Genomic DNA, 115,343 nt, shown 5'->3' with positions numbered 1-115,343 from the left:
CAAGAAGCAGATCGAACAGCTGCTCGACAAGCAAAAACAACTGGAAGAGGCCGTTAAAGAAATTAAGAAACTGAATCAAAAAAATACCATCGAAAAGGAAGAAAATAACGCACTGAATGAAGAGTTGATGAACAAACAAAAACAGATTGACGATCTGTTTAAGAATGTTCTGGACGAAAAAACAAAAGCATTGCTTGAAAAGCTGCAGGATCTAATGGATCAAAACAATAAAGATCAGGCACAGAATGAATTGTCCAAAATGCAGATGGACAATAAATCTATGAAAAACGAACTAGACCGGATCTTAGAACTTTATAAGCAATTGGAATTTGAACAAAACCTCCAAAATAACATAGACCGGTTAAATGAGCTGGCTAAACAGCAAAAGGAACTTGCCAAAAAAAGCACAGAAAAAGAGAGTTCCAGCAAAAACCTGAAGGAAGAACAGCAAAAACTCTCTTCAGATTTTAATGATCTAAAAAAGGAACTTGAAAAGCTCTCTGAAAAAAACGAACAGCTTGAACGTCCAAATCCTTTTAAGAATCCTGAAAAGGAGAGTAAGAACATTGAAAAACAACAACAGGAAAGTGAAGAGAAATTAGATCAGAACAACAAAAAAGATGCTTCACAAAACCAGCAAAAGGCCGCCGAACAAATGGAGGAAATGGCAAAGGATATGGAACAAATGCAGCAGGAATCTGCTGAGATGGAAAATAACCTGAATGCCCGGGAACTGCGTCAATTGTTGGAGAATTTATTAAAAACTTCGTTTGATCAGGAAAAAGTCATGCTTGCCTTAAAAAACATCAATAGTAACGATCCATTGTATACCCCTAATGTTCAAAAGCAGCGGAGCATTAAGGATAACATGAAAACCATTGCAGACAGTTTATTTTCTTTAAGTAAAAGGGTTCCTCAAATTGAAACGGCTGTTAATGAAGAGATGCAAAAAATTAATTTCAATATTGATAAAAGTCTGGAGAATTTAGGGGATAGAAATACATCAAGTGCAAACAGAAACCAGCAATACACCATGACATCCATCAATAACTTGTCTTTGATGTTAAATGAAGCTCTTGATCAACTTCAAAACTCCAAGAAGAACCCTAAAAACGGCAGCGGTAAAAAGGGAGGAATGAAGCAGCTTCAGGAGATGCAGCAGCAACTGAATAACAGTATGCAGAAAGCCCGGGAACAAATGCAGAAGATTGGAGGAAACAAAGGAAGTGTTCCTAAAGGCCAGATGAGCCAGGAATTTGCCAAGATGGCTCAACAGCAGCAAATGATCCTGGAAGCCTTACAAAAGATCAACAGGGAAGAGAATAAAGACGGAAAGAATGGCTTAGGAAACCTCAACCAAATGATTGAGGATATGAAAGCTACAGAGACGGAACTGGTGAATAAAAAACTAGAGCAGGAAACCATGAACCGTCAAAAGAACCTGCTTACGAAATTGCTGGATGCAGAAAAAGCGGAACGGGAAAAGGATCAGGATTCAAAAAGAGAAAGTAAAGCCGCTAAGGACTTTCCTCCTTCTTACAAGCAAATGCTGGATAAATTTAAAAAACTACAGCAATCCGAAACAGAATGGCTGCAGAAATTGCCTCCAAACCTGAACTATTACTATAAAAATAAGATTACAGAATATTTTAAATTGCTAAATTCGGGGCAATAATTTAAGCAACAATGTCTAAACCTGCCATTCATTTTTTTACTGAGGATCTTAATTATACGCTTAAAAATAAAATGCGTATTAAGGACTGGATCAAAGCTGCTATAGCCGCTGAAGGTTTTGTTCTTAACGAACTGAACTTTATCTTATGCTCAGACGAATATTTACTGCGTATAAACCAGGAATACCTGGATCACGACACTTATACCGACGTGATCACTTTTGACAACTCAGAGGGGCTTAAAACGATTCTTGGTGATATCTTTATCAGCGTTGAAAGAATCCAGGAAAATGCAAAGCTTTATCGGCTTACTGTTCCTAATGAATTATGCAGGGTAATGATCCATGGTACACTGCACCTGCTGGGTTATAAGGACAAGACGAAGTCTGATAAGGCTCAAATGACTGAAAAAGAAGATCTTTACTTGTCCTTATTGCCTGTTTCTTAGAAACGTTTCTTTATTTTATTCTCTTTTGGTCGGTTAATTCCTGCTGTTCATCGGAAATAACATCACGCTGGTCTAATAGATTCATTTCCATTGCAACCTTTTTCATTTGTTAATGTCTTATATCCAAACAATTAGGAAATATAAAGAATATTAAAAATGAAAAATTCTATAAAAAAATCAATTTCAGCTATCGCAGCAATCGTCATTCTTGGTACCGTACCTTTTAGATCTACGGCAGCAACACCAGCGTCAGAAAGCATGACCGTATTATCTTCAGTAAAGAACATCCAAAAGATTGTGGTTACCGGTAATGTAGACCTTATCCTTATTCAGTCTGCAGTAGAAAACGTTAAAGTGTATGACAATTACTATTCAAATAATGCGCTTGTTCAACAACAAAATGGCACACTTAGAATTAGTTCTTTCAACTCTGAAAGACTAACGGTTGTTGCCTATGTAAATAACATTTCGTCTATTGATGCTAATGAAAATGCTCAGGTAAGAACCATTGGAAAATTTAACCTGATCAATTTAAATGTAGTCCTTAAAAATAATGCATCGGCTAATATTACGTCTAATACGGTTAACCTGTTTTCATCACTTGATCAAACTGCTCGTTTAAATTTAACAGGCACAACGGAGAATCATATGGTACAGATTGGAAATGCTTCTAAATTGGTTATGGATCAATTTGCAGCGCAGAACACTAATATGGACGCTAAGATTGACACTAAACCTGCATATAAAGTAAACCCTTCATTTGAAGCATTTAGTATAACTTCTGCTTCATTGAGCAAATAAATAATACATTTTGGTTAGGTTAGGTAAGGGCGGATCATTCCGCCTTTTTTATTGCAAATAGATTCCAAAAAATTATTGCTTACTTTTGTAGCAATTTCTTATCTATAATATCGTTAAACACAAACTTTGAGCACACTAATTGCAGCCGAAAACTTAGGCCATGCTTACCACGACGAATGGCTTTTTAAAAATTTAACCCTGGGCATACAGACCGGTCAGCGCGTAGCGTTGGTTGGAATAAATGGCGCCGGAAAAAGTACGCTTTTGAAGCTGCTTGCCGAACGTTTCTCTCCTCTTGAAGGGAAAATTGTAAAGAATAAATTTGTAAAGATTGGCTTCCTGGATCAGGAACCTTCTTTTCCGGACGGCTATTCTATAAGTGACTTCATCTTCTCTTTAGAAAATAAACAGCAACAGCTGATTAAAGCGTATGAAGAGTTGATTGAAGACCCAAATCCTGATGAAAAGACCTTAAATCGTCTGTACGAAGAGTTAAGTGAACACAATGCCTGGGAATACGAGCATGAGATTAAAACTATTCTGAGCAGAATGGGAATAAATCACTTGCAGCAGCAGATCTCTACCCTATCGGGTGGTCAGAAAAAGCGATTAGCTCTTGCAAAGTTGCTGATCGAGGATCCGGAAATTTATGTACTGGATGAGCCTACCAACCATTTGGACATTGATACCATTGAATGGCTGGAGAAGCTATTGACTTCTGGAAACAAAACCATTTTGCTGGTTACACATGATCGTTATTTTTTAGACAACGTTTGTAATACGATCGTAGAATTGGATCGCGGAAAGATTTACAATTACAGTGGTAATTATGCGTATTTCCTGGAGAAAAAATCTGAACGTGAGGCCTCTGATGAAAGTACATTTCATAAAAACAAAAACCTGTTAAAGAAGGAGCTAGAATGGATGAGAAGGATGCCGCAAGCGCGTGGTACCAAATCTCAGGCTAGAATTGATGCATTTTATGACTTAGAAGGAAAAACTAAACAAAGGTCTGACAATCAATCTGTTACACTAAACGTTAAAATGGCAAGACAAGGAAATAAAATCCTTGAACTTGATCATATTGGACAGTCCTTTGACGATAAAAAAATAATAAATGACTTTACCTACACCTTTAAACGCGCCGACAGAATAGGATTGGCCGGAAAAAATGGAACAGGAAAGTCTACTTTATTAAATATAATAACTGGTTATTTAAATCCTGAAAAAGGTAAAGTAAGTACTGGGGACACCACGGTGTATGGTTATTATAAACAAGGCGGACTTGCTTTTAATGAAAAAGAGCGGGTAATCGATATTGTAAAATCTGACGCCGAATATATTAAAATGGCAGATGGTTCTATGATTTCTGCTTCTCAATTACTCACCTTGTTCTTATTTCCACCGAAGAAGCAACATGGGATGGTGGAGAAATTAAGTGGTGGAGAAAAGAAACGTTTACACTTGATGAAGGTGTTGATGCAGAATCCAAACTTCCTGATTTTAGATGAGCCGACCAACGATTTAGATATTGACACCTTAAATGTTCTGGAAGAATTCTTAGAAAATTTCCCAGGAGTTTTAATTTTAGTTTCTCACGACAGGTATTTACTAGATAAAATGAGTGAGCAATTATTCATTCTGGAAGGAAATGGAGAGGTAACTATTTATAACGGAAATTATTCAGAGTATAGAACCAGCTTAGATATCCCTAAAGAAAAACCACCAGTTAAACTAACAAAATCCGATTCTATTGATGCGCCTATAGCTTCAAAAAAACTAAGTTATAAAGAACAAAAAGAGTTGGATGATTCAGAAAAAAGAATGCATGATTTGGAAATATCAATAGATAAATTAACAAAATCACTATTAAAAATAGATAACAAAAACTATTTAGAGATACAATCGGTTACAGAGAAAATTCAATCTGAGCAAAAAGAATTAGATGTGGTATTAGAACGCTGGCTGGAATTGTCTGAATTAAAATAAAAATAACCGGCAATTCTAAAACAGAATTACTGGGTAAAACCCATCATCTGGAACAATTCAGGTGATAAAATTACAACGTTCCACGTGAAACAACACATATATACTTTATGTATATTTATTGAAGTTCCACGTGAAACATATAAACTTCTACTGATGTTTAAAGAATATGACGTAATTGTTGTCGGTGCTGGCCATGCTGGATGTGAGGCCGCTGCCGCTGCTGCAAATCTTGGTTCTTCTGTTCTGCTGATTACTATGAACATGGAAACTATAGCTCAGATGAGTTGTAACCCTGCTATGGGCGGTGTTGCAAAGGGGCAAATTGTGCGGGAAATTGATGCTATGGGTGGTTATTCTGGAATTATCGCAGATAAAACCACACTGCAATTTAGAATGCTTAACCTATCTAAGGGTCCTGCAATGTGGAGTCCACGCGCTCAAAATGACCGCAAAAGATTTGCTGAAGAATGGAGGCTTGCTTTAGAGCGGACGCCAAATGTAGACTTCTGGCAAGATATGGTATCAAGCCTTCTAATTAAAAATAATACGGTTGTTGGTGTTAAAACTTCTCTCGGAGTAGAAATTAGAGGTAAGTCTGTAATTTTAACAAATGGAACTTTCTTAAACGGATTGATTCATATTGGAGAGAAAAAATTTGGAGGCGGAAGAACTGGTGAAAAGGCTGCCACGGGAATTACCGAACAATTGACAACTTTGGGTTTTGAAGCCGGCAGAATGAAGACTGGTACACCTCCCAGAATTGATGGCCGTTCTTTAAATTATAGCTTGATGGAAGAACAATGGGGAGATCAAAATCCAGGAAGATTTTCTTATACTGATGTTGAGCGTCCAACTGAACAACGTTGCTGCTGGATTACCTATACCAATCTAAATGTGCACGAAACTTTAAAAGAAGGTTTTGAAAAATCGCCTATGTTTACCGGCCGAATTAAAGGTCTTGGTCCAAGGTACTGCCCTTCTATTGAAGATAAAATAAATCGATTTGCTGAGCGTGAGCGCCACCAAATATTTGTTGAACCTGAAGGATGGAATACCTGCGAAATATATGTAAATGGATTTTCTACTTCCTTACCTGAAGATATTCAATATAAAGCATTAATTCAAATACCAGGTTTCGAAAATGCAAAGATGTTTAGACCTGGTTATGCCATTGAATATGATTATTTTCCACCTACTCAACTGGGCTTAACACTTGAAACCAAATTAATCAGTAATTTATTCTTTGCTGGGCAAATAAATGGAACTACAGGATATGAAGAGGCTGCTAGTCAGGGATTTATAGCCGGAATTAATGCGCATCAGAAGGTTAATGACCTACATGAACTGATCATGAAGCGTTCTGAATCATATATAGGCGTTTTAATAGATGACCTGGTAACAAAAGGTACTGAAGAACCTTATCGGATGTTTACATCGAGAGCTGAACACCGGTTATTATTGAGACAAGACAATGCTGATATCAGGCTCTCCCCTATTGGCCATGCTTTGGGATTGATCAATGATGAAAGATTAAATCTGGTGAATGACAAGATTGCCAATTCTGATGCGATTGTTGAGTTCTCTAAAAAACAAGGAATTGAAATGACTGCTGCTAATTCTTTACTCGAAGAATTGGGAACAAGCCCACTAAATCAAAATGTAAAATTGTTTAGTTTACTAAGTAGGCCTCAAGTTGGAATAAATGAGATCAGAACGGTTAGTTCTGTCTTCAATGAATATTTAAATAATTTTGATCAGGTTACTATCGAACAGGCAGAAATAAAAATTAAATATGAAAGCTATTTTGAAAAGGAACAGGAGATTGTAAATAAAATGCAAAAGATGGAAGATAAAGATATTAATCCCAATTTTGATTATTCACAGCTTGTATCTTTATCAAAAGAAGCAAGAGAGAAATTATTGAAGATAAAACCGAGAACATTAGGTCAGGCATCAAGAATATCGGGAGTTTCGCCGTCTGATATATCGGTTTTAATGGTTCATATAAGTAGATAACATACAATTATCTGTAAATCAGATAATTGTATGTTATAAATAAAGAAATATTAATGACGCCTTTTAATGCGATTTAAGACACTTTTAAGAATTTTCTGACTTATATATTAAAACAAGCAAAAAAACTAACAAAAAGCATATAAATGGCCAAAATTAGCTTAACACAAATTATAAGAAGTTCTGCTTATCTTATTTCAGCTTTAACCTTATTGTATGGATGTGCAAGCCCTCAACAGATACAGGGTGGCCCAAGAGACACTACTCCGCCTAAGGTTCTAAAAATGAGTCCCGAAAATTTGTCTACAAACTTCAAAGCAGAAAAGATCGTTATTCAATTTGATGAGTACTTCAAAATTCAGAATCAAGTTAAAGAGTTTTCAATTTCTCCGGACCTTGCCATTGCTCCTACTTTAAAGGTAAAACAGAAAAGCTTAGAAATTACGTTTCAGGACACTTTAGAGAAAAATACAACATACACCCTAAATTTTGGAAATTCTATTGCAGATATTAATGAAAGCAATCCTGTTAAAAATTTTACGTACGTATTTTCAACCGGCCCAAAATTAGATTCACTGAGTATAAAAGGAAGAGTGATCAATTCAATTACTGGATTACCTGAACTGGATGCTGTCGCTTTAATCATACCACTTAACCGGGATACGATCTTTGGTAAATACAAACCTTCAATTTATACAACAACAGATAGCAGCGGAAATTTTAGTCTGAATAATTTAAGAGAAGATACCTATAAAATTTACGCCATAAAGGAAAAGAATGGTGACCGAATTTATCAGCAGGCTACTGACGAAGTTGGATTTATTAAGGATTCAATAGTACTAAAAAGAAATGTAGATAGTTTAGTATTAAATATTTTTAAAGAAAATGCATCCAATTTTAGAATTTTAGACCGCAGACTCAACACTGACGGAAGTATATCTTTTGCTTTTAATCAAAAACTAAAACGTCCTGAAGTCAATATCTCAGATCCTGCCGCATTAGATGCCGGTAAAAAAATAAGGTTCTCTAAAAATAATGATTCATTAAAAATTTGGTTAACAGATCTTAGTTTTGATTCTACAAAAATAGTTCTTAAAGACGAAGGCAAACTATTACAAACTACCACAATTACTAGGGGAAAAAAAGAAACCTATAGCCGATCTGTTAATCCAACCTTTAGCCTGGAGAATCGTTTATTAAATCCCTATAAACCTTTAAAAATATACTTCAACCTCCCAATAGAAAATATAGATATCAGCAAGATCACGCTATTGGAAGATTCTGTTGAACGGAAAAACTTTACAGTTAAAAAAGATAGCCTCGACTTTCTTTCCTATGTCTTTGTTTATCCCTGGAAAGCGAAGCGAATCTATGATATAAAATTAGGTGCAGAGGCTGTTTCTGCTATATTTAATACTAAGAATAAAGAGGTGAATACTTCTTTTGAACTAGCCAACAAAGACGATTATGGAACATTAAATGTAAAAGTTATTACCCCTGAAAAGGACAAAAGTTATATTCTTGAAGTAGTTAATGAACTCAAAAATGTAATCAATAAAATTGTTGTACGGCAAGATACTTCTGTTAGTTTTACCAAATATAAGGCCGGTATATACTTTATTCGAATTGTTTATGATACCAATAAAAATGGCAGCTGGGATACGGGTAATATTGCTGAAAAACTACAGCCTGAACGAATATGGTATGAACCTAAAGAACTCTCTATACGTGCCAATTGGGATCGTAATGACGTCATTACGATCCCAAAAGAGTAGTTATTTAAACCACTCTGAATACATAATATAGTTATCCGGAAGCTTATTCAATAAAGCCCTTTGCTCCTCATTAATGGGTTTTATTTTTTTTGCCGGAGTTCCTGCATAAATATATCCGCCTTCACAATAAGTATTTTCCAAGACTACAGATCCTGCAGCAATAATGGTATAATCTTCGACGATAACATGATCCATTACTATAGCACCCATGCCGATCAATATGTGATCATTAAGTGTGCAGCCATGTACGATTGCATTGTGACCTATTGATACCCGGTTACCAATTACCGTTGCTGCTTTTAAATACGTTGCATGGATTACAGCACCATCTTGTATATTACTTTCGTCACCAATGGTAATGTGGTTTACATCTCCTCTGATTACCGCATTAAACCATACTGAACAGTTTTTACCCATTGTTACATTTCCAACAATTGTTGCATTTGGTGCTATGAAACAATCTTCTCCCCAAACCGGATGTTTATCTTTTACTGGTAATATAACTGGCATAACTTAAAAAATGGTATCTGTTAATTCTGACTGATGATTTGGATAATCTGTGGTATAATGTAATCCCCTGCTCTCTTTCCTGGCCATTGCAGATTTAATTACAATATAGGCAACCTGTATTACATTTCTTAGTTCGCAAAGCTTTACAGAAACTTTATTTTCCTTATAGAAATCTTCCGTTTCCTGATATAATAAATATAACCGCCTCATGGCACGCTCCAACCTAAAATCTGAACGGACTATACCCACATAATCACTCATCAATTTCTGCATTTCCCTTAAATTATGTGTAACCAGAATATCTTCATTAGATTGTGTTACCCCATGTTCATTCCATTCCGGAATGGTATCCGGAATAACGATATTCTTGAAATGTTCTACCGCATCTTCATAAATACGATGGGCAAAAACTGGTGCTTCCAGTAATGAATTAGATGCTAACCTGTTCGCTCCATGCAATCCGGTAGATGAACACTCACCACAGGCGTATAGATTCTTTATAGAGGATCTTCCATACTCATCAACCAAAATACCTCCGCACATATAATGGGCAGCTGGCGTAACCGGAATCAGATCTTTGGTCATATCTATTCCAATAGATAAACATTTTGCATAGATATTTGGAAAATGTGCGAGTATATCCGATTTCTTTCTGTTTCGTATATCGAGGTAGACAAAATCTTCACCCGACTTTTTCATTTCTGCATCTATAGCCCTGGCTACAATATCACGGGGTGCTAAAGACCCTCTTTTATCGTACTCATACATAAATTCATCACCATTCTTTCTTCTTAAAACACCTCCAAAACCTCTTACTGCTTCAGAAATTAAGAACGCCGGATACTCTCCCGGATGGTATAATGCTGTTGGATGAAACTGAATAAATTCCATATTCCTCACTTTTCCTTTTGCACGATAAACCATCGCCATTCCATCACCTGTAGCAATGACGGGATTTGTAGTACTGGAATAGATATGTCCTGCGCCGCCGGAAGCCATTATGGTTACCTTTGCTAAAATCTTTTCCACATCGTTAAGCTCTGTGTTAAAGGCATATATACCATAACAGTTGATATCTTCGGTGCTCTTATCAACATGTACCCCCAGGTGATGCTGAGTGATTAGCTCTAAACAAAAGTAATGTGTTAATATCTCTATGTTATCATTTTCATGGATTTGCTTTAGCAGCACACTCTCTATTTCATATCCGGTTACATCTTTATAATGCAATACCCGGTGTTCTGAATGCCCACCTTCTTTTGCAAGATCATATACCCCTTTTTGATCCTTATCAAAGTTAATCCCGTAATCTATAATCTCTTGTATTCGCTGAGGGCCTTCTTTTACTACAATCTCAACAATACTTTTATCACACAATCCATCACCTGCGATCAGTGTATCTTCAATATGTTTTTCAAATGAATCGTCTTTATCAACTACTACGGCTACCCCACCCTGGGCATATTTAGTATTTGACTCATCTTCATTTGATTTAGTAACAATTAGAACCTTACCATGCTTTGCAGCCTTTAAAGCAAAGCTTAAACCAGCTATGCCCGACCCAATAACTAAAAAATCTACTTTTCTCATTGAAATGTGTTAATTACACTACTTTGTTAACAACGTTGATATAATTGTTAATTTCATGTCTAAATAAATAGAACAAATAAGTTTGAATGTTTAAAGCTAAGCTAAAATGGTAATTTGACACAATCTTTTAAGTTATTTTTGAGCAACTTTGCATAGTTTATTAACTTTTTACACACTACCTAACAATACACATTTTGGTATTGATAAGTTTCTGGAGCAAATTATATCAAGTTGGAAATGAGCATATATTTTAAATTAAAATGCATTTTAAATGTTGATAAGTAAACAACAAGTCATAAAATGGCATTTTAAAAAAGTATTTATACACAATACCAACACACTAATAAACAATAGAAATCTATTTATATTAAATAATTATAATTTATTGAACTGTTGAAAATGGATACCTTAGAGGAATTAAATAGAAAAGGTTTTATCGACGAAAAGATTGATCCAACACTTGATCTTTTTGTTGAAATAGAAAAATTAAAAAAGGAGAAAAATGCAATTATACTGGCACATTATTACCAAGAACCTGATATTCAGGATATAGCAGATTATATAGGCGATAGTTTAGGTCTTTCTCAAGAAGCAGCCAAAACTGAAGCTGACGTGATTGTATTTGCCGGTGTTCACTTTATGGCTGAAACTGCGAAAATACTTTCACCGGATAAAACGGTCCTATTACCTGATTTAAAAGCAGGATGCTCATTAGCAGATAGTTGCCCGCCACATTTATTCAAGAAATTTAAAGAAAAGTATCCTGATCATGTGGTGATCACCTATGTGAATTGTACGGCAGAATTAAAGGCTTTGAGTGATATTGTTTGTACTTCTACAAATGCCGTTCAGATTGTGGAAAGCTTGCCTAAGGATCAAAAAATAATATTCGGTCCGGATAAGAACCTGGGAGCCTGGGTAGCTAAAAAAACAGGAAGAGACCTGGTACTTTGGAATGGTGCATGTATGGTTCACGAGATATTTTCCAGGGAGAAAATAACCAAGTTGAAAGAACGCCATCCCAATGCTAGATTCATAGCTCATCCTGAATGTGAAGAAGCGGTGCTGAAAATGGCTGATTATATAGGATCTACAACAGGATTATTAAATTACACGGTAAAGAGTGATGCTAAAGAATTTATTGTAGCCACTGAAAGCGGGATTATTCACCAGATGGAAAAAGCCAATCCGGATAAAACATTTATTCCGGCCCCTCCAAATAACAGTTGTGCTTGTAATGATTGTCCTTATATGAAAAGAAATACACTTGAAAAATTGTATTTGTGTTTAAAAAATGGATTACCGGAAGTAACCGTTCCTGCTGATATTATTGAACTGGCCCGTAAACCGATAGCAAGAATGCTTGAAATATCAGCCCAGCTGGGTTTATAGTTATTGATACTAAAAATAAAAACATGTTTGAAAATAAAGAACGTACAGATATAGCAGAATTGGGGGAATTTGGCCTGATCAAACATTTAACTGATAATTTTAAGGTAAGGCATGAAAGCAGTATAAAAGGAATTGGCGACGATGCTGCAGTGCTTAATTTTAAAGACAAAGAGGTATTAATATCAACTGATCTTTTGTTAGAAGGAATACATTTTGATCTGGCCTATGTACCGCTTATGCATTTGGGCTATAAAGCTGTACAAGTCAATCTAAGCGATATTTATGCGATGAATGGTATTGCTACTCAGATCACAGTTTCTATTGGCTTATCGAGCAAGTTTCCATTGGAGGCTGTTGAAGAAATTTATAAGGGTATTGAACTTGCCTGCAATAAATTTAATATTGATCTGATTGGTGGGGACACTTCCACAAGTAAACAAGGGTTGGTAATTAGTGTAACCAGTATTGGTTATGCCGATAAAAAAGATATTTGTTATAGAAATGGTGCTCAGGAGGGTGATTTATTGTGTGTATCTGGTGACCTGGGTGGTGCTTATGTTGGCCTTCAAATTTTAGAGCGTGAAAAGCTTGTCTTCATTGAAAACCCAAATATTCAGCCTGATCTTGAAGGTAAAGATTATATCATTGAACGCCAGTTAAAGCCGGAAGGGAGAAGGGATATTGTTGATCTGCTTGCTCAGATGGGAATTAAGCCTACATCAATGATTGATGTTTCTGATGGTTTAGCTTCAGAAATTTTACACATTTGTAACCAATCTGAAAAGGGATGCAATCTTTATGAGGAAAAAATACCCATTGATCCGGTTACTTATGAAACAGCCAGGGAGCTGGGCTTAGACCCTACGGTTTGTGCGTTAAGTGGTGGTGAAGATTATGAATTGTTATTTACAATTAAACAATCTGACTACGATAAATTGAAAAATGATGTGGATATTAGTATCATTGGTCATATCACGGATAAAAATTCCGGATGTAACATGATCTCAAAATCTAATGTTGTACATGAAATAAAAGCCCAGGGCTGGAATGCTTTTAGTCTATAGAAGATTCCTCATCAGGTAGGGTATTGTCTAAAAATTTGGTGTCAATTTGTTTGGTTGCTTTGGCACCTAATTTTTTAATTTTTTCTGAAGTATTGGATAAATTACCCGCTCCTGTAGATAGTTTATTTAAAGCCCTGTCATATGCATCCTGACTTTGTTTTATATTTTTACCAATACTTTCCATATCTGTTAAAAAGCCTACAAATTTATCGTACATATTTCCACTGAGACGTGCTATTTCCAATACATTTCTATTTTGTCTCTCCTGTTTCCAAATGCTGGCTATGGTTCTTAAGGTAGCCAATAATGTAGATGGACTTACGATAACTACTTTACGGTCCCAGGCATAATTAAATAGTTCTGCATCTTGTTGTACTGCAATACCAAAGGAAGATTCTATAGGAATAAAAAGCAGAACAAAATCCGGTGAATTGATTTGATATAATTCATGGTAATTTTTTCCGGATAAGCCTTGTATATGACTTTTAATAGATACCAGGTGTTGTTTTAAATATAGTTCTCTTTCTTCGTCCGTATCTGCAGATACCAGTCTTTCATATGCTGTTAGAGACACTTTTGCATCAACAATCACCTGTTTATCATCCGGAAGATCTATAATTACATCGGGTTGAAATCTATTTCCATCAGAATGGTTTAAATTAGTTTGTATCCGGTATTCCCTGTCTTTAATTAATCCGGAACGTTCTAATATGCGTTCTAAAATTACCTCGCCCCAATTGCCTTGTTTTTTACTATCGCCTTTAAGTGCCCTGGTTAAGTTGTTGGCATCTTCCTGGATCTGTTTACTTTGATCCATTAATTGAGAAATTACGCCCTTTAATATGTTTCTTTCATCAGATTCTGACTTATAAACTTTATCTACCTTCTCTTCAAAAGCTTTTATATTTTCTTTAAGCGGATTTAAAATGAGGTCTAAATTAGTACGGTTCTGCTCTGTAAACCGTGCTGTTTTATCATCAAGAACTCTATTGGCTATGTTTTCAAATTCAAGCTTAAATTTTTGCTGCAGATCAGCCAGGTATTTATTTTGCTCTATTTCTTTATTTCGCTGAGCGATCAGGTTTTCTTCGGCTTTGATGGTTTTGCTCCGCTCATTCATATAATTGATGCGCAAGTCATTCAATTCATCTTCAAGCTTTAATTTTTCTTCTTTTAACCAGCTTAATGTTTTCTGATGTTCTGTTTCTTTAAGTTCCAGGAGCAACAAATGGTGTTCATTTTTAACCGGTTTTTTTATGATAATGACAACAGCTACTATTAAAATTAGTAGGATTAGAATGAGGAGAAGAAGATCTGTCATGGTATAAATTTATGTTATTTTTCATTATAATTAAAAAGGGAACGCTTTTTGATTTAAACTATCTGAAAAACATACACTAACGAAAATGGGTCTTTATTTTTTTTTAATAATCCCGGTTCTTATATTAAGCATGTTTGTGCAATGGCGATTTAGAAGTAAATTTTCAAAATATGCAGAAATGCAATTGAACTCGGGATTTTCTGGCAAAGAGGTGGCTGAAAAAATGCTGCATGATAATGGGATATTTGATGTAAAAATAATGAGTACGGATGGACAGCTTTCAGATCATTACAATCCTGAAGAAAAAACCATCAATTTAAGTACTGATGTATATTATGGAAGAAGTGTTGCAGCGGCAGCAGTAGCCGCTCATGAATGTGGCCATGCTATGCAGCATGCAGTATCTTATTCCTGGTTAAATTTAAGAACCAATATGGTTCCTGTAGTTAGTATCACATCAAATTTATTACAATGGGTATTGATCATTGGTGTGTTTTTAATTGCATTTACATTTAATCCAATTGTATTGGCAATAGGCGTTGCGGGATTAATTTTAATTACCATATTTAGTTTTATAACGCTCCCCGTAGAATTTGATGCCAGCAGAAGGGCACTGACCTGGTTAAAAAATAATAAAGGGGTGTTGTATACTACTGAAGAGCATAGCCAGGCTAAAGACGCTTTATGGTGGGCAGCCATGACCTATGTAATTGCTGCATTGGGTGCAATGACAAACCTGATCTATTACTTGTCTATTTTAATGGGAAGAAACCGTGATTAAATGAATGCGGGTTAATTTAACCGGTAAGGAACGATCAGTTGGAATTCAGGAATTTCTACTGTAAATTCAGTTTCATCTGCCAGTCTTTGCATCAAATAATTGCCACTCATGTTGCCAATATCTGTTGTTAAATGACATCCGGAATCGTATGAATAATTTTCTCCTGGTTCTATAACAGGCTGCAGACCTACAACACCCTCTCCTTCTACTTCTCTTTGGGTGCCATTAGAATCAAAAATGAACCATTGGCGTCTTTTGAGTTGGATTGAATATTCAGATAAATTCTCTATATTAATTCTGTAGGCAAACATAAAATGCTCGTTCGCAGGATTAGAATACTCATCCTGGTAGACAGTCTCTACTGATATTTTAACTCCCTGTGTTATAGCTGTAACCATTTTAAAACTAATTTAAAAAACTTTTTTCAAAAATCAAGCCATTTCACCAATAGGATGAATATTATCGAATTTATCTGCCACTTCGTCTAGTATATTATGAATAGTTTCAATATTTTCTTCCTTTACCAATTGCATTCTATAATTTTTAAAATCTGGTAAACCTTTGAAATAGTTTGCATAATGTCTGCGCATTTCAAAAACACCAACCCTTGGCCCCTTCCAGGCTATTGATTTTTCAAAGTGTGTTCTGCAGACTGATACACGTTCTTCTACAGTTGGACCGGCAAGGACCTTACCCGTAGCAAAGAAGTGTTTAATCTCTCTGAATATCCATGGATATCCTATTGCAGCTCTGCCAATCATAATTCCATCAATCTCATACTCAAGCCTCCAATCTGCGGCTTTCCGGATGCTATCTACATCACCATTTCCAAATATTGGAATTTTTATGCGCGGATTTCTTTTGATCTCACGGATGAGTGTCCAGTCTGCTTCACCTTTATACAATTGAGCACGTGTTCTGCCGTGAATTGTTAGCGCCTGGATTCCGATATCTTGTAAACGTTCTGCTACTTCTTCTACATTTTTGGTTGTATCATCCCAGCCTAACCGCGTTTTAACAGTTACCGGTAAATGAGTGGCTTTAACAACAGCATCTGTCATTTTTACCATCTTATCAATATCCTGTAATAAGGCGGAACCAGCTCCCCTGCAAGCCACATTTTTAACGGGACAACCGTAATTGATATCCATCAGATCCGGACCTGCAAGCGAAGCTATCTCTGTGGCTTCACGCATGTGATCAATTTCACTACCAAAGATCTGGATACCTATTGGGCGTTCATATTCAAAAATATCAAGCTTTGCCCTGCTTTTAGCTGCATCTCTGATCAATCCTTCTGAGGAGATGAATTCAGTATACATCATATCTACCCCATTCTGTTTACAAACAAACCGAAACGGAGGATCACTTACATCTTCCATCGGTGCAAGCAATAAAGGGAATTCTCCCAGATCAATATTTCCTATCTTTACAGACATTTTTCTATCTTCAAACCAAATTTCAAAGTACAAAGGTACAAATATTACAAACAATGGATTTTATACAAAAAGAAAGACCGGAAAACTCTGGTTTTATACAGTTATTGATGCTGATCGTTTATGCCATTGCTGGTATTTTGATTGGTTCAATTTTAGCATTTATACTCATTTTTATAATTTATGGGAAGCAGGTACTGATCAATCCTGCTATATTAACGGGTAGTGATCCAAATTCAATTGCCGGATTACAAATTCTGATGATTGCAACTTCCGCTGGTTTATTTTTAGCTCCCCCGCTTTTTCTGGCATTAACGGAAGGTAAAAGACCAAGTGTATTTTATGGATTTAAAAAACCAGAGATCAAACTGATTGCCTTGGTATTTGTAATTATGACCGTTTCCATGCCGCTAATGGAATGGGTTGCGCTGTTGAACCAAAAGATGGTTTTGCCCGAAAGTTTAAAAGAGCTGGAGCATTGGATGAGGGAGAAGGAAGATGAAGCCATGAGAACCACATTTCTATTGCTTAAAATGAATTCAATTAAAGATTTGTTGATCAATCTTTTTATGATTGCCTTACTTCCGGGAATAGCTGAAGAATTGATGTTTAGAGGAGGTATTCAGCGCTCTTTTACCAAAATAGTTAAAAATCCACATGTAGCGATCTGGATCTCTGCAGTTATATTTAGCGCGATCCATTTTCAGTTCTATGGTTTTTTTCCTAGATTGTTGCTTGGGGCCGGCTTTGGATATCTGTATTTTTGGAGTGGAAGCTTATGGTATGCGATGTTTGCACATTTTTTAAATAACGGGTATGCAGTATGTGCAGCATGGTATATGCAAAAAAACAATATACCTTTGTCTGAATTAGATAATACGGCATCTTTTACCTGGTATGGCTATGTGATCAGTTTTGTACTGACCATACTTGTATTCTTATATTTTAAAAATAAAACACAAATTACTAATGAACGATTGGATTAAAGTTTACATCACAGAAAATCCTTATGAAGCAGAGATCATTAAACAAGCTTTAGAAGAAAATGGAATCCCTGCTGTGGTATTGAATAAGCAGGATTCATCCTATAAAAGCTTTGGCGTATTGACAGTATTGGTACATCCGGATAATTTTGATAAAGCAACGGCTTACATTTCAGAAATTAATATTGAATGAAAACAAGAGCTATAACCGCATTCTTTTTTACCATTGCAATGCTGGGATCCATCTTTTTAGGAAGTTATGTTTTCAGTTTTTTTTATTTGATCTTAAGTCTGGCAAGCCTGCTTGAGTTTTTTAAATTGATTAAAACGGCAGGGATCAGACCGCATCGTAATATTGCTGTATTCGCTGCTGCACTAATTTTTTTGATGACTGCTGGCTTTCATTATCTGCAATTTGAAGTAAAATACTTATTGTTACTGGTACCCCTGCTCTTTTCTGTATTTATCAGTGAGTTGTATAAAAAGGAGAAAATTCCATTCGCAAACATATCCTATACTTTTGTGGGCTTTATTTATGTTACCGCACCTTTTTGTTTTTTTTATTCATTAGGCTTTTTAAACAATAACCTGAACTATAATTTCCATTTGCCGCTGGCATTTTTACTTTTGTTGTGGGGCAACGATACTGGAGCATATCTGTTTGGGGTTAAATTTGGTAAAACCAGGTTATTTGAACGCCATTCCCCAAAAAAGTCGTGGGAGGGTTTTTTTGGAGGTATGTTTACCAGCGTAATTATTTCTTATCTTCTATCCATTTGGTTTACAGAAATGCATGCAGGAATATGGGCGGGTATGTCCATTTTGATCGTTTGTTTTGGTACGCTTGGCGATTTGATAGAATCTATGCTGAAGAGAAGCCTGAATGCTAAAGATTCCGGGACTTTTTTACCTGGTCATGGTGGTTTATTGGATCGTTTTGACGGACTTCTGCTTGCAGCTCCTGTAGTTTATGTCTACTTATATTTAATTTTGTATTAAGGTCATTAAACAAAATTTTTGTAACAAATCAATAGCAGCTTATTATAAATCAGGGAGGTAATTTATATTTGGTATAAACCAACACTTTATACCATTACCATGTCAAAGCTTAAACTTAAGGGCTTTTTAATCGCTTGTTTATTAACAGGAAGCCAGATTTCCTTTGCACAAAATATTCCAAGTCCTAAAGACCATTTTGGTTTTTCTATTGGGGATGATTATCAATTGGCAAACTTTACTCAAACTGAAGCCTATTTTAAAAAATTAGCGGCTACTTCAGACCGGGTAAAACTGGTGGATATTGGTAAGACAGAAGAGGACAGAACCCAATATATGCTGATCGTCTCTTCGCCGGAGAACCTAAAGAACTTAGATCGGTACAAAGAGATCTCTCAAAAGCTTGCTCATGCAGAAGGTTTAACCACTGCGCAGGCTAAAGCTCTTGCTGATGAGGGAAAGGCGGTGATTTGGATTGATGGAGGCCTTCATGCCAATGAAACGGTTGGTATCCATCAACTGATTGAAACCGCATGGCAGCTTGCTACAAAGAAAGACCCTGAAACTCAAAAAATATTAAAGGATGTGATCATATTAATGACACATGCCAATCCTGATGGACAAGAGCTGATCAGCAACTGGTATATGAGAGAAAAAGATCCTGCAAAAAGAACACTTTCAGGAGTTCCCAGATTATATCAAAAGTATATTGGCCATGATAATAACCGTGATTTCTTCATGCTAAATATGAAAGAGACCCAAAATATTGGCAGGCAATTATTTGTTGAATGGCTGCCTCAGATCATGTATAACCATCATCAGGCCGGGCCGGCAGGAACTATTGTTGCTGGCGCACCTTATAGAGATCCATTTAACTATGTTTTTGATCCGGTTTTAATGACCAGTCTGGATGCCGTTGGTGCAGCCATGCACAATCGCTTAAATGCAGAAGATAAACCTGGGTATACGCAAAGAAACGGCTCTGTATTTTCTACGTGGTATAATGGCGGCTTGCGGACCACCACTTATTTTCACAATATTATTGGCCTTTTAACAGAAATAGTCGGCAGCCCCACTCCTTCCGAAATTCCACTTGTTCCTGCCAGATTATTGCCTAACAGCGATTCTCCAAATCCCGTTACTCCTCAAAAGTGGTATTTTAGACAATCAATAGATTATTCGGTTTCTTTGAATTATGCAGTGCTTAATTATGCCCAGCGTTATAAAGATGAATTGCTTTTCAATATCTATCTTATGGGTAAAAATTCGATTGAAAGAGGAAGTAAGGACAGCTGGACATTTTCTCCAAAAAAGCTGGAAGCCATTAATTTGGCCTATGCCAAAGATCAAAAAGCGGCTTCTGGAAATAACAGGGCAGGAATGCCTGTTAAATACTATGATACGGTAATGAAAGCACCTGCATTAAAAGATGCCAGAGGTTACATTATATCTGCTGATCAGCCCGACCTGACCACTTCAGTGCGGTTTTTAAATGCATTGATCAAAACGGGTATATTGGTGCAGAAAGCTACAGCAGATTTTTCTGTTGGCACTAAAAATTATCCAAAAGGATCATATATTGTAAAAACAGACCAGGCGTTCCGTCCGCATGTTTTAGACATGTTTGAACCTCAGGATCACCCAAACGATTTTAAATACGAAGGGGGTGCCCCGATTCCTCCCTATGATGCTGCCGGATGGACACTTGCCTACATGATGAATGTAAAATTTGACCGGATCATGGATAATTTTAATGGTCCTTTTGAGCGGCTGAATTACGGTGAGGTCATTAAATTGAATTCTGGAAAAGTACCATCGGCTTCCGGGTATACTTTAAATGGTTCTTTAAATGATTCTTATTATGTGGTTAATGACCTTTTAAAGGCCGGTGTTACCGTTTATAGGAATCTATCTGATGGATCTTTCTATGTTCCATCTTCTGCAAAAGCAAAAATAAGTATCGATCAATCGGCCGGAAAGGTGGGATTAACGGTTCATGCAGCAAAGACAAAACCATCGTCATTACAAAAAATCACGCCTTCGCGAATTGCTCTTTGGGATACTTATGGCGGCTCGATGTCTTCCGGATGGGTTCGCTGGATCATGGAACAATACCACTTCAATGCATCTGTCATTTATCCGGAAGAAATTGATAAGGGAAATCTTAAGTCGAAATATGATGTGATTATTTTTGTAGGCGGAGCAATTCCAGCCTTGCAGGAAGGTATCTCTGTAACCAATTCCGGGAGATCTTTTGGACCAAAACCGGAGGAAGTTCCTGAAGAATACAGAAATAGATTGGGTAGGATTAGCCAGGATAAATCAATACCCAAACTGAAAGAATTTTTAGATGCCGGAGGTGATATTGTAACCATTGGAAGCAGTACAAACCTGGCATACCACTTAAAGTTGCCTGTTCGTAATGCAATGGTTGAAATGACTGGAAATGGAGAAGAAAAAAGACTTCCGGCAGAAAAGTATTATATTCCGGGAAGTGTATTGAATGTAAGCTTTGATACCAGTCAAACTGCAAACTGGGGAATGGAACAGCATGCTGATGTATATTTTGATAACAGCCCGGTATTTAAAATAGCACCTAATGCCGTTTCTTCCGGACAGATCAAGCCTTTGGCCTGGTTCAGTACCGCTACGCCGCTTAGAAGCGGCTGGGCCTGGGGACAAGCATATCTTCAGGATGGGGTAGCTGCTTTTGAAGCCAGATCCGGCAAAGGAAAGTTAGTTGCATTTGGTCCTGAAATCACTTTTAGGGCGCAAACACATGGTACATTTAAGCTGTTGTTTAACCAGCTTTATAATTTAAATAATTAAAAAAGCCCTTAACGTTACCAGGTATGGCGCTGTAATAGTTTCAGTGCGTTAACGGACATGTAAATATTATTTTTTAAGGGGTTGTAATAAATATTCAAGACCATTTAACTTGATCTCATAAAGGGTTGCAATCAGTTCGCCGAGTTTTCCGGGTGGGAAGCCTTCTCTATGAAACCAGATCAGGTAACTTTCAGGCAGATCACAAAGGATCCTGCCCTTATATTTGCCAAATGGCATTTTCATAGTTACCAGGTCCATTAGTAATTGTGGATTCATATGTAGAATTAATTAAGTACCATTTCAAGCATTTCAACGGCTTCGTCAACGGTTTTAAGATTATCAAAAGCGATGCGCAGGCTGTCTTTAACTTCTTTAAGGTTGCAAAGCCTTGGGTGTATCTGCGCAAAGTGTAAGATCTTATTAAATGTGGTAGAGTCAAAAAATGACGACTGCTTATCTGCTATAAAGTAACCCCGTAAGATTCCCTTTTTGAAGCTTAATTTTTCAAATGCGAGTTTTTTAGCAACCCATTGCAGTCTTAAAACATTAAGCATGGTTTTAACCGGTGCAGGTACAGGCCCAAAACGATCTTTTAGTGAAAGTTCAAATGCTTTTAGTTCTGTTTCATTTTCGATTTTTGAGAGGGAGGTATACAGGTTATACCGCTCGGTTATATTCGTTACGTAATCATCCGGAATATAAAGCTCCAGATCGGTATCTATTTGTGTAGACATGACAAAGGGGCGTGCCGGCTCATTTTTAAACAGATCCTTAAATTCATCAGCTTTTAATTCCTGAATGGCTTCATCAAGAATTTTATGATACATTTCAAAACCTATTTCAGCGATAAAGCCACTTTGCTCTGCACCTAAGAGGTTTCCGCTGCCCCGGATATCCAAATCCCTCATTGCAATATTAAAACCGCTCCCAAGGTCTGAAAACTCTTCTATTGCACTAAGTCGTTTACGGGCTTCGGAAGTTAAGGTAGAAAGCGGGGGACTTAACAGGTAGCAGAATGCTTTTTTATTGGACCGGCCAACCCTGCCTCGCATTTGATGCAGGTCACTTAACCCAAACATATGGGCATGGTTGATAATGATCGTGTTGGCATTGGGAATGTCTAACCCGGCTTCAATGATCGTTGTGGCTACTAACACATCTTTCTCCCCATTTATAAAGTCAAGCATCACATCTTCCAGGGCATCCCCGTCCAGCTGTCCGTGTGCAATGCCTATGCGTGCTTTTGGTACCAGGGTTTGAATGAGTCCGCCCAATTGAGGTAGATCATTTACCCGGTTGTGAATAAAGAAAACCTGGCCGCCACGGTCCAGCTCATACTGAACCGATTCCTGAATTAATTTGTCATTGAAAACGTGCAGCTCTGTGTTTACCGCTTGCCTGTTGGGCGGCGGCGTGCTCATTATGGAAAGATCTCTTGCTCCCATCAGAGAGAAGTGCAGTGTTCGTGGTATTGGCGTAGCGGTTAAGGTAAGTGTATCGACATTTACCCGGAGTGCCCGTAGCTTTTCTTTTGAGGTTACACCAAACTTTTGCTCCTCATCAATGATCATAATGCCCAGATCCTTAAATTTTACATCCTTGCTCAGCAAGCGGTGTGTACCGATAATGATATCGACCTGGCCGGCTTCAACTTTAGCAAGTGTTTCTTTGATCTGTTTATTGGTTTTAAAGCGGTTAATATAATCTACATTACATGGAAAACCTTTTAAGCGCCCTGAAAATGTTTTAAAATGCTGCAGGGCCAGAATGGTGGTAGGCACAAGTACTGCGGCCTGTTTGCCATTCGCTACGGCTTTAAAAGCAGCCCGGATTGCGATTTCTGTTTTACCAAAGCCCACATCACCACAAACCAGTCTATCCATTGGATGCGGGGCTTCCATGTCTTTTTTAACATCATTGGTGGCTTTTTCCTGATCAGGCGTATCTTCGTAAATAAAGGATGCCTCTAACTCGGTTTCCAGATAGCCATCCGGATCAAAGGCCGTACCTACCTGGGCTTTTCTTAATGCATAAAGCTTAATCAGGTCCCGGGCTATGTCTTTGACTTTTTTTTTAGTTGTTTTTTTTAATTTATCCCAGGCCTCAGTTCCCAGCTTATTCATTTTTGGCGCTGTTCCATCTTTTCCGCTGTATTTGGCAATCCTGCTTAATGAATTGATGTTTACATAGAGCAGATCATTATCTGCATAAACAAGACGGATCATTTCCTGGGTTTTACCATTTACTTCAACTTTTTCAAGTCCGGCATATTTACCAATACCGTGGTCAATATGAGTCACAAAATCGCCTGGCTTTAGATCGCGTAATTCTTTTAACGTTATTGACTGACTTCTCTGGTATCCCCTTTTTAATTTGTATTTGTAAAAGCGATCAAAGATCTGGTGGTCTGTATAAAAGGCAACTTTTTGCTGCGAATCAATAAAGCCTTCTCTGAGGGGGATATTTATGGGGGTAAACTTAGCCGTTTTATCTATATCATCCAGGATGGCATATAGGCGTTCTGTTTGCTTGGGAGATGAACTAAAGATCAGATTATGTATTCCTTGTTTCTCGTTTTCCTTCAAATTATGGATCAGCAAATTAAAATCCTTATTAAAGGAAGGCTGCGGTTTCGTTTCGAATTGAAAAATATGGTCTGTTTTATAGAAATACTGCTTTCCGAATTCAACAAGCATAAAATCATGCAGGATATCAGCCGTCATTTTCTCATCGGCAAAACCAAACTTCGGATCAATCCAGTCCTGATTTTCCTGCTTCTCTTTTGCAGGAAGTGCTTTCCAGAGTTCTACTGCTTTTTTGTAACCTGCTTTAATGATGTCGAGGGTAAATTCAACATCCTTAAACCAAACCTGTGTATCTTTTTCTATGTAATCCAGTAAGCTTATGTTATTTTCAGTCAGGTACTTTGACTGCACATTCGGAATGATCGTGAGTGTTTTTACATCTTCAACAGAAAGCTGGCTTTCAATTTCAAACGTTCGGATACTTTCAATGATGTCCCCAAAAAATTCAATCCGGTAAGGCAGATCGTGTGAAAAAGAGAATATATCAACAATACCGCCCCGGATGGAGAATTGTCCTGGTTCATACACGAAATCGGTACGGTTAAAATCATAATCGATTAAAAACTCATTGATAAAATCAATGCCAAGCTTAATCCCGGTACTAATCTCCAGGGTATTTTTTTCCAGGACACTTCGGTCTATTACCTTTTCTGCAAGAGCCTCCGGATAAGAAACAACGATCTTTCCATATTCGGAATTGTGATTTAGCTCATTTAAAACTTCGGCCCTTGCCAATACATTAGCGGTATCAACCTGTGTAAAATCGAAGCCCTTTCTAAATGAAGAGGGGAATAAAAGAACCTCTTTATCCAGAATACTTTCCAGGTCTGAAAGGAAATAAGAAGCCTCTTCTCTATCAGGTAAAATAAATAAAATAGGCTTATGCAATAAGAAATAGGTTGCTATTGCAATTGTTGCATCGGCCGAACCAACCAAGCCCTTAAGCTGAAGTTTGTTGCCTTTACCCAGATTAAGGGCTTTAGCCAATGCTACAATGCGGTCATCTGTCTTGTATCTGTTAATCAGGTCGCGAATGTTCACAATACAAATGTAATATTTATGATTAGCTTTGGATGTAACAATACATCGATTAATATATCTAAAATAAAAGAAACATGAAAGTGCTAGGCCAGATACCATTAGAACTCTTTTTTTGGGTTTTGGCTATCACGCTGCTGGCTACAGCTCAGCCTCATGAACATGGTGAGGGGGCTCATTTTACACTTTGCCCATTAGCAAACCTGGGGCTAACCTGGTGCCCGGGATGTGGAATTGGAAGAGCGATAACCCACTTGTTTCATGGTAATTTGGAAAAGAGCTTTGAACAGCATTGGTTTGGTTTACCTGCATTACTGATTCTTTTATACCGGGTTTTGGTGTTGTTGAAATGGAGTTTAATAAATTATAAAGGATTTAAAATAAAGGATAAGGAGAAAAAATATGTTTGAGTCACCATTTATGTCATTGCCGGGGATATCCCCACAAGAATACGCATACCTTCAATCTGCAACTACTGGATTTAGTGAGCAGCAATTGAGGGGCTTCTTAATGATTTATGGAAGCAAAAGAAGAAATCCTGATGATATGGTGTTGTATTGTATCCTGGGTTTTTTTGTTCCCGGTCTTCCGAGATTTCTTGTTAATCAAATCGGGATGGGAGTATTGTATTTCTTTACTGTAGGATTGTGTTTTGTTGGTACGATCATCGACCTTGTAAATCATAAAAACCTGGCATTTGAATATAACCAGCGCATGGTATTTGAAAGCTTACAAATGGTTAAAATGGGAAATATCCAATAATAGCAGGTAAAATATTGAAGCCGGGACAAATGCAATTGTTCCGGCTTTTTTATTTGATTAAAAATTTTATCAATCAATGTGTAATTTTACAGGATATGAAGCTATCCCTTATAATAAAAAGCCTTGAAGAGTTTGCCCCCTTAAATTACCAGGAAGATTATGACAATTCCGGATTATTGATTGGAGAGGTAGCCCAGGAAATAAATGCAGCTTTGGTTGCATTGGATTGTACAGAAGAAATTGTGGATGAGGCCATTGCTAAAGGCTGTAATCTGATCATCACACATCATCCGATTGTATTTAAAGGATTAAAAAAGATAACTGGGAAAACTTATATTGAGCGGGTAGTTTTGAAGGCAATCCGTCATAATATCGCATTATATGCCATCCACACTAATCTGGATCATGTTCAGCATGGTGTAAATGGAGTGATCAGTGAAAGATTAGGATTAAAGAATACTAAGATATTAAGCCCTAAAACAGGTATCTTAAAGAAATTGGTTACTTTTTGTCCATCGGCATCTGCCTCTGTTTTAAGAGAAGCATTATTTATCGCTGGAGCAGGGCACATTTCAAAATATAGTGACTGTAGTTTTAACGGGGCTGGTATAGGTACCTTTAAAGCGGGTGCAGGCACTGATCCGTTTGTTGGCGAAATAGGTGTTCAGCACCAGGAAGATGAAATACGGATTGAGACTATTTTTAGAACACAGGATGAAAGAAAGGTTATCCTGGCACTCCTGGAATATCATCCTTATGAAGAAGTTGCATATGATATTTATGCGCTGGAAAATGGAATGGAAACGGTAGGTGCGGGTATGATTGGATGGTTAAACGAAGAACTGGATGGAACGGCTTTTTTAAGCCTGGTTAAAGAAAAAATGAATGCGCGAGTAATCCGCCATACAAAAATTCTTCCTAAAAAGATCCGGAAAGTCGCTGTTTGCGGCGGTTCGGGAAGCTTCTTATTAAAACAGGCCATTGCTGCAGGCGCAGATGCATTTGTAACCGCTGATTTTAAATATCATGAATTTTTTGATGCGGATAAAAACCTGATCATTGCAGATATTGGACACTTCGAAAGTGAACAGTTTACTTCCGCATTGCTTGTTGGACATATGGAAAAGAATTTTCCGGGGTTTGGTGTTTTTTTAACGGGACAAAGTACAAATCCGGTTAATTATTTTCTGTAAATGGGAGTCCACTTTTTGATAAAGCCAAACGGCAGGTTTATAGGAATTTATATGCACAATCGCAAAAATAATACTTATCTTTGCAAGCTTTAACAGGATATTGTATTGGCAGATTTCTTTTTATAGTTTGAAATCAATTGGCCCATATGAATTTTGCATAAGAATTTAAAACATTAAAATACTGATAACCAGTTAAATACATACATACCATAAATTATTTCGTTTAATGGAACAAACTGTAGAGCAAAAGCTAAAAGCTTTATACGAATTACAAAACCTACATACTAAAATCGATAAAATACGTCAGATCCGTGGTGAATTACCAATGGAAGTTGCGGATTTAGAAGATGATGTTGCAGGTCTTGAGACCCGTATAGAAAAATTTAAAGCAGAATTGGATGATACCGAAGATGCCATAGTGACCCGTAAAAATATGATCAAGGAAGCTCAGAACCTGATCAAAAAATACGAAACTCAATTGAAAGATGTTAAAAATAATCGTGAATATGATGCTTTAACAAAGGAAGTTGAGATCCAGACTTTGGAAATCCAGGTTTGCGAGAAAAAAATCAGAGAGTTTGGGTTTGACATTGCTTCAAAAACTGAAGTTTATGAAAAAGCAGCGGCTGATTTAGAGTCAAGACGTAAAGATCTTGATATTAAACAAGGAGAATTACAAACCATTACTTCTGAAACTGAGAAAGAAGAACAAGGATTAAATAAAAAGGCAGAAAAAGCAGAAACACTTATTGAAGAAAGGCTTTTAACTGCTTATAACAGGTTGAGAAAAAATGCGAATAACGGACTTGCTGTTGTTACCATTGACCGTGACTCATGCTCTGGATGTTTTAACCAGATCCCTCCTCAAAGACAGCTAGATATCCGTCAGCGTAAAAAGATCATCGTTTGCGAACACTGCGGAAGAATTTTAGTAGATGAAGCCCTTACACAAGAAGTGGTTCCTGCTTAAATTATAAAGACAAATACTGAAGGCCGTTTCATAACTTGATTATGAGACGGTTTTTTTTGCTGTTAACCTTGGCATATTTTGTGCTCATAATCCAGACAAGCTTTTAATTCTTTTATGATTAGGACCATTACTTTAAAATTCCTCTTAATTTTCCTGCTCGCCATCCCAACTTCAGTATTTGCAAATTTTGATTTCAATAGCAACTGCCTTAAAGCATATCAGCAAATTTTTGAATTAAAGTTAAGTTCTGCCAGACAATTAATTGTAGCTGAAAAGAAGTTAAATCCTAAAAACACCATCGTTCCTTTACTGGAAAATTATCTGGACTATTTTTATTTATTAACCAATGAAAGCAAACAGGAATTTGACCGGTTAAAAGAAAATAAGTCTGATCGGTTGGATCTCATTGAAGATGGCGACGAGAAATCTCCCTATTTTTTATATGCCCAAGCTGAGATTAATTTACAATGGGCTTTGATTAGGGGAAGATATGGAGAGTATTTTACTGCTGCCCGGGAAATAAAAAGAGCCAATAGTTTACTGCAGGAAAATAATAAAAGATTTCCAGGTTTTCATCTTAATTTAAAAGGTCTTGGAATTATAAATGCTTTTTTAGGTAATCTGCCTGACGGTATGTTAAAGAGTACCCTTGCAACTTTTGGGATAAAAGGAAATTTACAAAATGGGATCTCTATGCTTGACAAGCTTGCAGAAAATTTACCCAAATCTAAATATGAGCCCTTTTATGAAGAAGTGGTATTTTATTATTCAGTCGTACTAACAGATATTGCACATAGCCCGTCTGCGTATGCTAAGGTTATGAAGTATACGGATAAATTTTCTGAACTCAATTTGCTGAAAGTCTATTTACAGGCCCAGGTATGTTTAAGATCGGGTCACACGGAAGAAGCCATTTCTATTTTAAATAATAAACCTGCTGCTGCTTTTTTTCAATCTTTTCCATATCTTGATTTTTTACTCGGGACAGCGAAACTTAACAAACTGGATTATTCTGCTTCTCAGGATTTCAATCGATTTTTGCAGTTAAACAAGGGTAATAGCTATATTAAAGACGCCAACCTCCATCTGGGCTGGATATCACTTTTAAAAGGCGACAAAGCGGCCTATATAGGTTATATGTCAAAGGTTAAGTCAAATGGTTATACCTACCAGGAAAAAGACAAACAGGCGATGAACGAAGCATCAGCTGTAGTTCCAAATATAAATCTGCTGAAAGCCCGCTTGTTATTTGATGGCGGTTATTATGAAAAAGCATTAGATGTCATCTCTCTGGATAAAGCTTCTGCATATGCTGTGGGAAGGGATAGAACTGAGTTTTATTACAGGAGCGGAAGATTGAACGATGAATTGGGAAAAGACGATCAGGCATTATTAAACTATCAAAATGCAGTTAATTCAGGTAAGGATCTAAAGTATTATTTCGCCGCTAACTCTGCTCTGCAGATGGGTAAAATTTACGAAAAAAAGAAAAACTACCCAAAGGCAAAGGATTCTTTTAATTTAGCAATTGGGATGAAAGACCACGATTATGAGAATAGCATTGAAAGTCAGGCTAAAGCTGGGATCAACAGGGTTAAATAAGGATTAAAACTTATATATAAAAGCATTGATATGCATACCTGCACCAACAGAAGCAAATACAGCATATTCATCTTTCTTTATTTCATAGCCTTCAACTTTGTTCTTAAGCACAAGGTCTAGCAAGGTAGGAATAGTAGCTACAGAGCTATTTCCAAGCCATGAGATGGTCATTGGCACCAGGTTTTCCGGGACACTATCCAAGTTATACAGCTTAAATAAACGCTTCATAATGGCATGGTCCATCTTGCCGTTGGCCTGATGAATGAATACCGTCTTTATATCTTCAATACTTATTCCCGCATTGTCAATCGCCTTCTTAACGACTTGCGGAACATTCAGTACTGCGAATTCATAAAGCTTTCTGCCATTCATCTTCAGATAGGTATTTCCATTAGATTCTGCTGGATTATTGCTTTTGCCCATAACCAGAAGCGAGCCATAGCTTGCAGCATAGGTTTGAGTTTTATGTGCAATGATCCCCGTTGGTTCTTCAGATTCTTTTACCTCAAATATAACAGCGCCGGCGCCGTCAGAAAAGATCATGCTGTCACGGTCATGCGGATCAATTATCCTTGAAAGTGTCTCAGAACCAATAACCATTACACGTTTGGCATCTCCGCTTTGAATCAGATAGTTTGCCTGTATTGTTCCCTGTACCCAACCAGGACAGCCAAAAATTATATCATAGGCAACACAGTCCGGATTTTCAATAGCAAGGGCTTGCTTAACTTTTGCGGCTAAAGCAGGTAAAATATCCATTCTGTTGGATCCTGCAGAGATATCTCCAAAGTTGTGGCAAAAGATGATATGATCTAATGTTTCTTTATCAATTCCAGCATCCTCAATTGCACGCTGGGCAGCAATTGTTGCAATGTCGCTGTTTAAGGAGCCATCACTAACATAACGACGTTCCTGAATCTCTGTAATCTCTGTAAATTTTTTAATAACTTCCGCAATGTCTTTGTCTAAAGGAAGGCCATTATCATAGAATGTGGAATTTAAAAAAGAATCTCCAGAAATTACATTTTCTGGAATATAGCTACCAGTTCCTTTTATAACCGAGTGTATTGTTGTTTTATTGCTCATTATGAACCGCAGACTGTTTTGGTATACAGTATAAAATTAAGATAATTTTATTAGAAACAAAAATTTTAAGAGAAATCTTCGATTAAAAACACAAATAGTTCTTTAGGTCCGTGAGCACCAAGCACCAGTGTTTTTTCAATATCAGCCGTTCTGCTTGGCCCGGTAATGGTGCTGATCATCGATGGAATCTGACTTCCATATTTATCTTTAATGATCTTAAATGCATCTTTTAGGTCCATAACCAGCTGGCCCGTCCTGGCAATCACAATATGATGATGTGGAAATATACTTAATCTCCTTCCTGCAGCATTTTGGTTAGATACCATTACAGATCCATTTCGTGCAATCAGGGCTTCACAGAGTGTGATACCTACTTCTGCAAGCTCAAAATCTTTATCTGTTTTATAAAAAGGAAATTCATATTCTGATAGCAGGTCCTGAAGCTCTGGCTCCCAGCAGTATATTTTTCTCCAGCTATATTTATCCGCCAGGTGCAAAATATTCTCAATAAATTCTATTCCATTCTCGCAATAGATAAAATTGCCTGAAACAGCAGTTAGCTGTTCTGCAAATAAAACTTCAGGATATTCTGTGTTTTCAGTATAGAGTGGGGTATCTTCTAAGTTGGGATATGGATTGTCTCTTTTTTCAAGAAGTGCTTTCCTTATCTTTTTCAACATCAATTCTTTGGAGGAAATATTTTCTTGCATAAAAAATGGATTTGCTGCCGCCTTATATACCAAGGCGGCAGCCCCATGAAATAGATTGTACTATAACTCTTTGTCTGTAGGATCAGCAGAAATGGCAGGATCAATAGTTTCTCCTACACCATCGTGTAACAGACCTTCTGCGGCAGGTTTTTGATCACCTGTGCCATTTACAAATTCGTCATAAGCAGTACGGCTGTCAAAAGGACGTTTTCCTAAGATCTCTTCCAGGTCAGCCTGAAAAAGTATCTCTTTTTCCAATAGTTTCAGCGCAAGTTTTTCTAAGCCTTCTCTTTTATCAGTTAGCAGCTGCTTAGTTCTTGAATAAACACCTTCTATTAGTTTACGAACTTCATGATCAATCATTTCTGATGTTTTTTCAGAATATGGTTTGTTAAAGTTGTACTCATTTTGAGGATCATGGAAAGAAACATTACCGATTGTACTGTTCATGCCATAAATGGTTACCATGGCATATGATAGCTTAGTAATGCGTTCCAAATCGTTCTGTGCGCCTGTAGAGATCTTGCCAAAAACAATGTCTTCTGCAACTCTTCCGCCCATGGTCATACACATACCATCAGTCAGTTGCTCTGTTGTATATAGGAACTGTTCTTTAGGCAAGTATTGAGCGTAACCCAATGCTGCAACACCGCGGGGAACAATGGATACCTTAACAAGTGGGTCTGCGTGTTCCAGAAACCATCCGGCAATGGCATGGCCAGCTTCATGGTAAGCAACAATTCGTTTCTCTTCAGGAGATATGATCTTATTTTTCTTTTCTAAACCACCAATAACCCGGTCAATTGCATCTTGAAAATCTTGCATATCAACATGTTCTTTATTGCGTCTTGCAGCAATAAGGGCAGCCTCATTACAAACATTGGCAATCTCAGCACCAGCAAATCCGGGAGTCTGGGCAGAAAGTTTTTTAGCATCAACCACTTCAGCGGTCTTAATTGGCTTTAAGTGAACTTTGAATATTTGTTCACGCCCAGCAAGATCAGGTTTATCAATAGAGATTTGTCTGTCAAACCTGCCTGGTCTCAATAAGGCACTATCCAATACATCCGGACGGTTGGTTGCGGCAAGGATTATGATCCCTGAATCGGTACCAAAGCCATCCATTTCAACCAAAAGCTGGTTTAATGTATTTTCCCGCTCATCATTTCCACCCATCATGCTATTTTTTCCACGTGCACGGCCAATGGCGTCAACCTCATCTATAAAGATGATACATGGAGCTTTATCCTTTGCTTGTTTAAATAGATCACGAACGCGTGAGGCACCAACGCCAACGAACATCTCTACAAAGTCTGACCCCGAAAGAGAGAAAAAAGGAACTTGTGCTTCACCGGCAACAGCTTTTGCCAATAATGTTTTACCTGTACCAGGAGATCCAACAAGCAATGCTCCTTTCGGTATTTTACCTCCCAGGTTCGTATACTTTTTAGGATTTTTAAGGAAATCGACGATTTCCATGATCTCTTGTTTAGCTTCTTCCAGACCAGCCACATCGTTAAATGTTACATTTACCTGGCTTTCTTTATCAAATAGCGTTGCTTTAGATTTCCCAATGTTGAAAATCTGTCCGCCACCACCTCCAGCACCACCGCCCATACGGCGCATAATGAAGATCCAGAAACCAATAAATAGTAAAACTGGAATGATCACGGTAAAGAACCATGAGTTAAATGAACTTTGTCTCGTGTCTTTTTCTGCAAGAATCTGCTGTTCCTTCGGAAGGTCTTTTTGAGATTCTTTTAATTGTGCGTCCAGGCCATCCATAGAGCCAGCGGTAAAGAAAGCTACCGGACCTGTAGAAGAAGTACCAAAGTTATTCTTGGTTTGATACTCTTTGTATTTAGGGGAGTTGATCTTATCTTTTTTCAGAAAGATATCTACCTTAACCAGATCCTCATGTTTGTAGGCAACGAGTTTTTGAACATCACCAGGTAACAGCATCTGTGTTTCAAACTCACGGTAAGTAATGGATTTGCTGCTTTCCGAGCTAAACAGGAATTGCAGTAAGATCAGACCTAAAATAATAGCGGCATAAATCCAAAAAATATTAAATTTTGAACCTTTTTGAGGCTTCTTTGGTATGTTAGGTATTCTTTTTATTAGGTTAGGTTTTTTATTTTGGTTCTCTTTCATCGTTAAATCAAAAAATGTGGATGTGAATGATTAAGCGCTTTTATAGGATGTAGCCAGAGCATCTCCCCATAAATCTTCAATTCCATAAAAGTCGCGTTTTTCAGTTTTAAATATGTGCACAACAATGTCAAAATAATCAAGGATTATCCACTCTGCTGAATCTTGCCCTTCCTTACGCCAAGGGTTTGTTTGAGTATTTTTATAAATTTCTTCTTCAACACTGTCTGCGATTGCTTTAACCTGGGTAGAAGAGTTTGCGCTGCAAATGATGAAATAATCGGAAACTGAACTGTTCAGTTCTCTTAAGTCTAAACGTACGATGTCATTACCTTTTTTTTCCTGTATGCCATGTACGGCTATTTCTGAGAGATATGTAGAAAGGTTTCCTATTTTCTTTTTTACCATTAAAATGTTTTAATTTTGATAAACAAATATACAATCAACACACTTGCAAAATAACACTTTTTCAACATTATTTGTTGGTCAAAATCTTATACGATTACCGGCCGTTGATTCTACCAATAACTTTTTAAAGATGTTGGTGTCAAAATCCGAGCCATTACCCGAAGGAACTGTTATTATGGCAGATGATCAATTTGCAGGAAGAGGTCAGCAGGAAAGTGCCTGGCATGCCGAAGCCGGACTTAACCTTACCTTTAGCATTCTTCTAAAACCGTCATTCTTGCCCGTTCAAAAACAATTTATGCTAAATATAGCAGTTAGCATTGGCATTAACAAAGCACTCACAGCATTTGTGAATGAGAATGTTAAAGTAAAGTGGCCAAACGACATTTATTTTGAAGGTAAAAAAGTTGGCGGGATACTGATTGAAAACAATATCGCTGGTACAAGGTATAAATCAGCTGTTGTTGGTATTGGAATTAATGTAAATCAACGGTATTTTGACATTGAAAAAGTAAAACCTGCAACATCGATAGCTGAAATATTAAATCAGGAAGTTGATCTTATTAAATTATTGGCAGTTCTTTGCAGTCATATTGAAAGTGAATACCTCAAACTTAGGACAGCAAACTATATCCGTATGACTGAAGATTATGTCAATGGCTTATACAAATTTAATCAATTGGCCTGGTATAAGCATAAGGATTATATATTTGAAGGAAGGATCCGTGGAATCACTGAAACCGGACAGTTGATCATACGTGCCGGAAATGCGGAGACCAATTATAATTTTAAAGAGGTTGAATTTTTGGACCTTAATGGTTAGTGGTTATAGCCAATAACCAGATCTCCCACTTGTGATGCTTCTTTAGCTAACAACTTAAACAAAAGATTAGGGGATCGTAAAATTAATAACACTTCCAATGTTGAGGGCCTTTAAATAAAAAATTATAAGTATTTTCACGGCCACATTGTATATACTGTAAAGTGACAGCGTGTAATGAGTACGCATTAGGACTACAATTTGGAACATATTGGCCGACCAGGTAAATGATTGCCAAGGCTAGCTAACAAGATATAAATGAGTAAAATTAAAAATATAGGTGTATTAACATCGGGAGGTGATGCCCCGGGGATGAATGCTGCCATAAGGGCAGTGGTTAGAGCTGGAATTTACTATGATTTAAAAGTTACAGGTATTTTAAGAGGATATGAAGGCTTAATTAACGGGGATTTTATCGAAATGGACCGTAAGTCTGTTGCTAATATTATTCAGCGCGGCGGAACTATTTTAAAAACAGCACGAAGTGATGCCTTTAGGAGCAAAGAAGGACGGATTGAGGCCTATAAGCAACTAAAGAAAAGCGAAATTGATGCGTTGATCGTAATAGGTGGCGATGGTACTTTTACAGGAGCGAATTTATTCTCCGCTGAATTTGATTTTCCTGTCATTGGATTACCCGGAACAATTGACAATGACCTTGAGGGTACTGATTTTACAATAGGTTACGATACTGCAATTAATACCGTAATCAATGCGGTAGACAAGATCAGGGATACGGCAGAATCTCATGACCGTTTATTTATTGTTGAAGTTATGGGTCGTGACTCTGGACTGATTGCTTTAAGAAGTGGGATTGGTGTTGGAGCGGAGGCTATTATGATCCCTGAGGCCAATATGGGTGTCGACGGTTTAGTGACCCGTCTTGAAACTGGCAGAAAAGATAAAGCTTCTAAGATAATTATAGTTGCTGAAGGTGATGAAATGGGCGGTGCATTTAATGTTGGGGAAGTCTTAAAAGAAAAATTCCCTAATTATGATATACGTGTTTCTGTTCTTGGACATATCCAGCGCGGAGGAAAGCCAAGTTGTATGGATCGTGTACTGGCCAGCCGGCTTGGCGTTGCAGCCGTAGAAGGGATAATTGCACAACGTACGTCTGAAATGGCAGGCTTAAAGAACAATGAGATTGTGTTTACACCATTTGATCATGCCATTAAGCATATTGATGCTAAAGAAATAACTCCAGCCTGGTTAAAGCTGGTCGAAATACTTTCATTATAAAAAAAGGCAGCTGATCAGCTGCCTTTTTTATCTTATTTATTCTATAATGACAGCAGTTCCGGTTGCCGCAACCATTAACATACTGCCTCCGCTGCCTACAGTTTCGTAGTCAAGATCAACGCCTATAATTGCATTTGCACCCATGGCAGCAGCATATTGCTGCATCTCATTAATGGCTGTATTCTTACCTTCTCTTAATACTTGTTCATAAGATCCTGATCTGCCGCCAACGATATCCCGGATTCCGGCGAATAGATCTTTAAAAATATTGGCACCAATGATGGTTTCGCCGCTTACAAGGCCAATGTACTTAACTATTTTTTTGCCTTCTACAGTATTTGTTGTTGTTACTAGCATATCAAAAAGTTTAGAACTTTGACGCTGTGCTTTTAGAAATGTTACAGCAACTTGTCTAGTACTTGGGTCCAGTTATCCACGCGTTCATAATCTGTTAACAACAGGTTATGTGGAGAAGTAAACAATAGCTTCCGGCCATTAAAACCAATGAAATTTTTTGCCCGGTCATCAATCATAACATCAACGTTTACTATTTTATCCCCACAGAATATGATGTTCCTCCAGCTTATAAATGGAAAGTGCTCAGCCAGCCAGTCCAGTTTGTCTTCTAAAGAATTTCTAAATTCCATTGCTGCAGAAACAATATATACCTCATTGTTTTCCTGTAATTTTTTCACGGCCTCAATGCTGCCTTCTATCACTTCTAAATCCCTGAAAAACCCTTTTTCATTGATGTAATCGAACCATTTGTTGTTAACGTGCTCTGGAACGTGGTGGTATATTTCATTGCCCGGATCAAGGATCAGGTCAAGGGGTACTCCATAGTCACGGTTATAAAGCTTTATAAATTTATGTATAGGATCGGCCAATACTTCGTCCATATCTATTGCTATTCTCATATCATTCGTGTTTGATCCAAATATCCTTAATAACAAGCGTAATAATGTTAATTGAATTTAAAATTACTGCATCTTGTTAATCATTAGTATTTTACTTACTTTTGCAACCCCGCAAGCATGAAGCTCCGGGAACTATGTTGAATACATAAATAAAATAAGAAATGGCAACTAAAATCAGATTGCAAAGATTCGGTAAAAAAGGTAAACCTTTTTTCCACGTAGTGGTAGCGGATTCCCGTTCACCAAGAGATGGTAAATTTATTGAGCGTTTAGGTTCTTATAACCCAAATACCAATCCTGCTACTATTGAACTTAATTTTGACAAAACTTTAGACTGGATGAACAAAGGTGCTGAGCCTACGGACACTTGTCGTGCTATCCTTTCTTATAAAGGTGTTTTATACAAGAAACACTTAGAAGGTGGTATTAAAAAAGGTGCATTAACAGTTGAACAGGCAGATGTTAAATTTGCAGAATGGTTGACTGCTAAAGACGGCAAAATTGAAGGTAAAAAAGACAACTTGACTAAATCTAAAGACGAAGTTAAGAAAACAGCTTTAGCTGCTGAAGCAAAGAAAAATGCAGATCGCGCTGCTGCCCTTGCCATTAAAAATGCACCGGTAGAAGAAGAGGTTGTTGAAGAAACTCCTGAAGTTGAAGAAGAGGCTCCTGTAGCTGAAGCGGCAACTGAGGAAGCTCCTGCTGCTGAAGAAGCTGCTGAAAGCAACGAAGAAGAAAAAGCATAACAATTTTTGTTATTCTGAATAATAGCGAAGGATCTTTCATTGGAATGTATCCTTCGCTATTTTTTTATTTAAAATATTCACCCTAACCTCAGGCTGAATCGTGTAATTAAAATCCAAATGAAAATAGAAGAAGCATTTTACATCGGTTATTTCACAAAAACAAAAGGTTTAAAAGGAGAACTTCAATTGTTTTTTGAATATGATGAACCAGAATTATTAGAGTTGGATGTGATCTTTGCGGAAATTAACAGTAAAATGGTTCCTTTTTTTGTTTCATCCTATAAACTGCACACCAATAATACCGGAAATTTTTACTTTGATGATTTAGATCATATTGATAAGGCTCAGCCATTGGTTAAGAAAAAAGTGTATTTGCCTTTAACTAAAATGCCTGATCGTTCTGATGATGATTTTCATTATAACGATCTAAAAGGCTTTATCGCTTCTGACGAAACGCATGGAGAACTCGGAGAAATAATTGAAATAAATGAATATCCTCAGCAATTCGTTGCTACGGTATCTTATAAGAACAAAGAGATTATGTTTCCTTTGAATGACGACATGATTGTTGAAATTGATGAAGATGAAGGTACTATTCTTGTAGATCTTCCCGAAGGACTGCTGGATATATACCTGGAAAATTAATGCTTAACTTTGTACCATGCGTTTTGATATTATTACTGTTCTGCCTGCTCTTTTAGAAAGCCCCTTTGCACATTCCATTTTACAGCGTGCACAAAAAAAAGGAATCGCTGAGATTGTGGTACACAGCCTAAGGGATTATTCCACAAATAAACAGAAAAGCGTAGACGATTATCCATATGGTGGAGGAAGCGGAATGGTGATGTCGATTGAGCCTTTTGCTAAATGTATTGAAGGGTTAAAAGCCATGCGGGAATATGATGAAGTTATCTTCATGAGCCCCGATGGTGAAACGCTGAATCAAACCATTGCCAATGAGCTTTCCGGCAAAGGGAATGTGATCATTTTATGTGGTCACTATAAAGGGATAGATCAGCGGATACGGGACTTATTTGTAACCCGGGAGATCTCTATTGGCGACTATGTCTTGTCAGGTGGAGAACTTCCTGCTGCAGTTCTTGTAGATGCCATAGTCCGGTTGATCCCAGGAGTGTTGAATGACGAAACGTCAGCACTTTCTGATAGCTTTCAGGGAGAGCTTTTAGACGCACCGGTATATACCAGACCAGCAGACTGGAATGGACACCGGGTTCCCGATATTTTGCTAAGCGGCCACGAGGCTAAAATTAATGAATGGAGACACGAGCAGGCGCTGGCCCGTACGCAGGCCCGCCGTCCCGATCTGCTGGAAGATTAATTTCTACTATTATCCACGGCTTAATAAGCTGATTATTTTGTCCTTATCCTTCATTTGATTTTTTAATACGACAAGCATTTCTCCGCAAGCAGTTAGATTTGCCTTTAATACGATATAGTCTGATTTTTCTACAGGTTGGATCTGCTCGTTTTCACCGTGAGGTATAGGTCCTCCTGTTTCAAAAAAAACAGAAGGATTAACTTCCAAAATCCTGGCCATTCTTAAAATGTCATTGTATTTAATTGATCCTCTGGTTAAACTTAATTTAAAGCCATCAAAAGTTTTATCCATTTCAAAAGCAAGCCAGGTTAGTGATCTGCTTTTTTCTTTAAGTATTTGGTCTATAGTTTTCTTTAAAAGCATGGTATTTTGTTAATAATTGTTAGGTGAACATAAAAAATATAGTATATTTGACTAAATAAATAAGTGTATATTCTGTATTTATTTGGTAATAATACACAAATTTTTAATATTATTAACTAATTTATTATGCAAAAATTAATTATTATTGAAAGTGGCATAAAAAAATACAAGATTAATGAATGCATGCTCAGGCTTTCCAGAGGGGATTATAAAAAGGCAGTTTTACATATCCCCGGATTTCTGAATATATCTCTGAACACATTTCATAACTGGAGAAAGATCAGTATAAATGATGAACAGGATATTCCCCATGAAAAAGTGGTATTGTTTGAGATCCTGTTTGGATTAAAAAGAGGAGGGTTGCTGAATAAACGAATCAGATCCAAATCACTGAATCAGCGGTTAAAGGCAGTCACTCAGTAACAGGAAAGCTATAAATGGATTTTATGGAAAAAAGAAGAAAATATAAGATAGATGAAGAAATGAATAAATTGAATCTTCCGGATTATAAATCGGCAATTAAAATTATTCCGAGAGAACTGGGCATTGCATTTAATACCTTTCATAATTACCGAAAACTATTAATAGAAGATACTGCAGATATTCCTTATGAAAAAGTAAGAAAGTTGGAATGCTTATTTGGAATGGAGAGTGGCGGACTGATAAACGGCCTTAAACCGTGCAAGAACCTCAAAGAGTTGATATATTTGGAGCGGCAGCAGAACGGTTCGGAGAACTAGTTCACATTAAAATTATGTGGAAATCATAAAGAATGTGGAAAAAAATAAAAATCACTTTTTTTTATAAAATAAAATTCCTAATATTGCAGTCCGATTTTAAACAACAAAAAGTCGGCTTAATAGCTTAAAATCATGGATTTAGTAAAATTTGTTGAAGAGCAGGTAATCGCAAAAAATGAGTTTCCTGTATTCAAATCAGGAGATACAGTGAGTGTTCACTATAAAATTCGCGAAGGTAATAAAGAACGTATTCAAATTTACCAGGGCGTAGTATTGCAACGCAATAGTGTTGGTGCTAACGAAACTTTCACTGTTCGTAAAATGTCTAATGGTGTTGGTGTTGAACGGATCTTCCCGATAAATTCTCCAAACATCGCTAAAATTGAAGTTAACAGCATCGGTAAAGTGCGTAGAGCGAAACTATTCTATCTTCGTGAATTAACTGGTAAAGCAGCTCGTATCAAATCTAAAAGAGGTTAATTCTTTAGATCAAAGCATAATAACCTTCCCGATCAAATTGGGGAGGTTTTTTTGTATATGCTCATTTTCTACTGGAACCGTTTGCTTTGACAGTTTTATTTAAGTTTGCGCCAGACGACTTTATTTCAATCGATGCATCTCATTTAATTTATAACGTAATAGAACAGATTATCAAATAAGTGTTTTAGTATGGATAGTAGTTTTTTTGATCAGATTTTTTGGGGCAATACTTTAAAACAATATTGCTTTTTTGCAGGATTTATTTTACTGGGGCTGATCTTTAAAAGGATAGTTTCCAGACTGGTAAGCTTATTGATTTTTTCAGGATTTAAAAAATTTGCTGAAAATATCAAAGACGATACCTTCGTCTCTTTATTGTTGAAACCGATAGAATCTTTCATTACATTTTTTACACTTTATGTGGCTATAAACCAGTTAAGACACCCATTGGATGTTGTAATCTGGCACAGAGTTAAGTTAAAACAAGAAATTACAATAACAATTGGAGATGGCCTGGACAAGATCTTTCTGTTTCTGATCATACTTTCCATTTTCTGGATCATATTAAGAATTGTAGATTTTATTGCACATGTTTTAAAATATAAAGCATCATTAACCAATAATAAGGCCGACGACCAGCTGATTCCTTTTTTAAAGGAATTAATGAAAACCCTAATTTGTTTCATGGGATTCTTTGTTTTGCTCGGGTTTGTTTTTGAAATTAATGTGCTCACACTAATCACAGGACTTGGAATTGGAGGTATCGCCATTGCACTGGCGGCTAAAGAAAGTCTGGAAAATCTGATTGGGTCATTTACCATCTTCCTGGATAAGCCGTTTACAGTTGGTGATACAGTTAAAGTAGATGGAATTGAAGGAACTATTGAAAAAGTAGGCTTTAGAAGCACCTGGCTAATTAGTCCGGATAAAACAACAATAGTGATCCCAAACCGGGCGATGATTGATGGTGTACTTGAAAACGTTACCTTAAGGAATTATAGAAGAGTAAACTTTTTTATTGGATTAACCTACGAGACCGCGGCAGCCGATGTAAAGAAAATACTTGAATCGATAAATGAATATCTGTCTGATAACCCCAATACTAAAGATGGTTATGCAACATTTGATGGTTTCGGAGACTCTTCATTAAATATCCAGGTATTATACCTGGTCATTAATATGGAGCATGCTGAATATGTCCGGGTAAAAGAGGCAATCAATTTCAGGTTAATTGAAATTGTAAAAGAATACGGTTCTGATTTTGCCTATCCAACTCAACGTTTAATCAAAGAAAATACATCGGTTCAAAAACCGCAGTAATTAAATATTTAAGGCACTACCCGATTTTCTACGCATAAAAATGCCCCATAAACTGTATAATCTTATGGGGCATTTCAATAAGTCTTGTTATATATTGAACTTGATTATGAGAGTTCCGCAAGAACCGTAATCCCACCTTTAACCACTTGGTTTAGTTCCAGGTTAACCTTGGTTCCAAGAGGCAGAAAGATATCTACCCTGGAGCCAAATTTAATGAAACCGAATTCTTTTCCCTGGTCAACAACATCACCTTCTTTAACATACCATACAATCCTTCTGGCAAGGGCTCCTGCAATTTGCCTGAACAACACAGGAATTCCATTTGCATGCTCTACAACGACTGTAGTGCGCTCATTCTCTGTTGATGATTTCGGGTTCCATGCCGCCAGGTATTTTCCGGGATGGTATTTGAAGAATTTGACAACTCCAGAGATTGGATTTCTGTTGATGTGAACATTAACGGGAGACATAAATATGGAGACCTGAATTCTTTTATCTTTAAAATATTCCCCTTCTTCAGTTTCTTCAATAACAACAACTTTTCCATCTGCAGGGCAGATGACAAGGTTTTCACCAGATGTAAATGACCTGGATGGATTCCTGAAAAATTGCAGAACAATAATAAATAGTGCAAGTGAAAAAATATAAATGATCCATCTTAGCCAGGCTATATCTGCAAATCTATAATCAATAATTGCATTCAATATAAAAATGAAAAGCAGCGATAACGCAATGGTAGTGTAACCTTCTTTGTGTATGGTCATTGTTATTAAATAATAATTTTGTGCAAAATTGTAAAAAAATATTGAATTAAGGTAAAGGTGGAGCAACAGTTTTGGCCCGGTATATATCTTTAAGATTTCTTCCAAGCCCATTGTAATCCAGGCCATAGCCAACAACAAACTCATTAGCGATCTCAAAACCAACATATTCCAATTCGTCAATAGGGGCTTTCAATGCGGTAGGTTTCAATAATAAAGAACATACTTTTACCGAAGCTGGCTTTTGTTTATGAACTTCATTTAAGATGTAGCCAAGTGTAAAACCGGTATCAACAATATCTTCAATGATAACTACGTCGCGGTTATGAAGATCTTCAGGTAAACCAAATACTTCTTTAATGGAGCCGCTGCTTTCCGTTCCTGTATAGGATGAAACCTTTATAAATCCAACTTCACAAGAAATGTTAATTTCCTTTAAAAGGTCTGCCATAAAAAGAAAGCTGCCGTTCAATACCCCAATAAAAATAGGGCACCTGCTTTCATAATCAACATTCATCTGTATTGCGATCAGACGTGTCCGCTTACAGATATTATCGTTCTCTAAAAGGATCTCAAATTCTTTATCTTCTATCTGGATCTTATTCATGATTAGATTATTAAACGCTTGTTATCTATAAGATTATTCATTTTTTTTCTTTTGGCTCTCCAGGATTTTCTGGAGTTCTTTTTCTCTTCTTCGCTCTTCTCTTTTATCCTGTCTCAATTGTTTCTTGGTTTTAATGGTATCCGCCCTAGATCTTGACACCGTATCCTTACCGGGAGTACCAAATAAACGATCAAATAAATTTTTAGATTCAGGCTGCGTATTGATCGCCGGAAGCGGATCATCTCCGTCAAAAGCTGTGGTATCAATTGTAGCAGAGTCCGGAAGTAAATATTGCCTTAGTCCTTCACGAAGCCTTACGTTATAGAATCCATAGCCGCTGGTATCAGGAGAGGTTAACCCTCTTCTGGCCATAATGTTTCCCAGGTACTTAAAGTAGTTAAACAGATAGTCCTTCAATCCTCCATCTCCTCTAAACTTATACAGCGCAATTTTTGGACGCGGAACAATATTGGCCAGAAATATACCCTCTCCAATGTTGAGTTCTGCAGGTGTTTTTCCAAAATAATGACGGGTAGCCTCACCAATTCCATAAACATTCTGTCCCATCTCAATGATGTTGAAATAAACTTCAAGCATCCTGTTCTTACTGATCAGATCATTATTTTCAATTAGCCATACAATCAGTATTTCTTCAGCCTTACGGGCTAAAGTTTTCTGCCTGCTCAAAAACACATTTTTTACCAGCTGCATAGAAATCGTACTGCCTCCTCTAACAAATTTCTTTTCCTTAAAATTTACAGCAAATGACTTTCGGATAGATTCCTGTACAAACCCTTTATGCGAAAAGAAAGAAGGATCTTCTGAGGTGAGGATTGCATTTTTAAAGTTGCTTGAAATTTCAGAAAGAGGAGTATAATTTGGATTCGATGGGCCAATTACGATATTTCTCATCGGTTTCCCATACTCGTAGGGAGTATAAACGAAGTCTTTATTGATCTTTTGAAGGTTTGTTTTTCCCCATTTAAGAATTTTGAAATTAGTAGGGGTTAAGCCAGAATAAAACTTAACACTATCAGGTTGTGAACTGTCCAGATAGAAAGCCAGATCATACTTAACCTTCCCGCTTACTTTTAAACCATCCAAAGATTCGAAAAGCCCTTGTGGAAATGAGTTCAAAACTTCTTGGGCATCTTGTTCTGGCGCCGATAATTTTACTTCGTAGATCTTATCCGGTGAAAGGGTATATTTTAAATAAGGATGTATTTCTGCTTTTTTTAAGAAAACTGTCGAAGAGCTGTCCAAGGCAATAAAATTTGGCCCGATCAATACATCGGCATTAATTTTAGCATCAGGAATAACGATATCGTTTGCTGCAATTTTACTATGATTGATCAGGAGGTTCTTTACAGACCAGGAACCTTCAATCTTAAAGTCATCACCGCTATAATCTGCATTCTTCATTTCAGTGCGTATCGTATCAAAGCTAAATTTGGCATTCAGCTTCCGGTTAAGATAAGGTAGTTCTACCTTCATCTTGTCCGCAAAGAACACAATGTCAAAGCGTTTTTTACCAGGCATCACTTTTCCGTTTACATGCCAGGTAGCCGCATTTGTATTTACCAGTATCGTTGAACTTAGGTCGCCATCGTCTATGGTTGCCCTGGTTGTTAAAAACGTAAGGTGCGCAGTATCGTTGTCATTAACGGAAATCAACAGATCTTTGATCTGAAGGTCGTCAGGGATTTTATATAAAAGCTGATTTAACAGGTTATGTGCCAGGTCACCAAGATCAACCTTAGATTTGGGTTCTGTACTGTCCTTTTTTTTGCGTTTCAGAAAAAAATCAAGATTACTCAGCGAGTCTTTAAACACTACATTAACTTTACCTGTGTTCAAAATGATTTGTGAGAGTTTAACATTTCCGGCAATCAGCGGAAAAAGCTTTACGCCTACAGTGATGTCATTGATCTTAATTAAAGTATCCCGGTCTTTTGGCACCACAAAAATATTCTTCATGTGTACGGTACTCAGCCCGCTAAACCCAGCCTCCCCGATGTTTACTTTTAGGCCATAATCTGCATCGGCTTTCGCAATGGCTTTGGCAATCATTTTCTGAAGCAAGGCTTCTCTTTTACTGTAAGCGATGGAACCTAAAATTATAAAAAGCAACAGAAAACCCCCTAAAACCCAGGCGCCAATCTTTAGGTATTTTTTAGGGATATTAATTTTGGGAAGATGCATGCTGTAAATTAGATGTTTAATGCTAAACGCTTAATACAAGTTAAAAGTTTATTTAGGGCTAAAAATACAATAAAAAGGGGCATAATGAATTTATGTATCACTTTTTATAATTTCCTCTATATGTCATTTTTTGCAAATGGAGAAGTTAGATTGTCAAAATCAAGGTGACGGGACGTGTTAAATTGAATATCCCTTCAATTTTAGTTAACTTTGTACCAATGATTATTAGTCCGGAACAAGTACTGAATGCCTTAAGAAATGTTGAAGATCCTGATCTTAAAAAAGATCTGGTTACCCTTAACATGATTAAAGATCTAAAGATAGAAGACATGCAGGTGAGCTTTACTTTAGAATTAACAACACCCGCATGCCCAATGAAGGATATGCTAAAGAATGCATGTTTAAATGCAGTTAAGCATTTTGTAAATAAAGAAGCAGAAGTAACGATAAATGTTACATCCAGGGTAACTAAGCCAATGGATACCACACAGCTAAAAGATATCAGGAACATTGTACTTGTCTCTTCAGGTAAAGGAGGTGTAGGTAAATCTACTGTAGCAAGTAATCTGGCTATTGCCCTTGCAGCAGATGGAGCTAAAGTTGGATTGATTGATGCGGATATTTATGGGCCTTCTGTACCGACGATGTTCGATCTTGTAAATGCCAAGCCAGGAGCAAGAGAAACCCCTGAAGGCAAGACCCTGATTATGCCTATTGAAAAGTATGGGATAAAATTACTTTCCCTTGGTTTCTTTGCAGATCCGGATCAGCCTGTGCCATGGCGTGGTCCAATGGCCTCAAACGCAGTGAAGCAATTGTTTAATGATGCCGATTGGGGTGAACTGGATTATTTGATCGTAGACCTTCCGCCGGGAACAGGTGATATTCACATTACCATTACACAAAGCTTTCCAATAGCAGGAGCCGTAATCGTAACCACACCACAGCAGGTGGCGCTGGCTGATACGAGAAAAGGATTGGCCATGTTCAGAATGCCGGGAATTAATATACCTGTTTTAGGTGTAATAGAGAATATGGCCTATTTTACACCAGAAGAGCTACCAGATAACAAATACTACATCTTTGGTAAAGATGGGGGTAAGCTGCTGGCTAAATCATTTGAAGTTCCTTTTCTTGGTGAAATACCGATAGTTCAGAGTATTACAGAGGCAGGAGATAAAGGCACGCCTATTGCATTAAATGCTTCCAGTAAACTTTCCGTATCGTTTGCAGAACTTGCAGGAAAGGTTGCGCAGCAAATTGCGATCAATAATGCACTGTCTGCTAATTAGTAACTTATAATAAAAATTACTATTTTTATATTTTAAAATTTAACCGATGAATTTAACAGAACAAGTAGAGCAGGCATTAGAAAGCATTCGTCCCTATTTAATTGCAGACGGAGGAGATGTTGCAATAGAAGAGATCACTCCGGATAATGTAGTTAAATTAAAGCTATTGGGAAATTGCGGATCTTGCAAAATGAGCTTTATGACTATGAAAGCTGGTATTGAACAAGCTATTATGAAAGCCGTTCCACAAATCACGGCAGTTGTTGCAGTTAACTTAGCAGAACCAGTATAAATCATTTAACACAATTTAACTACTTGTATTGTTTAATACAATTAGGTTTGTAATATGAAGTATTCATTCACAGTCTTATTGCTTTTTTTTGTCTCCAGCGTTTTTGCACAGCAAATTACTCCGGGCAAAAAATTAATCCAATTTTCAGGGATCATAACTGATGTGGATAGTAATTCTGTTGTGCCTTATGTTACCGTAACCAATATGACCAATAAGGGTCAGGTATATGCTGCCAATTACAAAGGGTTCTTCTCTTTTATTGCGCATCCCGGAGATACAATCTTGTATACCGCAGTAGGATATAAAAACCTGATCATTCCTATACCTGCAGTAATTGATGATTCCAAGTATACCGAAATGGTTAAAATGAAAGCAGAGATCATCAACCTTCCAACCTTTGTCGTTTTTCCATGGGCAACCATAGAAGATTTTACCAGAGACTTTATGTCCATGAAAATTGCAGATGATGATTATCTGATTGCCGCTAAAAATCTTTCAAAACAGAGCATTGGAGGTTTAATTGTAACCATGCCAAGGGACGGTGGAGAAATCCAAAGCTCTAACTTCAGGCTAAACCACTTCAATTCCTTAAACAAGAATATGCGGCAGACCAACCCGTTATTAAACCCGTTTGCATGGGGTAAGCTCATGCAGTCTATTTTTAGGGGTGATGAGAGCAGAAGTGCAGAAAACTAACGCCTTTTACTCTGGTTTGGGAAACGCATTCTGTAATCAGCCTTAACATTACCTTTAGAAATCGAATCTAATTTACTTTTGAGCATCCTTTTACGCAGCAGGCTTAGCTTATCTGTAAATAGCGTTCCTTGTATGTGATCGTATTCATGTTGTATTACACGGGCAGGCATTCCGGTAACTTCCTCTTCGTGCAATTGCCAGTTTTCATCGTAATATTTAACTCGGATATTGGGTTTGCGCATTACATCTTCCCTGATATCGGGAATGCTTAAACATCCTTCATTAAAGGCCCAGGGTTCACCGGTTTCTTCCAGTATCTCTGCATTAATAAATACTTTTTTGTAGCGGTTTTTGTCTTCGCTTCCAGTATCAACAATAAATAACCGGATAGCCTGTCCAATTTGAGGCGCTGCCAAACCAACACCGCTGGCATTATACATGGTATCAAACATGTTGGTGATCAGTTGATCCAACTCCGGATAATTCTCATCAATAGGGGCGCATACTTTTTTCAAAACTGGATCTCCGTATGCTACAATCGGTAACTTCATAACGCAAAGGTACAAATATTACCCTAAAGGGTAAAAAGTTAGGGCACTAAGATTATTCTCATTAAGGATTTCATCCGCAATAGCAGCGAGATCTGTGGTACTCACATCCTGTATTTTGTTAAAAACAGTTTGGAGATCGTCAATTCTATCATAGTCAATCAGGCTTTTTGCCATTGAAATGATTAGTCCGATACGATTTTCCTCACCAAGGGCAATCTGTCCAATAAACTTGTTCTTCGCTTTTTGCAGCTGAAGTTCTGTTAGAGGTTTTTCTCTTAGTTTTTTAAATTCTTTAAAGATGAGGTTCAACGCGCGGTCTGATTTTTCTTTATCTGTTCCGAAATAAAGTGTGAAAATCCCGGTATCAGTTAACGGACTAAAGCTACTTTCAATTGTATAGGCAATACCGTATTTTTCCCGGATTTGAAGGTTTAGTACAGAACTCATCCCGGTTCCCCCAAAGTGATTATTTAAAAGAAGTAAGCCGGTTTTATAAGGGTGATGTAAGGAATAGGCCTGTATACCTAATACAGTATGTGATTGGGCAATTGGTTTTTGAAGTCCCTGGGTAAAAATCTTAGCCGGTTTAGGAGCTTTCCTGGTTTCCGAAAATAAGTTCTCCTCAATATCACTATAATACTTCGTGCCTATATGAGTAAGCTTTTGAAAACTATAATTCCCAATTACAGCAACAACTATTTTATCCGTATGGTAATTGTCTTTTATAAATTGCTTTACATTCTTTTGCGTTAGCGCATCTACAGACTCAACAGTACCAAGAATATTTCTGCCCAATGGATGATCTGCAAAAAGAAGATCTTCAAAATCATCATATATGGCTTCTTCAGGCTGATCCTGATATGATGCAATTTCATCTAAGATCACACTTTTTTCTTTTTCTATCTCATCTTCAGGAAAGGTAGAATGAAAAATGATATCGTTAAATAATTCTAAGGTACGGTCCAGGTAAGGGTTTAAAAAAGAAGCATGAATACAAGTATATTCTTTTGTTGTATATGCATTCAGATCAGCTCCAACACTCTCCAGCCGATTTAAAATCTGGTTGGTATTTCTCTTTTCTGTACGTTTAAAAACAAGGTGCTCAATAAAATGAGCTAATCCCGACTGATCTTCTTTCTCGTCCCTCGATCCGCTATTTACAATGATGCAGGCATGTGATATTGCAGATGCAGAAGGCACATGAAGTAAGCGGATGCCATTAGGCAGGGTATGAACATTATATTCCATTACCAGGCAAAGGTAAGCAGAAAAATATCATGTGGTTATACTATTTCAGTATTGAACAGATAGATAACGGCTAACAGGTAGAAAGCTATTATTTTAATGCGGCATACCTAAAGGTATAAAAACCGGTTTCCCCAAATTCATCCTGATCCAGGTAGTAGCTTTGAATATCAAGTTTTATCACTTTTCCGCCAGATGTCTTTACAATAATTACCCGGTCTTTAATTGGCTGGATCTCATGCGTAGACATGTCATAAGTATACCATCCATTTCCAGATCCGGTAGGAATGGCACTTGTACTTTGAGTATCCTCTTTAAAGCCGGTAGCGGGAGCTTTTAACACTTTGTCAAAGCTGCTATCTTTTAAAACCTGAGCAGTTACCTTAACCTTTGAGCTGCTGTTTAATTTTATCGTTGTTCCTTTAAAAGCCAAATCCCAAACTTCTGTTTCTTTTACCGCTTTACCTGTTTCAAGGTTAAAAAAAGAAGTTTTAGTTTTAGCGTCCAGGTTTTTCTCTGTTCTTATGGCTTGTGCTGATGCAGCAGTATTTAAAAATAGTCCTGTTAACAGGATATAAACTAGTTTATTCATCGTGATTTGATCTAATTATACAAATAAACAAAACTATTTAGAATAATTCTAATGAACGGACAGGAATTTATAAAGATCATACTGTCAATTTGACAACAAATCCATTTTGGAATAGGCATTGATAGTCTGCTTATGTACTTAAAAAACAGTTAACATATGAGCATCGAAGAAAAAGGAACGATATCCATTCACACGGAGAACATCTTCCCAATCATCAAGAAATTCCTGTATTCAGACAACGAGATCTTTTTAAGAGAGCTGGTATCTAACGCCGTAGACGCGGTACAAAAAATAAAAAGACTAGCTGCTCTCGGTCAGTATAATGGAGAATTGGGCAACCCCTTGGTAGAGGTTGCTGTTGACAAGGATCAAAAGACCATAACCATTACAGATAATGGTTTGGGAATGACAGCAGAAGAAATTAAAAAATACATTAACCAGGTTGCTTTTTCCGGAGCAAGTGAGTTTGTCGAAAAATTCAAAGACGCGAAGGATGCAAATGAGATCATAGGTAAATTTGGATTGGGCTTTTATTCTGCATTCATGGTTTCAGACCTGGTAGAGATCCAAACCTTATCTTATCAGGAAGGCGCAGAACCAGCACGTTGGGTATGCGATGGAAGCACAGAATTCGAAATTACTGCAGGAAACAGAACAACACGAGGCACACAGATCATCTTGCATGTAAATGCAGAGTCTGAAGAATTTTTGGAAAAAGGCAAACTGGAAGAGATTTTAGATAAATACGGTAAGTTCTTGCCAGTGCCAATCAAATTTGGAACAAAGACAGAACAAGAGCCTGATGGAGAAGATGAAGAAGGAAAGCCAAAGACCAAAGATGTAGAGGTTGACAATATCATCAACACAACCAATCCAATTTGGACAAAGGCACCTGCAGATTTGTCAGATGAAGATTACCTGGCTTTTTATAAACAATTATATCCTTTTTCTGATGATCCTTTATTTTGGATCCATCTGAATGTGGATTATCCCTTTAACCTTACCGGAGTATTATATTTTCCGAAAGTGAAGAATGATTTTGACATGCAGCGGAATAAGATCAAGTTGTTTTCACGTCAGGTATTTATAACAGATGAGGTAAAAGATATCGTTCCTGAATTCTTAATGCTCCTGCATGGGGTAATTGACTCTCCGGATATTCCATTAAATGTTTCGAGAAGCTTTCTACAGGCAGACAGCAATGTGAAAAAGATCAATAGCTACATTACTAAAAAAGTAGCTGATAAATTGCACGAACTGTATAATAAAGACCGTAAAGCATATGAAGAAAAGTGGAGTGACATCGGTCTGTTCGTAAAATACGGAATGGTAAGCGAAGAGAAATTCTATGACAAAGCAAAGGACTTCGCCCTGTTAACCAATACTAAAAATGAACACTTTACTTTAGAAGAATACCGCGAGAAAGTTAAAGATTTTCAAACGGATAAAAATGGACAGCTGATCTATATCTATTCAAACGATCCTGATAAACAAGATAGTTTTATCCAGTCAGCAAACAAAAAAGAATACGATGTATTACTGATGAATTCTCCAATTGACAATCATTTTGTAAATCAGCTGGAGCAGAAATTGGAAAAAACAGCCTTAAGAAGGGTGGATTCCAGCGTAGCAAGTAAGCTAATTGAAAAGGATGAGATCACAGAGTCCGTATTAACAGAAGATCAGTCAAAACAAGTGTCTGAGATTTTTGATAAGGCGATTAACAAACCAGGGTACCAGGTAGAAATTGTAGGCCTTAATCCAGAGGAACTGCCAGTAACGGTAACTATGGATGAATTTATGCGTCGCATGAAGGACATGGCTCAAATGGGAGGTGGCATGGGCTTTTATGGCAACATGCCGGATAGCTATAAAGTTGCTGTGAACGGCAACCATAAGCTGATTGGAAAAATTCTTTCAGAAACCGATACCGAAGCTCAGAGCAAACTGGCTAAGCAAGCTGTAGACTTAGCATTGCTGGCTCAGGGTATGCTTACTGGTGCTGAACTTACCGCATTTGTAAGCAGAAGTGTAGAGTTAATATAATCAGATTAGTTACCCAATAAATTAGTCCCGTTATGGTTTTGCCATAACGGGACTTTTTAATGGAATAAGAAAATTTAATAGGCGTGTAGCGTTTTCTATGGTTAGCTCGTATAAGAAGAAAAAGAGTTAATGGCCATTAACCGAACTGTTTTACTATTATTAAAAATTTAATCATGAACATATCAACAAATTTTAAATCTACAGCTAAAATGCTTATTGCTGCCTTAACACTATCAGCTGTAATGATTTCCTGTACAAAGAACGATGAATATTATCAACAGCCAATCTCTGGTTTAAGTGTAATCCATGCATCACCAACAACTGAACTGCTTGATTTCTATGTGGATAATACTAAAGCAAACACCGCTGATTTTGCGTATACCAATAAAATTGATTATTTAAACTTATATTCAGGAAACAGAAGATTGAGCATTTCAAAAAAAGGAACAACAACCTCTGTAATATCCGAAATGTTTAACCTTGACCCTCAGTTTGGCTATTCGTTATTTGTAATCGATAGATTTGAAGCTGCTAAATTTCTACTTTTAAAAGATGACCTTACTGCACCTGCAGCAGGTAAAGCGAGGGTGCGTTTTGTAAACCTAAGTCCTGACGCCGCTGCCTTAAATTTAAACATAGCCGGAAAAGATACCGACCTGTTTACCAACAAATTATTCAAAGAGTATAGTACCTTTGAACCTATTGATGCGGCTGATAATGTGACCTTTAATGTTAAAGGTGCAGATGGAACAGTTGAGACAAAAATTGAAAACGTAAAAATTGAGTCGGGTAAGATCTATACCATTTGGGTAAAAGGATTAAAAGCCGCCACAGACGATAAAAAACTTGGAGTAGCTGTTTTCACACACAAATAACATCTACCACCATCTAGCCGGGCCCTTAATGGTCCGGCTAAAAATGTAAAAAAGTAACTCCTATGAGTAAACGAAATAATCCTTAATTGCCATACCATAAATGCTCAGGTTTGAAGAGGCTATAGCGGGATGTTTGAAAAATGACAACAAGAGTAAAGAAATGATCTATAAATCATTCTATGGGTATTTAATGGGCGTTATTTTGCGTTATGTAAAAGAAAGAAGTGATGCTCAGGAACTGGTTAACGACAGCTTTATTAAAATTTTTAAAAGTATAGGACAGTTTCGTTTTCCAAAGGAAAGCGTAGAATTGCAAAAAGCATTTAAGGGCTGGGCGGCAAAAATTTCATCCCGTACCGCAATAGACTTTTTAAGGTCAAAAAAAATACATCTGTATGTAGATGATATGATCGAAGAACAGCACCCCTTAACCGATATAAGCGTGATCTCTCAACTAAATGTACAGGATATTTTAAAGCTTCTCGAGGCCCTTCCAGATACACACCGTATGGTATTTAATCTTTATGAAATTGAGGGGTTCTCGCACGATGAAATCTCCAAAATGCTAAGTATTCCGGAAAGTTCGTGCAGGGTATACCTGGCCAGGGCCAAGAATAAATTAAGAGATCTGTATTCAAAAACTTTAATTCAGTCGTATGCCGCCAATTAAAAAAATAAAGCCAAACGAAGATGAATTGATTGCGTTGATCAAAGAACAACTGATCAACCATAAAGAGGCGTATGTTCCCGGCTCGTGGGAAGATTTTAACAAAAAAGAGGACAAGAGAAGAGGGTTGGCCTTTTGGATCGGGAGCTTAAGTGGTGTTGCCGCTGCACTCTTGATAGGGGTTGCTGTTTACTTTACTTTGGATACTAAATCCCTAAGTATTCCAGATAAAACAAGTGGTCAGGATAAGTCAAGTCAAGTCACCACAGAGTCTAAGAAGGCAGGATCTTTAATTGATCCAGAGCAGCACGATGTATTGGCTCATTCTGCCAATACAAGAAGTACCGGTCAAAATGGGGTACAACCGGTTACAGCGATTGATAAAAATAGGCATGCAGAGCAAATCTCAATGGTCAGTGTAAAAGAAGATTCGATTTTAAAGGCGTCTTCGGTAAAAGAATCTTTAGCCTGGAAAAATCCAATAATGGAACAGGCAGTTGTTCGGGTGGGTACGGATCAGGAAGTTAAAAAGCCTTCTATTTTAGACTTCCTGGAAAATGAAAGCAGGATTAACAAATCTTTGTCTTTATCCGAAACTAAAAAAGAAGATGCTAAAAATAACAATAAATGGGCTATGGGATTAGTCGTGGCCCCTTCAATTGGGAATGCAAAAAAATTGAATATGGGCTATGGCGTTAGTATGGAGTATGCCCTAAGTAATAAGTTTTCCGTAAACTCAGGTATTTCATATGGTGAGATGAGTTCTTCCAGGAATGCCGGTGTAAATGACGGTACGATGTCTGACCCGTCAACCGGTTCAATTGTAAGTAGTGATGTAAGTAAAAGCCTGCAGTCTACAGATGCGCGCATTACAGGAATAGATATTCCATTGGAGTTTAAATACAATTTAAGTAAGAATATTTACGCAAATGTTGGTGTTTCTGCATTTGCAGTACTAGATCAAAAACAAAGTAATAATTATATTCAGTCAAAAGTTCAATACCAGACAGCATTACCGGGAAATAATGGTTTTTCGACTTTTCTGGTAAATGAAAGAGTTTCAGAGAATGTTCCGGAATCAGAAATTAAAGATCCTAAATACTTAGGGTTTTATAATTTTTCATTTGGATATCGGCAGAAGCTTTCAAAAAGCAATTCATTTTCTGTAGAGCCATTTATGAAAGTTCCCATGAAAGAAGCGACAACAGAAAACTTACGCCTGATTGGTGCTGGAGTACGGCTAAAATTAGATTTCTAGAATCGATAACCAGAACCTATAGCAAGATGTTCCGATCAATTTAAAATGCTCCAAAAAGTGTCTGACTTTTTGGAGCATTTTAAATTGATGGAATCCCTTTTTATTTAGTAATTCCTTCCAGACTAAACAAGAAGGCATAATTTAAGGAAACATCTTTTAGATAATCAAATCTTCCGGAAGCACCACCGTGGCCAAAATCCATATCTGTCTTAAGCAGAAGTAAGTGCTTGTCCGTTTTTGTTGCCCGAAGCTTGGCTACCCACTTAGCCGGCTCAAAATATTGTACCTGGCTATCGTGAAGACCGGTAGTTACCAGCATATTCGGATAATCTTTCTTGTCTATATTTTCATATGGAGAGTAACTTTTCATATAAAAGTATGCCTCTTTATCTTTAGGATTTCCCCATTCATCAAACTCATTTGTGGTAAGTGGAATGCTCTCATCCAACATCGTATTTACAACATCCACAAACGGAACGTGCGCAAGTATCCCATTCCAAAGATCAGGGGCAAGGTTAATTACTGCACCCATTAAAAGACCGCCAGCACTACCGCCCTGAGCATATAAATGACCTTTACCTGTAAATTTCTGATCAATCAAAAATTTACCACAGTCGATAAAATCGGTAAAAGTATTCATCTTTTTCATGAGTTTACCATCATCATACCAGTATCTGCCCATCTCCTGTCCACCGCGAATGTGTGCAATCGCATAAACAAAGCCTCTGTTTAATAAGCTTAAATTGTTGCTGGAAAAACCAGCATCCATACTTGAACCGTAAGATCCATAAGCATAGAGCAAAAGAGGTGCAGTTCCATCTTTTTTAAGTCCCTTTTTATACACTAATGAAATGGGTATTTTTGTTCCGTCTTTAGCGGTAGCAAACAAACGTTCAGTAACGTAGTCCTCTTTATTATAACCTCCAATGATCTCCTGCTGTTTCTTTAACACCTTCTCCTTGGTAACCATATCATAATCATAAGTAGAAATAGGGGTAGTCATGGATGTATAAATGTACCGTACCGTTTTACTGTTATAATCCGGATTAGATCCAATTCTGGCCGTATAAGTCGGTTCTCCAAAATCAATGTAATGTTCCGGTCCGTTTAGGCTTCTTACCCGAAGCTGGGCAAGACCATTTTTGCGTTCCGCAAGTACAATGTAATCTTTAAACTCGTCCACGCCAGATAGAAGAACATCTTTACGGTTCGGTATAACTTCTTTCCAATTTTCTCTTCCTGTTTGGTTAAGTGGGGTTTCCATCAAACGAAAGTTGGTCGCATTCCAGTTGGTAACAATTAAAAACTTGTCATCCAGGGCTACCACATCATATTTCACATCCTTCATCCTTGGTTGGAATACTTTAAAAGCATCATCGGGCTTTGAAGCATCAATCATTCTAATTTCATCAGATAAGGTTGCTGAAGAGTAAATGAAAATGTATTTTCCTGATTTGCTCTTTCCAGCACCAATATAATTGGACTTATCCTTTTCTTCATAAACAATTACATCTTGTTTAGCATCGGTTCCCAACTTGTGTTTCTTGATCTTTTCGCTTAGTAAAGTCACCGGGTTCTTTGACGTATAGAAAAGGGTTTTATTATCTGCGGCCCAAACGGCATCACCCTCTGTGTTATCAATCTGGTCTTTAAAGATCTCTCCTGTTTCCAGGTTTTTAATATACAGGGTATATTGACGACGAGATACCTTATCTACGCCGTAAGCAATTAACTTATTGTCAGGGCTAATGCTAAATCCTGTCGCTGAATAATAAGGATGGCCCTTGGCCATTTCATCAACATCCAGTAAAACTTCTTCCTTGGCGTTTAAATCGCCTTTCTTACGACAGTATTTGTAATATTGTTTACCATCTTCGGTTTTACTATAGTAATAATATCCATTGTTAAAAACAGGAACAGATTCGTCTTTTTCCTTGATCCTGCCTTTTAGTTCTTTGAACAGATCTTCACGAAATGCCTTAGAACCGCTCATCATCGTATCCAGGTATTTATTTTCTGCAGAAAGGTAGTCCACAACCTTTGTACTGTCTGGCCCTTTCTTAAAGTAGTCAATCATCCAATAGTAATTGTCAACAACAGTATCACCATGTAAGATTCTTGTAAAAGGTTTAATATCAGCGATTGGGGCTTTGGCATCAGGCCATTTGTAGGGTTCCATTTTTTCGTTTTTGTTTGTACAGGACAAGGCTGCACTCAGCAGCAATAATCCCGGTAAAATTTTCTTCATACTTATCTGGTTTGGTTCAATAATAAAATTAAGGTTTTATTGATGAATTGCATCTCATGGTCCCATAACTTTTCTATTTAATGCCTAATTGATATTAAAGAGCAGCATACAGACCGCCAAATATTTCTTAATTTTGCTACGATCTGAACTTTAAGAGATTTGGGTGCGGTTAGGCAGTACAGCTTAAACTAGCGACCATAAATATTCATTCTTAAGGTAGGTTGGAATTAATAGAGATAATATGCAGCAACCATTTGACATTAGTATAGGAAACATCGATTATGCCGTATTCCCTGAAGGAAACGATGTTTATGTAATTTTTAAAGAAGGGAAAGAATACCTTTCTATTCAAAAAGATACGGACCTGCAATGGATTAAACTAGATCCTGAAACAGGAACACCTGTTTTTGAAACCGATGAAGAGATCAATGCCATTGGTCGCGAGATCCTTGCGTATGTCCCTGAAGAGGAAGAAGGGGATGAAGATCCTGAAGAGGATTAACCATTAACCATTAACCAGCCCAGCTATTTCTATCCAGGCTTCGGTAATGAATGGCCTCGGCAAGATGTTCCAAACTAATTTCTGAACTGCCTTCTAAATCAGCAATGGTTCTGGAAACCTTCAGTATCCGGTCATATGCCCTTGCAGACAGTCCCAATTTCTCCATAGCCCTTTTAATCAGCACCTGACCAGCATCACTAATGATACAAATATTACGAACCATATTCGGACTCATCTGGGCATTGTAATGTAAGTCTGGGTGCCCGGAGAAACGAATGTCCTGAATTTCCCGGGCCTTAATTACGCGACTACGTATCTTTTCACTCTTTTCAGATTCAACAGAAGAGGTTAATTCATTAAAATTTACCGGGGTAACTTCAACATGAAGATCGATACGGTCTAATAATGGGCCAGAAATTTTGCTTAGGTATTTTTGAACAACACCAGGTCCGCAAGTACATTCTTTATCCGGATGGTTATAGAAACCACAGGGGCAGGGGTTCATCGATGCGATCAGCATAAAACTCGCAGGATAGATTACACTCAGCCGCGATCTTGAAATGGTTACTTCACGGTCTTCCAGCGGTTGCCGCATTACCTCAAGAACACTTCGCTTAAATTCAGGCAGTTCATCTAAAAACAGAACGCCATTGTGCGCAAGGGAAATCTCCCCGGGCTGCGGATTTGCACCTCCGCCAACCAATGCCATGTCTGAAATGGTATGGTGCGGACTTCTATATGGCCGCTCTGTCATCAATGCATCTGAAGCGCTGAGTTTACCCGCAACAGAGTGTATTTTAGTGGTTTCGAGTGCCTCCTGGAGATTAAGCGGAGGTAATATGGTCGGTAAACGCTTAGCCAGCATCGTCTTCCCTGCTCCGGGTGGGCCAATAAGAATTAAATTATGCCCGCCGGCAGCAGCAATCTCTAATGCCCTTTTGATATTTTCCTGCCCTTTTACGTCCGAAAAATCATGAGCATAACTATTCACATTACTGAAAAATTCATCCCTGGTATTTACTTTAACCGGATCAAATTCCTGGCTTCCATTAAAAAATGAAATAACCTCGCTGAGGTTAGACATCCCAAACACCTGCAGTTCGCTAACTATGGCAGCCTCCCTGGAATTGTCTTTAGGTAAAATGAAACCCTTAAACCCGGCAGACCTTGCCTGTATGGATATCGGTAAAGCTCCTTTAATGGGTTGAAGGCCGCCATCTAAAGAAAGTTCTCCCATAATGAAGAATTGATCAATCTCCCGGCTTTCTATTTGTCCGGATGCAGCGAGAATAGCTATGGCGATTGGAAGGTCATAGGCCGACCCTTCCTTACGGATATCAGCAGGAGCCAGGTTGATCACAATCTTTTGCCTGGGCATCTTTAGCCCGGCAGATTGTATTGCACTCTCTACCCTTCTAAGACTTTCTTTAATGGCATTATCCGGTAAACCTACAATATGGTAGCGGTTACCGCCGCCAATACTTACCTCAATAGTTATAGTTAAGGCATTTACGCCAAAGACGGCACTTCCGAAAGTTTTTACAAGCATAATCAGATCCTATAATGGTTCTGACTAACTTATGCTGAAATAGATATTGGGTGGTTAAAAATCCAGATGTTTTTTTACATTTTGCCCTGAGGCATCTTAGGCATGTTTCTCATCATCTTTGCCGCTGCGGCCGGATTAGAAAATTGTTTCATCACCTTACGCATGTCTTCAAATTGTTTGATCAGTTTTGTAACCTCTTCAACTTTAGTTCCAGAACCTTTTGCAATGCGTAACCGTCTGCTTTGCTGAATGCTGTCCGGGTTTTCGCGCTCGTATTTGGTCATGGATTGAATTACCGCCTCTACGCTCTTGAAAGCATCGTCTTCAATGTCAACATTCTTCATCATTTTACCAACACCAGGTATCATGCCCATAAGGTCCTTCATGTTCCCCATTTTTTTGATCTGCTGGATCTGGTTATAAAAATCGTTGAAATCAAATTTATTCTTACGGATCTTCTTTTGAAGTTCAGCAGCTTCTTTTTCATCAAACTGTGATTGTGCACGTTCAACAAGGGAAACCACATCACCCATGCCCAGGATTCTTGAGGCCATCCTTTCCGGATAGAATACGTCAAGGGCTTCCATTTTTTCACCGGTACCGATGAATTTAATAGGTTTGTTTACTACAGATTTTATAGATAACGCAGCACCACCACGTGTATCACCATCCAGTTTGGTCAAAACCACACCGGTAAAATCAAGCCTGTCATTAAAGGCTTTCGCTGTATTAACGGCATCTTGCCCGGTCATTGCATCCACCACAAACAAGATCTCATGGGGCTTTGTACTAGCCTTAACCGCAGCAATCTCATCCATCATCTGTTCGTCTATCGCTAAACGACCAGCAGTATCTATAATGATCACATTGTTGTTCTGTCTCTTACCTTCTGCAATACCTTCCATTGCGATGGCAACAGGATCTTTAGAAGCAATATTTGCATAAACAGGAACTCCGATCTGTTCTGCAAGAACCTGTAACTGGTCTACTGCAGCAGGTCTGTACACATCACCAGCCACCAATAAAGGTTTTTTGCCCTTGCTTTTAAGATAATTGGCAAGCTTTCCCGTAAAGGTAGTCTTACCTGCACCATTTAATCCCGCAATCAGGATAATGGTAGGGTTACTTTTCAGATCCAGCTCCGTAACCTCACCACCCATTAAGGCTGTAAGCTCATCGTTCATCACCTTGGTCAGTAACTGACCCGGAGAAACTGCGGTAAGTACATTTAAGCCTAAAGCTTTTTCCTTAACCTCATCCGTAAAGTTTTTAGCTGTTTTATAATTTACGTCGGCATCTAATAAAGCCTTACGGATCTCTTTCATGGTTTCAGCCACGTTGATCTCAGTAATGCTTCCTTGTCCTTTTAAAACTTTAAATGCACGGTCTAGTTTATCCTGTAAATTTTCAAACATTTTCTTTAATGCTTAGTGTTCAATTTTTGTGAGCCCAAAGTTATTAAATTTGTGGGAAACAGCAGGTAACATTGATGATCTTTATCTTCCTAACGCGGGAAAACAAAAGTTACCCCAAGGGCAAGGGTCTGGCTGCCCTGTATTTCGTTGTCGGCATCCTTATCAAATAAACCAACTCCGGTTACTGTAACATTCATAAACCGGTTTAATTTAGACCTTAATTCAACGTCTAAACGATGGTCTACGTGTACCAATGGCCTGTCATAAGGAATAAACATCTGATACCTGGCCTTAAGATTTACATTCGTAAAGATCTGCTTGTCAAAATTACTAACGATCTGAAAGGCGAGCTCATTTCTAAATTTTTTATTTTTAGGGATACCATAATGATTGGCATTAAACCGTTCATTGTATACAGAATCCAGTAAAAAGGTTTGTTTAGCCGTACCTGTACCAATCCTGGTAGAGAAGTAGCCGGTAGGCTTATATTCAAAACCAATAGACTCTGTTAAGTACCCTGGCGACATAAACTTCGAGATCAGGGATTGCTTCTCTTCATTGTTTTCTTTGTAATAGGCAAAACCCTTGTCAAACTGAGACTCAAAATTGACGGAACCAAAGAAATACCAGTTCTTGGATATTTGCAAAGCAGCCTTATTGTCCCAAAAGATCCTATCCCTGGTTTTCTTTTGCAGCTGATCCTTATTGTTGATCTTTCCGTATTCCAGAATTACCTCACTGGTATAACTATATCCTTCCTTACTATATTCTGCCTTATAATTTACAAGACCACCAATAGCAAGAGAGTTTACACCACCACTTTTCCAGTTGTTAGAAAACGTAGCCTGGTTTACATTGATCCCAACAGAAGTACGGGTTTTCCAGTAATTCACCTTTTCAGAAACAATTATTGGTAAAATGGTAACTGGTTTATAGATAAGACTACCTGTTCTTGAAGGTAAAGGACTCCTTTTAAGCTTGATCTCCAAATTTTTGGTATCAATAGGTATCGTGTCAACCTCTTGTGCAAACAAGGAAACGGAGGTAATCAATAATAAGAAGAGGCAGATATTAAAACGCTTCATTACTACAAAGAAAAACAAAAATGTGACTTATTAAAAGTTTAATGCTAAACTAATTATAAAACCGCTTATAAATAATTTCTTTTTATCAGGAAGGTTAGCCAGGCAAAAGGTTTACGCACAGATAAATATTTTAGGTTGCGCTCATTCAAATAAGCTTCTTTTTCAAACACAATGTGGAAGTATGCGGAGTCGTGATCTTTATACCGGATCAGGTTAATGAGGTAATTAAAAAGATAGATCAAATAAAAGGGAAGGATCAATAATTCCAGCTGCTGCTTAAAATGAATACGTTCATGGTTCACCAGGATCTTATTTTCTCTTCCGGTCTTTTCCTTTAAAAGGATGAAAGGAAAGATAGCCATGGCATTGGCAGGTAATTTAGAAAATGTAATAAACACAGGCATCAAAAATCTTCAACTTTTATTTTAGGAAGCTTGGGGAGCCTAAAAGCTGCAGGATTACGTTTATACGTAGCATAACTATTTCTTAAAAATACAATGAACTCATAATCAGACGCAGAAAGCACAAAAAGATAGGTTGGACGATATTGCTGCATAAAATCTTCCGTTTCATTGTCGTCTGTTTGTAAAGCCATCTTTACAAAATCAGCATTGAACCGGTAATCAATGATCGACTCCCTGTAATCCCGTTCCAGTATTTTTTGAAGGTGCCGGGCATTTTTCCCTTCCCTGCTTAGCAAGTTATAAACCGCATCAATACCTAAGCCAACACCACCAGGCCCCAGGTTCAGCAAGTCTTTACTGCTGCCTTTATCCAGTGTATACTTATATTCCTTTAGTTTTTTTTCATACTCCTCTTTTGGCGTAAGCTTTTTTCCGCGAATCGCAACCTCTTTAAGCTGAATAGAAAGAGACTTTAACTGGAAATAAATAGCACTGCTTCCCCGTACCACTAATGTATCAACGGCATACCCTTGTAAAATGGCAAACAAAGTATCTCCTACAGATGCCTTTATTTTAAACTCACCTTTTGGAGTATTGTAAATCCCCTCGTCAAGTGTTCCGTTGTAGATGTATACTTTTGCAAGCCTGGCCTTGGAGCCATGGTCTATAACAAAGCCCTGTACAATGCCGGTTTGAGCATGCACAGATAAGCTGAAGCAATAGATGACTATTAAAAGGATAAAAATTCTCATTGGAAAACAAAGCTACAAGATAACCCGGTGTGCTGAATAAACATTAACATTATTTAACTAACACCAGCTTCTGTCCAATTTTTATACCAGTATCTGTCAAATTGTTGAGTGTCTTCAGATCATCGATAGAAACATTAAAGCGTTTAGAAATATTATATAAGGTATCGCCTTGTTTAACCGTATATAACTTATCTGCAGGAATTGCCGTTGCTGGGGTCGTTGCCACAGGTATTGTCGTTTGCGTGGTATCCGGGGTTTTAATAACCTGATTAGAAGGAGGGGTTTCTACCGGACTGAACTTTTTATTTTCCTTAGGGATGTTTGCATTGATCTCTGTAAACACGCGGTCTTCACGTTTTAATTTTTCTGATTCAGATTCAGGCTGATCGTATTTAAAAAGCTGGTATTTTTCAATCAGGTTGATTAGCAGATCCGGGTATTTTGGGTTGGTAGCATAACCAGCCTGTTTTAAGCCCAGTGCCCAGTTTCTATAATCGTTTTTATCCAGCTCAAAAAGAAAGCTATACCGTTTTCTCTTTAAAAACTCAGAATGGTCTTTAAAAGATTCGCGCGCATCTTTATAAACCCTAAAACAATCATCAGCCTTGTCATCATCTTTATAATATCCTTTTCCCTTCCAGTCAGAGGTACACTTAATGCCGAAATGGTTGTTGGCAAACCGCGCTAAGCTACTGTTGCCGCTTCCCGATTCAAGAATACCCTGAGCAAGGGTAATGCTGGCCGGAATTCCGTAGGTATTCATCTCCTGAATGGCAACTGCTTTAAATTCTTCTATGTAAGTTAATGTAGTACGGGATTTATAATCTGGGTTAGATTTTGTTGCTGCTTTTTCAATCTGCTTATTGTTGCGGCTATATTGTCTGGATTTACAGGCAGAGAAGAACAGAACGGCTATAGAAAGCCCTAACATTTTGATCAGCAGTTTTTTGGTCATAATATAATTTGAATGGTTTGCTTAAGGTATTTATTTTTTTCTGATGATGAATAATCCATCCCTAACCGGAAGAATAAGTTTTTCTACCCGTTGGTCTGTAGCTACCTTATCATTAAAATTAGTAATATTCCTGGTATCCTTATCCTGCTCTTTATTTAGAACTTTACCGCTCCATAAAACATTATCCACAATAATAAGTCCGCCAGACCTTACCCGGTCAAAAATAAGATCGTAATAAACACCGTTGTTCTTTTTATCGGCATCAATAAAAACAAGGTCAAAAACTTCGTCCAGGCTATTAATAGTATCAGCAGCATGACCAAGAATGTACCTGATCTTATCGTTATATGAAGATTGGGCAAAGTTAGCACGAACCATTTCTTCCAGTTCCTCATTGATATCAAGAGTAAAAATGGTGCCGTTTTCTGAAAGGCCTTCAGCAAGACAAAGCGTAGCATAACCGGTAAAAGTGCCGATCTCCAAAATCCGCTCCGGCACAATCATTTTACTGAGCATACTAAGCACCCTGCCCTGGTAATGGCCAGAAAGCATACGTGGCATCAATACTTTAAGATTAGTTTCGCGGTCTATCCGCTGCAGCAGTTCATTTTCAGGGTCGCAATAGTGCAGCAGTAAATCCTGCATATCATCATTAATCAGGCTCATGTTTTTCTTTAACGGGGTTGTTCCATAAAATATTGCAGAATGATTGTTGCAGAAATGGTGTCAACCCTTTCTTTATTCTGCCGGTCTTGTTTTTTCAGGCCGCTCTGCATAATGGCAGCATGCGCAAGCCTTGAAGTAAAGCGCTCATCAATCCAATGCTGTGGAATATCTGGAAAGGCTTTCTTTAAAGTCCTGGCAAAACCCTTAACATGCTGTGCAGATTCTGAAGGGGAACCGTCCATTTGTTTTGGGTCTCCAAGCACAAAAGCTTCAACAGCTTCAACAGCAAGGTACTTTTTAAGGTATTCCATAATATCTTTAGGATGTATGGTATCCAGTCCGGTGGCAATAATTTGCATAGGATCTGTAACGGCTATTCCGATACGTTTGGTTCCGTAATCAAAAGCTAAAATTCTGGACATAATAAGTTGACCGTAAATCTCCGGTTAAATTAGAAAGTATCAAAGGTAAGAAATCGATTGGTTCACAAAAGAAGTCTTTAATACCCTAAGATATGGGCGCTTATAAATGAGCAACAACTAAGTATAGGCTATTATTAGTAATAAATTATTATTTTGCACCAAATGCAATTCAAAGAGATCATAGGGCAGGAAAGTATTAAACAGCAGTTGCTGCAAACAGTAGCAGAGAACCGGGTTAGTCATGCACAGCTATTTCTTTCATCAGAAGGAAGCGGGGCACTGCCTTTGGCTATTGCATATGCCCAGTATATCAATTGTCTGGATAAGAGCGATGAAGATAGCTGTGGGATATGTTCATCCTGTAGAAAATATGAGCGGTATATTCATCCCGATCTGCATTTCTCGTATCCTTTTTTTGCAGCTAAAGATGTAAAGATCGCAGTTGATGTGCTTGATGAATGGAGGAGCATGCTGCTCGATGACCCCTATTTTGATATGAATATCTGGCGGTCAAAGCTAAGTGCAGAAAATAAACAGGCAAATATTAATATTGCTGAGTGTCATGACATCATCAAAAAATTAAGCTATAAAGCTTTTGAAGGAGAAACAAAAGTGTTGATTATGTGGCTTCCGGAGTACCTGGATAAAGAAGGCAACTCTCTTTTGAAGATCATTGAAGAGCCGCCATTAAATACGCTTTTTATATTGGTGGCCAATAACCAGGAGCAAATCCTGTCTACTCTGTTATCCCGTACGCAAATTGTTAAAATTCCTAAACTTCCTCATACTACGATTGAAGATTATTTAATGAGTAAACATGGCCTGTCAGAAAATCAGGCAACAGAATACAGTTTTTTAGCCGACGGAAATTTAATAGAAGCAAAAGAACTGGTTGCACATACCCACAATGAAAACGCAGATAAGTTTGCAGAATGGTTACGCATGGGTTATGGAAACCGGGTTCTGGATCTTACTGCTTTTGTTGAGCAGGCTGCAGGATGGGGAAGAGAGAATCAAAAGAATTTTTTAAAGTATGGTATCAGCTTTTTGCGGGAATGCAGCCTGCTGCTAAGTGGAGCTGATGACCTGGTAAAATTACCTGCAGCAGCACTTCAAACGGCCCAAAAGTTGTCAGCCCATGTGCTGGACCTGAATATGGCAGATGCTATAATCACAGAATTGGAAAAGGCACATTATCACATTGAAAGAAATGCAAACCCGAAAATTCTGTTTTTAGATGTATCTTTACAATTAGTGAAAATAATTAAGTTTAAAACGTTCCCGAAAGGGACTCAATATATATACAATTAATATGGGATGTGGAAGTTGTTCTACAGGTGGCGGTTGTGCCCCCTCGGGCTGTAAAAGTAATGGCTCATGCCTTACTGGTGGCTGCGGAAAAATGGAAGTTTATGACTGGCTGTCTAATTTGGATATGCCATCAAATTATATACCTTTTCAAGTAATAGAAGTTAAATTTAAAGGGGCAAGAAAAGAGTTTTTCTTAAATACAGAGAATATATATCTTGAAATTGGAGAACTGGTAGCTGTAGAAGGTCCAACCGGAGGCTATGATATCGGGCACGTTTCCCTAACCGGAGAATTGGTAAGGATGCAAATGAAACGCCGTAAAACCAACTTAGATCAGGTAACCAGAAAGGTATATAGAAAAGCAACAGAGGGAGATGTAGAGAAGTGGAAAATTGCTAAAGGCCTGGAATGGGAAACCATGCACAAAGCCCGTACATTGGCTTTAGATCTTCGCTTGTCGATGAAAATCAGTGATGTAGATTATCAGGGGGATAAGACCAAGGCAACCTTCTTTTATACCGCAGAGGGCAGGGTGGATTTTAGAGAACTGATCAAAAAAATGGCGGAAACCTTTAGGATTCGCATAGAAATGCGTCAGATCGGAATGAGACAGGAAGCAGGAAGATTAGGCGGAATTGGATCATGCGGAAGGGAACTTTGCTGCTCCACCTGGCTAACAAATTTTAAAACCGTGTCTACTGCAGCGGCAAGATATCAAAACCTTTCCTTAAACACGCTTAAGCTTGCCGGACAATGCGGAAAGTTAAAATGCTGCTTAAATTATGAACTGGATACCTACCTCGATGCATTGAAAGATATTCCTGATCGTATTGAAAGCCTGCAGACAGAAATTGGAGTTGCAAGGCATCAAAAGACAGATATTTTTAAGAAGATCATGTGGTTTGCCTATCCCAATACAGAAGATTGGATCCCGCTTAAGGTTGATCGTGTAAAAGAGATTATGGCCATGAACAAACGTGGTCAGAAACCAGTTAACCTAAAAGAAGAAGCAATAGAATTAGCACCAGCTGCATTTATTGAAAAAACACCGGATTATGAAAACGTAGTCGGTCAGGATAGCTTAACGCGGTTGGATGATAAGCCTAGAAATAAAGGCAATAGAAATAACGCAAACAGGAACAATCCAAAACGAAATAACGACAACAGGAATAGCGATAGCAGAAATAATGGGGACAGAAATCTCCAGCCCCCGGCCAAGCCAGGACAGGCCGTTAAACCACCGCAGCATGTACGGAACAGACCTGATGTACCTAAAAAAGAAAATCCTAAGCCTCAGCAGGTCAAACCAGCTGGAGAACCCGGTCAGGAACCTGTAATAGGTCAGCAGCCTGCACCAAGTAGAAATAATAGAAACAGGAATAATAACCGAAGAAAAAAACCAAAGGATAAGCCTAAAGATGAATAATTGTAAAGTGTTTTTAGTGTTCTTTGCTTTTTTTATTGCCCTGTTGAGCGGATGTGATACCAATGCGATTGTAGACAATAACATTTCCATGCCTGCTCGAAACTGGAGTTATGCCAATAGAGTTAAGGCTGTTGTTGACATTAAAGATCCAAATCAAATTACAGGCCTATATTTTAAGTTGCGGCACACTGCAGATTATCGGTATTCAAATGTATTTGTCTTATTGCACATTAGCGGAGCCGGACAAAAAAAGATCACTAAGCGATATGAATATAAATTGGCCCTGTCAGATGGACAGTGGCTTGGTTCAGGTTCCGGAAATCTATATACTTACGTACTTCCGCTGCTAACCAATTATAAATTCCCGGCAGCAGGCAAATACCAGATAGAGATTGAACAGAATATGCGCGATAATCCGTTAAGTGAAATTAGTGATGCTGGGATAAAAATATTAAATCAACGGTAACAGTTGCTCCAATGCCATACCCCTTGATCCTTTAAGCAAAATTAAACTGTTCTTTACAGGGTTTAACCTTAAAAAATCAGCGGCTTCTCTAGGGGTACTAAAAAAATGACCACGGTACTGTTCCTTAAGCGCATAGAAATTTGATCCAATAAAGATCAGGCTGCAGTCTTCAAGCTTTGAAGCCTGATCGGCAATGTTCCTGTGCTGCACTGCAGATTCTGGGCCAAGCTCAAACATATCACCAATAATAACAACCTTGCTGGCAGCATTCAAACCATCAATATTTAACAATGCGGCAGACATACTGCTTGGATTTGCATTGTAAAAATCGCAGATTACAGTATTACTTCCTGTATTCGTAATTTGTGAACGGTTGTTGTTTGGATGGTATCCCGACAGGCCTGAATTGACTTGTTCAGCAGGTACTCCAAAAAATACACCGATACAAATTGCGGCAAGGATATTTTCAAAATTATAACTTCCCGTTAAATTTGCAGAAGCCTGGTATGTTTCTTTCTGGTCTGTCCATGAAAAGCTGATTAAGGGGTCTGTATCTAGTAATTTTCCTGAAACGGCCGCATGTCCTGATGTCCCATAATAGATCACTTTATCTAAGCCGGCAGTGGTACTCATCTCTATAAGATGTGGGTTATCGCTATTTATAAAAGTATAACCCTCGTGCTGCTTTAAATAATCAAAAAGTTCAGCCTTGCCTTTCTTAACCCCCTCAAATCCGCCAAATCCATCCAAATGGGCCAACCCTACATTCGTAATTAAACCGTGGGTAGGTCTTGCAATAGAACATAGAAGCTCGATCTCTTTTTGATGATTCGCGCCCATCTCGATCACGGCAATTTCTATATCATCAGTTAAGGACAATAGAGAAAGCGGAACGCCAATATGATTGTTTAAATTACCCTTTGTAGCAAAAGTTCGATATTTTTCAGAAAGTACCGCTTTAATAAGCTCTTTTGTTGTGGTTTTACCGTTGCTTCCTGTCAGGCCAATTACCGGAATCGTTAACTGCATGCGGTGAAACTTGGCCAGATCCTGAAGAGCTGTTAGCACATCAGGAACGAGCAGACAGCGGTTATTGATTTTATAATCCTGATTATCAATAATTACATAAGCGGCACCATTTACCAAAGCATTTTCAGCAAAGGTATTGGCATCAAAATTTTCCCCTTTAAGTGCAAAAAATAAACACCCGTCTGTAATGGTCCGGGTGTCTGTACAAATGATCCGGTTTTCTAAATAATGTTCATATAATACCTTAATATCCGTCATGTAACATAAATCTTATAGAAGGGTAAAAATAGATATTTATATGAGAAAAAGCCTATCTTTCGATTACTAAAGACAACTACTCCAGCATTCATGAAGATAAATAAGAAGGTTTATTTACTGATATCACTCCTCCTGATGTTTTCAGCAATCTATGCTGCCGCTCAGAGAAAAGAACCCGATTCAGTGTTGCAGCGCCTAAAGTTATGGGACGATAAACCGGCTAAATCATGGATGACAGAGGCTTATCCTATCGGAAATGGCCGCATCGGGGGAATGGTTTTTGGCGGTGTTTCCGAGGAGCGGATACAATTTAATGAGATCAGTTTGTGGACAGGGGATGAACAGAATACCGGAGCTTATCAGGCCTTTGGAGATTTATATCTGAATTTTGAAAATAAAGATGCTGCAGAAAATCCAGTACTGAACTATCGTCGCGAGCTTGATATCAATAAAGCGGTTCATCATATAAAATATATGGTAAATGGTGTGGAGTATGGCCGTGAATATTTTTGCAGCAATCCCCATAAATTGATGGCGATGCGTTTTACATCAAGCAGAAAAGGGATGTATTCCGTAATTATTAAACTTAAAGATGCACACCAGGCAAAAACAACTGCTGAAGGAACAACACTGCAGCTTAAAGGCAAACTGGAAAACGGAATGGTTTATTCTGCTTCAGTACAAATCAGAACAGAAGGTGGAAAGGCAATCACAGAGCCTGATGGTGAAGGCGGGTTCCAGCTCAATCTAAAAAATGCAGATGCATTTACACTCTTATTGGCTGCAGCTACAGATTACAGTGGAAACCGGGAAACGAACTGGAAAGGCAGAGAGCCTCATGCTGCGGTTAAAAAAGTATTTGCCGCGGCTGCCAATAGAACATTCCAACAGCTGCTGGCAGCTCATGTTCAGGATTATCAATCTTTATTTGGCCGTGTACAGTTAAATTTCGGAAATACATCCAATGAGATCACAAACTGGCCAACCTATAAACGGTTAATAAATTATAAGACAGCAGCAGATCCGCAGTTAGAGATCTTACTTTTTCAATACGGAAGATACCTGCTCATCAGCTCATCCAGAAAAGGAGGTTTGCCGGCAAACCTGCAAGGATTGTGGAATGATCGTAACGATCCGCCATGGCGCTCAGATTACCATTCGAATATCAATATACAAATGAACTATTGGCTGGCAGAGCAAACCAACCTTTCGGAGTGCCATTTCCCATATCTTGACTATATCAATAGTATGCGTGAAGTAAAAAAGATCAGCACAAAGAAACAATATCCAGGAGTTCGGGGATGGACGGTGAAAACCGAAAATAACATCTTTGGCGGAGAAAGCTTTTTATGGAATACACCAGGCAGTGCCTGGTATGCTCAGGCCATATGGGAACACTATGCATTTACAAAAGATAAAAGCTATCTAAAGAAATTGGGATATCCAATACTAAAAGAGATCTCTGAATTTTGGGACGACCACCTAAAACGAAGACCAGATGGAACATTGGTATCCCCGGCAGGATGGTCTCCTGAACACGGGCCAACAGAAGATGGGGTTACCTACGATCAACAGATCGTTTACGACCTGTTTACGAATTATATAGAAGCAGCCAACGCCTTAAATGTAGATAAGGAGTACCGCGAACACATTGCAGACCTGAGGTTACACCTGTTAAAACCTAAAATTGGTAAATGGGGACAGCTTCAGGAATGGGAAACGGACCGCGATGATCCAAAAGATCAGCATCGGCATGTTTCTCATTTGTTTGGATTACACCCCGGCCGGGAAATTAGTTTAATGAAAACTCCAGAACTGGCGAAAGCGGCGAAGGTAAGTTTACTGGCAAGAGGTGATGCTTCAACCGGATGGTCTATGGCCTGGAAAATGAACTTTTGGGCGCGCCTGCACGATGGAAGCCATGCCTATACCATTCTTAAAAATTTTATTAAACCAGTTGGGGGCTCAGGCGTTGATTATAATGAAGGCGGAGGAATCTATTCAAATTTGTTCTGTGCACACCCACCTTTTCAAATAGACGGTAATTTTGGATATACGGCTGCAGTTTCAGAAATGCTGGTACAAAGCCAAACAGGAGAAATAGAACTTTTACCTGCAATTCCGGCAGAATGGTCAACAGGCTACGTAAATGGCTTAAAGGCAAGAGGTGGTTTTGAAATTATACATATGAAATGGGAAGAAGGAAAAGTTATAGAACTAACAATAAAGTCATCTTCAGGAGGGAATTGTGTATTTCAAGTGCCCAACATGCTTAAGTTTAAATATGCTGAATTAATTAATTACGACTCCAATGGTGGTTTTAAATATAACATTAAAACCCAGGCAGGAGGAATTTATCATTTTTACCTTTAATATAAAATTGTTTTTTATGAAATATCCATCGTTGGCTCTCTTTTTATTTATTGTGTTTGCATATCAGGCTAAAGCACAAAAAAAATCACCCGATAGTTACCTGGGCTATGAACTGGGGAGTCATTTTACACCACATGAAAAGGTAATCAGCTATTTTAAATATCTGTCGGAAGGTGACCAAAATATTCGCTTAATCCCATATGGAAAAACATATGAAGGTCGCGAACTTATGGTAGCCGTAATCTCCTCTAAAGAGAACATCCAAAATCTGGAAGAGATCAGAAAGGATAATCTTGCATTAAGCAAGGCTCAGAAAGGAGTACGCGAAACTAAAAATCAACCAGCAATATTGTGGTTAAGTTATAATGTACATGGAAATGAAGCCAGTTCCACAGAAACCGCAATGAGGACGCTGTTTGCATTGGTTGAAGGAAAATCAGAAAAAATTGAAAGCTGGTTAAAGAATACAATTGTAATCATCGATCCATGTCTCAATCCGGATGGGCGGGAAAGGTATGTAAATTACTTTAACAGCGTAGTAGGGAAAGAACCAAATTCTGATCCAATGGCGCGCGAACACTCAGAGCCATGGCCTGGAGGAAGGCCAAACCATTATTATTTCGATTTAAACCGGGATTGGGCATGGCAAACCCAGATAGAAACACAGCAACGGTTAAAATTATATCAGCAGTGGATGCCAGAAGTGCATGTGGATTTTCATGAGCAAAGCTATAACGAACCCTATTATTTTGCCCCGGCAGCAGAGCCGATCCATGTAGATATTACGCCATGGCAGCGTGCTTTTCAAATCACGGTAGGTAAAAACAATGCAAAATATTTCGATGAAAATGGCTGGCAATATTTTACAAAGGAACGGTTTGATCTGCTCTACCCATCCTATGGAGATACCTACCCGCTATATAATGGTGCAATTGGAATGACTTATGAACAAGGCGGTATTGGTGCAGGACTATCTGTTGTTACTGTTGACGGAGATACCTTAACACTGAAAGACCGGATTGATCACCATTATACAACCGGAATGGCAACAGTAGAAACGGTATCTGCACACGCAGGTGAACTGGTGGAAAAATTTAAAGGATACTTTGAGAAAAATATAGTTTCTCCTCCCGGAATTTATAAGACCTATATCGTAAAGGCAGAAAATTTGGGTAAAATTAAAATGATGTCCGAATTACTCGCAAAAAACAATATTGAATTCTCTTTTGGAACAGATAAAGTGCTAAAGGGATACAATTACGAAACAAAGAAGATAGAAACATTTAAAACAGAACGTAATGATCTAATTGTAAATCTTCAGCAGCCAAGGGCAGTGCTTGCAAATGTACTGTTTGAGCCGCAAACTTCAGTTAGTGACTCAAATACGTATGACATTACAGCCTGGGCACTCCCTTATGTATACGGACTAAAAACATATGCCATCAAAGAATCCGTTAAAGGGAACTATGCATCAATTGAAGAGAAAAATGAGGCAATCAAAACCATAGACAGACCTTATGCCTGGGCTATTCCGATGGGTGCTATGCAAGACTTTCAGGCGCTGATCGCATTGCAAAAAGCAAAAATAAAAGTAAGGATAGCTGAGGTAGGCCTCACTATTGGCGGTCGTGAATTACCATCCGGAACCTTATTGGTATACAGAACTGAAAATGAACGGATCGTTAAAGGATTGTCTGCAAAAATTGCAGAAATACAAAAAAGTATGAATAAGGTATTTTATCCTATAGCAAGCGGGTTTGTTGAACAAGGTAAAGACTTAGGTTCTTCAGTTTATCCAATCTTAAATATACCAAAAGTGGCCATTGTATCTGGTACAGGAGTTTCATCTCAGGGTGTTGGAACAGCCTGGCATTTTTTTGAGCAGGAATTGAAATATCCGGTTACACTGATTAGTATACAGGGAATAGGCAGTTTAGATCTGAATAAGATAAATGTTTTGATTATGCCGGATGGGTCCTATCCGGATAACATAAATGAGAAATTAGAAGAATGGATCAGGCGCGGAGGGAAAGTGGTTCTGATAGAAGATGCCATTTCTGCTGTTGTTGGTAAAAAACCTTTTGATATAAAACTTAAAGAAGCTCCAAAAGAGGAGATTAAGATAAATGCTGCTTCGCGTAAATATGGCGAACGTAACCTGGATGATCTTTCTAACTCCATTCCTGGAGCCATTTTCAAAATAGAAATAGACCAGAGCCATCCGCTTGCCGCTGGATTAGGCAGCTATTATTACGCCTTAAAAACAGACAGTAAGGTATATGAGCCACTGAGCTCACAAGGGAATGTTGGCCTGCTAAACTCCAGTAGTTACATGGCTGGTGTTGCAGGAAAGGCCGTGATGAAAAAATTAGATTCCGGAATGCTTTTCGGTGTTCAGAATATTGGAAGAGGAAGTGTGGTATATATGGCAAGCGATGTACTTTTTAGATCTTTCTGGGAGAATGGTAAAAAGATGTTTACTAACGCCGTATTCCTGGTAAATTAACCTACTTCAGATTATTACTACTAGTTAACCCGGTATTTTGGTCTAAAAGATATATTTTGTTATAGCTTTTAGACCTTTTTTTATAGTACAATAGGTTTATGGTTTAAAATTATTTAGGTAATTTCTTAAATTTTATTGCTAATAATCATTTTTAAATCATTTTAGTGGTTTTTTGATACTCGAAATCAGATTCTTTTTAATCTATTATCCTTAACTAAGAAGATAGTTTTATTTTAACATTTTTAATTAAATATTTTGTTACAGAGTGATAAAAATAAGCATAAACAAATTTAATTCTTTTTAATAACAATATTAAAGAATTTTGTTTCATTAAAATCTTTTAATGGCATACTTTAGCCTTAAATTAACTGTCATTAAAATGTCATAATATATGGTTGTGTTGTAACATACAATATGGAGATATAGAAAAGTTAGTATATTGTGTTTAACTATTAACTAATTCTAAATTTTATTGTTGTATGAAAAAACTTCTACAAAGTTTGTTCGTATCCCTGTTATTCACATTTTCCGTGATGGCACAAGAGCGAACAATTACTGGTACAGTTACAGGTTCAGAGGATAAACTACCTTTGCCTGGAGTCTCTGTAAGAATCAAAGGTGTCAAAGGCGGCACATTAACAGGAGCGGATGGAAAATATTCTATTCGCGCATCAAGCGGAGCTACCCTGGTCTTCACCTCAATCGGCTACAAAGTTATCGAACGTGTAATTACTGGCTCAGAGATCAGTGTTGCATTAGAAGCAGATGAAAATGTGCTTAGTGAAGTTATTGTCTCTGGTGTTGCCGCTGCAACAAGTAAAGAGAAATTAACCGTATCGATCACTAAATTGAGCGAAGCCCAGCTAACTGCCGTAACGGCAACTTCAATCGGGAACGCACTTGCCGGTAAAGTTGCCGGGGTAAGAACGAGTTCTTCCGGTGGTGGTCCGGGCGGATCTGTAGACATTCAGCTGCGCGGAAACAACAACCTTCCGGGAGTAGGCTCAGACCCTTTAATCTTATTGGACGGCATCATTTTAAATGGCGGCATCAGTGCCATCAACTCAGATGATGTCGAGTCTATGGAGATCATTAAAGGTGCAGCAGGTTCAGCACTTTATGGTTCCCGTGCAGGTAACGGGGTTATTTCGATCATCACTAAGCGAGGCAAGGGGCTATCGATGAACACAACCCAGGTTACTTTACGTAATGAACTGGCCTTGTCAAACCTGGCAGACAAGATCGATTTGGCCACGCACCATCCCTACAGGCTGGCAACAGATTACCTGACTTACGTAGGCCAGTATACCAGGTATGCCGGAGTTACTTATCCAGCAGGGTATAGAGGTGCAGGATATGATCCCGGAATTTCCGGAAACCGGGCCATTGACACCGATCACTATGCCGATAATGAATACGGGGTAGTAAATGATCAACAAGATCTTCTTTTTGGAACAGGAACAAATTATACCAATTATGCAGCAGTATCCAGTAGAAGTGAGAAGTCAAATATATTTACTTCATTTGAGAACAATGCTCAAAAAGGGGTAATCAAGGATGCGTCTGGATACAAAAGACAAAACTTCCGTTTAAACCTGGATCACCAGATTGCACCCTGGTTAAAATTAAGTACCTCTAATCTGTACATCAATACGAAAAGCTCTACAGCAAACGGCGGTTTCTGGACGGTTATCATTTCAGAGCCTGATGCAGACTTCTTACAGCCAAATACAGATGGACAACCTTATTATATCCGTGTAAATCAATTTAACGGAGAACAAACCAATCCATTGTACGGTAATCATAAAAATCAGAACAGCAATATGGTCAACCGTTGGTTAGGTAACTACTCAGCAAACGCTAAATTTACCCAATGGGCTAATTTAGACGTTTCGCACTCTATTGAGATCCAAAACTACGATTACTATAGTTACAATCCTTATGATACCTGGAACTCTACAGCTACCGCTTATACACTGGGAGGTTTATCTAAAGAATCATCTAAAACATCAACTAATAATACACAGGCAACACTAAATCTATCCGGAAAAGTTGCCGATCTCTTAATTAAAGGAAAGCTTTCCTATTTATATGAAGATAGAAAGTATGACTTTACCAGGGCAACGGGTTCTGGAGGTCTAAAATATGCAGGTGTTCCTCAGTTATCCAACTTTACGACTATAAATTCAACCTCTAGCACTGAAGTAGAAAAAGCAGAAAATTATTTTGCAATCCTCTCTTTAGATTTTAAGGACAGATATTTATTTGATGGTATGTTCCGTTATGATGGATCTTCATTATTCGGACCAGATTCCAGGTGGAATCCATACTTTAGGGTGTCCGGTGCCTACAGGATCAGTCAGGATCTAACCATCCCGGGAATTGATGAATTTAAGATCAGGGCAGCTTACGGTACAGCAGGTATTCGTCCGGGGTATAGCTATCAATATGAATATTTTACCCTAACCAATGGTGTGCCAACACCATCACAAAAAGGTAATACAGGCCTTAAGCCTTCCAAAACTAAGGAGACCGAATTCGGTTTAAATGTTAACTTCCTAAAGAAATTTACTTTTGAAGGAGTATATGCTAAATCAACTACCGATGACCAATTCCTGAATGTTGGTATTTTAGGATTTCTAAATGGAGGTTTTCCAAATGAATATAGAAATGCAGGTAGCATAGAATCTAAAACATTAGAACTTACATTGGGTGCAAATTGGGTAAATAACCAGGATTTCTCCTGGACATCAAATGTTACGTTCTCCCGTATTCGACAAAAGATCACTTCTTTACCAATTCCTCCATACTTGTATGGCTCAACAGATGGTGGGGGTGCACAAATGTTTTATATTAAAGAAGGAGAAACATACGGGGCAATGTATGGTAACGACTGGGTAAGAAGCTTAGACCAAATGGCAGCACAATTACCAGCTGGCAAAACTATAGGTGACTATGAGGTTAACTCTGAGGGTTATGTGATCGATAAAGGAACTCAGGGACTGGCAACAGAAAAGGCCATCAAGTTAAAAGATGCAACTGGTAACAACTGGTACGGTAAGATCGGTGATGGAAATGCAGATTTCAACCTGGGTATAGCAAATACATTCAAATACAAAGGTTTCAACTTGTATTTCCTGGTAGACATTAAAAAAGGCGGAGATATTTACAACTCTAAAAACCAATGGATGACCCGGGATTACAGAAACGTAGCCATGGATATGAGCGGAGTTCCTGATGGACAGAAAAAAACGTATGATTATTTTGTGAATTTCTATGATGTAAACGTAATCAATACCTATTGGGTAGAAGACGCGAGCTACATTAAGTTCAGAGAAGTAGCTTTAGGATATACGTTTTCAACGAAACAACTCGGACTGTTTAAAGGAGTTGTTAAAAACATAACCGCTAAAGCAATTGGAAGGAATTTATTGACCATATCAGACTATAAAGGTTATGATCCTGAAGTAGGCTCGGTTAGCCAGCCTTATGATGGTATTAATAAATATCCAAATTATAGAAGTTTTGGATTTTCACTGACAGCAGAATTCTAGACGCTGAATATAAAAATATAGATCATGAAAAAATTAAATACAATAGTCATGTTTGCAATGGTGCTCGGTGTATTGCACAGTTGTAAGAAAGGAAATTTGGATGTCGAAAACGTGAACAATCCAGATCTGGCACAAGTATATGCAACTAAAGAAAATATTGAAGCAACCGCATCAGGCTTGTACAATACACTTTATCAGGCTTCTCATTCAGAAAATGGGGTACAGCCTATGTTGTCTACCGCATCAGATAACTATACCTGTTCCTGGGGTAACTTTGGAATGAGGGATATGTCCTGGGAGCCGCGGGATTTCGCATGGACCAATACTGCAGCCTATAGTTATAACACACAAACCAATACCTATTACGATAACATCTACAAGGCTATCGTACCGGCAACCAATATTATTACCTCTATAAATGGAGGTAAGATTGTGTTCACGGCCGCGGAAGCAGCCAGAGCGAAAGCGTTCTGCCGTTTTGCGATGGGAGTTGCTTATGGAAATTTAGCCCTGGTATTTGACCGTACTTTCATTGTAGACGAAACAAAAACGACAGAAGGAAAGCTTAGTGCGGCATCTCCTTATAAAGAGGTAGCTGCAGCTGCTATTAAATACCTTGATGATGCAATTGCGATTTCTACTGCAACTTCATTTACCGTTCCTAAGGCATGGCTTGGTACCTCTGCAGATTTGAGCAGTGCAGATTTTGTTAAATTATGTAATACTTCAGCAGCCAGAATATTGGCTTATCTGCCAAGAACAAAAACAGAGCTTGCTGCCGTAGATTGGGCTAAGGTTAAAACCTATGCCGATGCTGGGATCACTACTGATTTTAATGTGGTTGTAGATGATGTAGTATGGTATGATAACAGTGCTTACTATCTTGGCGCAGGAAATTCAACCTGGGGATTAACAGATATGTATGTTGTTCACATGTTGGATCCGGTAACGCAGCCTGCCCATTGGGATGATACTGCAGCCTTTCCATATCCTCCTAAATCTACCAATCCGCTTGATAAGCGTTTAAATACGGATTTTGCTTACGTAACCTCTAATGGGTTCCAGGTAGCACGGGGTTATTACCATTTTTCATCCTATAGAAATACCCGTTATGACTTTATATATGCAGGAGACTGGACCGGAAGTAAACCAGAGATCATGAAGGCAGAAAATGATATGATCCGTGCAGAAGCCAGGGCTTATACATCCGACCCGGCTGGTGCGGCAACAATTATTAATGCAGGAACCTATATTACCCGCGGACAAATGACCCCTGTAGCATCGGTTCAGGCAGATGTGATTAATGCAATTCATCATGAACGTTCAGTAGAATTGATTCATACAGGTGCCAATATCTCTTTTTATGAAATGAGAAAATTAGATCTGCTGCAAAAAGGAACTCCTTTACATTTACCATTGCCAGCCAAATTGCTGGAAAAAATGGAAGAAGCTGCTCCTTACTATACATTCGGAACAACTGCTAAAGCAGACGGAATTGGAACTTCCAACAAAGGCTGGAGATAATAAGTTAACCCCCGTGCCAATTCTGGCACGGGGGTTATTAAATAAATGGAAAGAAAATAGACTACTAATCCTATAGGATGTACGTTAATCTATATATAACTAAAATTTTAGTACTAAACTGTTAAAAAAAGTTAAATATTTGGGATATACGTTTTTGTTTAGCGCGATGCGGAATATAATATCGTTTCTGTTTATAAAACAACACTATGTATTGCAATTCTTAAAGGTTTAAGTATATTGTATAGAGTTTTGGGTGTCATTTAAATGTCATTTATCTGATAACTTATCCAAAAAATTGGGCTAAAGGCCCAAATGGATATATATTAGGACATTATTAACTAACCTAAATTTTATATTTTATGAAAAAACTTTTACAAAGTTTGTTCATTTTGATGCTCGTTGCGGTCTCCGCAATGGCTCAAAACCGGACAGTTACTGGTACAGTTACCGACGAGACGAACAAGCCTCTTCCCGGTGTATCTGTAAAAATTAAAGGTGCCCAAGGCGGCACATTAACAAGCTCGAATGGTACGTTTTCAATTAGTGTTCCTTCATCGGCTACTTCATTAGAGTTTTCATACCTTGGATTTGTTACAAAATCAGTAACACTTGGAACAGCTACGGTAATCAATGCTTCCTTAATTGAAGATTCTAAAGATCTAAACGAAGTGATCGTGGTTGCTTACGGAACCGTAAGAAAAGAAAACTTTACCGGTTCGGCTTCAGTTGTTAGTTCTAAAAACTTAGCAGACAGACCAACCTCCTCCTTTCAGAAATCACTACAGGGTGCTGCAACAGGGGTACAAGTTACCAGTGTGTCTGGGCAACCAGGTGGTGCAACAACCATTCGTGTTCGTGGTATCGGATCTTTGTCTGCAGGAAGTAGTCCATTATATGTAATTGACGGTATTGCAACTACAAGTGGAGATTTAACCCAGGTAGCAGCTACATCAGACATTTTATCATCCTTAAATCCAAATGATATCGAGTCGATAAGCATTTTGAAGGATGCAACAGCCGCTGGTCTTTATGGATCAAGAGCAGCAAACGGTGTAGTTTTAATTACAACCAAACAAGGTAAAGCAGGTAATACAAGATTTACTGCAAGTGCAACCGGTGGTTATTCATCTCAGGCAACAGAAAAGCATGAGACGTTAAGTGCGTTGGAATATTATAAATTATATTTCGATAACTATTATATACAACGCATTGCTGCAGGTTTAGCGCCTGATGCAGCGGCAACTGCTGCCAATACTTTAACAAGAAACAGATTGTCAGTTAATCCTTTTAATACGGCCCAACCGTTTGTTGCTGGCGGAACACTTGCTCCAGGTGCGGCATTGTTTTACGATACGGACTGGAGAGATGAAGTATTGAGAAGAGGAGTAACTAAAGATGTTAACGTTTCTGCAAGCGGTGGCAGTGAGAAACTTAAGTTCTATGTTTCAGGCGGTTATTTCGATCAAAAAGGTATCATTATCGGTTCTGATTTCAAAAGGTATTCAGGCAAAATTAACTTATCAAATGATGTAAATGAGTTCTTATCATTTGGTGTTAACACAACGTTGGCCCGTTCAGATCAAAACACACCGGCAGGCGCAGGTGGTGGTGCTAATCCAGTTCGATTTGCAGATATCAACTCAAACATCTATTCTCTATATGTTAGAGATGCCTCGGGTGCCCCAGTTCGTGATGCTCAGGGAAAACTTGTTTACAATTATGTGAATCCTGTTTCTCCTGATTTTAACCCGGTTGGTTTAAATGAATTGGATGAGTATAATACATTAACTTCACGTGTAAATCTTTTACCTTATATTCAGGTTAAGTTTTTAAACGGCTTCACTGCCAAATCAACAGTGGGTATTGATTATGCAAATCTTAGAGAACGTCAATTTTACAACCCTTTACATGGTAATGGTGTGAGTGTAAATGGTAGAGGATACCGTTACTCAAGAGAAGATATTACAACTACCTATTTAAACACTTTAGTGTATGATAAGTCAATTGGTAAACACAACATTAACGTGTTAATTGGGCAGGAAGCTTTCAGAAATAAACAGGATAACATCTATGCTCAGGCAACAAATTATGCATTTGCTGGTGCAGGAGAATTAGTTACCGCTTCAACACCAAATACAGCAACCTCTAATTTTAATGAGTTAACTTTTTCTTCATACTTCTCAAGACTAACATATGATTATGATAGTAAATATTATTTCTCCGGAAGTTTTAGAAGAGATGGTTCATCTGTTTTCGGTCCCAATAACAAATATGGTAACTTCTATTCCTTAGGTGGAGCATGGAGAATCAGCCAGGAAGAATTCTTTAGTGGAGTTACTTTTCTTGATGAGTTAAAACTTCGTGGTAGTTATGGTATATCTGGAAATAATACCATTGGACGTTATGCTTCTCAGGCATTATACGCGTTAGCAAGAAACTATGATGGAAATGGAGGTACGTTCTATAACCAATTGGCAAATCCCGATTTACAATGGGAGAAAAACTCTACTACAGAGTTTGGTATTGAATTCGCTGCTTTAAAGCGCCGGTTAAGTGGTGAGATTGCTTATTACAAAAGAGGTTCAGAGGGACTGTTATTCAACCAGCCAATTTCAAGGATTATTGGATTTACCAGTGTTGCTACCAATCTTGCGTCGATGGACAATTCTGGTATTGAGATCATGTTAAATGGTACACCTATACAAACAGAAGATTTCACCTGGAACTTATCTGTAAACGTGTCTTCAAATTCAAACAGGGTTAGAAAATTAACTCAGAATGAAGTTCTGGATGGAACTAAACTGTTAAAAGTTGGTTCAGACAGATATCAGTGGTACCTTAGAGAATATGCGGGAATTGATCAGGCTGACGGTAGACCAATGTGGTATATGGATGATGCAAGTGGGAATAAAGTAACTACAAAAACGTATTCTGCGGCAAAACTATATACAGGTTTAGGTTCTGCGTCGCCAGATTGGTTTGGTGGTGCGAGCACAAGTTTAGCCTACAAAGGATTTGATTTAAGTGCATACGCCTCATTTACATTGGGTGGAAAAATTTATGATAATTTGTATGCAGCTTTAATGCACAATGGTATCAGTCCAGGTCAGCAAATGTCTAAAGATGTTTTAAACGCATGGTCAGCTACGAATACCACCTCATCTATTCCAAGATTTTTAACAAATTCAAATACCGATCTTTCTAATAGTGTATCCAGCAGATTCTTGTATAGCGGGTCTTACATGAGGGTTAAAAATATAACATTAGGATATACACTGGATAAAGCGATTGCTAGCAAAGCCAAGTTATCTAATGTAAGGGTATTTTTAATGGCTGAGAATCCGTTCACAATTGCTGCACACAAAGGGATGGATCCCGAGGCTGATATAGCAGGAACTAGTAACAACGATATTCCAAACATTAAGACATTCTCTGCTGGTTTAAGTATTGGATTTTAATTTTATATAGTAATTAGATATGAAAAAGACATATAAAGTCGCAATATATAGTGCGATAATCCTCCTGGCCGGTCTTGGTGGATGTAAAAAAGAATTTTTGGAAGTGTCTCCAAACGATTCAATAAATAAAAATGATGCATTTTCTTCACCTGAAAAAATTGCTGCGGCATTAACTGGTTTGTATGATGCAACTACACTATCTAGCTACACCAATGATATGATCCTAAACAATGATGTTAAGGGTGGTGATGTTCTGGTAGTAAGTGGCGCAGGAAATTATGGCCGTTTTATAACAGGATATCAATTTATTGAGGCTCCTAGCGGTACAGGTTCCAATGAATCCATTGCTTATTGGACACAGGCTTATGCTATAATTCGTAATGCAAATGAGTTTCAGCTAAACATTCCGGCAGCTCCGCTTACAGATGCGCTAAAAACACGATATATAGCCGAAACAAGAGCAATCAGAGCAGATGCTTATTTTTGGTTAGTAAGGTGGTATTGTAAACCGTATACTCTTGATCCGCAAGCAATGGGTGTTCCGGTTGTTAGAATGCCTCTTGCATATACCGATGCAACTCCGGATCGGGGAACAGTTCAGTCAGTTTATGACTTAATACTAGAAGATTTATTGTTTGCGGAGATAAATCTCCCGGCTAGTAATACCAATATATACCGTATGACTAAAAATTCTATCCGGGGTCTTTTAGCCAGGGTTTACTTAACTATGGGCAACTATCCTGAAGCAAGTAAATATGCAAAATTAGCAAGAGTAGGATTTCCTTTAAGTAGTGGTGAAGATTTATTAACAGGATTTAATAATCCAACATCTGAATGGATCTTCGGCCTCAGTGTAAGATCGGACGACAATCAAGGCTTCCTTGGTGTTCACTCTTTCTATGATCCATATGATATCGGTTATTCAAGTTTCAGGGTTAATGATGCATTTTTGGCTTCCTTTAGTGAAGATGATATCCGTAAACAGCAGTTTTTGGTAGATGGCGAATATAGCAGAAGAGGTACTGAGGGTTACTTGATCAATAAATTTGATTTCAATAGTACTCCGGCAAATAACCAGGTGCTAATCCGTTCATCTGAAATGTATCTGATCGAAGCAGAAGCAGAAGCCAGACAAGGTGTTGCCAATGAACCTGCAGCTAAAGCAGCTTTGCTTGCTATTCAGGCGAGAGCAGGAATAACTACAGTTCCTTCACTAAATACAGGTCAGGCCTTGATTAATGAAATTTTGGTTGAAAGAGGTAAAGAATTATACGGTGAAGGCCATAAATTCTTTGATTTGCTAAGAACTAAAACTCCGATTACAAGAGCAACAGGAGTTGGTCACTGGGCAATTGTGAACTTCCAGCCTGGAGACAATAAATTGGTTTTACCTTTACCAATAGTAGAGTTAAATGCTAACCCAGTTTTAAAACCACAACAAAATCCTGGTTACGCTAACTAGTTAATTGTTAAGGTTAATTCATTAGAAAGGGCTGGACATTTAAAATGTTCAGCCCTTTCTGCATATAAGATCTCTTGAAAGTATTGTCTTTTTATTCATTAAAATATCCTGCATAAAGTAACTTCTCTTATCGTTTTTAATGTAAATAGCAGTTCGTAATTACTGAGTTAATAATATTCCTTAAATCTAATTTGTTTAAAATAGTTTACTCATACCAGTGCTTGTATGTCAACCTATTTAATTAATAAAACCAATAGAGATTGTTAAGTTACTATACGTGGATTTAATGGCTTAATGATGAAGTTGGCGTTGACTGTTGACTAGTCCTGAATAGATTGACCATTAAATAGAAAGGCCACCAGATAACAAATATCTGACGGCCTTTCAGCTAATACCTTTATGCTTATTTTACTTCTTTCAGCAACTCCTGAATCGCAGCTTCCAGTTGCTGGTCTTTACCTTTATCAATTACTCCAGGCATATTCTTAACCTGGATATCAGGCTTAGTTTCATTGTTCTCTAACCATTCACCGGCTTTATTTTTAGCACTGATCGGAATAGAACCCCATCTTGTTCCATCAGGCAGACTTTCCCAACCGGCAAAACTACAAGTACCAGGAACAGGCATCCCTACAGTCTTACCAATCCCAAGGTCTTTATAACCGCAAGAGAAACAGTGCCCATCGCTGTAGTTTGCTTCGTTAAACATAGCCAGTGTAGGCTTTGTCCATCTAAACGTAGGTTCGTATCCAACAGACCGCTGGTCATTTGCATAATCCAAAAACTTTTGTCCGGTAAAGAACATGGCAAGATCCGAAACCAGGTCACCACCACCATTAAATCGGGTATCCACAATAACAGCTTTTGTGTCGGCATATTTACCCATCATTTCTTCATAAATGCTGCGGTAAGGACCGTCGCTCATACCCGGAATGTGAACATAACCAAGTTGACCATGACTTATACTGTCCACCTCAGCCTGGTTAATTTTAACCCAGCGTCTGTAAAGCAATTGGTTCTCCATACCTATAGTAATCGGTTTAATGGTCAGTTGTTGTCTTTCATTTGTCTTAGGATTTAAGATCTCCACAAGCGTAAACTGATCGGCTTTTCTATTCAGATATTTGGCAACATCCTGATTTGCCTCAATAACAAGACCGTCAATTTTCTCAATGATCATTCCTTTGGCAACTTTGAACTTGGCTTTGTCAAAAGGACCGCCGGCAATAACTTCATCAATAAGAATCCCGTCACCTTTGTGATTGTAGCTGGCCAAAATACCTAAGGAAGCGGTAGCATCGCCCTCTGGTGAACTTCTGCTAAATCGCGCTCCTGAGTGTGAAACATTCAGCTCGCCAAGTAATTCAGAAAGCATTTCAGCAAATTCATAGCTATTGCCAATATGAGGGAGGTATTTGCGGTATGCAGGTTTTAAGGCATCCCAATCCGCGCCATGCATATTAGCAATATAAAACATTCCTTTGTTGCGCAGCCATACATGGTCAAACATATACTCACGCTCGGCTTCGGTATTGACCATTACTTCGCCTTCAATAGTGATTTGATCCCGCTTGTTGTTGTCCATGTTTATTTTAGAAATGCGGCCGCCACTAAGCAGATAAAGGTTTTTCTGAGCTTTATCCCATTCTAAACTACCACCCTGACCATCTAAGGCAATCTCCATCTTAGTCTCTTTGGTACGCAGGTTGGTACTCCAAAGGTTGGCGCCTTTTTCAAAGCTGGCCAGATAATATAGTTTCTCACCATCTTTAGAAAGTACAGCATCACCCAAATTAGAAGAATGAATGGTTAAACGGGCTTTTCTGGTTTCAATGCCATCAAATTCAAAGATTACAGTAGAGTCAGGTTTAACTGTTTTTTTATCTTTACTATCAGCCGCAGCTTTTTTAGCAGCATCATCAGCAGCTTTCTTTTCAATGGTTTCCACATCCTTAAGTAAGCTAAAATCATCTTTACTCAGGTTAAAACGATCCCAGCCATCTTTTGTAAAAAACATACTGTATACATCACGCTGAGACGAGCCGCTGTTTGCATGGGCTTTCATACCATCCCTGTTGCTAAACCAAATCATTTGCTTACCCTGGTTTACCCATTTGGCATTGCCGTCACCATAACCGCTTTTGGTCAGGTTTCTCATTGGTAATTTACCCTGGGCATCCAGCAATACAACTTCTCCGTTAGACATCGTTGGACGGTAAGTAGCCAGTAACCATTTACTATCCGGGCTCCAGGTAAAATACTGGTCACCATCCTGCATATAAAACAGTTGGTCCGGACTAAGAAGCGTTACCGATTTTTTCGAATCCAGTTCCATAACGCGAAGCGATCTTCTGTTTTCAATGAAAGCAATCCGTTTACCATCCGGAGACATAGAAGGCATATAGTTGTCGTTATCATTGCTAACCAATGCTTTTTCTTCTAATAGTGTAGAAGCAAAGAAATAGGGTTCCTCCTTACGTGTTTTTTTAACCTGGTAAATGCGCCATTTACCATTCCTTTCGCTGGAGTAAATGATTGATTTACCATCAGGTGCAAATTCTACAAAACGTTCCTGTTCCGGAGTATTAGTAACCCGTTTGGTCATTTTACCATCCACAGAAGTTATAAAAACTTCACCGCGGGCAATAAAGGCAACTTCTTTTCCATCAGGAGAAACAGACATCTCACGTACGCCACCATTAATGGCAACAACGCCATCGTTGTTACTCTTATCCTGGGTATTGATTATCACATCAAGCTTTTTAGGGGCTTGTCCTGGTTTTAACGTATATAATTCACCGTCATAACCAAAGCTCAGCAGGCCATTATCGGCAGTGCTTAAGAAACGAACCGGGAATGTTTTAAAATTAGTAACCTGCTCACCTTTAGCATTCGGCTTAAGCGGCATTTTAAAAATGTTAAAATTGCCGCCTTCCTCACTTAAATAGAAGATGCTCTGTTCGCCATCGGCAAAAACAGGATTTCGGTTCTCACCATAAAAGGAACTGATTTGCTGATGCTTGTTCGTTTTTTTATCGTACAGCCAGACTGCTCTGGTTACAGAAGATTTATGGTGTTTACGCCATTCATTTTCTCCACCCTTTTTATCGTGATAGATCATTTTAGAGCCATCCTTACTGGATTGAACATATTCTGCAGGAATAGTAAATACCTGTTCAATTCTTCCGCCCTGCGTCGGAACGCTATATAGCTCAGGCTGTGAAGCCGTAGGGAATTGACGGTGGATGGCTGCATCCTGACGAACACCGCCAAAAAGCACAGATTTGTTGTCTGCTGTAAAGCTAAAAGGAAATTCGTCTACAGAGTGAAAAGTTAAACGTTTCGCAGAACCACCAGCGGCATTCATCGTAAAGATATCGAAGTTGCCATAGCGATCAGAAGCGAAAGCGATCTGTTTGCTGTCCTTGCTCCAGGCAGGCATAAAATCATGTGCTTCATGAAAGGTAAGCTGCTGGGCAGTACCACCGGTGCTTGGTACCCGATAAAGATCACCTTTATAGGTAAAGGCGATGCTTGTTCCGTCTGGCGAGATTGAAGGATACCGGATCCATTGCGGTTTTATTTGAGCATAGACTTGTGACGCCAAAATAAAACAGAACATCAAAGTAAAAGTTTTCTTCATGTTTTTTGTTTTGAATGAAAATAGTTAATCAAGTTAATCATTTGAGGATGGAAAAGTCCATTTCAAACGTTAAAAATACCTCGAAAATGATCAATAAGATCACAAATCAGGTAACAATTTAATTAGCTATTCCTGCACTTTGTACATCGACGGTGAGCCGTATTTTTTGACCAAGAACCATTGCGCGGTTATCGTCAATGTGGCCTACCGGGAAATTAAAACAAACGGGGTAATCGTATTCTTTGACCAGGTCCCAAATCACTTGTTCCGGACTGGATCCAAATGGAATATCTTCAATCTTTACTTCATTAAAAGCACCGATAATTAAGCCTTTAAGGTTACTTAATTTACCACTGCGCTTAAGCATCCGCATCATGCGGTCAATGGAATACTCGTGTTCGCCAACATCCTCCAAAAATAAGATCTTATCCGTGTAGTCCATTTCAGAAACAGAGCCCTGCAGCATCACCAGCAGCGTAAGGTTTCCGCCAATTAAAATGCCTTCAGCAGTTCCGGGTTGGTTTGGAAGCTTATTGAGTCCGCTACACTGGTAACTTAGTGCTTCACCAAACAGAGACTTCCGTAAAGATTCCAGGGATTCTGGCGTCGCATCTTCAAAGGTATAGGGCATTTGAGCATGGATGCTCTGTGTATTTAGGTCAGCAAAAATATGGGAAAGTAAAACGGTGATGTCGCTAAAGCCAACTACCCATTTAGGGTTTAGTTCAAACGCAGTAAAATCAAGGTCGTCAATGATCCGGATGGTACCATAACCACCTCTTCCGGCAACAATCGCTTTAATTTCAGGATCATCAAGAAAACCCTGAAGATCTGAGGCCCGTAACGCATCATCACCGGCAAACTGGTAGTGGGCAGCATGAACGGTTTTACCAACAACAACAGATAGTCCCCATTGTTCAAAAATGGTGATGGCGGCATCAATAGATCGGGGTAATTTCTTGGCCGGACAAACTATTGCAATCTTGTCACCTTTTTTTAAATATGCTGGCTGTTTAATCATTTTTAAAACACTTATCTTTGCCAAAATAATAAAAATAGTTTTGGATAACAGTAAAATAAAAAGATATACCGTAACGGCAGCATTACCATATACCAATGGTCCGGTTCATATTGGCCATTTGGCTGGTGTTTATTTGCCTGCCGATACGTATGTACGATACTTACGCTCAAATAAAAGGGATGTAAAATTCATTTGCGGATCAGATGAAAATGGTGTGCCAATTACACTGAAGGCAAAAAAAGAGGGCGTAACGCCACAGGTTATTGTAGATAAATACCATAAAATAATAGGAGATTCTTTTAAAGAATTCGGTGTATCCTTTGATATCTATCATCGTACATCATCTTCAATGCACCACCATACGGCTTCAGATTTCTTTGAAAACCTATATAAAAAAGGAGTATTTACAGAAGAAGTAACGGAGCAATATTACGATGAAAAGGCACAGACATTTTTGGCAGACCGGTACATCACCGGAACATGTCCCAAATGCGGCAATGAAAATGCCTATGGCGATCAGTGTGAAAACTGCGGAAGTACGTTAAATGCAACAGACCTGATCAATCCAAAATCTACCCTTTCTGGCGAAAAACCAGTAAGAAAAGAGACAAAGAACTGGTTCCTGCCATTAGATAAATACGAAGGCCGTTTACGTGAATATATCGAAGGACATAAGGAATGGCGTCCAAATGTTTATGGCCAGTGCCAAAGCTGGTTAAATGCAGGCTTACAGCCGCGTGCCATGACCCGGGATCTGGACTGGGGGGTTAAAGTTCCGGTTAAAGATGCGAAAGGAAAAGTATTGTACGTTTGGTTTGATGCACCAATCGGATACATCTCCGCAACAAAAGAGCTTTTTGATTATGCCCGTCTGGATGTTTGGAATCCCAAAGCAGAAGAGTATTACATCAATCAGAACGAGGTAGAAAAAGGAAATTGGGAACAATACTGGAAAGATGATAGCACTAAACTGGTTCATTTTATCGGTAAGGACAACATCGTTTTCCATTGTGTGATCTTCCCGGCCATGTTAATGGCACACGGCGATTATATATTGGCAGATAACGTACCGGCTAACGAATTTTTAAACCTGGAAGGCCAAAAGATCTCTACGTCTAAGAACTGGGCAGTTTGGTTAAATGAGTACCTTCTCGAGTTTAAAGACAAACAGGATGTATTACGCTATGTACTAACCGCAACCGCTCCGGAAACAAAAGACAATGACTTTACCTGGAAAGATTTTCAGGCTAGAAATAACAACGAGCTGGTTGCCATATTGGGTAACTTCATCAATCGGGTGGTGGTTTTAACACATAAATATTTTGGCGGTAAAGTACCGATGCTGATGACCGTAACACCGGAAGATCAGCAGGTGATCGATGATCTTGCAGCTTTCCCGGCAAAGATCAGTGCATCAATAGAGAACTATCGTTTTAGAGAAGCGTTATCAGAGGTAATGAATGTAGCCCGCCTTGGTAATAAATACCTGGCAGATACAGAGCCCTGGAAAGTGATTAAAACAGATGAAGACCGCGTGCGCACCATTCTAAATATCAGCTTGCAAATAGCCGCGAATATAGAAATATTGATCGAACCGTTTTTGCCGTTCACGGCAGATAAGCTGATGAAAATGCTGAACTATGGAGGTCACATGTGGGAAGATGCAGGTAAGATGGATCTGTTACACCGCGGACATCAGCTTAATGAGCCAGTATTGTTATTCGAAAAGATTGAAGATGAAATGGTACAGGCACAAATTGACAAGTTAAACCAAAGCAAGGTAGACAACCAGTCGGCAGCGGCAGTAACTGAGCCAGCGAAAGATAATATCCAGTTTGAGCAATTTAGTGCAATAGATATCCGCGTGGCAACAATCGTCGCCGCAGAAAAGGTAGAGAAAACGAAGAAATTGTTAAAATTAACGCTGGATACAGGAATCGACCAGCGTACCGTAGTGTCAGGAATCGCAGAATATTATCAGCCAGAAGAGATCATCGGACAGCAGGTAAGCCTGGTTGTAAATCTGGCACCAAGAGAGATAAAAGGAATTTTATCACAAGGAATGATTTTAATGTCTGAAAATTCAGATGGAAAACTTACTTTTGTGGCTCCTGTACAAAACCATAAAAATGGAAGTGTAGTCAGGTAAGATTTTGGTCCCGTAGTTCAACGGATAGAATAGAAGTTTCCTAAACTTTAGATATGAGTTCGATTCTCGTCGGGACCACTTGACGATACAGCGCTTGAAAATCATGCGCTGTATCTGTTTTTAAGGCTATTAACTCCTTGTTAATCAGCGATATCACATGCGATGTTGAATTTGTCTGAGGTGTTCGATGTTTGGCTCTGTCAAAGTCGATTTTTTCAGGAAAAAGTGAACTCTGGACTTATTGATTCTGGATCATATCATCTTAACCAAAGGTGGTTACTTCTCCTTTGGGGATGAAGGGCTTATATAGCCTTTTATATTTGTAAAATATGGAACAGAGAAGTTTTATCGCTGCAGAAACCGGGTTAATGTGAAAGCTCCTGTGGAACTGGCAGAGCTTCGTCATATGGGTTCTCCGTCTCGTTTGATGATGCCTGGGTATGCTTTAAAATCACCCTTCTCAGCCGATCCTGATTTTCGTCACCCCACAGGCCGATAGCACTGATCAATGGGATAAGTGTTTTACCGAAGTCGGTAAGACTGTATTCAACTTTCGGGGGCAATACGGGAAAAATTTTCTTAGTGACCAGTTCATGATCTTCAAGTTCCTTCATCTGCACATTTAGCACACGCCTCGTTACGTCCGGGATTTTTCGTTGAAGTTCACTAGGCCGTAGGTGGCCTTCATGGATGAACCATAGGATGCGAATCTTCCATTTGCCATAGAGCACTTCTCCTACCAGGTCAAGACCACAGTTAAGGGAGGGGATAGTCTTCTTTTCATACATAAGTACAAATATACAAGACAATCGGCAGCTGAGCAATACGGATAAATTTATCCGTATTTGATTCGTAACTCCGTAATTGTTTGATACCGGTGTACTATCGAAATTTGTTCGGAAACAAAAATAATTATGACACAGGAAATCAATTATAGTAACGAATTATCTGGTAAAATAGCTTTGGTAACAGGTGGTACAAAAGGTGCCGGAAAAGCAATAGCCGAACGTTTGAAGATGGCTGGTGCAACCGTCATCATCACAGCAAGGAACAAGCCCGATCAGGCCGATCCGGAGGTGAATTTTATTCCGGCTGATCTGAGCAAGGCAGAAGATGCACAAAAAGTAATCAGCGAAGTGCTGTCGGCATATGGCAGGCTGGATATCCTGGTGAACAACCTGGGTGCTTCATCAACACCTGCTGGTGGTTTTTCAGCGTTGAATGATGAGGATTGGGTATCAACCTTCCAAGCTAATTTACTTGCTCCTGTTAGGCTTGACAGGGGATTTTTACCGCAAATGATCGCTCGGAAAAGTGGAGTTATTATCCACATCGCTTCCATCCAGGGTAAATTGCCACTACACGATTCTACTTTGCCGTACGCAGCTTCAAAAGCAGGATTAATCAATTACAGTAAAAGTTTATCAAATGAAGTTACGCCAAAAGGTGTTCGCGTGCTAACTGTTTCGCCAGGATGGATAAATACAACAGCATCGATAGCCTGGTTGGGCGAGATTGCAAGAAATGCAAATAGTACTGTAGAAGAGGCTCAGCAAAGTGTCATGGATGCATTGGGTGGAATACCTTACGGAAGGCCCGCCGAACCGGAAGAAGTAGCCGAATTGGTTGGCTTTTTAGTATCTCCAAGAGCCAATTACTTAACAGGAACAAATTTCGTCATTGACGGCGGAACGGTACCGACTATTTAAAAACTTAATTATATCATCATGGAATTACCTAAAGTAGTAGAGCGCTTCGTAGAGACGCAGAACAATTATGACAGCAAAGCTTACACAGAATGCTTTACTGAATCCGCCATCGTACATGACGAAGGCAAAGTACATACTGGCAAGGACGAAATTCGCCAGTGGATCGAACATGCAAATGAGGCTTATCAGTCTTCAATGGAACCACTCAAGTACGAGGAGTCTGAATCAAATGGGGTACTGACTGCAAGGGTGTCCGGTACGTTTCCGGGAAGTCCAATAATACTTCAGTTTCATTTGGGATTAAAGAACGATCTCATTGATTCTTTAAAAGTGACCGGGTAAGGCTTCAGCTCTATTGACAGCACTCACAGTGTTTATTAATATGCTTCTGGCGTGATGTAAATCTTATATCACACCGGGAGCCATTTTTTTAATTTCCTCATTCCTTCCCATCATGCCAGCGTATAAAGTTGAGATATCTTTAATTTGATTATGCATGTTAAAAATGAATTAGTAGAAGTTTGCTAGCTTAAATTAAGCAAGGAAGTGTTAATCTCATTATACGGCTAGAGCGGTTTGATGCCCTTTGGCCGTCAATCAAGAAAAAGGAGGTTTCGCCTTAACAAACCTTCATAAAAAAAGAACCGACCTAGAGGATTTCAAAGATGTATTAAGATTAGTGGTAGCTGATAATCCCAATTTTGAGCCAGCCATTTTGCGTAAATATGAAGAGCTCACAATTTCGTATAACATAGATTTTGAAACGCCTTGCCTGGTTAAATTTGTTGGTGTAATATACGAGATTGGGTTAATGTTAGAGGCTGTAGCGGCAGACTGCTTGTTTATTATCCGTGACATTGCGATCGTTGTTTTAGCAAAGGCAAAGACATTCGCTGTTTTCAGACTATTTAACACTTGATGCCGATCAATTCCGATCATGAAAGCCTTTGAACGCAAAAATAATAGTTATATCCTCTCATACCGTAGCGCCATACACCCCGAACTCAGCGTTTCTGAAGCCACCAGTTTTAAACCCAGGTTTTCTTGCAAAGACATTTCGCTAAACAACCGGCGTCCCTGTCCAACAATTGTCGGATGAACGACCATATGAAACTCATCTATCAATCCCCATTCGATCAATTGGGCAGGTAGTTCTACACCGCCCGTGGAGATCGATTTGCCGGGTTTTTGCTTTAACTTGAGGATTTCTTCTCTCAGGTTGTCGTGGATAAGAGTGGTTTGATCGTCGTCTAAATGATCTATGCTGCGCGAAACAACAATCCGTTTCAAATTAGTAAAGACTTTGGCAAAGGAATTTGCGGCCTCATTCATATGTTGTGTCTTCGCAGCCTCGGGCCAGAAGGGCACCATCAATTCATAGGTTTTACGCCCATAAATGATCAGATCAGCCTCTTCCAGCAGTTTCCGGAAGTAGTCCTGGATGTCATCTCCACCACTGAATTTAGTATGATCGCAGCAACCGTCCAAACTAATGTTAATACCATAAATAAGCTTTCTCATAAATCATATAGGTTTTTAATAAAGCACTTGTTTTTTCATATCCTAATAACTGCTGTAATTCGCGTTTACATATAGAATACGTTAAACTTATGGCCGTCCGGGTCAGCAAATACACAGCCATAATACCCTTTTCCAAATGCTTTAGGCTTTGATATCATCTTTCCGCCCACATTTAGGATCGCTTCCTCCCAGGCATCCACTTCATCTTTGCTTTCTGCCGAAAGGGTAAATATTACTTCATTTGCAAGGTGTGCATCCGATATGTCAATCTCCACATTAGCCTTCAGCTTCTCTTCCAGAAAAAAGTGCATCACAAAACTATGCTCACCGAAAAAAAAGCTGGTCAGGTCCTCAGATCGTCCATTAGACTTAAATCCCAGTTCAGTATAAAATTTCGTTGTTCTGTCAAGATCACTTACTGTTAAATTTGACCACATCATCTTTGGGTTCATATCTTATTTTTATAGTTAACAACTCTTTTACTAAGGTATGGTGTTATAGCAAAACACCTGCGGTGTATATGAGACATTTAAATGGGCAATTTGTGACTTTAAGATCTGGTCGTATTCCTACGATGGAAATTTGTAAATGACTTAGCCATTAAATAATATTCTCCGGCGACAGAATATACAAACGATGTTAGTAAATCGCTTTTCGTAACGACTAAAGAAACGCGGAATGGGTTTATAAAGCGGGTTAAGTTTAAGACATAGCCTCAATCAACTGCTTTACGGCGGCTTCATTGTCATTTTTTACAGCAATATCCAAAGCCGTTTGACCTGTATTATTCACCTTGTCAATGGTAGAAGTATTCTGGGATAAAATTAACGATATCATTTTTTTGCCCGACATTTTATCAGGGTTTCCAGCCGTATACATCAATGCCGTATTCCCATTTTTATCTGTATAAGTCGTATCGGCATCGTTATCTAATAACAATTCAATAATGCTGTATTTTACTTCATTTCCGCGTTCAGCAAACGACATCAGGGGTGTCTTTCCCGATGCATTGGGCTTATTAATGTCACAGCCAGCCTCAATCAGTTCTTCAGCCAGTAAAGCATTTAAATCAGCCAGGTAACCGGCCCTGCAAACCGCATTTAAAGCAGTGTCGCTTTCATTATTCACCGCGGAATCAAGCTCCAGGCCATGCTTAATTAAAGTACGCAGCATCAATACTACATCTTTAATATCCTGGCTCATACCACGACCAAAATTGCTAATGGCTTTACCAATTAAGTAGTGAACAGCAGTATCGTCATTACCAGAGCGAAAATTTACATTGGCGCCACCATCTAAAAGTAACGTGACCATAGGTGCTGAAGGATATTCACAGGAAAGCATCAAAGGCGTGCGGTGGTACTGATCGGAAAAATCATCTAAATCGGTTCCGTTTTTAATCAGGGCCTCAACTGCTATAGTATCGCGGTTAAGTACGGCTTCATGTATAGTCATGCCGCCGGTGGCAGTATCTGTTTCATCGCCAGACAGCAATGCTGCGATCTCTTTTACCCCACTGCGCTGGGCATAGGTTAAGGGAGTAGTGTTAAAAATATCTTTATCTTCCAGATCTATGCTACTTTTTTCTATAAGGATCCGCACCGTAAGAGTAGCCGCTTCTACAGCTCCTGTAATTGATTTATGGTGAACCAATTTATCACAAATGGTATGCAGCAAGTTTTTGCCTTCATCCTGCGTAGCGTCCATCTTTACACCGGCATCGCCCATAGCTTTAATAAAAGGATACATATATAATAGCCCGGCTTCAAAATAAGCCAGTTTGCCAGAATCATTTTTCTTTTTTGGATTAATGCCCAGATCCAGCAGTAACATGGCCGTGTCGTAAATTTTAACAGCATTAGTTTCCAGGTCAGGGCTTCCCAGGTCAAATTTAGTCGTAGTGAGTGTGTGCAACGGCGTATTGCCATATTTATCTGCAGCAGGCTTAAGTCCTGCGTTCTTTAAAAACTCAATAGCCCAGGTATCTGTAAATTGGGTGGCTAAATGATAAAGGTTTTCATCACTTTCGTTGGTGATATTTATCTCTGGCAGGGACTTGTATAAGCCAGCAACGTCAATGACATCGGCACCTGAGGCAAATATATTGCGCTGATACGCATCTTTAATAGGATTAAAATCATTGTTCATCGGCAGTAAGATCTTACTTGTTCAACATAAATACAGGCCTATTGTTTGATTGATGTCTGATCATGACAGATGAAGAAGGATCAGATAATTATTACATTTGATTTTGATAAGCTGCCCAAAAACAACTACCTATGAAACCACAGATTACAGATGAGGCGTTTGAACGCATCCAGGAAAAGATGGTGTTAACCTATGCAGAAACCGCATCTAATTAAATATTACATCAGATGGCCATGCAATGGAATGGCAGTCACCAGTTTTTAGAGTGGCTGGTAGAACGGCCGAAAACAGACTTGGCAACAGCAGTTATGGTATATTGGATGCAGGGTCCTCGGTGGTGGAAGCAATACCATAATAAACAGGAGTTGATCGAAAAAGGGGATTCCGCCATGGGCTTTGACTTTACCGAAACATTGGAATCTAAAATTTTATCAGGCTTTTTTAAAGATCAGGAATTCGCCTTTGATCCAACCAAAGACGACCATGGTACCATATGGGCAAACGAATATCTGGATAAGTTAACGGTAAGAGAAATACCACCATTTTTATTCAGAACGCTAGTTGGAGAGGAAATAGAGATGCCGGCCGGATTTGAAGAGGGGATGCCGCCAGATCTTGTGAAAAAAGTTCAGGACGTATATGATAGTTATGATATCATTGACGACTAACTCATATAACTAATAAGCCATAATTATTTGCATGCTAATATCGAATTAGAAGACCTTTAAACTTAAATTAATGATAATCAAGCATGTTTTATTGCAGGGTTATCAATAGTATTATTAGGGTCAAAATGCACATAAATTTTCAGTTAAATTTATGTGTCCATAAGTTTTGATACTTATCTTCGTGGTTATGGTTGATAAAGCACATAATTTCCATCATAATGAAAGTTGTCTTAAAAATATGTCTTTTCCATATGTCATCAAATGTTTATAAAATTTTTATAATGCATGTATTTATTTTAAAATAACCCATGCGAATAATATTAATCTGCTTTCTATTAATCTGCTATAGCATGCAAGGATATTCTCAGCATAATTTTGCCGCAGGAAAAATAATAGATAGTACCACTAATAGGCCAATTAAAAATGTTTCTATAAAAGTTTATGATGAGAAAAAAATAATCGGTTATTTCTCCGGGGATAGCCTTGGCCACTTTAAAATCCCTGTTTTATTACTTAACGGAAGTACCCATGTAGATTTTCAGGCAACGGATTACAAAAATCTTTTATATACGAATAAGAATAAAGGAACCTTATCTGACCAAACTATTTTTATTGGCCTCTTTAAAATGAAGCCTGATATAGTTAATTTGAAAGAAGTTGTTATTAGCCAGCCTAAAAGGTATAGGGATACAATTAATATTAAGCTCCATGACCAGGTATTTGAAAGATCAATAATGATTGATGATCTGTTTTCCGGTAAATTGGGCTTCTATAAAGATAATAATGGAAAGTTATACTATAATGGGAAATTGGTTTCTGATGTATTGGTAAATGGTGCTGACTTTTTTGGGAAAAACAATATGGAGATTTACAAAAATCTACCTGCTCTAGTTCTTAATGATGTTGATATTATAGAGACAGACATTGATAGCTTAACTAACGTAACCTTATTACGTCCAACTATCAAGGTTAATTTGAAGTTAAAAGATAAATACAAAGGTGGCAAATTCGGTACAGCAAATCTTGGAGCGGGGAGTTTAAGCAGGTATACGGCTGGAGCCGATCTATATATGTATAATAAAAGTCAGCAATTATCATTATTTGCAAATTCTAACAACGTCAATCTTCAGGATGGTTCAGGTCAGGAACCAAACATTAGCTTCTCTTCAAATGGAAATAATACGCAGAATAGTAGCTCATCAATGATGTATCGAAATCTATTCTATAAGAATAAGATAGAATTTAATGCTTTCTTAAAAGGAAAAATTAATAGTACAAAATTCGAATCGATTTCGGAAAGAAGAGATGAGATATTGGGGCAATTATCTAATACTTTTACCTCGTCTAATTTAAAAAAAGCCAGTTTGGAAGCTGCAAATTTATATTTTAATTATGCCATTGACTCGCTGAATAGACTAAAATTAAGCCAAGTCACTGAATATAATGACAACCGACAACTAGACTCCTTAAGTTATCTTTTAACAGTTAATAATTCGACTAATAATTCTGGGGTAAACAAACTCAGGAACTCAGATGTGTTATTGTCAGTAAAAAAAATCGAATACCAAAAGAAATTCTCAAAGAAGGGGCGTATTGCAAATATTGTTGCTTCACTAAGCAATAGAACTCATAACGTAAATGAGAATAATTTGGTGGTAGAACAATTTGATCTCGCAGCAAGTAAATACATATTTGAGGGTATTAGGAACCTGGTTGAAAGAACAACAGATTTAAATAGTGAATTTACTGAACCTATTGGAAATGATGGTTTTATCAAATTTCTATTGACCTATAGAAAAGAGAAACTGAATCTTGAAGAAAGGTTAATAAAAGACGGGTTGAGCAATTCAGATATTTTTGAGCACTATTCATATAACTATTTAAAACAGGGTGTTAAGATCTACAAAAATCTGAATAACTTAGCTCTGGATGCAACATTCATAGGGATTACTAATATTAGACAATCCCAGATTGAAAAGGAGACTTTCTTTAACATTGATGCTGTAATAAGTGTAGATTATAAATTAATCAAGCAAAGAAAGTTATTTGGACAATATAGCAGAACAACCAATTACCCCAATGTTAATCAACTAACTAGCATTAATAACTCATTTGATATTATTTCTCAGCAACTGGGAAACGCCGAGCTAAAGCCAGAGGTTAAAAATAAATTGGAATTTACCTACGATTTAAAGAGAACAGACTCTTTAACCTTGGAATTGACAGGCAATTTAGAGAGATTTTCATCAAAGTTTGGATTAAACATCAGTTCATCACCCGGCATAACGCAAAGCGTATTTTTTGATAATATGGGGAATAGTAATAATGCTGAGGTAGCTTTTTCTATGTCCAGTACTTCAAAAGGTAGTAAAAATTTCAATTATAGAATTGGCTTGTCTTATGTAGAAATGCCGGGTTTTTTTAATGATAATAAAGAAATGAATAGAAGCATTAATACGAACCAAATGTTATCTACCAATAGAGTTATAATTCGAGACGTTTTGTCAATATCGCCTGCTATTGCCGTTTCTGCCTCAAAATACTATTACCAGAAAAATTCGAATAATCAATATAATATCACCTATTTAGATAGAATTCTATTAAAGTTGTTTAACTTACAGCTAACTGTGGCTCCATTAATTAATTATAATTACAACCTCACTAATAACTTTTCATTCGCTTCGAATATGGAACTAAAAAGGAGCTTTCTGAAAGATTATGGGCACGCATGGATAAAAGTTTATGATATTTTTAACACTTATGCTCCCATAAATAACTTGAATACATCGTTTTATACGCAAAGTGTACGGTTTTCGAATCTGAATCGCTACTTTCTAATTGGAGCAAGTATTAAATTTAACAACCTGAAATAGTTCGTTTTATTTAGTTAAATAATTCATTTAATTTTTATCTTTAGTAAACTTAAAATAACTATATGAAAAAATTTCTCCCTCTATTGGTTTGCTTAATTAGCGCCCTGCCATGTTTTAGTCAAATTACACTTTCTGCTCCAAGCAGTGCGGTATCAGGTGCCGCTTTCACAATAACTGCCGCAGGAGAATCCTCCAGTGCGTGGGTTGCCGGTATGTTTTATTATCCTAATCCCCCTACGGTTACAAATCCTGCAAATCAAAATGTAACGATTGCTACATTTAGTATCGCTGGATACGCCTATCCACAGGCGGCAACGAAATTTTCCACCAATATTACCACCACTTCTTCCTCTCCTGTAACTGTTACATTTAATGTTAGAATGGATGTTTTTCATGGCGGCGGCGGTTCTGTCACCAACCAGGATCAAACGATAACAATTACAATTAACCCTGCCGTAACCACTTTTTACAATGTTGCAAAATCTGCGGTGTTTACTAAAAATAATTGTGGCGCTGGCACGGTGGGTACTGCTGTAACTTATACTATACCTGCAAATACATATACCGCTAGTACTCAGGCAGCCGCTGACGCATTGGCCACGAATGCTTTAAATAGCGGTGGCCAGGCATATGCAAACGCAAATGGGAATTGTTTAACTGTTTATTATAATTCAGCAATTTCTGCTTCCTTTAGTAAAAATGATTGTCCTGCTAACTATACTCCAGCTGCTGGGTCTTACAGTTATAGTATTTCAGCTAGTGCCTATTCTTCTACTGTTAGCCAGGCAGACGCTGATTCTAAAGCTTTGAATGCCCTAAATACACAAGGTCAGAGTAATGCAAATAACTTAGGGACATGTAATGAAAATCGTATAGGTATTAGAACGATGTTCAGGACTGATCCATACGATGCAACAAATCAAACTTTAAGTAGAGTATGGTTAAAAGAACCTGTTGATCTTACTGGAATAAGTTTAGATTCCTATTCAGCATCTGGTATTTATGCTTATGCTAGCCAATATGGAACTACCAAAGTTGCTGCAGGTTGGTATACTGAACTTTATACAGGTCCTACGGACGGTAATTTTATACGTGTTTTTCAGGTTAATGTAAATGGAGAGATCGTAAGCTATACTATGGTTCAAAATCCATAGTAACTTTCTTCAAATAATAATTAAGATTTGAGCAAATCAAATAGGCTGTATCAGAAATTGATGCAGCCTATTTCTTTTTTAGTTTTACAAATGAAATCCTTGTTCTAGCCCATTGAGTGCATATTGCAATTTTTTTTGGCTTACAAAAGAGTTTCTCCGGAGAATGGGAAGTTATATTAAAGGCTATTTTGGTCAATACCTGTTCCGATAATTAGCCGAATGCAAAATCATTTATGGATGTTAAATTAATGATTACCTTCAATACCTAATGTCAGATAAAGAAATAACGGATTTAATAGATAAGGAACTAAAAGAAAAAACACTTGGGGTAACTGAGCAGTACCTTAAAATTCACAGTCCTGTTTATTTGGATGGAAAGCTTAAGATTGAAAGAATAGATCGGGAAAAAGAGAATGGGATTGTAATTGCTTATCTGCCTGTTGATGGAGAGGTATTCTTTTTTAAAGTTTATATCGATACTCATAACAAAGAAATTTTCAATATTAATACCGAGCCATATAACAGAGTATACTTTCGTGCTTCTTCCGAAACGCTATCCCTGGCAGAACTGAAAAGCATGTGTAATCTAATCGCTACTGATGGCCGAAATAAGGGAGATCTTAAAGGGATCACCAAAAAGGCAGAATATAAATATAGTTATGTGACTTATTTGCCCAACCCAGAGCCCGATGATTTCAGCTGCAAACTAAAAAAACTACTTGACTATCTTGAGCAAGATAAAGAAGGCATTAAATGGTTTGTAGAAGAAGCAAATGGATATATTCAAGTCGCAATGAATATTCATAATGCAAATGGTATGATTGGTGGCCCTTCCATAAATAGAGAAACGATAAAACGAATGAGTGATCTTGGATTGGGAATTGACTTCGATCTGTATCTTGAGGGAAAATCGTTTCTTGATGATGTTCTTTAGACGTTCTGTCGTATGCATATGTTCATTTTTAATAAATACTAGATACATGCATATTTACTGAACATGAAAGCATGATATTGCATTTTCTTAAAATAAATGAACACATAGAATTTCTATATTTGTTTAAACCAAAAAAGTAACGCGATGGACAAAGTAAAAGAAACCAAAGCATCTGTTCAGAATGCTTTTACCCAAACCTTCTTTCATGGAACCAAGGCTGAATTAAAAATCGGGGATCTTATAGAAACTGGGTTTGACTCAAATTTTGTCGATAGAAAATTAAAACACATTTATCTCACTGCAACCCTCAATGCTGCCATTTGGGGAGCTGAACTTGCTTCTGGAAACGGTCAGGAAAGAATATACCTGGTAGAAGCGACTGGTGTGCTTGAAGACGATCCTAATGTAACTGACAAAAAATTCCCGGGTAACCCCACCATGTCCTATCGCTCTCAGCATTCATTCAAGGTTATAGGTGAAGTTACGGTATGGGAAGGACATTCACCAGAACAAATCAAAGCAATGAAAGATGGATTGGAAAAGCTGAAACAGCAGGGAGCTATGATAATAGAAGAATAAAGGCTGGCACAAATAGAAATACCCAACGGCATTAATTTATAGCGTCTTGTTCACCGAAATCCAGCCGGGTGGTTAAAATAACTTCCCGGTCTTGCAAAAGCGGAACAATTTCTCCAACAACGATCTTTTGAAAATGCTCCGAATTCCGGTGCTCTTCTAAAGCCTCTTCATCATTATATCCTTCAAATAGGATCAGGGTGTTCGCATCTGAATTGCTCTGATGGACTTTGTAAAATAGATTTCCTTCTTCTCCGGTACTTTTCTTAACAACTTCGGTAAGCAGGTTAAGCACGGTATCCAACTGTCCTTCTTTAACCCGCCATTTGGCAAATGCATAAATAGGTTTTTGACTCATCTTTTTTAATTTTTATTGTGAATTTACAAGGTTGATGATTAACATATACAGGTCGCTGAATAATTATCACATTGTTCCATACATAATGCAGAGAACAATGTGATGCGAACATTATCCTTTAGAAGATTCTAAAATAGCGATCATTTTTTCGGCAACACTTTTGGCAGAAGCAGGATTTTGACCAGTAACCAATCTGCCATCAGAAATACTATGGGCTTGCCATGCCGCTACTGACTGGTAATTAGCACCTCTTTCTCTTAAAGCACTTTCAAGCATAAAAGGAACATCATCTTTAGCGTAGTTTTCTTCTTCCTCGTTGCTAAAGGCTGTTATGTTCTTACCGCTGATCAGATAAGAGCCATTACTCAGCTTTACATTCAATAAAGACACAGGACCATGACAAACCGCACCCACTACTGCACCCCTTTCATAAGATGAAGCTATAGCCATCTGAACGGATTCATTGGTTGCCATATCAACCATCGGAGCCAATCCACCCGGAACAAAAATGGCATCATAATCAGAAATGGCTGCTTCGGTAACAGGAAAAGTATTTCTCATTTTCTCCAGACCGTCACCAGAAAGGAAAGCGGTATTCAATTCTTCGTCTTTCTCAAACATGCCATCAAGCGGTGCCTCACCGCCATTAACACTGGCAATATCGATATCATAGCCTTGCTTTTTGAATGTTTCGTAAGGATGAGCTATTTCAGTAAGAAAGCTGCCTGTAGCACGCTTGTTCGGGCCAATAACATTTGCACTTGATGCGATAATTAAAATTCTCTTTTTCATGACTTTAAATTTAAAATGGTTCATTAATAAGGTATCTCGTTTTGTAGTTCGATTTACATTACAAATTTCCATAATTAAGCAGCCTGTAGACAAGGAAGCAGGTCACAGAAAAAGTGTGATCCAAATCACACCAGCAAAAGATTTGCACAGCGTAAATGATCCTAGTAAATAATATCATGAATACACCCCGGAGAGACATTCACATTTAAAAGAGATTTGTATGATGTAGATAATAGGCTATTCTTTCCGATTCTTCATCGGAATTAATGCAGTCTTGAATAAGAGTTCCCTTTTTTATAGATAAAATCCTATTTACCTTTATTATTGGAATAGAGCCTGCTCAGGGTTTCCCGGCTTACACCAAGATACTCAGCAATATATTTTTTAGGGATCTTCTGCATCATATGCGGGTAAAGCTGACCAAATTCTTCATATCGCTGTTGAGGAGAGCTGGAGAGCAAGGAAATAATCCTTCGTTGCTGGGCAGTATAACCTTTGGTAAGCTTTACCCTGAAAAAATGCTCCATTTTATGAAGATCAGAAGATAGCTTTTCCCTGCCGTAAAGGGTCAGGCACAAGATCTCTGCATCCTCCATACAGGTAATGTGCAGACTTGCCTTTTTCTCATTAAAATAAGCCTGATAGTCAGCCATCCACCAGTTTTCTCCTGCAAATTGTACAATATATTCTTTCCCCTCATGGTCAAGGTAAAACATTCTGAAAATGCCAGACAGAATCAGATATTCAAAATTAACCTGCTCTCCCTCCTGGATTAAATATTGATGTTTTTTGATCCTTTTTAGCGTGAAGAATGTTTTAACGTGTTCAAATTCTTCATCACTAACAGGGGTAATTTCTTCAATGTGTTTTCGTAGTCTATCCATCAATAGTGAACCAATTCATTGTAATACATTATGACTATCATTTCAAATAGCGCGCTCATTTCCACCATTGGCGTTTCTCTTCAGCTATGGCGGCCTTGCTGGCAGGGCGAAAATCATTTGGAATAGCATTTACAAAGCTTTGCCAGCCGTATTTTTCATATTGGGATGGAACAGTGATACCCGAAACATCACTAAATTCAGAACCTGTAAGCCCAAAATCCCCATATTGAAGCCTTTGTGCAGCCTTGCTCCCACGCGCAGTCCAATTGCCGGTAAATTGGTTGTTCTCATAACCATCTATTCCAAAGTCGAGCGTATCATATAAAAGCTGATTTTGGACATTGATGCAAAAACCTGTTGTCAGTTCTCCATTTATAATACCACCCCCTGGGGCCTGTCCAGCTTCACTGATCACCACATGGCAAACCAACAGCCCTCTCTTATAGCCCTTGTAGGTTTCAGGTGCATATTCACTCCCGTCCTTGTAAATGCCGGCATGCATTACAGTGATGGTTCCGGTAAATGAACGCACCTGATTACCTACCCTGGTTTTACCTTGTACGGTATAAAGGTAAGGATTAGCCGGATCTTTTGTGACCTTTGTATAGTGAATGTAAAACCGCTGATGGTTTTTTCCCAGTATACCATAAGGTTCAGGGAATGGTTCATTTTGCTTAAGGCTAATTAGCCTAAGTTGATCAGCGCGCCACAATGCGGCCAGGTTATAAGCCTTAATATTATTTAAAAAATTAGTGGTGCCGGCAGGCTGTGCCTGTGCAGTCTTATTCAATAGTAACGTGATACTACATATGAATATCAGGGTACAAATCGGGTTTATATTAGCCTTCTTCATTTGTTTACTATTTATCTTTGTAAATGTTGAACTTTTCAAATGATATCTTGCCGAAATCCTTGACTGTCATAACTTTGGTCTTTACCTCTTCGTGCGTGATAGCATGAAAACGTTCCCCTCCGTCTTTATATAAAAACCAGGTCTTTTCTGCAGGCGAATATTTAAAAGTTATGATACGGGTCCAGCGCCAACCGCTGCCGCCGTAGTGCTCTACCGAAAAATACCCGTTCTTGATGGTTACCCCGGTAAAAGGATCGCCCATCTGTCCGCCACAATCAACACAATAAACGGCATTGTCGCTTCGGGAAGCAAGCTTATAAGTATGGTCAGGTTTTCCGGTAAGTACAAGCAAAGGCCGTTTTTCGGGATGACTAATCACATCGGATGTTTTCTCTTCACCCTTTTTATAAAGTATCATTATAGCGTCGGGATAGAGATCCCGGTTCAAGTCACCTTTAGTCAGATCAAGCACTTCATAGTCTTTTGGAATAAAGCCCTTTAGATTAAGCGGAACAGGCGCTGCCAATTTTGCTGGCTGTGCCATACTTTGCATACTAAATCCGGCAATTAATACAACAATAGAATATAATCGCATGATATGGGGTAAATGGGTGAGGTAATTATTCTAATATTAAACAGTTAAAAGGGGAAAAGTTTTTCTAAAATTTGTAATAGCCTCAAATGCTCCTGTCTATATGGGCAGCAAGCTCAGAATTAATAAAAAGAAGGAACGATATTTACATCTGAATTGCTTTGATGTACTTTATAAGCAGGGTTTTTCCTCCTTGGCATTTTTTTAACGAATACGTGCAACATATTGTGCTCTGCGGTGTCTTTTTGTAAACAATCATAAGCATCATGAGAAAATTCATTTATCTGCTATTGTTGCTGCCATTTAGTGTCTGTGGCCAGGATCCAATTAAAAAGATCACAAAGATCTTTAAAGATGACCAGGTAAAACCTACCGTTTTATTACTGGGTGTATTCCATTTTGCGGGAGAACAGGTAGATGTGAATACTACACCAGCAGATCTGCGCATCAATATGCTTTCACCAGAAAGGCAACAGCAGTTAAAGCACCTTGTGGATGATTTGGCCGGATTCGCTCCTACAAAAATTGTGTTTGAGGCCCAGCCTAAATATCAGGCAAAGTACGATTCATTATATCAGGCTTATGTTAACGGTAAACTTGTGGCAAGCCCTGCATTTATAGCAAGTGAAACTGTTCAGATAGGTTTTCGTTTAGCAAAGCAACTCGGACTTAAAACTTTATATCCTGTAGATGCGCAAGCCTTTCGCTTCCAGTTAAGCCCTGCAGATTCGGTACTTACCTTTGAAAAATATAAGGCCCAAACCGATACTTCATTTGCTTACTGGGAAAAGCGTTACGATGAAGAGACCGCTTACGACGATACATTGGCCTATCGTTCAACCACCCGGCAATATCTTAGATTTCTAAATGCTCCGGAAGTACAGGCAAGAACAAATGGCAGATGGTTAATTACAACTAAACGCGGCAGCAATACTGAACCAATAGGTTCCGATGGATTTATAACCCGTTATTTTAACCGGAATGTGCGCATCTACTCAAATATCCAACGGGTAGTAAACCGTAAAGATGAGCGGATCCTGGTCATTTATGGCGCAACACATATGTATTTCCTTAAAACACTATTTGCAGCAAGCCCGGAATTTAAGCTCGAAGACGTAATGAAGTACCTCGAGCCATGAAATAAATTAAAACTGGCAAAAATAGTGTATCTTAATAACCGATACTTCTAACCAGTTAATGCTTTAATGAAATACCTCTTCACTATAATAGTAGCCGTTATCGGCATATTATTGCCAAAAAATAATAGTGCCCAATCTCCCGGCCCAGACTTTAACCGACCCTGGAATTCCAGTTGGATCGCTGCGGCAAATGACAATGGTAAAGATTATGGTATTTATTATTTTCGTAAAAGCATAACCCTGGCAAGTAAGCCATCTGCATTTATAATCCACGTATCGGCAGATAACCGCTATAAGCTGTTTGTCAATGGCACGTTGATTTCGCTTGGGCCAGCCCGGGGTGATACCTTTTATTGGAACTATGAAACGGTTAATTTGGCACCCTATCTTACTACGGGAAAAAATACAATCTCTGCACTTGTTTTTAACGAGGCAGAATACCGGCCAGAAGCACAGATCTCCGTACGTACGGCCTTCATAATACAGGGAAACTCTGCCTATGAAGAAATACTAAATACCAGCAATACCTGGAAGTGCATCCGCGATGCCGGACATCAGCCCGTTCCAGGCTATTTTTTTGCGGCCAGCAAAGGCGAAATGGTAGATATGAAGCAAACAGTTAAAGGCGATTGGACAGCTGCAGATTATGATGATAGTACCTGGCCGGAAGCAACTAAAGTGTCCGACGGTAGACTTAAAGGCATGGCCTGGGGTATTGACTGGGGGTTGGTTCCATCGACTTTGCCGCAAATGGAAATGACCCGCCAGCGTATCACTAAATTACGCAGTGCCATTGGCATAAATATTCCGGCGACGCTCTCAACGGGCTCAACATTTCCGGAAAGGAAAACGCCAATAACCATACCCGCCAACACTGCCGTTACCTTGCTGCTCGATCAAACTTTTGAAACAAACGCCTATATAACGTTAAATTTCAGCCGGGGCAAAGATGCCGGAATCTCGTTAGGTTATGCCGAAACACTTTACGAAAGAGGAAGTAACGGTACCCGCAAGGGCAACCGCAATGAAGTAGAAGGTAAAGAATTTATAGGGCGAAAAGATAGCCTGATCGCTGATGGCAGTAATGGGCAATCATTCACCACATTAAACTTTCGCACGTATCGGTACATCAGGCTATTTGTACAAACTAAAAATGAACCCCTCGTAATCGATGATCTTTACGGCACCTTCACCGGATATCCGTTTAAGAAGGCTGCAGTATTTAATACAGACAATAATGAAATAAAGCAGATCCTGGATATTGGCTGGCGCACAGCGCGGCTTAACGCCTGGGAAACGTACACAGACTGTCCATATTATGAGCAGCTGCAATACATTGGAGATACCCGTGTCCAGGCAATGATATCCTATTACAATACCAGCGACGATCGGCTGGCGCGTAACGCGATCAACCTGATAGACCACTCGCGGCTGGCCGAAGGCATCACCAAAAGTTGTTACCCTACCAGGGGTACGCAGATCATCTCCCCATTCTCCTTGTGGTATATCGGTATGCTGCATGATTACTGGATGTATCGTAATGATAGTGGCTTTATTAAAGATAAATTGGTCGGAGCAAGGGCTGTGCTGGATTTTTTCAGTAAATACCAGCAGGACGATGGCTCGGTAAAAGACACACCGTACTGGGCATTTGTAGACTGGGCAGGTAATATGGGTGGCGGACCAAAAGGTTCGGACGGCTGCGCTGCTATCTACGACCTGCAATTGCTTTGGGCTTATCAGTGGGCCGCAGAAATGGAAGCTCACATCGGGTTAAAAGATCTGGCCAGGATATATAATCAAAAAGCCACACAGTTAAAAGCAACGATACAGCGTAAATATTGGGATCCGGTTAAAAAAATGTATGCCGATACCAAAGAAAAAAACGGGTATTCACAGCATGTCAATTCACTGGCCATCCTAACAGGAATGGTGAGTGCCGCAGAAATGCCGGCCGTAGTTAAAGGACTGCTTAATGATAAAAGCTTAACCCAGTGTACGGTTTACTTTAAATATTATCTAAACCAGGCACTGGTCAAAGCAGGCTTGGGCAATGATTATATGAGCTGGTTAGGGATCTGGCGTGAAAATATAGCATTGGGTCTAACAACCTGGGCTGAAGATTCGAGCCTGCAAACCGTACGTTCAGAATGCCATGCCTGGGGAGCCAGTCCCAATATTGAGTTTTTTAGAACGGTGCTAGGAATTGACAGTTATGCACAGGGCTTTAGCAAAATAAAGATAGAACCACATTTGGGTACTATTACAGATGTAAGCGGAGAAATTCCTCATCCCAATGGAAAAGTTTTTGTAAAATATCTTTTGGAAGGTAGTAAGTGGAAAATCAATATTATGCTGCCACTAAAAACACCGGGGGTATTTATATGGAAAACCAAAACATATGTGCTTAAACCAGGGCCCAATACGTTTGCGATTTAAAGATTCCAGCCATCATTCGCTAAATTCTCTCATCAGTAAGATGATTCCATTTCTCTTGTAGCGTTTTGGAAACTCGTTTCGTTTATATTCCAGTAAGTTGTTTTCAATAAAAAAATTCAGCCTGCTATTTCAGATAATTAAAACAATAGACTATGAAATGGTTTCTCAAAATGATGTGCCCGGTTGTTGCTTTGATATTGCTGCAATCCTGTGAAAAAGAAGTTGCAAATAATGAAGAGATCATAGACCATTTCACTTATGGTGCCAAATTCAATTGGCGGGAAGATGCGATAAAGACCGGTAATGGAGACTGGAAGAAAATAACAAATGGTCATGTGTTTTCATGGTTAGCCCAAGGCAGCAGTTTACAAAGAAGTAACTTTGCTGTCTATTCTAACAGAGCTAATATCAATGCTGATTTTCTATATACCATTCAAAAAGATTCAGTATTTGCGCTAATATTGGTGTCAGATACCGTTTATTTTCTTAATGCTGATCATAACCGCAGAACAGACCTGGAAGGCAATTTAACGTTCTCTCCAGACAGTTCATTAATCCTGAAAAATACAGCAATATCTCCTGCCATTTCAGTAAAATATAAATTGGAAAAATAAAGCTCCGATAGTTACCGGAGCCTTTATTTTATCCCATCCGATAGAAAAATTCATCAGCGATGATCTTACCATCTTTGACCTCATACACACAAATCTCGCTCATCGCCATTCTGCCATGTTCTTTATAAGTAGCATCGAAATCCATGGCAATACTAAAGTGATTGTCGGCAATGATGGGATCTGAAATAGAGGAACTATGTATTTCTTCCAGACTCTCTTCCCAGCGAATGGTTTTCTCTTTAACGGCTTCTTTACCTTTGGTCAGCTCCATATCTGAACCTTTTGGTTCTTTGCTGGTTACATCATCTGCATATAATTCATCAACAGCTTCTTTGTTCTTGCCCTCGCGGCAAAGCTGAACCAATCTTTCGGCAACTTCTTTTGTGTTCATAGGATAATAATTTAGTTAGAATAAGTTATTAAAAATCTACGGATTAAATATTTTGTAAGTTTTCGTGGTTTGGATACTTTTCCTATTTTTATCTGCCTGATCAATGAATGCAGCCATGTAGCATGTTATTTTATCCTTTATGTATTCAATAGATCATTAATAAAACAAATCAAAAAATGGTAACATTAAAGCAGATTGAAGAGGCGCACAGTGAAGTGAAATCAGGAGCAGGATTTCCAGCCTACATCAAACAAATCAAAGAATTAGGAGTAAAATATTATGAAGTTTTTGTTGAAGACGGACGTACCGAATTTCTTACAAAAGACGGTGATAAAATAACTGCCCCCTCAAAATATGACAGATTGATCATTACAGATAAATACCATGGTGAACAGTTTAAAGAAGATCTAAAAGCTCATCAGCAAGGAAAGACAGATTATTTTGCCTTTTGCAGCAGCAGCGCAAAATTGGGAATCGAAAAATGGGTAGTCGATACAAAAGACATGAACTGTACCTATTACAGCAAAACCGGAGACATAGTTTTAGTAGAAAATATACCACAATAAGGAGTAAAATCACTATATTTAGTCGGTAAGCATCAGAAATACCACCCATTCTAACCAATATCTATTTAAACAATGATCGAAACGCTAGACAACTCAGTAATTTGGTTCTGCATAGGATTTATATTCTTTGTACTGGAGTTCATGATGCCTGGATTCATTCTTTTCTTTTTCGGAATAGGGGCATGGGTTGTAGCTATTGTTTCCTTTTTTACCGATATCACCATCAATACACAAATCATCATATTTATCTCAAGCTCACTATTCACAGTAGTTCTTTTAAGAAGCTGGATTAAACGTAAGCTGGGCAAAGCAGATGTAAATTCAAAACAACTTGAAGATGAATTCATCGGGAAGATTGCTAAAGCCGAAACATCCATAATCCCTGGCTCTGGCGGTAAAGTTGAATTTAAAGGAACAAGCTGGGATGCCAGTTCAAATGACATCATCTCGGCCGGAGAAAATGTGATGATCACAGAAACTAAAAGTATTTTATTAATTGTTAGATCTCTTAAAACCTTATGACCCCTTCCACTTACATCTTAATCATTTTAGCCGTATTCATTTTAATCGCTTTCTTTTCAACGTTTAAAATTGTACCACAACGATCCGTATTTATTGTAGAACGCCTGGGCAAATATAGCCGGTCGCTTGAAGCGGGGTTCCACATCCTGATTCCATTTATAGATAAGATCGCCTATAAACAAAACCTGAAAGAACAGGCCATTGATGTCGCATCGCAGATTTGTATCACCAAGGATAACATTGCCGTCGAGGTAGATGGTATCTTATACCTGCAAGTAATGGATCCGCAAAAAGCTTCCTATGGCATAGACAACTACCGCTTTGCTGTAATTCAGATTTCTCAGACAACCATGAGAAGCGTAATCGGTAAAATGGAGCTCGATAAAACATTTGAGGAAAGAGAAACGGTAAACGCAACCATTGTAGATGCGGTTGATAAGGCAAGTGAGCCATGGGGCATTAAGGTGTCACGATATGAAGTGAAAAATATATCGCCACCTCAAAGCATCAGGGATGCAATGGAAAAGCAAATGCGTGCTGAACGTGAAAAAAGAGCACTGATTGCAGAATCAGAAGGAGATAAACAAGCGAAGATCAATCGCGCTGAAGGAGATAAACAGGAAATGATCGCAAGATCAGAAGGAGAAAAGATGCGTAAGATCAATGAAGCGAGCGGTACTGCATCAGAAATCGAAATGGTTGCCATAGCAACAGCCAAGGGTATTTTAGAGATTGCAAAATCAATCAATCAGGAAGGTGGTATGAATGCAGTAAACCTGCGGATCGCTGAACAATATCTTACAGAATTTGGGAAGCTGGCAAAGGTAAACAATACGATGATTGTGCCGGCCGATCTATCAAACATTGCAGGAGTAATCTCCAGTGTTACATCGGTGTTGAGCACAACTAACCCTTCCGGAACAGTTCCTGCAAATCCATTATTAAGGAAGCCCTAATTTTTGCAGCGAGTATCTTCATGGTATAATTGTCACAAATACACCCCTGATTTGTCGTAACCAACGCCTTTAAGTAAGTGAATTAGTTGTGATCTTTATTAACATGTATTACAGGTTGAATCATCAACGAGTAACTAAACAAAATGAAGATCATCAATAACAAACAATTAATTTAAAGACATGGCAACAATGAGAAATCCCATTGGATGGACAGAAATTTATGTAGAAGATATGGCAAGGGCTCAAAAATTCTACGAAAGTGTATTGAGTATACAAATGGAAGCCGCACCAATGCCTGAAGGCATGGAAGCTGAAGTGGGCAGTGATGAATATTTCGAAATGGTATTTTTCCCGGGTGATATGGATGCCCCGGGTATTAATGGATCATTGGTTAAATCAACAATGTTCAAACCAGGGCCAGGAGGCACACTCAATTACTTTACCTGCGAAGATTGCGCAGTTGAGATCTCCAAAGTTGAAGCAGCCGGAGGAAAGGTCGTTGCCGAAAAAATGTCAATTGGCCAGTATGGGTTCTGTGGAATCTGTCTGGATACAGAAGGCAACCAGATCGGTTTCCATTCCCTGAAATAACCCTCCTGTTTTATATACTATAATGATTGAATGGCTCCGGCAACCGCCGGAGCCATTTTAAAAAATGTTCTCAGGGTCTACTTATTTTAACCCAATATTTTGCGCATTAAAAAGCGCATTCCCCTCCTTATAGTGCTCTTCTATATCGTATAGCTGTCAAGAATAAAAGGTTCCGATGGCGTGAATTATAGTAATCAAAAGGAAATCACGGTACTCGGTGCTTTGTATGAGGATTATGAAAAATCAGTACAGGATTATACTCTGAATTTAGCAGAACCAATAACAACGAGGTATGTAAAGGTTAAAGCAAAAAACCTGCGTCAACCCTCCCTGGCGTTATTGTACAAATAAGAAAGCCTGGCTGTTCTTAGATGAAATGATGGTTAATTAAGCAGATTTAGCAAACCTGAATTTTAACCATATCATTTTTTTAACACATGTTTGTCTAGAAAGTATTCTGTCATTGGCCATAACATTTTATTATTATCAAGTGGATGCCTTCCGCCACTAGTATAAAACTCCGGCTTACCATTTATCTTAGCACGCCAAACTTTGTTTACGGAATTTATAGTAAGCGTATCTGGGCGTGTAATTCTTTTTAGATGTGCTACCTTGAAAGTATCCAGTGCAACGATCTCAGTATTGTTAATTCGGGTATTACAAGGTATTGGCTGATATTGATTCCCAGTCCAGTACATGCATTGGTTGGTGTGTTTGATTGATAGTAAGTAACCACCATAGAATATAATGACAATGGTTATAATTAATAAGGTAGCTTTTCTAATTTTTGGATTTAATAGAATCCACTTCCATGATCTTTTATTTTTTTCGACAAGTTTAAAATCAATTACCCAAGCTAAAAGATTAATGTTTTTATCATTTGTAACGGTTGTGTCTCCTCTTAGAAAACTAACGAGGGGGTCTAAATTTATCAACGTCAAAATTTCTAATGATTTGACTATAGTTACGGTCGTTATCTGCTGGCCCGAAAAAAGACCTCAATTTAGGATCGTCTTCCAACGGCGAGTATCTTTCCTTAAAAACATTTTCGCATTCAGTCCGTAATTTGGCTGGAGTTAAGTTGGCTAATTGAGGAAGTATTCCCTTTTCAAGTTTATTTTTATAATCAAGAATTACCTGATTAATATATTCGTCAGACATCGAAACAATTAATAAATGTGAATAAAATTACTTGCCACTCTCCAATTCAAATAGCGAATCTGAATTCTATACGATATATAAATTAATCTTCCCAACCACATAAAGTTTTTTTACTGCGTTTGGCTTTGTCTAATGTTGTCTGTATAATCTTGTGTTGGCAGTTACTCAATCCGCGACACTTTGAGTTATAGTGATATCTCTTAGCATTGGAGCTATTACAAATATAGACTTTGGTTGAATTAGCATATTTGTCGCCGAGAAAAAAAAGAAGTCCCAACAATAAAAAGGTTCTTAAAAACATATTTTAAAAAGTATTTTTTACGATAAAGTATATCAATGTCAAGTATTTTCTATTATCCTGGACTAATATATTTTTGAATAATTGGATCTAGATTAGCGGGGAGGTCGGCCGAGAATGGTTTCATTATAGGACTTTTTACTTTCATTTCTTTAAGCCAATTGTTCCAGTATTCACCGATCACATCAGCTTCAAATGGGTTTCCTTCAGCGGGATTCAGGCTTAAAATAACAACCTCAAGGTTATCTAAGTTGTCATTTGCGTTAATG

The 115,343-nt window shown here is 38.3% G+C and carries 103 protein-coding genes and 1 tRNA gene (2 of these 104 only partly in view); 60 read left to right on the top strand and 44 right to left on the bottom strand.

What is annotated here, in order from left to right; all coding sequences use genetic code 11:
• From ATK78_RS08405 to ATK78_RS08380, 6 genes are all read left to right on the top strand, one after another.
• Positions 1-1,675 carry the 3' portion of a DUF4175 family protein gene (locus tag ATK78_RS08405; RefSeq protein ID WP_133575643.1) on the top strand. Its footprint begins 1,637 nt before the window's first position, so 1,675 of the gene's 3,312 nt are visible here — the last part of the coding sequence; the start codon falls outside the window, past its left edge; its stop codon occupies positions 1,673-1,675.
• An 11-nt stretch (positions 1,676-1,686) separates the two neighbouring features.
• A complete protein-coding gene (ybeY, locus tag ATK78_RS08400; protein ID WP_133575642.1) occupies positions 1,687-2,121 on the top strand; it encodes an rRNA maturation RNase YbeY in 435 nt (144 codons plus the stop codon).
• Positions 2,122-2,277: 156 nt separating this feature from the next.
• Positions 2,278-2,922, top strand: a complete 645-nt coding sequence (locus ATK78_RS08395) for a GIN domain-containing protein (protein ID WP_133575641.1) — start codon at positions 2,278-2,280, stop codon at positions 2,920-2,922.
• Positions 2,923-3,048: 126 nt separating this feature from the next.
• A complete protein-coding gene (locus ATK78_RS08390) occupies positions 3,049-4,911 on the top strand; it encodes an ABC-F family ATP-binding cassette domain-containing protein (protein WP_133575640.1) in 1,863 nt (620 codons plus the stop codon).
• Positions 4,912-5,064: 153 nt separating this feature from the next.
• A complete protein-coding gene (gene mnmG, locus ATK78_RS08385; RefSeq protein ID WP_133576418.1) occupies positions 5,065-6,927 on the top strand; it encodes a tRNA uridine-5-carboxymethylaminomethyl(34) synthesis enzyme MnmG in 1,863 nt (620 codons plus the stop codon).
• A 143-nt stretch (positions 6,928-7,070) separates the two neighbouring features.
• Complete coding sequence (locus ATK78_RS08380; RefSeq protein WP_133575639.1) at positions 7,071-8,699, top strand: Ig-like domain-containing protein; 1,629 nt, start codon at positions 7,071-7,073, stop codon at positions 8,697-8,699.
• Here the strand turns inward: ATK78_RS08380 and ATK78_RS08375 are convergent, their stop codons facing one another.
• Both ATK78_RS08375 and nadB read right to left on the bottom strand, forming a co-directional pair.
• The gene (locus tag ATK78_RS08375; protein ID WP_133575638.1) at positions 8,700-9,209 is read right to left on the bottom strand and encodes a gamma carbonic anhydrase family protein; all 510 of its coding nucleotides are present in this window, start codon (positions 9,207-9,209) and stop codon (positions 8,700-8,702) included. It abuts the gene before it with no gap.
• A 3-nt stretch (positions 9,210-9,212) separates the two neighbouring features.
• Positions 9,213-10,799, bottom strand: a complete 1,587-nt coding sequence (gene nadB / locus ATK78_RS08370) for an L-aspartate oxidase (RefSeq protein ID WP_133575637.1) — start codon at positions 10,797-10,799, stop codon at positions 9,213-9,215.
• A gap of 399 nt (positions 10,800-11,198) precedes the next feature.
• Here nadB and nadA point away from each other — a divergent pair, with 399 nt between their 5' ends.
• Positions 11,199-12,191 carry a quinolinate synthase NadA gene (gene nadA / locus ATK78_RS08365; protein WP_133575636.1) on the top strand — a complete coding sequence of 331 codons (993 nt, stop codon included), beginning with the start codon at positions 11,199-11,201 and terminating at the stop codon, positions 12,189-12,191.
• A 23-nt stretch (positions 12,192-12,214) separates the two neighbouring features.
• Positions 12,215-13,255, top strand: a complete 1,041-nt coding sequence (gene thiL, locus ATK78_RS08360; RefSeq protein WP_133575635.1) for a thiamine-phosphate kinase — start codon at positions 12,215-12,217, stop codon at positions 13,253-13,255.
• On the opposite strand, the gene ATK78_RS08355 is transcribed toward thiL, so the two are convergent.
• Positions 13,245-14,576: a DNA recombination protein RmuC gene (locus tag ATK78_RS08355; protein WP_133575634.1), complete on the bottom strand. Its 1,332-nt coding sequence runs from the start codon at positions 14,574-14,576 to the stop codon at positions 13,245-13,247. The genes thiL and ATK78_RS08355 overlap by 11 nt on opposite strands.
• A gap of 85 nt (positions 14,577-14,661) precedes the next feature.
• Here ATK78_RS08355 and ATK78_RS08350 point away from each other — a divergent pair, with 85 nt between their 5' ends.
• Positions 14,662-15,357 (top strand): zinc metallopeptidase, encoded by a 696-nt coding sequence (locus tag ATK78_RS08350; protein WP_133575633.1) that lies wholly within the window; start codon positions 14,662-14,664, stop codon positions 15,355-15,357.
• 11 nt (positions 15,358-15,368) lie between these two features.
• Here the strand turns inward: ATK78_RS08350 and apaG are convergent, their stop codons facing one another.
• A complete protein-coding gene (gene apaG, locus ATK78_RS08345; protein ID WP_133575632.1) occupies positions 15,369-15,755 on the bottom strand; it encodes a Co2+/Mg2+ efflux protein ApaG in 387 nt (128 codons plus the stop codon).
• Between the two features lie 33 nt (positions 15,756-15,788).
• Positions 15,789-16,796: a tRNA dihydrouridine synthase DusB gene (gene dusB / locus ATK78_RS08340; protein WP_133575631.1), complete on the bottom strand. Its 1,008-nt coding sequence runs from the start codon at positions 16,794-16,796 to the stop codon at positions 15,789-15,791.
• Between the two features lie 53 nt (positions 16,797-16,849).
• Between dusB and ATK78_RS08335 the strand changes: the two genes are divergently transcribed.
• From ATK78_RS08335 to ATK78_RS08320, 4 genes are all read left to right on the top strand, one after another.
• On the top strand, positions 16,850-17,779 hold the full coding sequence (locus ATK78_RS08335; protein WP_133575630.1) for a CPBP family intramembrane glutamic endopeptidase: 930 nt from the start codon (positions 16,850-16,852) through the stop codon (positions 17,777-17,779).
• Positions 17,763-17,969, top strand: a complete 207-nt coding sequence (locus tag ATK78_RS08330; RefSeq protein ID WP_133575629.1) for a putative signal transducing protein — start codon at positions 17,763-17,765, stop codon at positions 17,967-17,969. The genes ATK78_RS08335 and ATK78_RS08330 overlap by 17 nt, the downstream gene beginning before the upstream one ends.
• A complete protein-coding gene (locus tag ATK78_RS08325) occupies positions 17,966-18,775 on the top strand; it encodes a phosphatidate cytidylyltransferase (RefSeq protein WP_133575628.1) in 810 nt (269 codons plus the stop codon). The genes ATK78_RS08330 and ATK78_RS08325 overlap by 4 nt, the downstream gene beginning before the upstream one ends.
• 99 nt (positions 18,776-18,874) lie before the next feature.
• Complete coding sequence (locus ATK78_RS08320; RefSeq protein WP_133575627.1) at positions 18,875-21,601, top strand: M14 family metallopeptidase; 2,727 nt, start codon at positions 18,875-18,877, stop codon at positions 21,599-21,601.
• Positions 21,602-21,667: 66 nt separating this feature from the next.
• Here ATK78_RS08320 and ATK78_RS08315 read toward each other — a convergent pair whose 3' ends face one another.
• Both ATK78_RS08315 and mfd read right to left on the bottom strand, forming a co-directional pair.
• On the bottom strand, positions 21,668-21,877 hold the full coding sequence (locus ATK78_RS08315) for a DUF3820 family protein (RefSeq protein ID WP_133575626.1): 210 nt from the start codon (positions 21,875-21,877) through the stop codon (positions 21,668-21,670).
• 8 nt (positions 21,878-21,885) lie between these two features.
• The gene (gene mfd, locus ATK78_RS08310) at positions 21,886-25,227 is read right to left on the bottom strand and encodes a transcription-repair coupling factor (RefSeq protein ID WP_133575625.1); all 3,342 of its coding nucleotides are present in this window, start codon (positions 25,225-25,227) and stop codon (positions 21,886-21,888) included.
• Positions 25,228-25,301: 74 nt separating this feature from the next.
• Between mfd and ATK78_RS08305 the strand changes: the two genes are divergently transcribed.
• The 5 genes from ATK78_RS08305 to ATK78_RS08285 all read left to right on the top strand — a co-directional run bounded on the left by ATK78_RS08305 (position 25,302) and on the right by ATK78_RS08285 (position 29,751).
• On the top strand, positions 25,302-25,634 hold the full coding sequence (locus tag ATK78_RS08305; RefSeq protein ID WP_133575624.1) for a DUF2752 domain-containing protein: 333 nt from the start codon (positions 25,302-25,304) through the stop codon (positions 25,632-25,634).
• Complete coding sequence (locus ATK78_RS08300) at positions 25,627-25,986, top strand: TM2 domain-containing protein (RefSeq protein WP_133575623.1); 360 nt, start codon at positions 25,627-25,629, stop codon at positions 25,984-25,986. Before ATK78_RS08305 ends, ATK78_RS08300 begins: the two co-directional genes overlap by 8 nt.
• 95 nt (positions 25,987-26,081) lie before the next feature.
• Positions 26,082-27,179, top strand: coding sequence for a Nif3-like dinuclear metal center hexameric protein (locus ATK78_RS08295; protein WP_133575622.1), 1,098 nt, complete (start codon positions 26,082-26,084; stop codon positions 27,177-27,179).
• 226 nt (positions 27,180-27,405) lie between these two features.
• On the top strand, positions 27,406-28,149 hold the full coding sequence (locus tag ATK78_RS08290) for a zinc ribbon domain-containing protein (RefSeq protein WP_133575621.1): 744 nt from the start codon (positions 27,406-27,408) through the stop codon (positions 28,147-28,149).
• Between the two features lie 114 nt (positions 28,150-28,263).
• The gene (locus ATK78_RS08285; RefSeq protein WP_133575620.1) at positions 28,264-29,751 is read left to right on the top strand and encodes a YfgM family protein; all 1,488 of its coding nucleotides are present in this window, start codon (positions 28,264-28,266) and stop codon (positions 29,749-29,751) included.
• Positions 29,752-29,754: 3 nt separating this feature from the next.
• Here ATK78_RS08285 and ATK78_RS08280 read toward each other — a convergent pair whose 3' ends face one another.
• The 4 genes from ATK78_RS08280 to rsfS all read right to left on the bottom strand — a co-directional run bounded on the left by ATK78_RS08280 (position 29,755) and on the right by rsfS (position 34,106).
• The gene (locus tag ATK78_RS08280) at positions 29,755-30,837 is read right to left on the bottom strand and encodes a 3-oxoacyl-ACP synthase III family protein (protein ID WP_133575619.1); all 1,083 of its coding nucleotides are present in this window, start codon (positions 30,835-30,837) and stop codon (positions 29,755-29,757) included.
• A gap of 65 nt (positions 30,838-30,902) precedes the next feature.
• Positions 30,903-31,547 carry a LutC/YkgG family protein gene (locus ATK78_RS08275; protein WP_133575618.1) on the bottom strand — a complete coding sequence of 215 codons (645 nt, stop codon included), beginning with the start codon at positions 31,545-31,547 and terminating at the stop codon, positions 30,903-30,905.
• 60 nt (positions 31,548-31,607) lie between these two features.
• Positions 31,608-33,701, bottom strand: a complete 2,094-nt coding sequence (ftsH, locus tag ATK78_RS08270; protein ID WP_133575617.1) for an ATP-dependent zinc metalloprotease FtsH — start codon at positions 33,699-33,701, stop codon at positions 31,608-31,610.
• Between the two features lie 30 nt (positions 33,702-33,731).
• A complete protein-coding gene (gene rsfS, locus ATK78_RS08265; protein WP_133575616.1) occupies positions 33,732-34,106 on the bottom strand; it encodes a ribosome silencing factor in 375 nt (124 codons plus the stop codon).
• A 43-nt stretch (positions 34,107-34,149) separates the two neighbouring features.
• On the opposite strand from rsfS, the gene ATK78_RS08260 reads away from it, so the two are divergent.
• Both ATK78_RS08260 and pfkA read left to right on the top strand, forming a co-directional pair.
• A complete protein-coding gene (locus tag ATK78_RS08260) occupies positions 34,150-34,929 on the top strand; it encodes a biotin--[acetyl-CoA-carboxylase] ligase (RefSeq protein WP_133575615.1) in 780 nt (259 codons plus the stop codon).
• Between the two features lie 255 nt (positions 34,930-35,184).
• Complete coding sequence (gene pfkA / locus ATK78_RS08255; RefSeq protein ID WP_133575614.1) at positions 35,185-36,168, top strand: 6-phosphofructokinase; 984 nt, start codon at positions 35,185-35,187, stop codon at positions 36,166-36,168.
• 36 nt (positions 36,169-36,204) lie between these two features.
• Here the strand turns inward: pfkA and ATK78_RS08250 are convergent, their stop codons facing one another.
• Positions 36,205-36,525, bottom strand: a complete 321-nt coding sequence (locus ATK78_RS08250) for a heavy metal-binding domain-containing protein (protein ID WP_133575613.1) — start codon at positions 36,523-36,525, stop codon at positions 36,205-36,207.
• 41 nt (positions 36,526-36,566) lie between these two features.
• Positions 36,567-37,085: a 5' nucleotidase, NT5C type gene (locus ATK78_RS08245; protein WP_243732479.1), complete on the bottom strand. Its 519-nt coding sequence runs from the start codon at positions 37,083-37,085 to the stop codon at positions 36,567-36,569.
• Positions 37,086-37,246: 161 nt separating this feature from the next.
• On the opposite strand from ATK78_RS08245, the gene ATK78_RS08240 reads away from it, so the two are divergent.
• The 3 genes from ATK78_RS08240 (at position 37,247) to trmD (ending at position 39,170) form a co-directional block, all read left to right on the top strand.
• Positions 37,247-37,831: a 30S ribosomal protein S16 gene (locus tag ATK78_RS08240; protein WP_133575612.1), complete on the top strand. Its 585-nt coding sequence runs from the start codon at positions 37,247-37,249 to the stop codon at positions 37,829-37,831.
• 117 nt (positions 37,832-37,948) lie between these two features.
• The gene (gene rimM / locus ATK78_RS08235; protein WP_133575611.1) at positions 37,949-38,476 is read left to right on the top strand and encodes a ribosome maturation factor RimM; all 528 of its coding nucleotides are present in this window, start codon (positions 37,949-37,951) and stop codon (positions 38,474-38,476) included.
• 16 nt (positions 38,477-38,492) lie between these two features.
• On the top strand, positions 38,493-39,170 hold the full coding sequence (trmD, locus tag ATK78_RS08230) for a tRNA (guanosine(37)-N1)-methyltransferase TrmD (RefSeq protein ID WP_133575610.1): 678 nt from the start codon (positions 38,493-38,495) through the stop codon (positions 39,168-39,170).
• A 9-nt stretch (positions 39,171-39,179) separates the two neighbouring features.
• Here trmD and ATK78_RS08225 read toward each other — a convergent pair whose 3' ends face one another.
• Complete coding sequence (locus ATK78_RS08225) at positions 39,180-39,533, bottom strand: hypothetical protein (protein ID WP_133575609.1); 354 nt, start codon at positions 39,531-39,533, stop codon at positions 39,180-39,182.
• A 126-nt stretch (positions 39,534-39,659) separates the two neighbouring features.
• Here ATK78_RS08225 and ATK78_RS08220 point away from each other — a divergent pair, with 126 nt between their 5' ends.
• The 4 genes from ATK78_RS08220 (at position 39,660) to ATK78_RS08205 (ending at position 42,073) form a co-directional block, all read left to right on the top strand.
• On the top strand, positions 39,660-39,956 hold the full coding sequence (locus ATK78_RS08220) for a hypothetical protein (RefSeq protein WP_133575608.1): 297 nt from the start codon (positions 39,660-39,662) through the stop codon (positions 39,954-39,956).
• Positions 39,957-39,979: 23 nt separating this feature from the next.
• Positions 39,980-40,273, top strand: a complete 294-nt coding sequence (locus ATK78_RS08215) for a hypothetical protein (protein ID WP_133575607.1) — start codon at positions 39,980-39,982, stop codon at positions 40,271-40,273.
• Between the two features lie 132 nt (positions 40,274-40,405).
• Positions 40,406-40,753 carry a 50S ribosomal protein L19 gene (gene rplS, locus ATK78_RS08210; RefSeq protein WP_133575606.1) on the top strand — a complete coding sequence of 116 codons (348 nt, stop codon included), beginning with the start codon at positions 40,406-40,408 and terminating at the stop codon, positions 40,751-40,753.
• Positions 40,754-40,942: 189 nt separating this feature from the next.
• Positions 40,943-42,073: a mechanosensitive ion channel family protein gene (locus tag ATK78_RS08205; protein WP_133575605.1), complete on the top strand. Its 1,131-nt coding sequence runs from the start codon at positions 40,943-40,945 to the stop codon at positions 42,071-42,073.
• Positions 42,074-42,177: 104 nt separating this feature from the next.
• Here the strand turns inward: ATK78_RS08205 and ATK78_RS08200 are convergent, their stop codons facing one another.
• The 3 genes from ATK78_RS08200 to ATK78_RS08190 are packed head-to-tail and all read right to left on the bottom strand — an operon-like array spanning position 42,178 to position 45,643.
• Complete coding sequence (locus ATK78_RS08200) at positions 42,178-42,837, bottom strand: phosphatidylserine decarboxylase family protein (RefSeq protein ID WP_133575604.1); 660 nt, start codon at positions 42,835-42,837, stop codon at positions 42,178-42,180.
• A gap of 46 nt (positions 42,838-42,883) precedes the next feature.
• A complete protein-coding gene (hpt, locus tag ATK78_RS08195; RefSeq protein ID WP_133575603.1) occupies positions 42,884-43,441 on the bottom strand; it encodes a hypoxanthine phosphoribosyltransferase in 558 nt (185 codons plus the stop codon).
• A gap of 33 nt (positions 43,442-43,474) precedes the next feature.
• On the bottom strand, positions 43,475-45,643 hold the full coding sequence (locus tag ATK78_RS08190; RefSeq protein ID WP_133575602.1) for a transglycosylase domain-containing protein: 2,169 nt from the start codon (positions 45,641-45,643) through the stop codon (positions 43,475-43,477).
• Between the two features lie 218 nt (positions 45,644-45,861).
• On the opposite strand from ATK78_RS08190, the gene ATK78_RS08185 reads away from it, so the two are divergent.
• Genes ATK78_RS08185 through ATK78_RS08175 form a run of 3 tightly spaced genes read left to right on the top strand, consistent with a single transcriptional unit; the run spans position 45,862 to position 47,923 of the window.
• Positions 45,862-46,935, top strand: coding sequence for an Mrp/NBP35 family ATP-binding protein (locus tag ATK78_RS08185; protein WP_208112331.1), 1,074 nt, complete (start codon positions 45,862-45,864; stop codon positions 46,933-46,935).
• A gap of 46 nt (positions 46,936-46,981) precedes the next feature.
• Positions 46,982-47,227, top strand: coding sequence for a NifU family protein (locus ATK78_RS08180; protein WP_133575601.1), 246 nt, complete (start codon positions 46,982-46,984; stop codon positions 47,225-47,227).
• A 54-nt stretch (positions 47,228-47,281) separates the two neighbouring features.
• On the top strand, positions 47,282-47,923 hold the full coding sequence (locus tag ATK78_RS08175) for a peptidase associated/transthyretin-like domain-containing protein (protein ID WP_133575600.1): 642 nt from the start codon (positions 47,282-47,284) through the stop codon (positions 47,921-47,923).
• Here ATK78_RS08175 and def read toward each other — a convergent pair.
• The 3 genes from def to ATK78_RS08160 all read right to left on the bottom strand — a co-directional run bounded on the left by def (position 47,920) and on the right by ATK78_RS08160 (position 50,311).
• Positions 47,920-48,474 carry a peptide deformylase gene (gene def / locus ATK78_RS08170; RefSeq protein WP_133575599.1) on the bottom strand — a complete coding sequence of 185 codons (555 nt, stop codon included), beginning with the start codon at positions 48,472-48,474 and terminating at the stop codon, positions 47,920-47,922. The genes ATK78_RS08175 and def overlap by 4 nt on opposite strands.
• Before the next feature lie 18 nt (positions 48,475-48,492).
• A complete protein-coding gene (locus tag ATK78_RS08165; protein ID WP_133575598.1) occupies positions 48,493-49,722 on the bottom strand; it encodes a M16 family metallopeptidase in 1,230 nt (409 codons plus the stop codon).
• A gap of 88 nt (positions 49,723-49,810) precedes the next feature.
• Complete coding sequence (locus tag ATK78_RS08160) at positions 49,811-50,311, bottom strand: HmuY family protein (protein ID WP_133575597.1); 501 nt, start codon at positions 50,309-50,311, stop codon at positions 49,811-49,813.
• A 156-nt stretch (positions 50,312-50,467) separates the two neighbouring features.
• On the opposite strand from ATK78_RS08160, the gene htpG reads away from it, so the two are divergent.
• The 4 genes from htpG (at position 50,468) to ATK78_RS08140 (ending at position 55,157) form a co-directional block, all read left to right on the top strand.
• The gene (htpG, locus tag ATK78_RS08155; RefSeq protein WP_208112330.1) at positions 50,468-52,357 is read left to right on the top strand and encodes a molecular chaperone HtpG; all 1,890 of its coding nucleotides are present in this window, start codon (positions 50,468-50,470) and stop codon (positions 52,355-52,357) included.
• A gap of 173 nt (positions 52,358-52,530) precedes the next feature.
• Positions 52,531-53,232: a DUF4397 domain-containing protein gene (locus ATK78_RS08150; RefSeq protein WP_133575596.1), complete on the top strand. Its 702-nt coding sequence runs from the start codon at positions 52,531-52,533 to the stop codon at positions 53,230-53,232.
• A gap of 100 nt (positions 53,233-53,332) precedes the next feature.
• Positions 53,333-53,902, top strand: coding sequence for an RNA polymerase sigma factor (locus ATK78_RS08145; RefSeq protein ID WP_133575595.1), 570 nt, complete (start codon positions 53,333-53,335; stop codon positions 53,900-53,902).
• Complete coding sequence (locus tag ATK78_RS08140; RefSeq protein ID WP_133575594.1) at positions 53,889-55,157, top strand: outer membrane beta-barrel protein; 1,269 nt, start codon at positions 53,889-53,891, stop codon at positions 55,155-55,157. The genes ATK78_RS08145 and ATK78_RS08140 overlap by 14 nt, the downstream gene beginning before the upstream one ends.
• Positions 55,158-55,257: 100 nt before the next feature.
• Here the strand turns inward: ATK78_RS08140 and ATK78_RS08135 are convergent, their stop codons facing one another.
• Positions 55,258-57,405 carry a S9 family peptidase gene (locus tag ATK78_RS08135; RefSeq protein ID WP_133575593.1) on the bottom strand — a complete coding sequence of 716 codons (2,148 nt, stop codon included), beginning with the start codon at positions 57,403-57,405 and terminating at the stop codon, positions 55,258-55,260.
• A gap of 241 nt (positions 57,406-57,646) precedes the next feature.
• Here ATK78_RS08135 and ATK78_RS08130 point away from each other — a divergent pair, with 241 nt between their 5' ends.
• Positions 57,647-57,907: a hypothetical protein gene (locus tag ATK78_RS08130; protein WP_133575592.1), complete on the top strand. Its 261-nt coding sequence runs from the start codon at positions 57,647-57,649 to the stop codon at positions 57,905-57,907.
• 10 nt (positions 57,908-57,917) lie between these two features.
• On the opposite strand, the gene ATK78_RS08125 is transcribed toward ATK78_RS08130, so the two are convergent.
• The 8 genes from ATK78_RS08125 to ruvX form a co-directional block, all read right to left on the bottom strand.
• Positions 57,918-59,456, bottom strand: coding sequence for a YifB family Mg chelatase-like AAA ATPase (locus ATK78_RS08125; protein ID WP_133575591.1), 1,539 nt, complete (start codon positions 59,454-59,456; stop codon positions 57,918-57,920).
• Positions 59,457-59,530: 74 nt separating this feature from the next.
• Complete coding sequence (gene ffh / locus ATK78_RS08120) at positions 59,531-60,871, bottom strand: signal recognition particle protein (protein ID WP_133575590.1); 1,341 nt, start codon at positions 60,869-60,871, stop codon at positions 59,531-59,533.
• 89 nt (positions 60,872-60,960) lie between these two features.
• On the bottom strand, positions 60,961-61,956 hold the full coding sequence (locus ATK78_RS08115) for a DUF3078 domain-containing protein (RefSeq protein ID WP_133575589.1): 996 nt from the start codon (positions 61,954-61,956) through the stop codon (positions 60,961-60,963).
• A 65-nt stretch (positions 61,957-62,021) separates the two neighbouring features.
• Positions 62,022-62,360, bottom strand: a complete 339-nt coding sequence (locus ATK78_RS08110) for a hypothetical protein (protein WP_133575588.1) — start codon at positions 62,358-62,360, stop codon at positions 62,022-62,024.
• The gene (locus tag ATK78_RS08105; RefSeq protein WP_133575587.1) at positions 62,360-63,112 is read right to left on the bottom strand and encodes a hypothetical protein; all 753 of its coding nucleotides are present in this window, start codon (positions 63,110-63,112) and stop codon (positions 62,360-62,362) included. Before ATK78_RS08105 ends, ATK78_RS08110 begins: the two co-directional genes overlap by 1 nt.
• Before the next feature lie 49 nt (positions 63,113-63,161).
• On the bottom strand, positions 63,162-64,067 hold the full coding sequence (locus ATK78_RS08100) for a glucosaminidase domain-containing protein (protein WP_133575586.1): 906 nt from the start codon (positions 64,065-64,067) through the stop codon (positions 63,162-63,164).
• 30 nt (positions 64,068-64,097) lie between these two features.
• On the bottom strand, positions 64,098-64,733 hold the full coding sequence (locus tag ATK78_RS08095; protein ID WP_133575585.1) for an O-methyltransferase: 636 nt from the start codon (positions 64,731-64,733) through the stop codon (positions 64,098-64,100).
• An 8-nt stretch (positions 64,734-64,741) separates the two neighbouring features.
• Positions 64,742-65,155, bottom strand: coding sequence for a Holliday junction resolvase RuvX (gene ruvX, locus ATK78_RS08090; RefSeq protein ID WP_133575584.1), 414 nt, complete (start codon positions 65,153-65,155; stop codon positions 64,742-64,744).
• 162 nt (positions 65,156-65,317) lie between these two features.
• Between ruvX and ATK78_RS08085 the strand changes: the two genes are divergently transcribed.
• Genes ATK78_RS08085 through ATK78_RS08075 form a run of 3 tightly spaced genes read left to right on the top strand, consistent with a single transcriptional unit; the run spans position 65,318 to position 68,358 of the window.
• A complete protein-coding gene (locus ATK78_RS08085) occupies positions 65,318-66,466 on the top strand; it encodes a DNA polymerase III subunit (RefSeq protein ID WP_133575583.1) in 1,149 nt (382 codons plus the stop codon).
• A 1-nt stretch (position 66,467) separates the two neighbouring features.
• Positions 66,468-67,892: a PSP1 domain-containing protein gene (locus tag ATK78_RS08080; RefSeq protein WP_133575582.1), complete on the top strand. Its 1,425-nt coding sequence runs from the start codon at positions 66,468-66,470 to the stop codon at positions 67,890-67,892.
• A complete protein-coding gene (locus ATK78_RS08075) occupies positions 67,885-68,358 on the top strand; it encodes a gliding motility lipoprotein GldH (RefSeq protein WP_133575581.1) in 474 nt (157 codons plus the stop codon). The genes ATK78_RS08080 and ATK78_RS08075 overlap by 8 nt, the downstream gene beginning before the upstream one ends.
• On the opposite strand, the gene ATK78_RS08070 is transcribed toward ATK78_RS08075, so the two are convergent.
• On the bottom strand, positions 68,344-69,645 hold the full coding sequence (locus tag ATK78_RS08070) for a UDP-N-acetylmuramoyl-tripeptide--D-alanyl-D-alanine ligase (RefSeq protein ID WP_133575580.1): 1,302 nt from the start codon (positions 69,643-69,645) through the stop codon (positions 68,344-68,346). The genes ATK78_RS08075 and ATK78_RS08070 overlap by 15 nt on opposite strands.
• Before the next feature lie 90 nt (positions 69,646-69,735).
• On the opposite strand from ATK78_RS08070, the gene ATK78_RS08065 reads away from it, so the two are divergent.
• The 6 genes from ATK78_RS08065 to ATK78_RS08040 all read left to right on the top strand — a co-directional run bounded on the left by ATK78_RS08065 (position 69,736) and on the right by ATK78_RS08040 (position 84,522).
• A complete protein-coding gene (locus ATK78_RS08065) occupies positions 69,736-72,018 on the top strand; it encodes a glycoside hydrolase family 95 protein (protein ID WP_133575579.1) in 2,283 nt (760 codons plus the stop codon).
• Between the two features lie 16 nt (positions 72,019-72,034).
• Entirely contained in the window at positions 72,035-74,524 is a 2,490-nt protein-coding gene (locus tag ATK78_RS08060) for a M14 metallopeptidase family protein (RefSeq protein ID WP_166664850.1), read from the top strand.
• Between the two features lie 479 nt (positions 74,525-75,003).
• Positions 75,004-78,078, top strand: a complete 3,075-nt coding sequence (locus ATK78_RS08055; RefSeq protein ID WP_133575578.1) for a SusC/RagA family TonB-linked outer membrane protein — start codon at positions 75,004-75,006, stop codon at positions 78,076-78,078.
• 24 nt (positions 78,079-78,102) lie between these two features.
• The gene (locus ATK78_RS08050) at positions 78,103-79,602 is read left to right on the top strand and encodes a RagB/SusD family nutrient uptake outer membrane protein (protein WP_133575577.1); all 1,500 of its coding nucleotides are present in this window, start codon (positions 78,103-78,105) and stop codon (positions 79,600-79,602) included.
• Between the two features lie 359 nt (positions 79,603-79,961).
• Positions 79,962-83,060, top strand: a complete 3,099-nt coding sequence (locus ATK78_RS08045) for a SusC/RagA family TonB-linked outer membrane protein (protein WP_133575576.1) — start codon at positions 79,962-79,964, stop codon at positions 83,058-83,060.
• Positions 83,061-83,079: 19 nt separating this feature from the next.
• Entirely contained in the window at positions 83,080-84,522 is a 1,443-nt protein-coding gene (locus ATK78_RS08040) for a RagB/SusD family nutrient uptake outer membrane protein (RefSeq protein ID WP_133575575.1), read from the top strand.
• 403 nt (positions 84,523-84,925) lie between these two features.
• Here ATK78_RS08040 and ATK78_RS08035 read toward each other — a convergent pair whose 3' ends face one another.
• Both ATK78_RS08035 and ATK78_RS08030 read right to left on the bottom strand, forming a co-directional pair.
• Complete coding sequence (locus ATK78_RS08035; RefSeq protein WP_133575574.1) at positions 84,926-88,165, bottom strand: S41 family peptidase; 3,240 nt, start codon at positions 88,163-88,165, stop codon at positions 84,926-84,928.
• A gap of 118 nt (positions 88,166-88,283) precedes the next feature.
• Positions 88,284-89,186 (bottom strand): S66 peptidase family protein, encoded by a 903-nt coding sequence (locus ATK78_RS08030; RefSeq protein WP_133575573.1) that lies wholly within the window; start codon positions 89,184-89,186, stop codon positions 88,284-88,286.
• A gap of 40 nt (positions 89,187-89,226) precedes the next feature.
• Here ATK78_RS08030 and metG point away from each other — a divergent pair, with 40 nt between their 5' ends.
• Together metG and ATK78_RS08020 are read left to right on the top strand one after the other, a co-directional pair.
• Entirely contained in the window at positions 89,227-91,335 is a 2,109-nt protein-coding gene (gene metG / locus ATK78_RS08025) for a methionine--tRNA ligase (protein ID WP_133575572.1), read from the top strand.
• Between the two features lie 6 nt (positions 91,336-91,341).
• Positions 91,342-91,413: transfer RNA gene (locus ATK78_RS08020), tRNA-Arg, on the top strand.
• 287 nt (positions 91,414-91,700) lie between these two features.
• Here ATK78_RS08020 and ATK78_RS08015 read toward each other — a convergent pair.
• Entirely contained in the window at positions 91,701-92,123 is a 423-nt protein-coding gene (locus tag ATK78_RS08015; RefSeq protein ID WP_133575571.1) for a winged helix-turn-helix transcriptional regulator, read from the bottom strand.
• A gap of 126 nt (positions 92,124-92,249) precedes the next feature.
• Between ATK78_RS08015 and ATK78_RS08010 the strand changes: the two genes are divergently transcribed.
• Both ATK78_RS08010 and ATK78_RS08005 read left to right on the top strand, forming a co-directional pair.
• Positions 92,250-93,044 (top strand): SDR family oxidoreductase, encoded by a 795-nt coding sequence (locus ATK78_RS08010; RefSeq protein WP_208112329.1) that lies wholly within the window; start codon positions 92,250-92,252, stop codon positions 93,042-93,044.
• An 18-nt stretch (positions 93,045-93,062) separates the two neighbouring features.
• Positions 93,063-93,386 carry a nuclear transport factor 2 family protein gene (locus tag ATK78_RS08005; protein ID WP_133575570.1) on the top strand — a complete coding sequence of 108 codons (324 nt, stop codon included), beginning with the start codon at positions 93,063-93,065 and terminating at the stop codon, positions 93,384-93,386.
• A gap of 624 nt (positions 93,387-94,010) precedes the next feature.
• Here ATK78_RS08005 and ATK78_RS07995 read toward each other — a convergent pair.
• The 3 genes from ATK78_RS07995 to ATK78_RS07985 all read right to left on the bottom strand — a co-directional run bounded on the left by ATK78_RS07995 (position 94,011) and on the right by ATK78_RS07985 (position 96,713).
• Positions 94,011-94,565 (bottom strand): dihydrofolate reductase family protein, encoded by a 555-nt coding sequence (locus tag ATK78_RS07995; RefSeq protein WP_133575568.1) that lies wholly within the window; start codon positions 94,563-94,565, stop codon positions 94,011-94,013.
• Between the two features lie 65 nt (positions 94,566-94,630).
• A complete protein-coding gene (locus ATK78_RS07990) occupies positions 94,631-95,017 on the bottom strand; it encodes a VOC family protein (RefSeq protein WP_133575567.1) in 387 nt (128 codons plus the stop codon).
• A gap of 250 nt (positions 95,018-95,267) precedes the next feature.
• Complete coding sequence (locus ATK78_RS07985; protein WP_133575566.1) at positions 95,268-96,713, bottom strand: ankyrin repeat domain-containing protein; 1,446 nt, start codon at positions 96,711-96,713, stop codon at positions 95,268-95,270.
• A 227-nt stretch (positions 96,714-96,940) separates the two neighbouring features.
• Here ATK78_RS07985 and ATK78_RS07980 point away from each other — a divergent pair, with 227 nt between their 5' ends.
• The 5 genes from ATK78_RS07980 to arr all read left to right on the top strand — a co-directional run bounded on the left by ATK78_RS07980 (position 96,941) and on the right by arr (position 102,921).
• Positions 96,941-97,381, top strand: coding sequence for a DUF4274 domain-containing protein (locus ATK78_RS07980; RefSeq protein ID WP_133575565.1), 441 nt, complete (start codon positions 96,941-96,943; stop codon positions 97,379-97,381).
• Between the two features lie 350 nt (positions 97,382-97,731).
• Entirely contained in the window at positions 97,732-100,254 is a 2,523-nt protein-coding gene (locus ATK78_RS07975) for an outer membrane beta-barrel protein (protein WP_166664849.1), read from the top strand.
• 62 nt (positions 100,255-100,316) lie between these two features.
• On the top strand, positions 100,317-101,408 hold the full coding sequence (locus tag ATK78_RS07970) for a DUF5977 domain-containing protein (protein WP_133575563.1): 1,092 nt from the start codon (positions 100,317-100,319) through the stop codon (positions 101,406-101,408).
• A gap of 268 nt (positions 101,409-101,676) precedes the next feature.
• Positions 101,677-102,342 (top strand): DUF4279 domain-containing protein, encoded by a 666-nt coding sequence (locus ATK78_RS07965; protein ID WP_133575562.1) that lies wholly within the window; start codon positions 101,677-101,679, stop codon positions 102,340-102,342.
• A gap of 144 nt (positions 102,343-102,486) precedes the next feature.
• Positions 102,487-102,921 (top strand): NAD(+)--rifampin ADP-ribosyltransferase, encoded by a 435-nt coding sequence (gene arr, locus ATK78_RS07960; protein WP_133575561.1) that lies wholly within the window; start codon positions 102,487-102,489, stop codon positions 102,919-102,921.
• A 31-nt stretch (positions 102,922-102,952) separates the two neighbouring features.
• Here the strand turns inward: arr and ATK78_RS07955 are convergent, their stop codons facing one another.
• From ATK78_RS07955 to ATK78_RS07935, 5 genes are all read right to left on the bottom strand, one after another.
• Positions 102,953-103,276: a putative quinol monooxygenase gene (locus ATK78_RS07955; RefSeq protein ID WP_133575560.1), complete on the bottom strand. Its 324-nt coding sequence runs from the start codon at positions 103,274-103,276 to the stop codon at positions 102,953-102,955.
• Positions 103,277-103,387: 111 nt separating this feature from the next.
• Positions 103,388-104,068 carry a type 1 glutamine amidotransferase domain-containing protein gene (locus tag ATK78_RS07950; RefSeq protein ID WP_133575559.1) on the bottom strand — a complete coding sequence of 227 codons (681 nt, stop codon included), beginning with the start codon at positions 104,066-104,068 and terminating at the stop codon, positions 103,388-103,390.
• A 308-nt stretch (positions 104,069-104,376) separates the two neighbouring features.
• Positions 104,377-104,952: a Crp/Fnr family transcriptional regulator gene (locus ATK78_RS07945; RefSeq protein ID WP_133575558.1), complete on the bottom strand. Its 576-nt coding sequence runs from the start codon at positions 104,950-104,952 to the stop codon at positions 104,377-104,379.
• 55 nt (positions 104,953-105,007) lie between these two features.
• A complete protein-coding gene (locus ATK78_RS07940) occupies positions 105,008-105,805 on the bottom strand; it encodes a hypothetical protein (RefSeq protein ID WP_133575557.1) in 798 nt (265 codons plus the stop codon).
• Between the two features lie 7 nt (positions 105,806-105,812).
• Positions 105,813-106,400 (bottom strand): hypothetical protein, encoded by a 588-nt coding sequence (locus ATK78_RS07935; protein WP_133575556.1) that lies wholly within the window; start codon positions 106,398-106,400, stop codon positions 105,813-105,815.
• A 263-nt stretch (positions 106,401-106,663) separates the two neighbouring features.
• Between ATK78_RS07935 and ATK78_RS07930 the strand changes: the two genes are divergently transcribed.
• The 3 genes from ATK78_RS07930 (at position 106,664) to ATK78_RS07920 (ending at position 110,589) form a co-directional block, all read left to right on the top strand.
• Positions 106,664-107,536, top strand: coding sequence for a DUF5694 domain-containing protein (locus ATK78_RS07930; protein WP_133575555.1), 873 nt, complete (start codon positions 106,664-106,666; stop codon positions 107,534-107,536).
• Between the two features lie 66 nt (positions 107,537-107,602).
• Entirely contained in the window at positions 107,603-109,975 is a 2,373-nt protein-coding gene (locus ATK78_RS07925) for an alpha-L-rhamnosidase-related protein (RefSeq protein WP_133575554.1), read from the top strand.
• A 152-nt stretch (positions 109,976-110,127) separates the two neighbouring features.
• Positions 110,128-110,589, top strand: a complete 462-nt coding sequence (locus ATK78_RS07920) for a hypothetical protein (RefSeq protein WP_133575553.1) — start codon at positions 110,128-110,130, stop codon at positions 110,587-110,589.
• 28 nt (positions 110,590-110,617) lie between these two features.
• On the opposite strand, the gene ATK78_RS07915 is transcribed toward ATK78_RS07920, so the two are convergent.
• Complete coding sequence (locus ATK78_RS07915) at positions 110,618-110,980, bottom strand: nuclear transport factor 2 family protein (protein ID WP_133575552.1); 363 nt, start codon at positions 110,978-110,980, stop codon at positions 110,618-110,620.
• Positions 110,981-111,156: 176 nt separating this feature from the next.
• Here ATK78_RS07915 and ATK78_RS07910 point away from each other — a divergent pair, with 176 nt between their 5' ends.
• From ATK78_RS07910 to ATK78_RS07895, 4 genes are all read left to right on the top strand, one after another.
• The gene (locus ATK78_RS07910) at positions 111,157-111,546 is read left to right on the top strand and encodes a DUF1398 domain-containing protein (protein ID WP_133575551.1); all 390 of its coding nucleotides are present in this window, start codon (positions 111,157-111,159) and stop codon (positions 111,544-111,546) included.
• 72 nt (positions 111,547-111,618) lie between these two features.
• Positions 111,619-112,068 carry an NfeD family protein gene (locus ATK78_RS07905; RefSeq protein ID WP_133575550.1) on the top strand — a complete coding sequence of 150 codons (450 nt, stop codon included), beginning with the start codon at positions 111,619-111,621 and terminating at the stop codon, positions 112,066-112,068.
• Positions 112,065-113,024 (top strand): SPFH domain-containing protein, encoded by a 960-nt coding sequence (locus tag ATK78_RS07900; RefSeq protein WP_133575549.1) that lies wholly within the window; start codon positions 112,065-112,067, stop codon positions 113,022-113,024. The genes ATK78_RS07905 and ATK78_RS07900 overlap by 4 nt, the downstream gene beginning before the upstream one ends.
• A 180-nt stretch (positions 113,025-113,204) precedes the next feature.
• Positions 113,205-113,615, top strand: coding sequence for a VOC family protein (locus ATK78_RS07895; protein ID WP_208112328.1), 411 nt, complete (start codon positions 113,205-113,207; stop codon positions 113,613-113,615).
• Positions 113,616-114,037: 422 nt separating this feature from the next.
• On the opposite strand, the gene ATK78_RS07890 is transcribed toward ATK78_RS07895, so the two are convergent.
• Both ATK78_RS07890 and ATK78_RS07880 read right to left on the bottom strand, forming a co-directional pair.
• Complete coding sequence (locus ATK78_RS07890; RefSeq protein ID WP_133575548.1) at positions 114,038-114,550, bottom strand: hypothetical protein; 513 nt, start codon at positions 114,548-114,550, stop codon at positions 114,038-114,040.
• A gap of 579 nt (positions 114,551-115,129) precedes the next feature.
• Positions 115,130-115,343 carry the final stretch of a hypothetical protein gene (locus ATK78_RS07880; RefSeq protein ID WP_133575547.1) on the bottom strand. It continues 692 nt past the right edge of the window, so only the last 214 of its 906 coding nucleotides appear in the window; its start codon lies off the right edge, out of view; the stop codon is at positions 115,130-115,132.

Origin of the sequence: Pedobacter metabolipauper, assembly GCF_004362715.1 — a bacterium.
Lineage (GTDB): Bacteria > Bacteroidota > Bacteroidia > Sphingobacteriales > Sphingobacteriaceae > Pedobacter > Pedobacter metabolipauper.
Note: the sequence above shows the minus strand (reverse complement) of the source record. Positions and strands in the feature narration are given on the sequence as shown.

Coding starts and splice junctions, on each gene's coding strand:
- ATK78_RS07935 (WP_133575556.1), bottom strand. CDS start 106,400: ATGCGATTATATTCTATTGTTGTATTAATTGCCGGATTTAGTATGCAA.
- ATK78_RS08180 (WP_133575601.1), top strand. CDS start 46,982: ATGAATTTAACAGAACAAGTAGAGCAGGCATTAGAAAGCATTCGTCCC.
- ATK78_RS08110 (WP_133575588.1), bottom strand. CDS start 62,360: ATGCCTGTGTTTATTACATTTTCTAAATTACCTGCCAATGCCATGGCT.
- ATK78_RS07985 (WP_133575566.1), bottom strand. CDS start 96,713: ATGAACAATGATTTTAATCCTATTAAAGATGCGTATCAGCGCAATATA.
- ATK78_RS08005 (WP_133575570.1), top strand. CDS start 93,063: ATGGAATTACCTAAAGTAGTAGAGCGCTTCGTAGAGACGCAGAACAAT.
- ATK78_RS08225 (WP_133575609.1), bottom strand. CDS start 39,533: ATGCTTTTAAAGAAAACTATAGACCAAATACTTAAAGAAAAAAGCAGA.
- ATK78_RS08105 (WP_133575587.1), bottom strand. CDS start 63,112: ATGAGAATTTTTATCCTTTTAATAGTCATCTATTGCTTCAGCTTATCT.
- ATK78_RS08060 (WP_166664850.1), top strand. CDS start 72,035: ATGAAATATCCATCGTTGGCTCTCTTTTTATTTATTGTGTTTGCATAT.
- ATK78_RS08145 (WP_133575595.1), top strand. CDS start 53,333: ATGCTCAGGTTTGAAGAGGCTATAGCGGGATGTTTGAAAAATGACAAC.
- ATK78_RS08075 (WP_133575581.1), top strand. CDS start 67,885: ATGAATAATTGTAAAGTGTTTTTAGTGTTCTTTGCTTTTTTTATTGCC.
- ATK78_RS07970 (WP_133575563.1), top strand. CDS start 100,317: ATGAAAAAATTTCTCCCTCTATTGGTTTGCTTAATTAGCGCCCTGCCA.
- rplS (WP_133575606.1), top strand. CDS start 40,406: ATGGATTTAGTAAAATTTGTTGAAGAGCAGGTAATCGCAAAAAATGAG.
- ATK78_RS08125 (WP_133575591.1), bottom strand. CDS start 59,456: ATGCTTGTAAAAACTTTCGGAAGTGCCGTCTTTGGCGTAAATGCCTTA.
- ATK78_RS07990 (WP_133575567.1), bottom strand. CDS start 95,017: ATGAACCCAAAGATGATGTGGTCAAATTTAACAGTAAGTGATCTTGAC.
- trmD (WP_133575610.1), top strand. CDS start 38,493: ATGCGTTTTGATATTATTACTGTTCTGCCTGCTCTTTTAGAAAGCCCC.
- ATK78_RS08130 (WP_133575592.1), top strand. CDS start 57,647: ATGCAGCAACCATTTGACATTAGTATAGGAAACATCGATTATGCCGTA.
- ATK78_RS07980 (WP_133575565.1), top strand. CDS start 96,941: ATGGCCATGCAATGGAATGGCAGTCACCAGTTTTTAGAGTGGCTGGTA.
- ftsH (WP_133575617.1), bottom strand. CDS start 33,701: ATGAAAGAGAACCAAAATAAAAAACCTAACCTAATAAAAAGAATACCT.
- arr (WP_133575561.1), top strand. CDS start 102,487: ATGGACAAAGTAAAAGAAACCAAAGCATCTGTTCAGAATGCTTTTACC.
- ATK78_RS07925 (WP_133575554.1), top strand. CDS start 107,603: ATGAAATACCTCTTCACTATAATAGTAGCCGTTATCGGCATATTATTG.
- ATK78_RS08050 (WP_133575577.1), top strand. CDS start 78,103: ATGAAAAAATTAAATACAATAGTCATGTTTGCAATGGTGCTCGGTGTA.
- ATK78_RS07950 (WP_133575559.1), bottom strand. CDS start 104,068: ATGAAAAAGAGAATTTTAATTATCGCATCAAGTGCAAATGTTATTGGC.
- ATK78_RS08220 (WP_133575608.1), top strand. CDS start 39,660: ATGCAAAAATTAATTATTATTGAAAGTGGCATAAAAAAATACAAGATT.
- ATK78_RS07910 (WP_133575551.1), top strand. CDS start 111,157: ATGGTAACATTAAAGCAGATTGAAGAGGCGCACAGTGAAGTGAAATCA.
- ATK78_RS08095 (WP_133575585.1), bottom strand. CDS start 64,733: ATGAGCCTGATTAATGATGATATGCAGGATTTACTGCTGCACTATTGC.
- ATK78_RS08250 (WP_133575613.1), bottom strand. CDS start 36,525: ATGCTAGTAACAACAACAAATACTGTAGAAGGCAAAAAAATAGTTAAG.
- ATK78_RS08330 (WP_133575629.1), top strand. CDS start 17,763: ATGAACGATTGGATTAAAGTTTACATCACAGAAAATCCTTATGAAGCA.
- ATK78_RS08085 (WP_133575583.1), top strand. CDS start 65,318: ATGCAATTCAAAGAGATCATAGGGCAGGAAAGTATTAAACAGCAGTTG.
- ATK78_RS07895 (WP_208112328.1), top strand. CDS start 113,205: ATGGCAACAATGAGAAATCCCATTGGATGGACAGAAATTTATGTAGAA.
- ATK78_RS08045 (WP_133575576.1), top strand. CDS start 79,962: ATGAAAAAACTTTTACAAAGTTTGTTCATTTTGATGCTCGTTGCGGTC.
- ATK78_RS08080 (WP_133575582.1), top strand. CDS start 66,468: ATGGGATGTGGAAGTTGTTCTACAGGTGGCGGTTGTGCCCCCTCGGGC.
- ATK78_RS08190 (WP_133575602.1), bottom strand. CDS start 45,643: ATGCATCTTCCCAAAATTAATATCCCTAAAAAATACCTAAAGATTGGC.
- ATK78_RS08205 (WP_133575605.1), top strand. CDS start 40,943: ATGGATAGTAGTTTTTTTGATCAGATTTTTTGGGGCAATACTTTAAAA.
- ATK78_RS08150 (WP_133575596.1), top strand. CDS start 52,531: ATGAACATATCAACAAATTTTAAATCTACAGCTAAAATGCTTATTGCT.
- dusB (WP_133575631.1), bottom strand. CDS start 16,796: ATGTCTGTAAAGATAGGAAATATTGATCTGGGAGAATTCCCTTTATTG.
- rsfS (WP_133575616.1), bottom strand. CDS start 34,106: ATGGTAAAAAAGAAAATAGGAAACCTTTCTACATATCTCTCAGAAATA.
- ATK78_RS07955 (WP_133575560.1), bottom strand. CDS start 103,276: ATGAGTCAAAAACCTATTTATGCATTTGCCAAATGGCGGGTTAAAGAA.
- ATK78_RS08065 (WP_133575579.1), top strand. CDS start 69,736: ATGAAGATAAATAAGAAGGTTTATTTACTGATATCACTCCTCCTGATG.
- ATK78_RS08395 (WP_133575641.1), top strand. CDS start 2,278: ATGAAAAATTCTATAAAAAAATCAATTTCAGCTATCGCAGCAATCGTC.
- ATK78_RS08160 (WP_133575597.1), bottom strand. CDS start 50,311: ATGAATAAACTAGTTTATATCCTGTTAACAGGACTATTTTTAAATACT.
- ATK78_RS08185 (WP_208112331.1), top strand. CDS start 45,862: ATGATTATTAGTCCGGAACAAGTACTGAATGCCTTAAGAAATGTTGAA.
- rimM (WP_133575611.1), top strand. CDS start 37,949: ATGAAAATAGAAGAAGCATTTTACATCGGTTATTTCACAAAAACAAAA.
- ATK78_RS08315 (WP_133575626.1), bottom strand. CDS start 21,877: ATGAATCCACAATTACTAATGGACCTGGTAACTATGAAAATGCCATTT.
- ATK78_RS08200 (WP_133575604.1), bottom strand. CDS start 42,837: ATGACCATACACAAAGAAGGTTACACTACCATTGCGTTATCGCTGCTT.
- ATK78_RS08115 (WP_133575589.1), bottom strand. CDS start 61,956: ATGAAGCGTTTTAATATCTGCCTCTTCTTATTATTGATTACCTCCGTT.
- ATK78_RS08290 (WP_133575621.1), top strand. CDS start 27,406: ATGGAACAAACTGTAGAGCAAAAGCTAAAAGCTTTATACGAATTACAA.
- mnmG (WP_133576418.1), top strand. CDS start 5,065: ATGTTTAAAGAATATGACGTAATTGTTGTCGGTGCTGGCCATGCTGGA.
- ATK78_RS08015 (WP_133575571.1), bottom strand. CDS start 92,123: ATGTATGAAAAGAAGACTATCCCCTCCCTTAACTGTGGTCTTGACCTG.
- ffh (WP_133575590.1), bottom strand. CDS start 60,871: ATGTTTGAAAATTTACAGGATAAACTAGACCGTGCATTTAAAGTTTTA.
- ATK78_RS07905 (WP_133575550.1), top strand. CDS start 111,619: ATGATCGAAACGCTAGACAACTCAGTAATTTGGTTCTGCATAGGATTT.
- ATK78_RS08350 (WP_133575633.1), top strand. CDS start 14,662: ATGGGTCTTTATTTTTTTTTAATAATCCCGGTTCTTATATTAAGCATG.
- ATK78_RS08175 (WP_133575600.1), top strand. CDS start 47,282: ATGAAGTATTCATTCACAGTCTTATTGCTTTTTTTTGTCTCCAGCGTT.
- ATK78_RS08305 (WP_133575624.1), top strand. CDS start 25,302: ATGAAAGTGCTAGGCCAGATACCATTAGAACTCTTTTTTTGGGTTTTG.
- ybeY (WP_133575642.1), top strand. CDS start 1,687: ATGTCTAAACCTGCCATTCATTTTTTTACTGAGGATCTTAATTATACG.
- ATK78_RS08055 (WP_133575578.1), top strand. CDS start 75,004: ATGAAAAAACTTCTACAAAGTTTGTTCGTATCCCTGTTATTCACATTT.
- ATK78_RS07945 (WP_133575558.1), bottom strand. CDS start 104,952: ATGGATAGACTACGAAAACACATTGAAGAAATTACCCCTGTTAGTGAT.
- ATK78_RS07900 (WP_133575549.1), top strand. CDS start 112,065: ATGACCCCTTCCACTTACATCTTAATCATTTTAGCCGTATTCATTTTA.
- ruvX (WP_133575584.1), bottom strand. CDS start 65,155: ATGTCCAGAATTTTAGCTTTTGATTACGGAACCAAACGTATCGGAATA.
- ATK78_RS08275 (WP_133575618.1), bottom strand. CDS start 31,547: ATGCAAGAAAATATTTCCTCCAAAGAATTGATGTTGAAAAAGATAAGG.
- ATK78_RS08215 (WP_133575607.1), top strand. CDS start 39,980: ATGGAAAAAAGAAGAAAATATAAGATAGATGAAGAAATGAATAAATTG.
- thiL (WP_133575635.1), top strand. CDS start 12,215: ATGTTTGAAAATAAAGAACGTACAGATATAGCAGAATTGGGGGAATTT.
- nadB (WP_133575637.1), bottom strand. CDS start 10,799: ATGAGAAAAGTAGATTTTTTAGTTATTGGGTCGGGCATAGCTGGTTTA.
- ATK78_RS08325 (WP_133575628.1), top strand. CDS start 17,966: ATGAAAACAAGAGCTATAACCGCATTCTTTTTTACCATTGCAATGCTG.
- ATK78_RS08165 (WP_133575598.1), bottom strand. CDS start 49,722: ATGGAATATAATGTTCATACCCTGCCTAATGGCATCCGCTTACTTCAT.
- ATK78_RS08380 (WP_133575639.1), top strand. CDS start 7,071: ATGGCCAAAATTAGCTTAACACAAATTATAAGAAGTTCTGCTTATCTT.
- ATK78_RS07940 (WP_133575557.1), bottom strand. CDS start 105,805: ATGAAGAAGGCTAATATAAACCCGATTTGTACCCTGATATTCATATGT.
- ATK78_RS08355 (WP_133575634.1), bottom strand. CDS start 14,576: ATGACAGATCTTCTTCTCCTCATTCTAATCCTACTAATTTTAATAGTA.
- ATK78_RS07920 (WP_133575553.1), top strand. CDS start 110,128: ATGAAATGGTTTCTCAAAATGATGTGCCCGGTTGTTGCTTTGATATTG.
- ATK78_RS08280 (WP_133575619.1), bottom strand. CDS start 30,837: ATGAGCAATAAAACAACAATACACTCGGTTATAAAAGGAACTGGTAGC.
- ATK78_RS08070 (WP_133575580.1), bottom strand. CDS start 69,645: ATGACGGATATTAAGGTATTATATGAACATTATTTAGAAAACCGGATC.
- ATK78_RS08375 (WP_133575638.1), bottom strand. CDS start 9,209: ATGCCAGTTATATTACCAGTAAAAGATAAACATCCGGTTTGGGGAGAA.
- ATK78_RS08240 (WP_133575612.1), top strand. CDS start 37,247: ATGGCAACTAAAATCAGATTGCAAAGATTCGGTAAAAAAGGTAAACCT.
- ATK78_RS08245 (WP_243732479.1), bottom strand. CDS start 37,085: ATGAGAATAGCAATAGATATGGACGAAGTATTGGCCGATCCTATACAT.
- pfkA (WP_133575614.1), top strand. CDS start 35,185: ATGAGTAAAATTAAAAATATAGGTGTATTAACATCGGGAGGTGATGCC.
- hpt (WP_133575603.1), bottom strand. CDS start 43,441: ATGAATAAGATCCAGATAGAAGATAAAGAATTTGAGATCCTTTTAGAG.
- ATK78_RS08285 (WP_133575620.1), top strand. CDS start 28,264: ATGATTAGGACCATTACTTTAAAATTCCTCTTAATTTTCCTGCTCGCC.
- ATK78_RS07915 (WP_133575552.1), bottom strand. CDS start 110,980: ATGAACACAAAAGAAGTTGCCGAAAGATTGGTTCAGCTTTGCCGCGAG.
- ATK78_RS08135 (WP_133575593.1), bottom strand. CDS start 57,405: ATGAAGAAAATTTTACCGGGATTATTGCTGCTGAGTGCAGCCTTGTCC.
- ATK78_RS07965 (WP_133575562.1), top strand. CDS start 101,677: ATGTCAGATAAAGAAATAACGGATTTAATAGATAAGGAACTAAAAGAA.
- ATK78_RS08140 (WP_133575594.1), top strand. CDS start 53,889: ATGCCGCCAATTAAAAAAATAAAGCCAAACGAAGATGAATTGATTGCG.
- ATK78_RS07975 (WP_166664849.1), top strand. CDS start 97,732: ATGCAAGGATATTCTCAGCATAATTTTGCCGCAGGAAAAATAATAGAT.
- def (WP_133575599.1), bottom strand. CDS start 48,474: ATGAAGTTACCGATTGTAGCATACGGAGATCCAGTTTTGAAAAAAGTA.
- ATK78_RS07995 (WP_133575568.1), bottom strand. CDS start 94,565: ATGAGAAAGCTTATTTATGGTATTAACATTAGTTTGGACGGTTGCTGC.
- ATK78_RS08335 (WP_133575630.1), top strand. CDS start 16,850: ATGGATTTTATACAAAAAGAAAGACCGGAAAACTCTGGTTTTATACAG.
- ATK78_RS08035 (WP_133575574.1), bottom strand. CDS start 88,165: ATGAAGAAAACTTTTACTTTGATGTTCTGTTTTATTTTGGCGTCACAA.
- ATK78_RS08300 (WP_133575623.1), top strand. CDS start 25,627: ATGTTTGAGTCACCATTTATGTCATTGCCGGGGATATCCCCACAAGAA.
- ATK78_RS08320 (WP_133575627.1), top strand. CDS start 18,875: ATGTCAAAGCTTAAACTTAAGGGCTTTTTAATCGCTTGTTTATTAACA.
- ATK78_RS08040 (WP_133575575.1), top strand. CDS start 83,080: ATGAAAAAGACATATAAAGTCGCAATATATAGTGCGATAATCCTCCTG.
- apaG (WP_133575632.1), bottom strand. CDS start 15,755: ATGGTTACAGCTATAACACAGGGAGTTAAAATATCAGTAGAGACTGTC.
- ATK78_RS07930 (WP_133575555.1), top strand. CDS start 106,664: ATGAGAAAATTCATTTATCTGCTATTGTTGCTGCCATTTAGTGTCTGT.
- ATK78_RS08030 (WP_133575573.1), bottom strand. CDS start 89,186: ATGATTAAACAGCCAGCATATTTAAAAAAAGGTGACAAGATTGCAATA.
- ATK78_RS08295 (WP_133575622.1), top strand. CDS start 26,082: ATGAAGCTATCCCTTATAATAAAAAGCCTTGAAGAGTTTGCCCCCTTA.
- nadA (WP_133575636.1), top strand. CDS start 11,199: ATGGATACCTTAGAGGAATTAAATAGAAAAGGTTTTATCGACGAAAAG.
- ATK78_RS08010 (WP_208112329.1), top strand. CDS start 92,250: ATGACACAGGAAATCAATTATAGTAACGAATTATCTGGTAAAATAGCT.
- htpG (WP_208112330.1), top strand. CDS start 50,468: ATGAGCATCGAAGAAAAAGGAACGATATCCATTCACACGGAGAACATC.
- ATK78_RS08100 (WP_133575586.1), bottom strand. CDS start 64,067: ATGACCAAAAAACTGCTGATCAAAATGTTAGGGCTTTCTATAGCCGTT.